The organism is Paraburkholderia megapolitana (assembly GCF_007556815.1).
GTDB lineage: Bacteria > Pseudomonadota > Gammaproteobacteria > Burkholderiales > Burkholderiaceae > Paraburkholderia > Paraburkholderia megapolitana.
This window is the reverse complement of the sequence record NZ_CP041743.1, coordinates 2,492,006-2,607,348: the sequence shown is the minus strand read 5'-3', so window position 1 is coordinate 2,607,348 and position 115,343 is coordinate 2,492,006. Positions and strand designations below refer to the sequence as shown.

Annotated in this window: 97 protein-coding genes, 1 pseudogene and 3 riboswitches (2 of these 101 running past the window's edge); of the genes and pseudogenes, 36 read left to right on the top strand and 62 right to left on the bottom strand. The window is 62.7% G+C overall.

What is annotated here, in order from left to right:
* From FNZ07_RS11105 to FNZ07_RS11075, 7 genes are all read right to left on the bottom strand, one after another.
* Positions 1–1,429, bottom strand: partial view of a cholesterol oxidase substrate-binding domain-containing protein gene (locus tag FNZ07_RS11105; protein ID WP_091006237.1) — the 5' portion only. 323 nt of this gene lie to the left of the window's left edge; only the first 1,429 of its 1,752 coding nucleotides appear in the window; it begins with the start codon at positions 1,427–1,429; its stop codon lies off the left edge, out of view.
* Positions 1,430–1,816: 387 nt separating this feature from the next.
* Complete coding sequence (locus FNZ07_RS11100; RefSeq protein ID WP_245811271.1) at positions 1,817–2,224, bottom strand: L-rhamnose mutarotase; 408 nt, start codon at positions 2,222–2,224, stop codon at positions 1,817–1,819.
* The gene (locus FNZ07_RS11095) at positions 2,199–3,317 is read right to left on the bottom strand and encodes a mandelate racemase/muconate lactonizing enzyme family protein (RefSeq protein ID WP_091006235.1); all 1,119 of its coding nucleotides are present in this window, start codon (positions 3,315–3,317) and stop codon (positions 2,199–2,201) included. Before FNZ07_RS11095 ends, FNZ07_RS11100 begins: the two co-directional genes overlap by 26 nt.
* 26 nt (positions 3,318–3,343) lie before the next feature.
* Positions 3,344–4,174: a carbohydrate ABC transporter permease gene (locus FNZ07_RS11090; protein WP_091008662.1), complete on the bottom strand. Its 831-nt coding sequence runs from the start codon at positions 4,172–4,174 to the stop codon at positions 3,344–3,346.
* Between the two features lie 64 nt (positions 4,175–4,238).
* Positions 4,239–5,213: a carbohydrate ABC transporter permease gene (locus FNZ07_RS11085; protein WP_091006232.1), complete on the bottom strand. Its 975-nt coding sequence runs from the start codon at positions 5,211–5,213 to the stop codon at positions 4,239–4,241.
* Between the two features lie 9 nt (positions 5,214–5,222).
* Entirely contained in the window at positions 5,223–6,575 is a 1,353-nt protein-coding gene (locus FNZ07_RS11080) for an ABC transporter substrate-binding protein (RefSeq protein WP_091006229.1), read from the bottom strand.
* 72 nt (positions 6,576–6,647) lie between these two features.
* Positions 6,648–7,712, bottom strand: a complete 1,065-nt coding sequence (locus FNZ07_RS11075) for an ABC transporter ATP-binding protein (RefSeq protein WP_091006226.1) — start codon at positions 7,710–7,712, stop codon at positions 6,648–6,650.
* Positions 7,713–7,961: 249 nt separating this feature from the next.
* Here FNZ07_RS11075 and FNZ07_RS11070 point away from each other — a divergent pair, with 249 nt between their 5' ends.
* Entirely contained in the window at positions 7,962–8,759 is a 798-nt protein-coding gene (locus FNZ07_RS11070) for an IclR family transcriptional regulator (RefSeq protein WP_091006223.1), read from the top strand.
* Positions 8,760–9,017: 258 nt separating this feature from the next.
* Here FNZ07_RS11070 and FNZ07_RS11065 read toward each other — a convergent pair whose 3' ends face one another.
* The 4 genes from FNZ07_RS11065 to FNZ07_RS11050 all read right to left on the bottom strand — a co-directional run bounded on the left by FNZ07_RS11065 (position 9,018) and on the right by FNZ07_RS11050 (position 14,759).
* Positions 9,018–10,454, bottom strand: a complete 1,437-nt coding sequence (locus FNZ07_RS11065) for a TolC family protein (RefSeq protein ID WP_091006220.1) — start codon at positions 10,452–10,454, stop codon at positions 9,018–9,020.
* A gap of 4 nt (positions 10,455–10,458) precedes the next feature.
* Positions 10,459–12,639, bottom strand: a complete 2,181-nt coding sequence (locus FNZ07_RS11060; RefSeq protein ID WP_091006217.1) for a peptidase domain-containing ABC transporter — start codon at positions 12,637–12,639, stop codon at positions 10,459–10,461.
* Between the two features lie 13 nt (positions 12,640–12,652).
* Complete coding sequence (locus FNZ07_RS11055; RefSeq protein WP_091006214.1) at positions 12,653–13,927, bottom strand: HlyD family secretion protein; 1,275 nt, start codon at positions 13,925–13,927, stop codon at positions 12,653–12,655.
* 451 nt (positions 13,928–14,378) lie between these two features.
* Positions 14,379–14,759, bottom strand: coding sequence for a DUF6404 family protein (locus FNZ07_RS11050; protein ID WP_143097989.1), 381 nt, complete (start codon positions 14,757–14,759; stop codon positions 14,379–14,381).
* Between the two features lie 412 nt (positions 14,760–15,171).
* Here FNZ07_RS11050 and FNZ07_RS33590 point away from each other — a divergent pair, with 412 nt between their 5' ends.
* Positions 15,172–15,345, top strand: a complete 174-nt coding sequence (locus FNZ07_RS33590; protein ID WP_170275715.1) for a hypothetical protein — start codon at positions 15,172–15,174, stop codon at positions 15,343–15,345.
* Positions 15,346–15,351: 6 nt separating this feature from the next.
* Here the strand turns inward: FNZ07_RS33590 and FNZ07_RS11045 are convergent, their stop codons facing one another.
* The 3 genes from FNZ07_RS11045 to FNZ07_RS11035 form a co-directional block, all read right to left on the bottom strand.
* Positions 15,352–16,353, bottom strand: a complete 1,002-nt coding sequence (locus FNZ07_RS11045) for an alcohol dehydrogenase catalytic domain-containing protein (RefSeq protein WP_170275714.1) — start codon at positions 16,351–16,353, stop codon at positions 15,352–15,354.
* A gap of 50 nt (positions 16,354–16,403) precedes the next feature.
* On the bottom strand, positions 16,404–17,249 hold the full coding sequence (locus FNZ07_RS11040) for a TIGR04222 domain-containing membrane protein (protein ID WP_091006207.1): 846 nt from the start codon (positions 17,247–17,249) through the stop codon (positions 16,404–16,406).
* Positions 17,250–17,382: 133 nt separating this feature from the next.
* Complete coding sequence (locus tag FNZ07_RS11035; protein WP_091006205.1) at positions 17,383–18,207, bottom strand: alpha/beta fold hydrolase; 825 nt, start codon at positions 18,205–18,207, stop codon at positions 17,383–17,385.
* A 117-nt stretch (positions 18,208–18,324) separates the two neighbouring features.
* Between FNZ07_RS11035 and FNZ07_RS11030 the strand changes: the two genes are divergently transcribed.
* The 3 genes from FNZ07_RS11030 to FNZ07_RS11020 all read left to right on the top strand — a co-directional run bounded on the left by FNZ07_RS11030 (position 18,325) and on the right by FNZ07_RS11020 (position 22,432).
* On the top strand, positions 18,325–19,719 hold the full coding sequence (locus tag FNZ07_RS11030) for an FAD/NAD(P)-binding protein (protein WP_091006203.1): 1,395 nt from the start codon (positions 18,325–18,327) through the stop codon (positions 19,717–19,719).
* A 195-nt stretch (positions 19,720–19,914) separates the two neighbouring features.
* Positions 19,915–21,387, top strand: coding sequence for a metallophosphoesterase (locus FNZ07_RS11025; protein ID WP_091006200.1), 1,473 nt, complete (start codon positions 19,915–19,917; stop codon positions 21,385–21,387).
* A gap of 37 nt (positions 21,388–21,424) precedes the next feature.
* On the top strand, positions 21,425–22,432 hold the full coding sequence (locus tag FNZ07_RS11020; RefSeq protein ID WP_170275713.1) for a lysylphosphatidylglycerol synthase transmembrane domain-containing protein: 1,008 nt from the start codon (positions 21,425–21,427) through the stop codon (positions 22,430–22,432).
* 12 nt (positions 22,433–22,444) lie between these two features.
* On the opposite strand, the gene FNZ07_RS11015 is transcribed toward FNZ07_RS11020, so the two are convergent.
* The 5 genes from FNZ07_RS11015 to FNZ07_RS10995 form a co-directional block, all read right to left on the bottom strand.
* On the bottom strand, positions 22,445–23,206 hold the full coding sequence (locus tag FNZ07_RS11015) for a glycosyltransferase family 2 protein (protein WP_091006195.1): 762 nt from the start codon (positions 23,204–23,206) through the stop codon (positions 22,445–22,447).
* Positions 23,207–23,270: 64 nt separating this feature from the next.
* Positions 23,271–24,275: a cytochrome d ubiquinol oxidase subunit II gene (gene cydB / locus FNZ07_RS11010; protein ID WP_091006192.1), complete on the bottom strand. Its 1,005-nt coding sequence runs from the start codon at positions 24,273–24,275 to the stop codon at positions 23,271–23,273.
* Positions 24,265–25,710, bottom strand: a complete 1,446-nt coding sequence (locus tag FNZ07_RS11005; protein ID WP_091006190.1) for a cytochrome ubiquinol oxidase subunit I — start codon at positions 25,708–25,710, stop codon at positions 24,265–24,267. The genes cydB and FNZ07_RS11005 overlap by 11 nt, the downstream gene beginning before the upstream one ends.
* Before the next feature lie 261 nt (positions 25,711–25,971).
* Complete coding sequence (locus tag FNZ07_RS11000; protein WP_170275712.1) at positions 25,972–26,406, bottom strand: DMP19 family protein; 435 nt, start codon at positions 26,404–26,406, stop codon at positions 25,972–25,974.
* Positions 26,407–26,578: 172 nt separating this feature from the next.
* Positions 26,579–27,655, bottom strand: a complete 1,077-nt coding sequence (locus tag FNZ07_RS10995; protein WP_091006184.1) for a DMT family transporter — start codon at positions 27,653–27,655, stop codon at positions 26,579–26,581.
* Between the two features lie 297 nt (positions 27,656–27,952).
* On the opposite strand from FNZ07_RS10995, the gene FNZ07_RS10990 reads away from it, so the two are divergent.
* Entirely contained in the window at positions 27,953–28,327 is a 375-nt protein-coding gene (locus FNZ07_RS10990) for a DUF427 domain-containing protein (RefSeq protein WP_091006181.1), read from the top strand.
* A 55-nt stretch (positions 28,328–28,382) separates the two neighbouring features.
* Here FNZ07_RS10990 and FNZ07_RS10985 read toward each other — a convergent pair whose 3' ends face one another.
* Positions 28,383–29,276, bottom strand: coding sequence for an NAD(P)/FAD-dependent oxidoreductase (locus FNZ07_RS10985; RefSeq protein WP_091006178.1), 894 nt, complete (start codon positions 29,274–29,276; stop codon positions 28,383–28,385).
* Complete coding sequence (locus tag FNZ07_RS10980) at positions 29,266–29,730, bottom strand: Rrf2 family transcriptional regulator (RefSeq protein ID WP_091006174.1); 465 nt, start codon at positions 29,728–29,730, stop codon at positions 29,266–29,268. Before FNZ07_RS10980 ends, FNZ07_RS10985 begins: the two co-directional genes overlap by 11 nt.
* A gap of 181 nt (positions 29,731–29,911) precedes the next feature.
* Here FNZ07_RS10980 and FNZ07_RS10975 point away from each other — a divergent pair.
* Positions 29,912–30,855: pseudogene (locus tag FNZ07_RS10975) on the top strand (LysR substrate-binding domain-containing protein).
* 9 nt (positions 30,856–30,864) lie between these two features.
* Here the strand turns inward: FNZ07_RS10975 and FNZ07_RS10970 are convergent.
* Complete coding sequence (locus tag FNZ07_RS10970; RefSeq protein WP_091006168.1) at positions 30,865–31,332, bottom strand: Lrp/AsnC family transcriptional regulator; 468 nt, start codon at positions 31,330–31,332, stop codon at positions 30,865–30,867.
* Between the two features lie 114 nt (positions 31,333–31,446).
* On the opposite strand from FNZ07_RS10970, the gene FNZ07_RS10965 reads away from it, so the two are divergent.
* The 6 genes from FNZ07_RS10965 to FNZ07_RS10940 all read left to right on the top strand — a co-directional run bounded on the left by FNZ07_RS10965 (position 31,447) and on the right by FNZ07_RS10940 (position 40,915).
* On the top strand, positions 31,447–32,088 hold the full coding sequence (locus tag FNZ07_RS10965) for a LysE/ArgO family amino acid transporter (RefSeq protein WP_091006166.1): 642 nt from the start codon (positions 31,447–31,449) through the stop codon (positions 32,086–32,088).
* Between the two features lie 126 nt (positions 32,089–32,214).
* Positions 32,215–33,474, top strand: a complete 1,260-nt coding sequence (locus FNZ07_RS10960; protein ID WP_091006164.1) for an MFS transporter — start codon at positions 32,215–32,217, stop codon at positions 33,472–33,474.
* 67 nt (positions 33,475–33,541) lie between these two features.
* Complete coding sequence (locus tag FNZ07_RS10955; RefSeq protein ID WP_091006162.1) at positions 33,542–34,465, top strand: NAD(P)-dependent oxidoreductase; 924 nt, start codon at positions 33,542–33,544, stop codon at positions 34,463–34,465.
* A 43-nt stretch (positions 34,466–34,508) separates the two neighbouring features.
* Positions 34,509–37,220: a S9 family peptidase gene (locus FNZ07_RS10950; RefSeq protein ID WP_245811268.1), complete on the top strand. Its 2,712-nt coding sequence runs from the start codon at positions 34,509–34,511 to the stop codon at positions 37,218–37,220.
* A gap of 349 nt (positions 37,221–37,569) precedes the next feature.
* Positions 37,570–38,709, top strand: a complete 1,140-nt coding sequence (locus FNZ07_RS10945; RefSeq protein ID WP_091006157.1) for an acyltransferase family protein — start codon at positions 37,570–37,572, stop codon at positions 38,707–38,709.
* A 289-nt stretch (positions 38,710–38,998) separates the two neighbouring features.
* Positions 38,999–40,915 (top strand): SMP-30/gluconolaconase/LRE-like region family protein, encoded by a 1,917-nt coding sequence (locus tag FNZ07_RS10940; RefSeq protein ID WP_091006154.1) that lies wholly within the window; start codon positions 38,999–39,001, stop codon positions 40,913–40,915.
* A 27-nt stretch (positions 40,916–40,942) separates the two neighbouring features.
* Here FNZ07_RS10940 and FNZ07_RS10935 read toward each other — a convergent pair whose 3' ends face one another.
* Genes FNZ07_RS10935 through FNZ07_RS10915 form a run of 5 tightly spaced genes read right to left on the bottom strand, consistent with a single transcriptional unit; the run spans position 40,943 to position 44,156 of the window.
* Positions 40,943–41,443, bottom strand: a complete 501-nt coding sequence (locus FNZ07_RS10935; RefSeq protein ID WP_091006151.1) for a dihydrofolate reductase — start codon at positions 41,441–41,443, stop codon at positions 40,943–40,945.
* A gap of 17 nt (positions 41,444–41,460) precedes the next feature.
* A complete protein-coding gene (locus tag FNZ07_RS10930; RefSeq protein WP_091006148.1) occupies positions 41,461–42,087 on the bottom strand; it encodes a VC0807 family protein in 627 nt (208 codons plus the stop codon).
* A 13-nt stretch (positions 42,088–42,100) separates the two neighbouring features.
* Positions 42,101–42,589 (bottom strand): hypothetical protein, encoded by a 489-nt coding sequence (locus FNZ07_RS10925; protein ID WP_091006145.1) that lies wholly within the window; start codon positions 42,587–42,589, stop codon positions 42,101–42,103.
* A gap of 48 nt (positions 42,590–42,637) precedes the next feature.
* Positions 42,638–43,471 carry a class II glutamine amidotransferase gene (locus FNZ07_RS10920; protein WP_091006142.1) on the bottom strand — a complete coding sequence of 278 codons (834 nt, stop codon included), beginning with the start codon at positions 43,469–43,471 and terminating at the stop codon, positions 42,638–42,640.
* Positions 43,472–43,484: 13 nt separating this feature from the next.
* Positions 43,485–44,156 (bottom strand): MarC family protein, encoded by a 672-nt coding sequence (locus FNZ07_RS10915; protein WP_091006138.1) that lies wholly within the window; start codon positions 44,154–44,156, stop codon positions 43,485–43,487.
* Positions 44,157–44,467: 311 nt separating this feature from the next.
* Between FNZ07_RS10915 and FNZ07_RS10910 the strand changes: the two genes are divergently transcribed.
* Positions 44,468–44,683: a DUF3311 domain-containing protein gene (locus tag FNZ07_RS10910; RefSeq protein WP_091006135.1), complete on the top strand. Its 216-nt coding sequence runs from the start codon at positions 44,468–44,470 to the stop codon at positions 44,681–44,683.
* Positions 44,680–46,161 (top strand): sodium:solute symporter family protein, encoded by a 1,482-nt coding sequence (locus FNZ07_RS10905; protein WP_091006132.1) that lies wholly within the window; start codon positions 44,680–44,682, stop codon positions 46,159–46,161. The genes FNZ07_RS10910 and FNZ07_RS10905 overlap by 4 nt, the downstream gene beginning before the upstream one ends.
* Positions 46,162–46,274: 113 nt before the next feature.
* Here the strand turns inward: FNZ07_RS10905 and cobM are convergent, their stop codons facing one another.
* From cobM to cbiE, 3 genes are all read right to left on the bottom strand, one after another.
* Complete coding sequence (gene cobM, locus FNZ07_RS10900; protein ID WP_091006129.1) at positions 46,275–47,018, bottom strand: precorrin-4 C(11)-methyltransferase; 744 nt, start codon at positions 47,016–47,018, stop codon at positions 46,275–46,277.
* A 92-nt stretch (positions 47,019–47,110) separates the two neighbouring features.
* Entirely contained in the window at positions 47,111–47,851 is a 741-nt protein-coding gene (locus FNZ07_RS10895) for a cobalt-precorrin-6A reductase (RefSeq protein WP_091006127.1), read from the bottom strand.
* Positions 47,848–49,107: a precorrin-6y C5,15-methyltransferase (decarboxylating) subunit CbiE gene (gene cbiE, locus FNZ07_RS10890; protein ID WP_091008658.1), complete on the bottom strand. Its 1,260-nt coding sequence runs from the start codon at positions 49,105–49,107 to the stop codon at positions 47,848–47,850. The genes FNZ07_RS10895 and cbiE overlap by 4 nt, the downstream gene beginning before the upstream one ends.
* 84 nt (positions 49,108–49,191) lie before the next feature.
* Positions 49,192–49,368: riboswitch (cobalamin riboswitch) on the top strand.
* Between the two features lie 119 nt (positions 49,369–49,487).
* On the opposite strand from cbiE, the gene cobG reads away from it, so the two are divergent.
* From cobG to cobJ, 4 genes are read left to right on the top strand one after another with little or no spacing between them, the layout of a single operon-like run.
* A complete protein-coding gene (gene cobG / locus FNZ07_RS10885; protein ID WP_091008655.1) occupies positions 49,488–50,885 on the top strand; it encodes a precorrin-3B synthase in 1,398 nt (465 codons plus the stop codon).
* Positions 50,878–51,504, top strand: coding sequence for a precorrin-8X methylmutase (locus FNZ07_RS10880; RefSeq protein WP_091006124.1), 627 nt, complete (start codon positions 50,878–50,880; stop codon positions 51,502–51,504). The genes cobG and FNZ07_RS10880 overlap by 8 nt, the downstream gene beginning before the upstream one ends.
* Positions 51,505–52,236, top strand: a complete 732-nt coding sequence (locus FNZ07_RS10875) for a precorrin-2 C(20)-methyltransferase (RefSeq protein WP_091006121.1) — start codon at positions 51,505–51,507, stop codon at positions 52,234–52,236.
* Positions 52,233–53,966 (top strand): precorrin-3B C(17)-methyltransferase, encoded by a 1,734-nt coding sequence (gene cobJ / locus FNZ07_RS10870; protein ID WP_091006118.1) that lies wholly within the window; start codon positions 52,233–52,235, stop codon positions 53,964–53,966. The genes FNZ07_RS10875 and cobJ overlap by 4 nt, the downstream gene beginning before the upstream one ends.
* Before the next feature lie 24 nt (positions 53,967–53,990).
* Here the strand turns inward: cobJ and FNZ07_RS10865 are convergent, their stop codons facing one another.
* The gene (locus FNZ07_RS10865) at positions 53,991–54,776 is read right to left on the bottom strand and encodes an alpha/beta fold hydrolase (protein ID WP_091006116.1); all 786 of its coding nucleotides are present in this window, start codon (positions 54,774–54,776) and stop codon (positions 53,991–53,993) included.
* A gap of 111 nt (positions 54,777–54,887) precedes the next feature.
* Here FNZ07_RS10865 and FNZ07_RS10860 point away from each other — a divergent pair, with 111 nt between their 5' ends.
* Positions 54,888–55,802: a LysR family transcriptional regulator gene (locus FNZ07_RS10860; protein ID WP_091006114.1), complete on the top strand. Its 915-nt coding sequence runs from the start codon at positions 54,888–54,890 to the stop codon at positions 55,800–55,802.
* Between the two features lie 14 nt (positions 55,803–55,816).
* On the opposite strand, the gene FNZ07_RS10855 is transcribed toward FNZ07_RS10860, so the two are convergent.
* The 4 genes from FNZ07_RS10855 to cobW are packed head-to-tail and all read right to left on the bottom strand — an operon-like array spanning position 55,817 to position 62,504.
* Entirely contained in the window at positions 55,817–56,446 is a 630-nt protein-coding gene (locus FNZ07_RS10855) for a vWA domain-containing protein (protein WP_091006111.1), read from the bottom strand.
* Between the two features lie 47 nt (positions 56,447–56,493).
* Positions 56,494–57,555: an ATP-binding protein gene (locus FNZ07_RS10850; RefSeq protein WP_091006108.1), complete on the bottom strand. Its 1,062-nt coding sequence runs from the start codon at positions 57,553–57,555 to the stop codon at positions 56,494–56,496.
* On the bottom strand, positions 57,552–61,394 hold the full coding sequence (gene cobN / locus FNZ07_RS10845; protein ID WP_091006106.1) for a cobaltochelatase subunit CobN: 3,843 nt from the start codon (positions 61,392–61,394) through the stop codon (positions 57,552–57,554). The genes FNZ07_RS10850 and cobN overlap by 4 nt, the downstream gene beginning before the upstream one ends.
* Before the next feature lie 6 nt (positions 61,395–61,400).
* Positions 61,401–62,504 carry a cobalamin biosynthesis protein CobW gene (gene cobW / locus FNZ07_RS10840; protein ID WP_091006102.1) on the bottom strand — a complete coding sequence of 368 codons (1,104 nt, stop codon included), beginning with the start codon at positions 62,502–62,504 and terminating at the stop codon, positions 61,401–61,403.
* 225 nt (positions 62,505–62,729) lie between these two features.
* A riboswitch (cobalamin riboswitch) is annotated at positions 62,730–62,996 on the bottom strand.
* A 47-nt stretch (positions 62,997–63,043) separates the two neighbouring features.
* Positions 63,044–63,267, top strand: a riboswitch (cobalamin riboswitch).
* A 133-nt stretch (positions 63,268–63,400) separates the two neighbouring features.
* On the opposite strand from cobW, the gene FNZ07_RS10835 reads away from it, so the two are divergent.
* Genes FNZ07_RS10835 through bluB form a run of 4 tightly spaced genes read left to right on the top strand, consistent with a single transcriptional unit; the run spans position 63,401 to position 66,391 of the window.
* Positions 63,401–63,826 (top strand): cobalamin biosynthesis protein, encoded by a 426-nt coding sequence (locus tag FNZ07_RS10835; RefSeq protein ID WP_407670565.1) that lies wholly within the window; start codon positions 63,401–63,403, stop codon positions 63,824–63,826.
* The gene (gene cobO / locus FNZ07_RS10830) at positions 63,823–64,425 is read left to right on the top strand and encodes a cob(I)yrinic acid a,c-diamide adenosyltransferase (protein WP_091006098.1); all 603 of its coding nucleotides are present in this window, start codon (positions 63,823–63,825) and stop codon (positions 64,423–64,425) included. Before FNZ07_RS10835 ends, cobO begins: the two co-directional genes overlap by 4 nt.
* A 3-nt stretch (positions 64,426–64,428) precedes the next feature.
* The gene (locus FNZ07_RS10825; protein WP_091006095.1) at positions 64,429–65,748 is read left to right on the top strand and encodes a cobyrinate a,c-diamide synthase; all 1,320 of its coding nucleotides are present in this window, start codon (positions 64,429–64,431) and stop codon (positions 65,746–65,748) included.
* Positions 65,732–66,391 (top strand): 5,6-dimethylbenzimidazole synthase, encoded by a 660-nt coding sequence (gene bluB / locus FNZ07_RS10820; RefSeq protein ID WP_091006092.1) that lies wholly within the window; start codon positions 65,732–65,734, stop codon positions 66,389–66,391. The genes FNZ07_RS10825 and bluB overlap by 17 nt, the downstream gene beginning before the upstream one ends.
* 98 nt (positions 66,392–66,489) lie before the next feature.
* Here the strand turns inward: bluB and FNZ07_RS10815 are convergent, their stop codons facing one another.
* The 8 genes from FNZ07_RS10815 to FNZ07_RS10780 all read right to left on the bottom strand — a co-directional run bounded on the left by FNZ07_RS10815 (position 66,490) and on the right by FNZ07_RS10780 (position 76,843).
* Positions 66,490–67,116, bottom strand: a complete 627-nt coding sequence (locus FNZ07_RS10815) for a DUF4136 domain-containing protein (RefSeq protein ID WP_091006090.1) — start codon at positions 67,114–67,116, stop codon at positions 66,490–66,492.
* Between the two features lie 58 nt (positions 67,117–67,174).
* On the bottom strand, positions 67,175–69,643 hold the full coding sequence (locus FNZ07_RS10810) for a CHASE2 domain-containing protein (protein WP_091006087.1): 2,469 nt from the start codon (positions 69,641–69,643) through the stop codon (positions 67,175–67,177).
* A gap of 22 nt (positions 69,644–69,665) precedes the next feature.
* Positions 69,666–71,078 (bottom strand): FecR family protein, encoded by a 1,413-nt coding sequence (locus FNZ07_RS10805; RefSeq protein WP_177228234.1) that lies wholly within the window; start codon positions 71,076–71,078, stop codon positions 69,666–69,668.
* Between the two features lie 14 nt (positions 71,079–71,092).
* A complete protein-coding gene (locus FNZ07_RS10800) occupies positions 71,093–71,791 on the bottom strand; it encodes a response regulator transcription factor (RefSeq protein ID WP_091006084.1) in 699 nt (232 codons plus the stop codon).
* A 291-nt stretch (positions 71,792–72,082) separates the two neighbouring features.
* The gene (locus FNZ07_RS10795; RefSeq protein ID WP_245811267.1) at positions 72,083–72,544 is read right to left on the bottom strand and encodes a hypothetical protein; all 462 of its coding nucleotides are present in this window, start codon (positions 72,542–72,544) and stop codon (positions 72,083–72,085) included.
* Between the two features lie 1,106 nt (positions 72,545–73,650).
* Positions 73,651–74,703, bottom strand: coding sequence for a lipase secretion chaperone (locus FNZ07_RS10790; RefSeq protein WP_091006081.1), 1,053 nt, complete (start codon positions 74,701–74,703; stop codon positions 73,651–73,653).
* Between the two features lie 3 nt (positions 74,704–74,706).
* Positions 74,707–75,798 (bottom strand): esterase/lipase family protein, encoded by a 1,092-nt coding sequence (locus FNZ07_RS10785; RefSeq protein WP_091006078.1) that lies wholly within the window; start codon positions 75,796–75,798, stop codon positions 74,707–74,709.
* Positions 75,799–75,904: 106 nt separating this feature from the next.
* A complete protein-coding gene (locus FNZ07_RS10780) occupies positions 75,905–76,843 on the bottom strand; it encodes an AraC family transcriptional regulator (protein WP_091008646.1) in 939 nt (312 codons plus the stop codon).
* Positions 76,844–77,039: 196 nt separating this feature from the next.
* On the opposite strand from FNZ07_RS10780, the gene FNZ07_RS10775 reads away from it, so the two are divergent.
* Entirely contained in the window at positions 77,040–77,933 is an 894-nt protein-coding gene (locus FNZ07_RS10775) for an NmrA family NAD(P)-binding protein (RefSeq protein WP_091006075.1), read from the top strand.
* 39 nt (positions 77,934–77,972) lie between these two features.
* Here FNZ07_RS10775 and FNZ07_RS10770 read toward each other — a convergent pair whose 3' ends face one another.
* The 3 genes from FNZ07_RS10770 to ribA form a co-directional block, all read right to left on the bottom strand.
* On the bottom strand, positions 77,973–78,659 hold the full coding sequence (locus FNZ07_RS10770; protein ID WP_091006072.1) for a Fe2+-dependent dioxygenase: 687 nt from the start codon (positions 78,657–78,659) through the stop codon (positions 77,973–77,975).
* A gap of 111 nt (positions 78,660–78,770) precedes the next feature.
* Positions 78,771–81,113, bottom strand: coding sequence for a TonB-dependent receptor (locus tag FNZ07_RS10765; protein ID WP_091006069.1), 2,343 nt, complete (start codon positions 81,111–81,113; stop codon positions 78,771–78,773).
* Between the two features lie 403 nt (positions 81,114–81,516).
* Complete coding sequence (ribA, locus tag FNZ07_RS10760) at positions 81,517–82,161, bottom strand: GTP cyclohydrolase II (protein ID WP_091006066.1); 645 nt, start codon at positions 82,159–82,161, stop codon at positions 81,517–81,519.
* 194 nt (positions 82,162–82,355) lie between these two features.
* On the opposite strand from ribA, the gene FNZ07_RS10755 reads away from it, so the two are divergent.
* Entirely contained in the window at positions 82,356–82,796 is a 441-nt protein-coding gene (locus tag FNZ07_RS10755; protein WP_091006063.1) for a CBS domain-containing protein, read from the top strand.
* A gap of 308 nt (positions 82,797–83,104) precedes the next feature.
* Here FNZ07_RS10755 and FNZ07_RS10750 read toward each other — a convergent pair whose 3' ends face one another.
* Together FNZ07_RS10750 and FNZ07_RS10745 are read right to left on the bottom strand one after the other, a co-directional pair.
* Complete coding sequence (locus FNZ07_RS10750) at positions 83,105–83,443, bottom strand: DUF4148 domain-containing protein (RefSeq protein WP_091006060.1); 339 nt, start codon at positions 83,441–83,443, stop codon at positions 83,105–83,107.
* A gap of 250 nt (positions 83,444–83,693) precedes the next feature.
* Positions 83,694–84,344 carry a DNA-3-methyladenine glycosylase gene (locus FNZ07_RS10745; protein ID WP_091006057.1) on the bottom strand — a complete coding sequence of 217 codons (651 nt, stop codon included), beginning with the start codon at positions 84,342–84,344 and terminating at the stop codon, positions 83,694–83,696.
* A gap of 322 nt (positions 84,345–84,666) precedes the next feature.
* Between FNZ07_RS10745 and FNZ07_RS10740 the strand changes: the two genes are divergently transcribed.
* The gene (locus tag FNZ07_RS10740; protein WP_091006054.1) at positions 84,667–85,056 is read left to right on the top strand and encodes a BON domain-containing protein; all 390 of its coding nucleotides are present in this window, start codon (positions 84,667–84,669) and stop codon (positions 85,054–85,056) included.
* A gap of 76 nt (positions 85,057–85,132) precedes the next feature.
* Here FNZ07_RS10740 and FNZ07_RS10735 read toward each other — a convergent pair whose 3' ends face one another.
* The gene (locus FNZ07_RS10735) at positions 85,133–86,287 is read right to left on the bottom strand and encodes an acyl-CoA dehydrogenase family protein (protein WP_091006051.1); all 1,155 of its coding nucleotides are present in this window, start codon (positions 86,285–86,287) and stop codon (positions 85,133–85,135) included.
* A 186-nt stretch (positions 86,288–86,473) separates the two neighbouring features.
* Between FNZ07_RS10735 and FNZ07_RS10730 the strand changes: the two genes are divergently transcribed.
* Positions 86,474–87,565: a calcium:cation antiporter gene (locus tag FNZ07_RS10730; protein WP_091006049.1), complete on the top strand. Its 1,092-nt coding sequence runs from the start codon at positions 86,474–86,476 to the stop codon at positions 87,563–87,565.
* A 24-nt stretch (positions 87,566–87,589) separates the two neighbouring features.
* Here the strand turns inward: FNZ07_RS10730 and FNZ07_RS10725 are convergent, their stop codons facing one another.
* From FNZ07_RS10725 to parS, 3 genes are read right to left on the bottom strand one after another with little or no spacing between them, the layout of a single operon-like run.
* A complete protein-coding gene (locus FNZ07_RS10725; protein ID WP_091006046.1) occupies positions 87,590–88,465 on the bottom strand; it encodes a LysR substrate-binding domain-containing protein in 876 nt (291 codons plus the stop codon).
* 56 nt (positions 88,466–88,521) lie between these two features.
* Complete coding sequence (locus FNZ07_RS10720) at positions 88,522–88,992, bottom strand: RES family NAD+ phosphorylase (RefSeq protein ID WP_091006044.1); 471 nt, start codon at positions 88,990–88,992, stop codon at positions 88,522–88,524.
* Positions 88,989–89,489, bottom strand: coding sequence for a type II RES/Xre toxin-antitoxin system antitoxin (gene parS / locus FNZ07_RS10715; protein WP_245811265.1), 501 nt, complete (start codon positions 89,487–89,489; stop codon positions 88,989–88,991). Before parS ends, FNZ07_RS10720 begins: the two co-directional genes overlap by 4 nt.
* 191 nt (positions 89,490–89,680) lie before the next feature.
* Between parS and FNZ07_RS10710 the strand changes: the two genes are divergently transcribed.
* Together FNZ07_RS10710 and FNZ07_RS10705 are read left to right on the top strand one after the other, a co-directional pair.
* Positions 89,681–90,448 (top strand): amino acid ABC transporter permease, encoded by a 768-nt coding sequence (locus tag FNZ07_RS10710; protein WP_091008640.1) that lies wholly within the window; start codon positions 89,681–89,683, stop codon positions 90,446–90,448.
* Positions 90,445–91,101, top strand: coding sequence for an amino acid ABC transporter permease (locus FNZ07_RS10705; RefSeq protein ID WP_091006041.1), 657 nt, complete (start codon positions 90,445–90,447; stop codon positions 91,099–91,101). Before FNZ07_RS10710 ends, FNZ07_RS10705 begins: the two co-directional genes overlap by 4 nt.
* 85 nt (positions 91,102–91,186) lie before the next feature.
* Here FNZ07_RS10705 and FNZ07_RS10700 read toward each other — a convergent pair whose 3' ends face one another.
* Genes FNZ07_RS10700 through FNZ07_RS10690 form a run of 3 tightly spaced genes read right to left on the bottom strand, consistent with a single transcriptional unit; the run spans position 91,187 to position 95,204 of the window.
* Positions 91,187–92,485 carry a cytochrome c gene (locus FNZ07_RS10700; RefSeq protein WP_091006037.1) on the bottom strand — a complete coding sequence of 433 codons (1,299 nt, stop codon included), beginning with the start codon at positions 92,483–92,485 and terminating at the stop codon, positions 91,187–91,189.
* Positions 92,486–92,497: 12 nt separating this feature from the next.
* The gene (locus tag FNZ07_RS10695; protein WP_091006033.1) at positions 92,498–94,747 is read right to left on the bottom strand and encodes a xanthine dehydrogenase family protein molybdopterin-binding subunit; all 2,250 of its coding nucleotides are present in this window, start codon (positions 94,745–94,747) and stop codon (positions 92,498–92,500) included.
* Between the two features lies 1 nt (position 94,748).
* Positions 94,749–95,204 (bottom strand): (2Fe-2S)-binding protein, encoded by a 456-nt coding sequence (locus FNZ07_RS10690; RefSeq protein ID WP_091006030.1) that lies wholly within the window; start codon positions 95,202–95,204, stop codon positions 94,749–94,751.
* A 345-nt stretch (positions 95,205–95,549) separates the two neighbouring features.
* Here FNZ07_RS10690 and FNZ07_RS10685 point away from each other — a divergent pair, with 345 nt between their 5' ends.
* A complete protein-coding gene (locus tag FNZ07_RS10685; protein WP_091006027.1) occupies positions 95,550–95,942 on the top strand; it encodes a hypothetical protein in 393 nt (130 codons plus the stop codon).
* A gap of 124 nt (positions 95,943–96,066) precedes the next feature.
* Here the strand turns inward: FNZ07_RS10685 and FNZ07_RS10680 are convergent, their stop codons facing one another.
* The 5 genes from FNZ07_RS10680 to FNZ07_RS10660 form a co-directional block, all read right to left on the bottom strand.
* Positions 96,067–97,674 (bottom strand): ABC transporter ATP-binding protein, encoded by a 1,608-nt coding sequence (locus FNZ07_RS10680; RefSeq protein WP_144269464.1) that lies wholly within the window; start codon positions 97,672–97,674, stop codon positions 96,067–96,069.
* The gene (locus FNZ07_RS10675) at positions 97,674–98,786 is read right to left on the bottom strand and encodes an ABC transporter permease (RefSeq protein ID WP_096717034.1); all 1,113 of its coding nucleotides are present in this window, start codon (positions 98,784–98,786) and stop codon (positions 97,674–97,676) included. The genes FNZ07_RS10680 and FNZ07_RS10675 overlap by 1 nt, the downstream gene beginning before the upstream one ends.
* The gene (locus FNZ07_RS10670) at positions 98,740–99,792 is read right to left on the bottom strand and encodes a microcin C ABC transporter permease YejB (protein WP_144269463.1); all 1,053 of its coding nucleotides are present in this window, start codon (positions 99,790–99,792) and stop codon (positions 98,740–98,742) included. Before FNZ07_RS10670 ends, FNZ07_RS10675 begins: the two co-directional genes overlap by 47 nt.
* A gap of 13 nt (positions 99,793–99,805) precedes the next feature.
* The gene (locus FNZ07_RS10665) at positions 99,806–101,674 is read right to left on the bottom strand and encodes an extracellular solute-binding protein (protein ID WP_407670704.1); all 1,869 of its coding nucleotides are present in this window, start codon (positions 101,672–101,674) and stop codon (positions 99,806–99,808) included.
* Between the two features lie 198 nt (positions 101,675–101,872).
* Positions 101,873–104,704, bottom strand: a complete 2,832-nt coding sequence (locus FNZ07_RS10660) for a TonB-dependent receptor (RefSeq protein ID WP_091018185.1) — start codon at positions 104,702–104,704, stop codon at positions 101,873–101,875.
* Between the two features lie 769 nt (positions 104,705–105,473).
* Here FNZ07_RS10660 and FNZ07_RS10655 point away from each other — a divergent pair.
* A complete protein-coding gene (locus FNZ07_RS10655; protein WP_091018183.1) occupies positions 105,474–106,295 on the top strand; it encodes an alpha/beta fold hydrolase in 822 nt (273 codons plus the stop codon).
* A 63-nt stretch (positions 106,296–106,358) separates the two neighbouring features.
* Here the strand turns inward: FNZ07_RS10655 and prpR are convergent, their stop codons facing one another.
* Positions 106,359–108,323, bottom strand: a complete 1,965-nt coding sequence (gene prpR, locus FNZ07_RS10650) for a propionate catabolism operon regulatory protein PrpR (protein ID WP_091018180.1) — start codon at positions 108,321–108,323, stop codon at positions 106,359–106,361.
* A 194-nt stretch (positions 108,324–108,517) separates the two neighbouring features.
* On the opposite strand from prpR, the gene prpB reads away from it, so the two are divergent.
* From prpB to prpF, 4 genes are all read left to right on the top strand, one after another.
* Complete coding sequence (gene prpB, locus FNZ07_RS10645; RefSeq protein ID WP_091018178.1) at positions 108,518–109,414, top strand: methylisocitrate lyase; 897 nt, start codon at positions 108,518–108,520, stop codon at positions 109,412–109,414.
* Between the two features lie 34 nt (positions 109,415–109,448).
* Complete coding sequence (gene prpC, locus FNZ07_RS10640) at positions 109,449–110,615, top strand: bifunctional 2-methylcitrate synthase/citrate synthase (RefSeq protein ID WP_091018176.1); 1,167 nt, start codon at positions 109,449–109,451, stop codon at positions 110,613–110,615.
* A 116-nt stretch (positions 110,616–110,731) separates the two neighbouring features.
* Positions 110,732–113,329: a Fe/S-dependent 2-methylisocitrate dehydratase AcnD gene (gene acnD, locus FNZ07_RS10635; RefSeq protein ID WP_091018173.1), complete on the top strand. Its 2,598-nt coding sequence runs from the start codon at positions 110,732–110,734 to the stop codon at positions 113,327–113,329.
* A gap of 105 nt (positions 113,330–113,434) precedes the next feature.
* The gene (gene prpF, locus FNZ07_RS10630; RefSeq protein ID WP_091018170.1) at positions 113,435–114,625 is read left to right on the top strand and encodes a 2-methylaconitate cis-trans isomerase PrpF; all 1,191 of its coding nucleotides are present in this window, start codon (positions 113,435–113,437) and stop codon (positions 114,623–114,625) included.
* A 135-nt stretch (positions 114,626–114,760) separates the two neighbouring features.
* On the opposite strand, the gene FNZ07_RS10625 is transcribed toward prpF, so the two are convergent.
* Positions 114,761–115,343 carry the 3' portion of a peptidoglycan DD-metalloendopeptidase family protein gene (locus FNZ07_RS10625; RefSeq protein ID WP_091018167.1) on the bottom strand. It continues 341 nt past the right edge of the window, so the window shows 583 of its 924 coding nt (coding positions 342–924); the start codon falls outside the window, past its right edge; its stop codon occupies positions 114,761–114,763.

Below are 115,343 nucleotides of genomic sequence, written 5' to 3'. Positions count from 1 at the left end.
CCGGATGATCGGGACGCGGCTTGAGCGCGGAAATCGTTGGGACTACGGCACCGGCGCCCGCATCCGCCGGTTGATCGAGTCCCGTCACGCGGATTTCGACCGGCCCGTTCATCGGATATTCGTTGAGCGCCTGATACGCACTGATGCGGTTCTGATAGAACTGCACGAACTCGTTGATCGCGCGCTGCACATTGGAGCGACTCGTGAGCACCGTATAGCCGTTGGCCGTGACACGCAGCGTCGTCGGGCGAATGTATTCGAGCACCGTGCGCGACCAGCCCCAGATGTCGCCGCTCCCCGTAAGCGCGAGACCGGCCGTCGTGATCCCCAGTTGCGTTTGTCCGAACAGTGGCGTCAGGTATTGCTCACCGCCGATCACGATCTTCGAGACCAGATCCGACAACGACTGCGGAATCGAGTCCGAGAACGGATAGTTGTATGGACCGGTGACCGCGCGCGACGAGGACGGCTGGGTCGGTGCCACCGTCCAGACCTTGAGCCAGGGATTGGTCGTAAACGGAAACCAGATCGCTTCCATCCGGCCCGTCTGATTGAGGAACGATTCGACTGTACGGCCCGTGGAACCCGCTGTTGCAAACAGTTCGGTCGACGGAATGTTGGTGAAGCTCTGGCAGCGCAAGCGCTGATTCGGGCCCACTTCGAGCGTGGCTTCGACAATGAACGCGCGACCGACGTGTGTGAGGAAAGCGCCGATATCCGGGTCGGTGCGCTGGAAGGTACGCAACACGTACTGCTTCTGGCCAGCGTCGTAGACCACTGCGGTCAGCGATTGCACGAGGTTGCTAAGCGAACCGTAGGTGTTACCCGGTAGTTGGGATTCGCCTGTCGCGGGCACGGCGGTGCCGTGCGCATCGATTGCGAGTGCGCCGCCCAGTGTGATGTCGCCGGGTGCGGGTGCGGCCGTGACGCCGAGGTTGTACTGCTCGAGCGTGGCGAGCAGCGATTCGAGCGACACACCGGTTTGCGCGGTGACACGTGCCGGGGTTGTCGTCGTATCGACGGTAACGGCTGTCAGCGATGCCGTCGTATCGAGCAACACGATTTGCGCGCCCGTGCTGGTGGGATCGATCGTCAGCGGCGACCAGTTGTGCATGTGGCCGCGCGGCCGGACACGGTATCCGTTCGCACTCGCCCAGTTGACGATCGTGACGACGTCGGCAGGCGACGTCGGCGCGGCTGTCCACACGTTCGACACCACGATCTCGCCGCTCCAGTTCTGGAATGCCTGCTGGGAAAGCGGAATGTTCGCCGGAAAATTCGGCGGTGTTGCCGGAGCGGATTGCGCATTCGCGGCAATCTGATAGATCGGCGTCCAGCCGGCAACTACGCCGGCGGCCGCAAGTTTGGCCATGTTCGACAGGAACGCGCGGCGGGACGGATCGGATTCTTCCTGGATTAAGTCGCTCATCGTTTTTTTCGTCTCGTTCAAAGTTTGAATGGGTTATGCGACATGTGAGTCGATCTAACTGGCATGCGACACCAGCGTGACGCATTCAGGGACGCTGACACGCTGCCGGATCCGCTGATCGATTGAGCAGCGGGCCGGTAGAGGTAACCGTTCAGACTTTCCCTGAAGGCTGTCAGGGCGAAGCGTAAGGACGCCCGATCATTGCCGATGCAAGACGCCTCATGCGTGACGCATTCGGAGTCAAGCTTCTGGGCGGATCGACGATAGCAAGACTTGATGGAGGGCGAAACCTATCAAAGTAGACAGCGTACGTGACAGGTCGGCCGCTTGAGGACGCGCGTTATGCGAATTCGTTTGTAACGTTCGCGAGTATTTCAGGCGAGGCGTTTATTCGTCGCTTTCGCCTACGATTTGAGCGTGCAGATTGAATATTTCGTTCATCGGTTGCCAGAGTCCCGCACCCTGCGCATCGGCGAGCGGCCGCTGGAATGTCGCCATCAACTGCTCCCATTCCTTCACGCGCGGATGACTGCTCGCGGTCACGACGAGCTGTGCGAGATCGAACGACGGAGACGTTTCGATCAGCATCGTCAGGCGGTTACCGCGTCGCCAGATCGTCATGTCATGAATGCCCGATTGCCGCAGATGTTCGAGCACCTCGGGCCACACTGCGCAATGGTAACGATCGTACTCGGCGATCGAAACAGGATCGTCGCGCAGATCCAGCGTCAGGCAATGGCGCAACATCGTGTTCTCCGTTTGCGTCAGGTCATGCGGCGGCCTGGTGGTCGACATTCAGATGCACGTGCTGTGTCGCGTTTATCGCATCCCAGTCCCAGTCGATACCGAGCCCTGGTTCTTGCGGCGCAACGGCAAAGCCGTCCTCGATCTGCACACGCCGGCCCGTCAGTGTGTCGAGCTGCGGAATGTACTCGACCCACGTCGCATTAGGTACGGCGGCGCACAGGCTCACGTGCAGTTCCATCAGGAAATGCGGGCAGATATCGACGTTGAGTGCTTCCGCGACGTGGGCAACCTTCAGCCACGGCGTAATCCCACCGACGCGCGCGACATCGGCCTGCACGATCGCGCAGGCGTCGGCCTTCAGGTACTCGCCGAACTGCCCCGCGTGATACAGCGATTCGCCGATCGCAACCGGCACCGATGTGGACAGGCACAGACGCCGGTGGGCGTCGAGGTTCTCGGCCGGCATCGGCTCTTCGAGCCACGCGAGACGCAGCGGTTCGAACGCGCGCGCGCGACGCAGCGCTTCGGCGAATGTGAAGCCCTGGTTCGCATCGGTCATCAGTTCGAAGCCGTCGCCGACCGCTGCACGCACCGCTTCGAGCCTGCGCACATCCTCGGATAGATGCGGGCGCCCCACCTTCAGCTTCGCACCACGAAAGCCGTCGGCCTGCGCCTGTAAGGTCTGCTCGACGAGTTCGCCTTCAGACAGATGCAACCAGCCGCCCTCGGTCGTGTAAGTGCGGATGCGCTGCTTCGCACCGCCGGCCGCGACCCACAGCGGCAATCCCGCGACACGCGTATTGCGATCCCACAGCGCGGTATCGATCGCGGCAAGAGCCAGACTCGTGATCGCGCCCACGGCTGTTGCATGCGTGTGGAAGAACAGGTCGCGCCAGATCGCCTCGTATTCGGCGGGACGACGTCCGATCAGTTGCGGCGCGAGATGATCGCGCAACAGCGCAACGATCGACGAACCGCCCGTGCCGATCGTGTAGGTATAGCCAGTGCCGGTACTGCCGTCGCTACAACGCAGGGTCACCAACACGGTTTCCTGCACGACGAACGACTGGATCGCGTCGGTGCGTTTCACTTTAGGCTGCAGGTTGATCTGGCGGATCTCGACCGCATCGATTGTCGTCATGAGTGCCCTCTTCTTTTGCGCTGCGCCTAGCCCTTCACACCGCCGAGCGTCAGGCCGGCGATCAGATGCTTTTGCACGATGAATGTCAGGATGATGGCCGGCACGATGATGACAACCGCCATCGCGCACATACCGGCCCAGTCGACCGAGAACTGCGCGGTGAAGTCCATCAGGCCGACCGGCAACGTCTTCGTATCGGGGCTGCGGCACAGTTGCGTCGCGAGTGCGAATTCGTTCCAGCTCGTCAGAAACGCGAAGATCCCGGCCGATGCGATGCCCGAGCGCGCAAGCGGTAACTCGATGCGCCAGAACGCCTGCCAGCGGTTGCAGCCGTCGATCTGCGCCGCCTGCGACAGCTCGATCGGCACTTCGCGAAAGAATCCATCGATCAGCCACACGGTGAACGGGACATTCATCGCGAGATACACGATGATCACGCCGATGCGCGTGTCGAGCAGACCGGTCCACGCCCACAGCATGAAAACCGGCAGCGACAGCGCGATGCCGGGAATCGCACGCGTCAGCATCAGCAGCACGAAGAACACGTTCTTGCGGCGAAATTCGAAGCGCGCGAACGCATAGCCGCCCAGCACACCGACGACGAGCGCGGCCGCCGTGCTCACACACGAAATGATCACGGAGTTGACGAAGTACTGCCGCACTGGCAGCGAAGCCATCTGCCCGAAGCCGAACATGCTGCGGAAGTTGTCGAGCGTGTAGCTGCTGGCCGCGAACGGCGACTGGTTCGACAGGATCGCGACGTTCGAGCGGAACGCATTCAGCACGACCCACAGCCCCGGCAGACAGATGATCGCCATCACGACGAACACACCGAACCACAAACCGAAGGTTTTCAGCCACTGGCGCGGCGCACGTTCATCGTGTGGCTCTGCTGCGCGCAAAGAGAGATCGCTCATGATGTCAGGCCGGCCCCATATGCCGGCGTGCGGCGTTCAGTTTGCGAAAGAAGTACAGCGTGAAGAGAATCGATACCAGCACCGACACGTACGCGATCGCGTTGGCATAGCCCATGCGCGAATCGTCGTAGGCAATGCGTCCGACCATCGTCCACAGCAGTTCGGTGCGGCCGCCCGGGCCGCCGTTGGTCATGATCCGCACGATGTCGTAGGCCCGGCCGACGTCGAGCGAACGGATCGTCATCGCGATGTAGATAAACGGCATCAGGTACGGCAGCGTCACATAGCGAAACGTCTGCCACGGCGAGCAGCCGTCCACCTTCGATGCCTCGATCGGATCTTTCGGCAGCGCCATCAGACCGGCGAGCAGAATCACCGCGAACACCGGCGTCGAGTTCCATACTTCGGCTGCAATCAGCGATGCCAACGCAGTGTGCTCATCGACGAGAAACGGAATCGCGTTCTTCACGCCGAACACCGATTGCAACAGGCTGTTGATCACGCCCGTGCTGTCGTTGAGCATGAACTTGAACTGAAAGCCGACCAGCACCGGCGAAAACATCATCGGGAACATCATCACCGTGCGCAGTGCGCGCTGCCCGGTCGTGACGCGGTTCAGCAGCAGCGCGATGCCGAGGCCGAACAGCAGTTCGAGGTTGAGTGCGACGGTCAGGAACAGCACGGTGCGCCCGAACGCAGCCCAGAAGTCGCCGTTCGAAAACGCCCTTAGATAATTGCGCAGACCGATTACATGCCACAACGTGTCCGGATCGGTGAGCCGGTACGACGTGAAGCTCGTGTACAGCGAGAACAGCAGCGGCAGTACGACCACGATCGCCACCGATACGAACGCCGGCAACAACAGCCTGGCCGGCAGCGACAGACGGCTACCGAATGCACGCAGGCCACCGGCGGCGCCCGATACGCGTTGCGAGTGAGTCGGCAAGTCTTCGCCGCTGCGAGGTTCGACGTTCATCATCAGTCGCGCTCAGTCATTATCGGCTGCGTCCTGCATGATGTCCGACACGCGCTTCGCGGCATCGTTGAGCGCCTGTGCCGAGGTCTTGTCGCCGATGATCGCCTTCTGCAATTCAGGCCACAGCGCGTTCGAGATCTCGTTCCATTGCGCAATACGCGGCGGCGTGAACGAATCCTCCTTCGCGGCGGTGCTGAACACGGCAATCGCGTTAGCCATGAACGCATCGTGTTTCGCATCGAACTCCTTCGCGGCATCACGCTGCGCATCGAGCCGTGACGGAATCGTGCCGAGGCGTGCTTCGACCATCTGCGAATCGTGACTCGTCAGGAACTGAATGAAGCTTGCCGCGACTTCAGGTCGGTCGCAGGTTTTCGTAATCGAGAAGCTGTGCGAACCCGACCAGCCCGGCCGACGATTGCCCGCTCCGAGCGGTGCGCGCACCACACCGACCTGGCCCGCGAGCTTCGATGTCTTGGGGTCGTTGTAGAACGACGCGAAGCCCGGCCAGTCCATATCGAGCGCGACCTTGCCAGCCGCGAAATTGTTGCCGAGGTCGTCCCATACATAACTCGGCGCGCCCTTCGGCACGGCCCCGTCCTTGTACAGATTGACGAACCAGTCGAGCGTCTTCACGCCGATCGGCGAGTTGAAGACCGGGTGCATCTTCGCGTCGAGCAGCTGGCCGCCGTTTGCCACCAGCAGCGAATAGAACGTGCCCGTCAGCGCTTCGTCCTTGCCCGGAAACTGCGTACCATAGAAGTTCGGCGCCTTCGTGAAGAACTTCGCCTGCTGGGTGAATTCGGCGTAATTCGTAGGCGGTGCGAGCGCCTTGCCGAACTGCTTGCGATACGCGGCCTGGTTAGCCGGATCGTCGAATGCGACCTTGTTGTAGTACAGCGCCTCGACATCGGTCGAGCGTGGAATCTGCACCAGATGTCCCTTCACTTCCGACTGTTTCAGCAGGTTCGGCGCAAACTGCGCCAGATAGTCGGCTGGGAACAACCCCTTCAGGTCGCGGAAGATCGGATACTGCGCGGCGAAGTTCGTATGGTTCGAGGACACGCAGTAGTCGATGTGATTCGATGCGATGTCCTGCTTCAACTCGCGGTCGAGTTCGAAGTGACTCTTGCGCGACACGATCTCGACCTTCGCGCCGGTCTGTTTTTCCCACAGCGGAATGCGCGTATACAGTGCTTCGTATTGCACGCCGCCGATCAGTTTGACGCGCAGCGTGTAGCCCTTGTATTCGTTGTCGGCACGCGCGACGCCGGCCGACACGATACCCGCCAGCGCGAGTAGCGAAACCGCGACGCGTACGATCGCGCCGCTCCTGGCTGTCTTTGTCTTCCTGATGTCCCGCATGGCGTGTCTCCTGATGTCGTTATATGAACGTCGGTTCGTCGTGCTCGTCCTGATGATGTCGATGTGCGCGCGTTACCGCAGCCGGCGCCCGCTGTCCGGGTCGAACAGAAACACGTGGCCGGGCGCAGCGCGCAGCCGCGCGAGTGCACCAGGTCGCAGTCCGGACCGCCCGTTGACCGTCACGCAGCACGGCGCGCCGGCGACCGCGCCGAACAGTTCGGTGGCCGCGCCAGTCGGTTCGACGACGTTGACGGTAAACGCGAAGCCGTCGGCGTCGCTCAACTCGAGATGCTCGGGCCGCATGCCGATCGTGACCGACTGGCCGTCGGCGGCATGCACGCGCGGTGCGGGCAACATGACGTCGCCGATGCGTACGCGCGCGCCGTCGGCGGTACTCGCGTAGTGACCGGTGAACAGATTCATCGCCGGCGAGCCGATGAAGCTCGCGACGAACAGATTGTCGGGATCGTCGTACAGGTCGAGCGGCGCACCGACCTGCTCGATCGTGCCGCCGTTCAGCACGACGATGCGATCGGCCATCGTCATCGCTTCGATCTGGTCGTGCGTCACGTAGACCGTGGTCGCCTTCAGCCGCTGATGCAACGCGCGGATTTCTGCACGCATCTGCACGCGCAGCTTCGCATCGAGATTCGATAACGGCTCGTCGAACAGAAACACCTTCGGGTCGCGCACGATCGCGCGGCCCATCGCCACACGCTGCCGCTGGCCACCGGACAGATGTCGCGGGTAACGGTCGAGCAAGTTCTCCAGCCCGAGGATCGAGGCCGCCTCGCGTGCCCGCGAGTCGATCTCGGCGGGCTTCAGCTCGCGCAGCTTCAGGGCGAACGTCAGGTTCTCCAGCACGCTCATGTGCGGATACAACGCGTAGTTCTGGAACACCATCGCGATGTCGCGATCTTTCGGCGGCAGATTGTTCACCACCCGACCGTCGATCAGGATGCGTCCACGCGTCACCCCTTCGAGTCCGGCAAGCGCGCGCAGCAGCGTCGACTTGCCGCAACCGCTTGGGCCCACCAGCACGAGGAACTCTCCGTCGCGCACGGTCAGATCGATCTGCTTGAGCACCTGGACGGCACCGAAAGACTTCTGCACCTGCTCGAATGCAACCTCGGCCATCCGGCGTCTCCTCCTTCTGCGTTCGTGTCGTTGCCCAGTTCGTCGACTGGCCGGAGCCGGTTTTTCCCACGCCGGATCATGCTCATCGAGTCATGCCTGATATTTTATTCGTAAAATTTGATTTTATATTTGAAATTATTCTTAGTGTTTTCCCCAGCGTGCCGGCGCCGGTAGCCGGCATGAAACGCGCTCTACAATCACGTCATCGCTGCCGCCGTCGCCGCAGCCGTGCCATTGAAGGGAGTCACGTTGGACACCACGCGTTATTCGGCCCCTGCGCTCGAAAAGGGCCTCGACATCATCGAGCTGCTTGCCGGTCATCCGGAGGGGCTGTCGCTCGTCGAACTGGGGCGCGCGCTCGGCCGCACGACCGCGGAAATTTTCCGCATGGTCGTCACGCTGCAAACGCGCGGCTATCTGGTGGCGATCGGCGAGCGCTATGCGCTGTCGCTGCTGCTGTTCCAGCTTGCGCACCGGCATCAACCGGTGCGCTCGCTCGTGTCGACCGCGTTGCCGCTGATGACCCAGCTGGCCGACGAGGTCAAGCAGTCGTTCCATCTATGCGTCTATCAGGCGGGGCGTGTGCTGATCGTCGCGGGTGTCGAGAGTCCGGAGCGCTGGGGGTTTTCGCTAAAGGTCGGCACGCTGATCGGCATGACCGATACCGCGTCGGGCCAGGTGCTGATGGCATTTCAGGAAGAAGTGGAGCGCCAGCAGATGTTGAGGCTGCACGTGCCTGTGGATGGCGAGCAGACCGTCGATGAAAAGACACTCGCGCACGATCTTGCGCAGATCAGGCAACGCGGTTTTGCCCGCATGCAGAGTCGTCAGGTTAAAGGCGTGCGCAATCTTGCGTACCCGGTGTTCGGTCGCCACGGCCATGCGATCGCGACGCTGACTACGCCGTATATCGAACGCATCGACAATGCACCCGTGCCATCGATGGCGGAAGTCGGCACGCGGATGAAAGAGGCCGCGCAAACGCTGACGTCATTGATGGGGCTCAATGTGTATTGGGAGAGCGGGCAGACCGAAGCGGAGGGATAACGGCAGTTTGGCTGACGTGTCCCACTGTCGTGATAAGGCGTTGACGTCAACCACGCACTGCGAGTGGTTGCGTATTTGTCTCGGTGCGTGGCCGCCGACTCGTGCAGTCAGGTCCGCCAGCGTATGAATGCCCATGGAATTCAAGGTATCCACATACTCTTAATCGCTCCACTCGATCTACACGAGTGCAGTCGACCTGCGCTACCGAAGCGAATTGCATCAAATCCAGAGGGACCTCCCCCCTGTTGCAATGCTCCATCAATTTGCGCCCCACAAGCCCAGGTTGCCCAGACTCGCCGCAAGCCTGAGTCGTGCGGTATGCCATTTAGATACGGCTAGCACACGCTGTTTCTGTGCATCAGCGAGCGCCGTCTGCGCGTTCAGCAGCTCGGTGAATGTGCCGACGCCCGCCTTGTAGCGACCGCGGGATATCTCGAGCGAACGCTGTGCATCGGCGAGCAGATCCTTCGAGTTATCCAGATTCATCGTGTCGGTCTGCAGGCTCTGGTAGCTCTTCCACACGTCGAGCGATACCTGGAGTTCGGTATTCTGTAGATCGGCTTCCTGCGCATCGACCTGTGCCTGTGCCTGCGCGACACGATAGCCTGACGCGAATCCTTCGAACAGCGGGACCGTAACTTGAATACCGATCGCACTGCCACGGCTGGCGGTGACCGGAATCGACTGTGGCTGTTGCTGATACGAAGGGTTGTTCTGGGTCAGGCTGCTCCTGAGTGAGATCGTCGGACGTCCTTGGGCTCGTGCCGCATCAACATTGGCCCGCGCCGCATCGAGTCTTGCACGGGCGGCCACCAGTTTCGGCTGTCGCGTTTTCGCCTCATCGATCAGTTGATCCACGCCTTGCCCAAACTCACCGTGGTCCATGACCGGCTCAGACGCAGCGATCTGAACAGGCGTATTCGCGTCCAGCCCCATGACGACCGCCAGCGTACCGGCTGCCGCGCGCGCGTCGCCCTCAGCACTTACGCGGTCGAGCACCGCGCGCCGATACGATGTCTGTGCCTGCAACTTGTCGCTCAATGTGCCGGCGCCTGCATCGTGTTTCGCCGTGGATTCCTTGAGGCTCTCCTTTGTGATTGCTTCGGTCTTCCGTGCGGCGTCGACCGATGCCTGCGAATCGCGGACAGCATACCAGGCCCGGGCTGCATCGAAGAACACGTTTTGCAATGCGTCGTCCTGCGACGCATTGGCTGCGGCAAGGAGCAGACGAGCCTGCCGTAGCGCGGCACCGCGCTTGCCAAAATCGAACAGTACCCAGCTCAGGTTCAGCATCCCGTACCGGTTGGACGAATTCTGCGAGTTCCGCTGCGAACCGATGCCGAAAGCGCTGTAGTCATAGGTTGTCGACAGTGTGTTGCGCTCATAGCCGCCGGTCGCACTCAGTGTGGGCAGGTAAGCCGCTTCGCTCACGCCCACAGCGGCTGCCTGTGCGCGGGCATTCGCCCACGCCTGTCTCGCCTGCGGGTTCGCACATACCGCCCGAAGAATCGCGACCTCCAGTTCAAGCGGGTAATCGGAGGCATCGGCCATGCACGACGCTTTTTTCAGCAACGGCGCGGCCGGGGTGCTGGACACAAGCGTGCGCGTTCCGTAAACGTCAGGCCATTGCGCATTGGCAGATTGCGGGGCGAGCAACGCGGAAAAACACCAGACGATCAGAACAATCCGGGACATTGCACTACCGCCCCGCAGCAGGTCGCGCTTCGACGAATGAAGGCGAAGCAACTGGCGCAACGAGCGAAGAAGCGGGCTGGTCGAATACCACCTTGCCACCGTCCAGCATGATGACGCGCGACGCGGACGCAATGGTCTCCGGGCGATGCGCGATGATAATGCGGGTCATCCGCAACGCACTGATCGCAACATTCACCTGTTGCTCGCGCTGCAGGTCCAGGTGGCTTGTGGCTTCGTCAAGCAGGAGAATCCTCGGCCGCTTGTAGAGTGCCCGGGCGAGCAACACACGCTGCTTCTGCCCGCCGGAAAGCACCGTTCCCATATCCCCAACGAGCGTGTTGTAGCCCATCGGCATCGCGACGACGTCGGTGTGAATCGCGGCGAGCTGCGCACATTCAGCTACCTGCTGAAGATTGGCCTGCCCATCGAAGAAGCTGATGTTGTCCGCAATCGAGCCGGCAAACAGCACATCGTCCTGCAGAACGGTACCGACGAGCGAGCGTATCCGTTCAATGCCGAGCCGGTCCATATCGACACCGCCGATCCGGACCTTGCCGCCTGTCGGCTCGAGAATACCAAGCAGCACATTGGCAAAGGTGGTCTTGCCACATCCGGATGGTCCGACGATCGCCACCGATTCACCCGCTTCGATCCTGATCGACACGTCCTCGAGCACGGTCGGCTCACCGTCGGCGTAACGGAAGCTTAGATTGACTGTTTCGATGCAGGGCTCAAGCGAGTCGACTTCGCCAGGTACGTAACGTGGAGCGACTAGCGGCTCGGACGGTGTGAACACGATGTCGGCGAGCCGCTCGCCCTGTAGCTGCAGCATCCTGACCTCAAAGAACCGGTCGATCAGACTGCCTACACGGCTGCCGAACTGATCCTTGTATGCGGTGAATGCCATCAGCACGCCGACGGTAAACTGGCCGTCCATCACGAACCGCGCGCCGAGCCAGATGACCAGAAGGCTCTCGATGCCGAACAGCAGGCCATTCACCTGCTGATACAGTAACTGCAGCTTCTGTGCATGCAGACCGGCATTGATCTGGTCAACGAGCAGCGTGAGCCAGGCGGAGCGGCGTTCGTCCTGGCGGTTGAACAGCTTGATCGTCTTGACGCCGCGGACTGTTTCCAGAAAGTGGCTCTGCTGTTTGGCCGCATGGACGATCTGCTCTTCGGTTGCACGCAGTAGCGGCCGGTACCAGAGCCAGCGAAGCAACCCGTAGAGCAGCATCGCCCCGATCGCAATCAGACCCAGCACGGGGCTGTAGACAAACATCATGCCGAGCGTGGCGATGGTCATCACACCGTCGATCACTGCGCTCAGAAACGATGTGGTCAACGTCTGCTGGATTGTGTCTACCGCTCCAAAGCGGGAAATGACATCGCCAAGATGCCGACGCTCGAAATACTGCACGGGCAAGCTGAGCAGGTGCGTGAACACGTTTGCCCGCCATTGCAGGTTCAGTGTTGTGCTGAAATACATCAGCACCCAGGCACGGATCGCACTGGTGGCCTGCTGCATCAGAAGCAGAAGACCGAACCCGAGTGCAAGGACGGTCAACAAGTCCCGGTCCGCGCTCACGATCACCAGGTCGATCACCCATTGCAGGAAGAATGGCGATACCAGCGTGAACACTTCGAGCACCAGTGCGAGAAGCAGTATCTGGCCCAGCGAGTGCTTCAGGCCCGAGATGGGGCCAAACAGCGTCCGGAGTTTGATAGGGGGCTTTGCTTCGCGCGGCCTGAACCCGCCCGACGGCCAGAGTTCGAGTGCCACCCCGGTGAACGAACGAGATACTTCGTCAAGTGAGAGCCTGCGAACACCATGGGCTGGATCGTGAACGGTGACACTCCTGCCACTGACTTCCTGCAACACGACGAAGTGATTGAAGTTCCAGTGCAGGATGCACGGAAGACGCAACTGTCCCAGATGATCGAGATCGAGCTTGAGTGCACGACTGCCGAGTTCAAGTCGCTGTGCAATCTCGATCACACGACCAAGCCCCACACCCTTGAGTGAGACAGAGAACTGACTGCGCATCGTTGCAAGATCGACGTGATGGCCGTAATAGCCTGCCACCATCGCAAGACAGGCGAGGCCACATTCCGCCGCCTGGGTCTGCAGGATCACCGGAAGCCGGTTGCCGATGCCGAATGAAAGACGATCCAGTAAAGACATATCCAGGTACTGATCAGAGTTTGCCGGTCAGGCTGTAAAGCGGTTCGAGCACCCATTCGTACAGGCGACGCTGCTCCTGCAGCACGTCGGCTTGAAGCGTCATGCCAGCCCGCAAGAACTGCGGCTTGCCGTAGGCGGTTACGGTCTGTGACTTGAGGCCGGCTGTAATGCGATAGAACGTGCTGTTTCCGGTGGTCGAGCCGGTCGCGGGTCCGCCGCTAGCGGCAAGCTCGGCCGCCGAAAGCGCCGAGCTGGTAATCGACTGAACGGTCGCCTGGTACTGGCCGAACTTCTGGTACGGGTACGCCTGATAGCGGATCAGCACAGGAGCTCCCACGCGAATGAAACCTGCCGCAGCGCTCGGCACGAACAAATGTGCTTGCCATTGCGCGCCGGTGGGCACGATGCTGACGAGCGGACGTGTGCTGTCGACCGTCTGCCCGGGTTCGGCGATCACGGCCGTCGCCATACCAGTCTCTGGAGCAGTGACGACCAGTTCGCGCCTTGCCTCGCTTTCCACCAGGGTCTGGTCGACATCAATGACACTGCGTTCGATCTGTGAGAGCTGGTTCTGCTGTTTGAGTGACAGTCCGGCGAGACTGTTGACGGCTTCTGTTAATGCCTGCGATGTGCTGGAGCGATCACGCTGCAGGCCGTTCAGCTTTGACTGCTGGTCGAGCAGATCGGACTGCCGCTGCTGGGCCTGGTCCTTCGAAATGTAGTCCTTCGCGAGAAGGTCTTCGTAGCGGGTTGCCGCATCCGCTGCGATCGATGCGCGGGTGCGCTGGTCGGTAAGCTGGTCATCAATTCGCCCAAGCTCCGCGCGCAGGTTCGCGATCCGGGCCTGTAGTGTCTCGCGCTCGTCCTGTTGCAGCAGGCGTGTCTTCGCTATTTCATCCTGCAGGGACGCCTTGCGTTGGCGCGCCTGCGCTATAACGATGGCCTGCGTCTGGCCTTCTGCCGCGCTCTGCAGATCTGTGGAGATCGCATAGAGCACCTGTCCGCGTGTGACATATCGTCCTTCGGTCACAGCCTTCTTCATCACCACGCCGGACTCTCGTGCGTAGACCTTGACAAGTCCGGTGTCGGGTACCAGAACGCCCTCGACCGTCGCGCGGCGCGTATAGCTGCCGAATGCGAAGAACAGCCCGACGGCGAACGCCATGCAGACTGCTGACGCGGTCAGGAACGCGAACGATACCGGACGGATCAGAATGATTTCGCTGTACGCACCTACACACTGCGATTGCAGTGCTTCGCTTCGAAATATGGAGTGCCGAAAAGACATTCTTGTAATGAGCGGCCAAAGACAAAATACACGCGTCAAGTGGGCGATCTGGAAGCGACCTGCTGATCATCTTGCCGGAGGGCTTCCCTCCGGCAAGATCAAGCGACAACGAAACCGCCACAACCGCGATTACGAAAATTCCAGCCTTCAAATTACGGCTGCCGATCTGATGGCTGTGGCAACTCAGGCATCCTGCGGTCGTGGCTGTAGCCCCAAGATCCAATTCCGGTTGGCCCACCAGCTGGATATGCGGGAGGAGGTGTCACCGGTAATACCTTAGATGCTGCGATTCCAGCCCCCGCTGCTGAGCCAACAACTGTTCCCCACGGGCCTAAAAATCGGCCCAAAGCCGCTCCGGTTGCCGCGCCTTTACCGATGGCCAAGGCTGCATCAGCATACGAAGGAGCCCCCGCGCCAGAAATAATTTCAATTTCGCTTTTTTCCAAAATCCTCATTTTTCACCCCGTTGATGTCGATCACATTGTGAAATTTCAAACTCATCCCATGTCGGTAGTTTTTTTGCCCTCCTGTCTCTGTTAATTATCAACGCCATAACGGCACCAAAAATAACGCTTCCAATAAAACATCTGGGAATTGTTGCCTTCCAAAAATCATTCCTCAAAAGTGATTCTTCAAAGATAAAATAAAATGCTATTGTGACGAACAAGAAAAAGTACGAAAATCCGATTAAAAATACTTTAACTGGTGCCAGGAAAACAAGCGGTGGAATATCTATGCCAATCTTCCACAGGGGGAGCAATATAGGATAATCCCATTTCTTTCCGCCTCGACTTTCAAATAAAGAATATGCCTTTGATATTTTTTCGTTCATTTTTATATGATTCCCAGATGATGCGATCCGGTGTGAGAGAGATTCATTGCCACCGATAGCAGTCCGATTTCCCACGGGAGTGCTTCAAATAAACGCTTTTGAAACCAGATCTGATCGAAAGTACTTAACACGCTCTATCCTAAATTCACAAGCAGCAAAGAACGACTTCAAGGTCTTCAATCAACCCTGTGAAGCAAGCATAGCGGTCGAAAATAAGCACGTCAATGAATGCGACTCATTCTCATTTGTGAGATAAAGTCGCTTGCCGGACCGACCACGGCGCATCCCTTGCGCAGATAATTTCGGCAGCGACGAGGCTCCCGTGCGATTCGTTGCAACTGAGGGACAAGAAGCCACTGGATATGCTCGCGTTCTTGCGCAGAACCGGGCTGCCCTTCTGGTCGAGCGTGACGTGCTCGCGTTTGCCTGGAAATCCGTCGTCGAGTTTGTTCGCTGCATCGGTGAACCGCTGACGCAGGTGAGTAACGAAGTCGGCACGCAGATGAAAGAGGCCGCGCAAACGCTGACATCGTTGATGGGGCTCAACGTGTATTGGGAGAGCGGGCAGACTGAAGCGGAGGGATAGCGAGGGTTAAGCGTTGGTCAGCACGAGCTTGCCCTGCACGGTACCGGTTGCCAGCAACTCGATCGCCCGCCTTGCTTCGAACAGCGCAAACGTTGCGCTGACCAGCGGATCGATCCGCCGCGTGGCGACTAACTCGAAGATCTTCGGCAGATCTTCATGAAACGGCTTGCGGTTCTTGCGATACAACGCAGTGATGCCGTAGAACGTGCCACGCCGCCCGCGCAGACGCGCCCCGACAAAGAGATTAGCGAACATGCGCGCGGTCGCGAGCTTGCCGCTGACGGCCATGAATCCGAAGCCGACGACGTTTCCGCCGCGACGCGCAGCGCCGATGCACGGGCCGATGCTGGCCCCACCCACCGCGTCGAACACATGGTCGACGCCGGCTGGCTCGAGCGCACGGACGAGGCGATCGAGCGGCCCTGCGCGGTAATCGAGCGGAATCGCGCCAAGCGCGCTCACCGTGCCGTGCTTGCCCGCCGATGCAGCGCCATAGGCCTTGACTCCGGCCAATCGCAGCAACTGCAACAACGCGCTGCCGACACCGCCTGCCGCTCCGGTCACCAGCGCGGTCTGACCCGCGCTCACTCGCGCCACGCGATGGATCATTTGCCAGGCCGTCACGTAGTTGAGTATCACCGCGGCCGCGTCGACATCGGAGACCCCGTCGGGAATGGGTACAAAATCGGCGGCGGCGCGCACCAGCACTTCGCCGAAGCCACCGTGCACGGTCAGCGCCGCGACCCTCTGACCGATTTCGAAACCGCTCACACCGTCGCCGATCGCATCGACGACGCCTGCAATCTCATAGCCCGGCACGAAGGGAAACGGTGGCGCATAGAGATACTGGCCGGCCAGCATGATCAGATCGGTTGAACCGACTCCGGCGGCACGAATGCGCACGCGCAACTGTCCCTGGGCGGGTGCCTCGACCGGCAGCTCCACCGCCTGCAGAGACTCGGGGCCGCCGGCTTTTGTCAGCATGATCGCGCGATACGTGGCTGCCATTGGTGTCCTCATCGTGGAGCGATGGTCGTCGGCACAGCATGCCGACACGCTCAATCGGAATTATTGGTCTGCGCCATCAGCGCCGGAATCCATGCCATGTCACTACCCGCCAACGCATCCTGTCCGTACAACGCGACCGACTGACCGAGCATCTTGATGTCGATAGCGTCGCCGCGATCGGCACGCGCGGTCTTGAAGTCCGGGTGATGCTGCGTCGCCGACCAGACAATGTAGCGTCCCAACGGCGTGACACGTCCCGGCAACGCAACGACAAGCATGGCCAGGAAAGACCACCCGATAAACTCCTGCAACAGATCCTGCGCGTCCGCGGCCGTTGCGAGGCCGGCGACACCTCCGGTCTCCGTCGTCATCGACCGCCCAAGGTATGCAACACCACAGGCTTCTGCGGCCAGCAACAACGCGAACGGCAGCATGTTTGCCAGGTAGTGCATCCACCACGTTCGCGACCAAAACGCTCGCATGTAGCCGACCGCGATCAGCTCGCCGCGCATCTGCGCAATTACCTTTTTTTGTTTGAGCAGCGACTCGAGTCGTATCAGCAGTTCTTTGAGCATGGACGGCGTTTTCGCGGCGTCCACGACGTGACGTTCGACCTCGTCGAGTTCATCGTCGGATGTGCGGTTCGCGGTGAGGACGCCGGCGACACCCGGCACCAGAATCTTGCGCCCGATCAGCCGCACCACGCCCGTCAGCGCAACCCGCGACCCGCCGCCGCTGATCAACGCCATCTTGTAGGCCGAGATCCTCTCGATTTTCATCGTCGAGCCGACGCGCCAAACCCTCCGCTCATGCACCGCGCGCCATACCAGCGTCATAAAGAGCACCAACGCAAACGCGGAGCCGTACGTTAGCCACACCGCTGTCGAGTCGAGCATAGATGTCCGTAAGAATAAGGTGCCCTTCTTCCGCTGCAATACGGCCGCCTCGAATCAGCGGGCGGCATTCGCTATTGTGCCCAATGAAGTGTTTCGATTCGATATCGGGCACGGCGAGAAGGCCCGATCGACATCAGGGCGTCGCCCGAATGAATCCATCTATCAGTTCACTCACTTCACCTGGGCTCTCAAAGCCCGCAAGATGCGCAACGCCTTTCAACACAACAAACGACGCACCAGGAATCGCGTTCGCCGCCATACGCGTTTCATCGATGGGAAAGGTCGCGTCTTCCTCGCCCGCCACGACCAGCACCGGTGCCCGCACGGCCTTATACAACGTGCGTTGGTCGGGCCGGCGAGGCACGACACTTTCCACAGCCCACCGTACCGAATGGAAATCGACCCGCGCCAACGTCTCGCGCAGCGCGCTCACCACCGCCGGACGACTCGCCCGGGTCGTCGGTCCAAGAAACGCTTTCTCTGCACTTCCACGCAGCGGGCCGCGGATACCGCGCAATAGCAGACCCATGCGAATCAGCAGGCCGTATTCGATGCGCTGCCAGGTACCGCACGGCGAAGCGGTGCCGTTCATCAGCACGAGCCTGCCCACGCGATCCGGATAAAGCGCCGCGAACGTCCCACCGATCATCGCCCCCCACGAATTGCCGACGTAATGCACGCGGTCCAGTCGTAGCGCATCGACGATTTCTCGCAGGCAGATCGCACACGACGCAAAATCGAAACCGCTCGTGAGAGGTGAACTCCCACCGTGCCCTGGCGGATCGACGAGCACGACCTTGTAATGTGGTTGCAAGCGCCGCGCAATGTCGAGCCACATGCCGCCATCCATGAGCAGGCTCGGCCAGAAAAGAATGACCGGGCCGTCACCGCCCACCCGCAGACGGATGCGTCCAAGTACGGTCTCCACATAGACATCTTCAAGCAGGCTCTCGCTCATGCGACATCTCCTGACGCCTCTGCGGCGTATGTCGTGTTCTTATCGCAGTCGCAATATCGACTACCGTATGATGTGCAAAATCCGGCTAACGCCCCAAGCCTTTTACTCTTGCACCGCATGCCGTCAGAAACACGCACGATCGCAATCATAGGGGCTGGGTTCAGCGGCACACTGACCGCGGTCAACGTTCTTCGCTCCAGTCAATCGCACGATCTGCGCGTCGTGCTCATCGAGCAGGCTCCGATCCATGCACGTGGTCTCGCCTATCGTTCCCGCGACGACAACCACCTGCTGAACGTGCCCGCCGGCAATATGAGCGCACTCGTCGACGAACCCGATCACTTCGTCGCCTGGTGCCAGCATATCGATCCCGCGCTGAATGCCGGATCGTTTATTTCCCGCAGATTGTATGGCGAGTATCTGCAGAGCACGATGGAAAGCGCCGAAACGCATCACCCGGGCGTTCTCGAGAAAATCACGGACGAGGCAATCGCAGTCTCTCCCGATGCTTCCGGCAACGCGTTCCGCATTGAACTGGCAAGCGGTGCGTCTTTACACGCGACGCAAGTCGTCCTGGCGTTAGGACACTTTCCGCCGCGACCGCCAGCGGCCGTACCGGAAGCACTCTATCGACACGTCGTCGACCCATGGGATTTCGCTACGCTCGACAGCCTCGATCCCGCCAAGCCGGTGGTGATACTGGGCACCGGGCACACGGCCATCGACGCGCTATTCAGGCTAACCAGCTGCAACACGACCCGCAAGGTCATCCTGCTATCGCGACGTGGCCTGTTGCCGCACGGTCATCGTTTCCATCCCTCGCCGCCCTGCACCTCGGACTACCCGACCTATCTCGCCGGGCTGCCGCCCACGATCCGCGCTTACACGCGTGCGTTGCGTCAGGAGGCCAGGCGAAGAGAGGCCGATGGAGGCAACTGGCGCGATGTGATCAATGAGCTTCGGCCACATGCCGCACGTCTGTGGCAAGGGCTGCCGGAATCCGAACAGCGCCGCTCATTACGCGGCGTCGCAGCCTACTGGGATATTCATCGGCATCGTCTCGCGCCTGTGGCAACGCGGCGCCTCGAGAGGTTGCTCGAATCGGGGCAAGTGGAGCGCATCGCGGGGCAAGTCGCCGGGCTCGCTCTGCATGAAGCGAATCTGCGTGTCCAGATCAAGGAGCGGCATCACGCAGACGCGATGAGTCTCGACATCGGCGCAATCGTCAACTGCACCGGCCCGAACTACGATCTATCCGCCCTTTCCTTACCGCTCGTCACCCAGCTCAGAGAAACGGGCCTGATACAGCAGGACCGGTTAAAACTCGGCTTGCTCGTCGACGATGACTATCGGGTAATCGGTACACACGACGAAGCCATTCCGGGCCTCTTCTACGTCGGTCCGATGCTCAAGGCCCGGTATTGGGAAGCGATCGCCGTTCCCGAACTGAGACTGCACGCGTACCAGCTTGCAAGAAACCTGACGCGGCCTCGTTTACACGAGGAAAGGTAGCGCGCCTCGTCGTGCCGCCTGCGAATCGGGCGACCACCTTCATCGCGCATAAGATCGCATCGATTAGCAGGCACCCTCGGTTGCAGCGACACTTTTTCGCCACGCGATTGTCGTAACGTTCGTCGATTGCGAAGAAACAATGACGACAGGGTGCGGGTTGGCCCTCTGCCCGACCGATTCCCCAAGGAGACGCTGATGCCGGCAAAGCCCGAATCGAAACCGCGAAACCCGAAGGTCAAGCCGAAAGAAAGCAGCAAGAAAGTAGACCGTAAAAAAACAGCGCCCAGCACCAAGGTCGCAGCGCGCAAACCGGCACCGTCGTTCGTACGCCCCGCCGATCACGCCGCCACTGCCACCCCCACCGCACGCGTACTCGACCAGCCGGTATTCGCTCAACCGCAGCCGACCGCCGACCCCACCGTGTTCCGCGTCGTCCATCCCTCCGACGATGCCGCGTACAAGGAAATCGACAAGCTCAACGCCGAGCACAAGCTGTTTCCGCTGCCGTTCCCCGCACCGCGCGGCGGCGTCGAGCCGCAGTTGTCGCTCACGAGCGTGCTCGGCGACAACACGGCTGCGATCGACAGGATCACGGCGGCCGGGCAGCTCGTGTTTCATGCGCTCGGCGATTGCGGCAATACCACGGGCCCGGCAACCCAGAACGAAGTCGCCGACAAGCTGACCGCCGACTTCAACGAGTCCAATCCCGCCGAAGTCCCGCAGTTCGCGTTGATGCTTGGCGATGTCGTGTATAGCTTCGGCGAAGGCAAGTACTACTACGACCAGTTCTACGAACCGTATCGCGACTATCCGGCGCCAATTCTCGCCTGCGCGGGCAACCACGATGGCATGGTGTCGCCCGAAGCACACGCCACCAGTCTCGCGGCATACCTGCGCAACTTCTGCGCGCAGACTTTCACCGTGACGCCTGAAGCCGGCGGACTGTCGCGCACCGCGCAGATCCAGCCCGGCGTGTTCTTCACGTTCGAAGCGCCGTTCGTGCGCGTGCTGGTGATCTATAGCAATACGCTCGAAGACCCCGGCGTGATTTCGGACCCGCACATCGGGGATAGCCAGCTCGCGTTTCTCGACGCGGCGTTAAAGCGCGTGAAGGCCGAGAAATTTACCGGCGCATTGCTGATCGCCGATCATCACCCGCCGTATTGCGCAGGCGGTCATGGTTCGAGTTCCGCGATGCTCGCGCAGATCGACCAGGTGTGCAGCGCCAACGGCGTATGGCCCCATGCGTTCCTGTCGGGCCACGCACACAACTATCAACGCTTCACGCGCACGCGTAACGCCGACGGTACGCAGATTCCGTACATCATCTGCGGCAACGGCGGACATGGTCTGATCAAGCTCGCCGCGCGCGGTGCGGCTGCGATCCGCGCGCCGCAGGTGTTGCAGGCGAAATCCGCGACGACCGATCTGGTGGTGCTCGAGAACTACGACGACACCAACTACGGCTATCTACGGCTCGTCGTCACCGCGACGCAACTTCGCATCGAATATCACTCGGCATCCGACGGCCCCACCAGCAAGGCACCCAACGACTACGTCACGGTGGGCCTCGCCGATCGCCAGATCGCGCATTTCGTCGCCGCCGACATGGGCCGACCGCAGGCAGCCGTCGCGGCGCGCGCGTTAATGCGCCGACAGCAAAGCTAAATGCAGGCATCCCATACCGACCATCGGAACCCTCGTCTTGGCTAAACCTCTCGCACTCAGCTTGGCGATCCTGCTGTCGATTCTCGGTATCGGTCTGGCGATCGGTGCGCCGTTCGTGGTGAGTTTTCACTCGGCATTGGCGGGGCTGCGCACCGTCTCCTGGCAACTGATCGCGGCGCTTGCCGCGAGCGCCGCCGCAAGCGCCGTGGCCAAAGCGGGCAAGCTGCATCTGATGCAGACCGCGCTAGGCGTGCGCATGCGCTTCAGACGCACGCTCGCAATCACGCTCGCCACCGACTCCGCCTTTCTCGTCTCGCCTTTCGGTGCGGCAGGCTACGGCGTCAATATCGGGCTGTTGCAACGTGCGGGCGCATCGTGGGCGCAGGCGACCACGATCGTCGGTTCCGATCAGGCGCTCGACATGACGTTTTTTGCCGTGGCCTTGCCGATCGCCCTGCTTTCGGGTCTCGGCCCGCTCGCCCAACTGGTGCCCGCCGTCAGCCTGCCTGTGCTCGCCGCGGTACTGCTTGGCGTGGCGCTCATCGTATGCGTGGTGTGGAGTAGCCGGCGCCGCATCGCCGCCGCCTTCGAAGTCGCGGCACACCGTTTTCGTGGTCGCAGCGAGAGGCGGGCGCGTCTTAGCGGATTCTTCGGCAACGTCCGCAGACAATGGCTGCAACTGATGACCGGCCCGCGCTGGCAGGTCGCCGCGCTCCTGCTGCTCACTACCACGCAGTGGCTGTTGCGTTACGGCGCGCTGTGGTTCATCTTGCGCGAGTTGGGCTACAGGTTGCCCGCCGGGTTCGTGGTGGCCGTACAGGTGCTGGTGCTGCATGCCGCGCTGTGGACGGGCATTCCCGCGGGCGGCGGTGGCGGCGACCTTGGGCTCGCCGCGGCGTTCGGCGAGTGGGTACCGCGCGCGGCGATCGCCACCGCGTTGATCCTGTGGCGCTTCGCTACGCTGCTTTGCCCGCTTGCGCTGGGAGCGGCCAGCTTTGTCGCGCTCGCTTCGCGGCGTCTGTGTGTGCGGATGACGGCGCAGTAGACGCCCCACGCATTAACGCAGGTTGTTGCGCGCCCTTCTCATCCACAGCGCGAACGATGCCCGTGCGTGACCGACGCGCAGCAGCGACATCTGCAGCGTCTGCGTGACGAGTGCGAGCGGATAGACGACTTTCAGCAGATCGGCAATCATCCGCCACTCGGCGCGCATGCCCCGCCAGTAGCCGAGTTTTTCGGTCTTGCGCGCCTGCGTCACGTGGGGCCAGCGCGTCACCGCCAGCGGCAGGCGCCGCTCGATGATCCGGCGATTCATGAACACCTCGATCCCGAAGCGCGGCAAACCGTGGATTTCCTTGAGCACCTCGTCGAGCAGCGCCTTTCTGACCACGCGTTCGCCCGACACGAAATCGAGGCCGATCAGGCGGAAGATCGGCAGACTGTTCTGCCGCAAGCTCAGACTGACCTGCGCGCTGCCCCGTAGCACGGGTGCGGCGAGCTTGGTGATGTTCTCGGCGGCGAGGCCCTTCAGGTCGGCGTCGAGCAGCATCAGCAGGTCGCCCTGCGCGGCCGCGATGCCGGTCGCCACCGCGGCGCTCTTGCCGCCGTTGGCTTCGCGGACGATCAGACGGACGGAGGGAAATTGCCTGACGACGTCGGCTGTACCGTCGGTGGAACCGTCGTCGACGACGATGACTTCACCCAGCAACGGATGGCAGGACGCTACAGCCAGTACCGCGCCGATGCGCGGCGCTTCGTTATATGCACAGATGATGCAGGAAATGGAGGTGGGGTTGTCGCGTGCGGAATCAGCGGTCATGTGGTGTCCATGAGAACAGCTTGGTCAGGGCACAACGGCAACGCCGCAGGCGACACGGCGCCGGTCAATGGTAGCCGGTATCGTGCCTGACCTTGCCGCGAAAGACCCAGTAAGACCAGAACACGTACATCAACAGCACAGGCAGGATAAAGGCCGTCCCGATCATGAGAAATTCATGTGACAGTGGTGAGGCAGCGGCCGCACGCAATGTAAGGGTGGGCGGTGCGACATAAGGCCAGAGGCTGATGATCAACCCACTGAACGCCAGCAGAAACAGGCCAATCGAGCACAAAAACGGCACGACTTCATGGTCGCGCTGCAGGCTGCGCAGTAGTTGCCACGCCAGCAACGCGGTCAGGATCGGCACCGGCGAGAAGAAAATCAGGTTGGGCAGGCTGAACCAGCGGGCCGCGATGCGCGGATCGACCAGCGGCGTCCAGATGCTGACGGCCACGATAAACAGCACGACGCCCGCCAGCGTGCGGCGCGCGATCATACGGGCCCAGCGTTGCAGTTCGCCCTCGGTTTTCATGATCAGCCACGTCGAACCCTGCAGCGTGTAGCCGAATACGAGCCCGACACCGGTCATGAGCGGAAACGGTGCAAACCAGTCCCAGCTCGTCCCGACAAACTGCCCATCCTTGACAGGAAAACCGTGGATAAAGCTGCCGAGCACGATGCCCTGCGCAAACGTCGCGAGCAGCGAACCGCCGCAGAATGCCCGGTTCCATAGTTGCTTGCGCGCGCCGACCACTTCGCGAAACTCGAATGCGACACCGCGAAACAGCAGGCCCAGCAGCATCAGCAGGATCGGGAAGTAGACCGCGGGGATGATCACCGCGAAGGCAACCGGAAAGACCCCCATCAGCGCGGTGCCGCCGAATACGAGCCACGTCTCGTTGAAGTCCCACACCGGTGCGACCGAACTGACCATCAGGTCGCGCTCACGGTCGTCGGTGCGCTGCAGAAAGATGATGCCGACGCCAAGATCGAAGCCGTCGAGCAGCACGTACATCAGCACGGCAAGCGCAAGCAGGCCGGCCCAGACAGGGACGAGGTCAAGCGCCATGATTGCCTCCGTTGTCCGGGTTGGTGCTTGTGCTGCTGTGCGTTGAAGTGCGAGCCGAGCCCACCGCGGATAACGGCCGTGCCGCCCGTCCACCGGGTCCGGTGGCGGCAACGGCCTGAACGACCTCCGCCGGCCCGACACGAACCAGTCGGCGCAGCAGCACGAAGCCCGAACCGAAGATCACCACATAGCTCACGACGTACATCGCCAGCGACAGCGCGACGTCGAACGTCGTTAGCGACGGCGTGACGGAATCGGCGGTACGCATCAGACCGTAGACCGTCCACGGCTGCCGCCCAGTTTCCGTGGTGGTCCAGCCGGCCAGCACGGCGATGAAACCGACGGGCATCGCACACAGGCAGACACGCAGCCACGTGCGGCTGTCATAGAGCCTGCGGCCGCGCCACAATACGAGCCCCCAGACGATGATCAACAGCATCAGCAGCGCAACGCCGACCATGATGTGAAAGGCGAAAAACACGAGCGGCACCACGGGCCGGTCGTGCTTCGGCCAGTCCTTGATACCGTGCACGAGACCGTTTGGATCGTGCGTCAGATAGAGACTGCCAAGCACCGGCACCGAGATTTCGAAATGATTGGTTTCGGCCTCGTCGTCGGGGATCGAAAAGAGATTGGCCGGCACCCGCGTGCCGGTTTCCCACAGCCCTTCCATCGCGGCGACCTTGAGCGGCTGGTACTTGAGCGTGTTAAGGCCGTGGGCGTCGCCGATTACCATCTGCACCGGCACCATGATCGTCAGGAAGAACAGTGACATGCGCACCATCACCTGACTTTCTTCGCGGGCTCGCCCGTTGAGCAGATAGTACGCACCGGTACCGAGAATCACGAACGCGGTCGTCACGACGAACGCGGTGACCGTATGCGCGAGCCGGTAAGGAAATGAAGGATTGAAGATGATCGATGACATGCTCGCCGGATAAAAGCGGCCGTCGACGATCGTGTAGCCGACCGGCGTCTGCATCCAGCTATTGACTGCAAGTATCCAGAACGACGACATCAACGTGCCGAGCGCGACGAATACCGCAGACAGCGCATGCGCCCACTGCGGCACCCGCTTGCGCCCGAACAGCAGCACACCGAGAAACGCCGACTCGAGGAAGAAAGCGGTCAGCACCTCGTAAGTCATCAACCCGCCGATCACGTTCGACGTTGCCGAAGCAAAGCGGCTCCAGTTGGTGCCGAACTGGAACGGCATCACGATCCCCGACACGACGCCCATGCCGAAGGACACCGCGAATATCTTGATCCAGAACGTGGAGAGCCTGCCGTAGACGTCCTTCTTCGTAGCCCACCAGAGAATCTCGAGCGTCGCGATGAAGCAGGACAGACCGACCGTGAAAGCCGGCAGGAGAATGTGCAGCGCGATGACCCACGCGAACTGGAACCTCGACAGCAACAGTGCATCGACATGCATTGTCGTCTCCACAGCCACGTGCGCCCGGGATCATGTGTCTCGCGAGCTGGCGGCAGTCAGCGCAACGGGGAGCCCCGCATCCGTTGCCGGTTGAAGCTGGCCGGTGTGCCTGCGGTGTGCGGCATGCGCAGCGGGACAGCGAGGTCTGTGACAGATTTTATTGACGGCCGATATCTATGTCGACGCGGTACGCGCATCGGGGGTCATTATGAACTCGATGCGCACGCGATGGTCGTGAAATCGGCTCGCCGGTCGAACGTTCTAGAAATCGTCGCCTGCGCCTAGTTCCGTTCGATGCTCATCGGTGTAGCGATAGAGCATCGTAGTGAGGTCGTCGGGGTATTGATAGAACGCCTCGTCCAGCGACTCGAATACTTCAGGGCTGATCGCTTCGAGACGTTCGGTGCGTGCGCTCTCGTCGTTCCACGGCATGTCTGCGCCGAGTAATTCGATTGCCTGTTCGACGATGGTCGCGGCCTGCTGCGCGCCGACGGTATGCAGTGCATCTACGGCATACGGCGCCAGTTTTCCCGAGTCGTTGTAAAAATATTGATGGAAGCCGCCGTTGTTGACTTCGGATTCAAGCTCCCAGATACACAGAAAGACCTGCTCCGGCCGCGACAGTGCGGCGTAGTCGACGCCCCAGAGGCGACGTGTCGCAGGGCCGCTTGCGAACTTCACAAGACGCTGATTCATTTCGCGGCGATCCGTGATCATGTTCTCTTCTCCGAACGAAAAACATGTGTCTGCCGGGATGCGTGGCTAGAAGCATTGTCGATGCATTCTAGGACAGATATCGGCTCGTGACGAACCGATCAAGTGGGCAGCCAGGTATGGCCGTACTGACCGGTGCTACTGCGTTGTGTAATCAGTGCTTGTGACGATGATGGATATCCGGGTAATGGGCATGCGCGTGCGTGACTGGCACGTGACGGTGCGCATGTGTGTGCGGTTCTTGCCCGTCGTAAGGAAAGGCGTGCTCATGCTGATGATGTTCATCGTGCCGGTGTGCGTGATTGTGTTCGAGCGCCTCGTGCGTGTGCGGATGCTCGTGACGCTCGCGGACATGAAGCCAGATGCCCAACGCCATCAACGCGGCCGCGATCCAGAACAGCGCCGACGGCATGCCCGGCCAGATTGCGAGCGAAAGCGCCACGCCGAATAATGGCGCCACTGAGAAATAGGCGCCCGTTCGCGCCGTGCCGAGGTTACGCAGAGCGACGACGAACATCACGAGACTGACGCCATAGCCGGCGAAACCGGTTGCCATCGCGGCAAGCGCCTTCACCGCCGACGGCAGGGACGCGCCGAATAGCAGCGCGATCGACAGGTTCACCGAGCCCGCCACCAGACCTTTGATGCAGGCGAGCACCATTGCATCGTTTGCGGATACCTTGCGGGTGAGGTTGTTATCGATGCCCCAGCACAGGCATGCGCCTACGATCAGCAATGCGCCGAGCGGAATGCTTGCGGAGCCTGGTTGCCACGACAGCAGCAGGCCGCCTGCGACGATGACCACCATGCCGAGAAATACCTGAAGGTCGACGTTTTCGCGGAAGGCTACCCATGCGATTACTGCTGTGAATACGCCTTCCAGGTTTAGTAGTAACGAACTCGTCGAAGCTGGGGTTGTTGTCAGTCCCAGCATGAGCAGCGCGGGGCCGGCTATGCCGCCGGCAATGATCGCGCCGAGTAGCCAGGAGATTTCTGCCGGTGCGATGCGGTTGACGTTGTCGCGTTCGTCTGCGGTGCGCCTTGTTCGGCGAATCAGGATGCAGATGGCTAGACCTATGCCGCTGCCGAGGTAGAACAGGCCCGCTACTATGAATGGGGAGACGGAGCCCAGGAGGATTTTGGCTAGCGGGGTTGCGGCGCCGAACAGGGCCGCGGCGGTGAGCGCTGTCAGGGCGGCGCTGAAGCGGGAGGGGTTGAGGGTGTTGGTCATGGGGGCTGGGGTGCACGGGGTGCGGCGGATATGTGCAGTCTAGTGGAATTAGCGAGGCTCACGTCTCGATGAACTTCGAATTCCGTGAAGCGGTTAGTCTCGTTGGCAGATCGCACGATCAAGCTTCGCGCCGTCCCGATGAGCTACTCCCAGCAAGATCCCGGCAGACCTGTCAAACTTTGCGCAGACCCGCGCATGCCTGCCGCACGACATCGAACGGCACGCGATGCCAGTCAGGAATGCACCGGCCCACCCACCGCCCTCCGCAACACGATCGCTACACGAAGGAGTTCGACTATGAACAAGCCAGTCAAGCAGCCCGGCCCTGATCACCCGATTACGATCGAGCCCAATCCGGCTCGCGTCGTGGTCTCCGTGGCCGGCCGCGTCATCGCCGATACGCAGAATGCGCTGACGCTACGCGAGGCGAGCTACCCGGGGGTGCAATACATTCCGCGCAAGGACGTCGACATGTCGCAGCTCGTGCGCACCGAGCACCTCACCTACTGTCCGTACAAGGGTGACTGCTCGTATTACAGCCTCGCCGCTATCGGCGAGCGCGGCGTCAATGCGGTGTGGACCTACGAAACACCGTACGAAGCCGTCGCAGCAATCGAAGGGCATCTCGCGTTCTATCCGGACCGCGTCGAATTGACCGAGCAGAAGGTCTGACCGGAATACGGCAAACCACACTGCCCTGATCGATCAATCGAAGATCAATCGAAGATCAATCGAAGATCAACGACCGGTGCGCCACCGCGCCGGTCATATAACCATCACCCACCGCAATCGCCACGCTTTTTGCGCCCTGCGTAGCGTCGCCGCACGCGTAGACGCCTTTGACGCTGGTCGTCTTCATCCCATCGGTGCGAATCATTTCGCCAAACGCACTGTCATCGATATCGCAGCCAAGCTGGGCCGCGAGTGGACTCGAAAGACGCATACGCGGCCCCGTAAAAATGCCGTCCTGTTCGAAGCGGCGTCCATCTTCAAGCACGATCGTCGCGCGTCCGTCGATCTGGCACACGACGCCAGTTTCGATGCGCACGCCTCGCGCCGTCAGATGATCGACTTCTGCCTGCTCCGGCATTGCATGACCGTTCATGAACAGTGTCGTCGTGCCCCAGTCCGGTAACAGCAGCGCCTGATGCACACCCATCGGACCCGTCGCGATGACGCCGATGCGCCCTTCGTTCAACTCGTACCCATCGCAGTACGGACAGATGAAAACGCTCTTGCCCCAGCGCTCGGCCAGCCCGGCGATATTGGGCAGTTCGTCGGTAACACCGGTGGCGAGAATCAGCCGGCGCGCCGCGTACGACGTGCCGTCTTCGAGTGCGACCTGAAACGCGTCGAACTCGCCCGACGCATGCACGGCATCGCCTTCGATCCACTGCACGGTCGCATAACGCAGCAGTTGCTTGCGCGCGTCCGCGGCGATGTCGGCAGGATGCCGGCCGTCCTGGCCGAGAAACCCATGCGACGCTTCGACGAAGCGATTGCGGCGCTTGCCGCCATCGATCACCAGGATGCGTCGGCGCGCCCGCGCAAGCGGCAGCGCCGCGGACATACCCGCATAACTACCGCCCACGATTACCGCGTCGTAGGTTTCAGGGTTCATCGTGGAGATTCCTGTTCGAGCAATGAGGGATCGTGTTCATGCGTCGGGTGAATTCGGCGGCGAGATCGGCCACCATCACCTGGCCGAGACGCTCCATCAGCAACGCTTCGGCGTCGCGCAATGCATCGCCGAGCACACTGTTGACCGCCTGCTCGACGAGGCACGTAGGCGCGTCGTTGCGATCGCCGATGGCGAAGATCTGCGGTGTGCCGAGCGCGTCGAAGATGTCGCGCAGCGACACGCGCGACAGGTCGCACGACACCGTCCAGCCACCACCGTGCCCCTTCTCCGAGCGCACATAGCCGAGCTCGCGCAGCCCCGCCAGCTCGCGGCGCACGAACGCGGAATGGGTACCGAGAAAGGCGGCCAGTTCGTCCGACGTCAGCGGGACATCGCTGTGCGCCATGTGGAGCAGAACGTGGAGGATCGAGGAAAGTCGGCTGTCGCGATTCATATAACTCCAAATGATACATGAGATGGCCGACAGACGATCGGGTATGCTCCAGCCGTGCGCCGGTCGACCCTGGCCGGCCGTTCGCTCATATGAGGCGCCCGCCAACGGCGCCGTTTTTTGATCCGCAAGGCAACTGCGCGGCAACCGCTACCGCTACCGCGCAAGCTGCCGGAGATGTGTGATGCCGCTTCGTCTTCCCCCCTGTCGTCGCTGCGTTTCTTCGAAGCGGCCGGACGACATCAGAGTTTCAAGCTCGCCGCAGCCGAGCTGAACGTGACGCCGAGCGCGGTGAGCCATGGCATCGTTGGACTGGAAGAGGCGCTCGGCGTAGAGCTGTTCGTGCGGGAAGCACGCGGGTTGTCGTTGACGCCGGCGGGCGCCGACTACCTGTCTTATGTGTCGGAAGCGTTCTCGTTGATCGCGGCGGGCACGCAGCGGTTGCCCACGCGCGGGACGCATCGCGCGATCGCGGTCAGCTGTGCGCCGACTCTTGCGTCGCGCTGGCTGTTGCCGCGACTGCCGGGTTTTCGCAGCCGCTGGCCCGATATCGACGTCACGGTCGACACGTCCCATCGCCAGGTCGGCTTCCCTGTGGACGGTTTCGATTTCGCCATCCGCCTGAGTCGCGTGCCCGTTGCGGGCGCTGCGTGGACCCGGTTGTTCGGCGAGCGGCTGGTGCCGGTGTGCAGCCCCGCCTATCGCGACAGCCTGGTCGACGCACACGGCAACGTCGAACTGCGCCGCGCGACGCTGATACACGTGAGTACCGCAAGCGAGGACTGGCAGGCGTGGCTCGAGCGGACCGCCACCGAGGGCGTCGAACCGACCGGCGGCCTGCGTTTCGACACGATCCAGCTGGCCACCGAGGCCGCGATGATGGGGCTGGGTGTCGCGCTAGGCAGGCGACCGCTCGTCGATCGCGATCTCGCAGCCGGTGCACTGGTCGAAGCCAGCCCGCTGACCGTTGCCGCAGGCACCGTCTACTGGCTCGTCAGCGCCGAGCACGCGGACCGGCGGCCCGACCTGCTCGATTTCCGTCAATGGTTGCTGGCAGAAGCCGAGGGTTTCGAAAACGACCCGCTCGGGTCCGATACGGCAGCCGCTTCGCGCGCGGCGATACGTTAGTCGCTTCGTTCAGCGTGCATCCTTCGATCTGCGCGACGCGACCGAGGGTCGTTGCAAGGCACGAGTAGCGAGCGGTGTCGACATGACGAGCGAAGTGCGGGTTTCGCCGTACAGATTGATTCTCTCGATCAACCGTTCCAGGTCGGCCATATTCGTGGCAACCAGTCGCATGACGTAAGAATCGGCTCCGGTCACGTGGTGACATTCGAGCACCTCGGAAATCGTCTCGAGAAAATTAAGAAACTTCGTTTTTGCAGGTTGAGGGACCGTGATGCCGACCAGTGCACTCACCGCGTAACCCGCCATGGCTGGATTGACGCGAGCCACATAACCATCGATAACGCCGTCCTCTTCGAGACGCTTCACACGCTCGGTCACTGCCGGCACCGACAGATGAACCTGACGGGCAAGTGCCGTATAGGTTATGCGCGCATTCTGCTGCAGAAGCGAAAGCACCTTCCAGTCGAGGTCGTCCATGGTGGAGATTTTTTAAGGTGAAAAGGCCATTTTCCCTTAAAAACCATCTTCAAGAGCGCGCAAGTTTTGCCTACGATGCATCTCCATATCAATGCATATCGCAGGAGCAGGAAAATGTTGTTTGTCAGGTCTATGGCGATCGGTTTCTCCATCGCAGCTCCGGTCGGCCCCATTGGCATGCTGTGCATCCAGCGAACCCTGAGCCGTGGTTTCCGCTCCGGCTTTGCTACAGGCATCGGCGCGGCAGCTGCGGATACGGTTTATGGACTACTCGGCGCACTCGGTATTGCAGGCATTGCGACGACGCTGCCGGCGCTGACCATCGCCCTCAAGATCGGTGGCGGCGTGTTTCTCGTGTGGCTCGCATGGACGATCGCACGTGAGGCATCGCGTGCGCCATCAGTGCTGGTAGAAACGCCGAACACCACGATCGCACGCGACTTCCTCACGACGTTCGGTCTAACGCTCTCCAACCCGATGACCATTCTTTCGTTCATCGGCGTTTTTGCCGCGCTCGGGCCGCTGCCGGTCGGGCAAGCGGCACCAGTGGGCGCGCAGTGGTTCACGGTCTGGCCGATGGTTGCGGGAGTCTTTGTCGGCTCTGCAGCCTGGTGGTTGTGCCTGAGCAGTGTGACGACGGCACTGCGCAGGAAGATGCCGGCCTCGTTCATGCACGGTATCGCTCGCCTGTCGGCTGTCGTAATCGCGATGTTTGGGAGTATTCAAGTGCTCGCCGGGCTCAGTCATCTTCTTTAGAGCGACCAACGTCCGTTCCTGCGCGATTCACAGGCGAACAGGTGAATATCCCTCACCTGTCATCAAAATCTTTTCCTTTGTCGCCCCGCTTGCCCTCTGCCACTATGGCCCAAGGAGGAGGGCGCGATGGCGACAGTGAGGAAAGGACACCTTCTCCCGGCAATTCCCGCGAAGTATCAGGTCGCACTCGTCGTCATTTCCGCGGCGCTCGTTCTCAGCGCCGCGATGGGTATCCGGCAGACCTTCGGGTTGTTCGTCGGCCCGTTCTCCTATGACCGCGGCATTCCCGTCACGCAAATTGCCCTGGCAATCGCCCTGCACAACCTGGTCTGGGGCTTCGCGCAACCGTTCGCCGGTGCAGCCGCCGACCGTTACGGCTGCGCGCGCATCGTCGCGTTCGGCGCGGTGGTCTTCGCAGCCGGTCTCACGCTCGCGGCACTCGTACCGTCGGGTGCGATGCTCGTGGTCGGTATCGGTCTGCTGGTCGGCATCGGCATCAGTTGCACGAGCTTCGGTATCGTGCTGACCGCGGTGGGCCGTGCCGCGTCCGCGGAAAAACGCAGCCTGGCAATGGGTCTCGCAAGCGCCGGCGGATCGCTCGGCCAGGTCCTGATGATCCCGCTCGCGCAAAACGTCCGGCAAAGTTCGGGCATTGCCATATCGCTGCTCGTGCTCGCACTACTGATGCTCGCCGCGGCACCGCTCGGCATCGTACTCGACCGTCGCTCTGCCGCCGATGCAACGCGCGTCGAGCCGCCCGCTGCCCCATTGCGCCAGGTACTCGGGCAAGCATGCCGGCATCGCGGTTTCCGTCTGCTGACGCTCGGCTTCTTCACATGCGGCTTCCAGCTCGCATTCATCGCGACTTATCTGCCCGGTTATCTGTTTCTCTGCCACATGCCGGTCGGCCTCGGCGCGACTGCGTTAATGCTGATCGGCCTGTTCAACATGCTGGGTAGCTGGGCGTGCGGATGGCTCGGCGGACGCTTTCGTCAGCAGTACGTGCTGGGGTGGCTGTATCTGATTCGCGGCGTCACCATCGGTGCGTTCTTTCTGCTGCCAAAAACGTCTCTGTCGGTCGTGATCTTCGCCGCCGTGATGGGCCTCACGTGGCTCGGCACCGTACCGCTGACGAGCGGCCTCGTCGCCAAGGTGTTCGGCACACGCCATCTCGGCACGTTGTTCGGTGTGTGTTTCCTGAGCCATCAGGTCGGCTCGTTTCTCGGTGCGTGGTCGGGTGGCTTCGTGTTCGATACGACCGGTTCCTATTCGCTGGTGTGGGGTGCCACCGCACTGGCCGGACTGTTCGCCGCGTTGCTGCACTTCCCTATCGACGACACCACCGCGCATGCGCCGCGCCTGCCGGTTACGCCGGCTCGCGCGTGAACCGCGTAGCAAATCGCCGCTTGCCGCGCGCGTCCTCGATTCAACCTGAACCACCCGGAGCAAACAGATGAGCGACGCCGCACGACCGATCGGCTTTATCGGGCTTGGCGCCATGGGCGAACCCATGGCGCTGAATCTGGTGAAAGCCGGCACGCCGCTGCTGGTATGGAACCGTTCGCCGCAAAAGACGGCGCCGCTTGCCGCTGCCGGCGCGCAAATCGCCCACAGTGCCGCCGATGTATTCGCGCGCGCGGACATCGTATTCCTGATGCTGGTCGACGGCGCTGCGGTCGATGCGGTACTCGACCGCCGTGGTCCGGACTTCGCCTCGCGCGTCGAAGGCCGGATTGTCGTGCACATGGGTACGACTTCGCCCAGTTATTCGCGCGGGCTCGAAGCCGATATTCGCGCGGTGGGCGGGCACTATGCCGAAGCACCTGTGTCGGGCTCGCGCAAACCCGCCGAAGCGGGCCAACTCGTCGCGATGCTCGCCGGCGACGCCGGCACGACCGCGCGCGTGCGTCCGGTGCTCGCACCGATGTGCCGCGAAACGATGCTCTGCGGCAGCGTGCCGAACGCGCTGCTGATGAAACTGGCGGTCAATCTGTATTTGATCTCGATGGTGACGGGTCTTGCCGAGGCCGTGCATTTTGCCGATCGTCACGGGCTCGATACGGCGCAGCTCGTCGCGATTCTCGACGCCGGCCCGATGGCGAGCGATGTATCGCGTGTGAAGGGACCGAAGCTCATCGGTCGCGACTTCGCGGTTCAGGCTGCGATCTCGAACGTGCTGGAAAACAATCGGCTGATTGCCGAAGCCGCGCGCGATGCCGGCATCGCTTCGCCGTTGCTCGATGTGTGTCACGCGCTGTACAGCGAAACGCTGGCGCTCGGGCATGGGGGCGCTGACATGGCGGCCGTGCTGACGGCGATCGAGGCGCGCACCGACAGCCCGAAAGTGACAAAGAGATCCGCGGGGGTATCGGGTTAGTCGCGTAGCATCACGAGGTCTGGTTTTCCCGGCAAGCCCGGATGTGACAAATCTGCTCACGGCGTCGCGCCAGCTACATGCAATACTGCGCGTTGTTACATCGCCCGAAGACCTGACCTCCGCAAAACCTGCCACGCATACGATGATCTCTCGCTTCGTTACACCCCGTCTCGCCGTTGCCGCGTTTGCTGTGTCGATTGCTGCCCAAAGCGCATTCGCCCAGCAATCCGGCACAGCATCGTCAACACCGACGCCGGCCTCAACCAAAACCACCGCCTCAGCCTATAACCAGCCGTCTAAAGCGATTCTGGATGTGATGCTCGCGGCGCCGCTGCCAGTTCCGGTCATCAGCCCAGGCGCCGACCGCGCACTGCTCGTCAGCGCGCAGGAATATCCGTCCATCGCACGCGTGGCGACGCCGTTCCTGCGCCTTGCAGGCGTGCGCGTCGAACCCGCCAATCGCAGCCGGCACGACACGCCGGGCGGTTACGGCATCCCGGCGTGCGCGACCCGTTTCGAACTGGTGCCGTTCGCGACCGATGCGACTGGTGCAACGCGGCCGATAGCGTTGCCGCCCGGCGTCTGCGCGACGCGTCCACGCTGGAGTGCCGACGGCAAGCGCTTCGCATTCGAAAACGTGACCGCCCATTCCGTCGACCTGTGGATCGGCGACGGTGAAACAGGCGCAGTGCGCCGTATTCCGGGCGTGCAGTTGAATCCGATGCTCGGCGACGATCTGACGTGGATGCCCGATCAGACCTCGCTGCTCGTGAAGATGATTCCGACGCACCAGGGCCCACCGCCGGTTGCCACCGACGAGTCGGTCGGCCCAGGCATTCAGGAATCCGACGGCCGGCGCGGCCAGAGCAGCACGTACGAAGCGCGCGACACGCTCAGGAACGTCCACGACGAAGCGCTATTCGACTATTACGGCACCTCGCAGCTCGCGCGGATCGACACACGCACGCTCGCCGTCACACCGCTCGGTGCACCCGCGTTGTTCGACGGCATCGCACCGGCGCCGGATGGGCAGCACGTGCTGGTGTCCACGATCCAGCGGCCGTATTCCTACGTGACGACCGCCGAGCGCTTCCCGCACGATTACACGGTGTGGGACATTGCGAACCGCACGCAGATCGCAACCCACCTGATCGTGTCGCGTCCGCTTGCCGACCGCGTGCCGGTCTCCGGCGTGCCGCTCGGGCCGCGCGATTTCTCATGGCGGGCAACCGAACCGGCTACGCTCGTATGGGCCGAGGCGCTCGACGGCGGCGACTGGAACGTCGATGTGCCTGAGCGCGACAAGGTCATGATGCTGAAGGCTCCGTTTAACGAAGCGCCGCGCGAACTGACGCGTCTGCACCAACGTTACGCAGGCTTCGGCTGGACCTCGCAAGCGGATCTCGCGCTGCTCTCCGAGTACGACAACAACCGTCACTGGCAGCGCACCTTCATGGTCGACGTCGACGCTCCGCAGGTCACGCAACGCGTGCTGTGGGATCTGTCGAGCGACGAACAATATGCGGACCCCGGCGCACCGGTCACGCGCATTCAGCCGAACGGCTTTCGCGTGATCCGCATCGACGACGGTGCGATGTTCCTCAACGGGCAAGGCGCATCGCCCGCCGGCAACCGGCCGTTCCTCGACCGGCTCGATCTCGCGACACTCAAAACCGAGCGCCTGTTCCGCAGCGACAAGACGGCTCTTGAGTCGTTCGTTGCGTTCACGGGCTCGGGCACCCAGTCGTTCCTGACCTGGCGCCAGACGCCGCTCGATCCGCCGAATCTGTTCCAGCGCACGCTCGGCACCCCGGTCGACGCGCCGGCCGGTGAAGCGCGCTACGCGTCGAGCGAGACTGCCGTCACCCATCTCGTCGATCCGACGCCGGTGGTACGTCAGATCAAGAAGCGTCTGGTCAAGTACAAGCGCGCCGATGGACTCGACCTGTCGTTCACGCTGTACACGCCGCCGGGCTATCGGGAAGGCACGCGCGTTCCCGCGATCCTGTATGCCTATCCGCTCGACTATGCCGATGCGGCGACGGCCGGCCAAGTGAGCGGTTCCGAGCAGACGTTCACGCGTCTGAAGAATTACCGGCTGATGCTGCTGGCCGGCTACGCGATTATCGATAACGTGTCGTTCCCGGTGATCGGCGACCCGAAGCATGCCTACGACACCTACAACGAACAACTCGTCGCCGATGCGCAGGCCGCGGTCGACGAAGCGGTGCGGCTTGGCGTTGTCGACCCGGACCGCATCGGCGTAACCGGTCATAGCCACGGCGCGCTGATGACCGCCAATCTGCTGGCACATTCCAGTCTGTTCCGTGCCGGTGTGGCAACGAGCGGCTCATACAACAAGACGCTCACGCCGTTCGGCTTCCAGAACGAGCGACGTTCGGTGTGGCAGGCGCAGGACGTTTATCTGAAGGTGTCGCCGTTCTTCTACGCCGATCAGTTGAAGACGCCCTTGCTGATCGTGCACGGCATGGACGATGCGAATCCCGGGACCACGCCGCTGCAGTCGACGCTGCTGTACGAAGCACTGCGCGGCAACGGCGGGACCACACGGCTCGTGATGCTGCCGCACGAGCCGCACTGGTACTCGGCACTCGAATCGAATGAGCAACTCGTGTACGAGATGGAGCGCTGGTTCGACCGCTATGTGAAAAATGCACCGCCGCGGGCGGCTGCTGCGGCATCGGGGGCATCGGATTCAACCGCTGCAACGATCGCAACGCCCCACGCGCAATAAAACCCATCGCCCGCCGACAGCATGCGCTATCGCATGCCGCCGACGGGCGACGACTGCATGTAAAACGCGCGCTCGCGGCCAGCAAAATCTACATCGGCATGAACGAAAGACACGTGGATCGGTGAGGTCTCGCGCATCGGCCTGCGCTGAAAGACGTTGAAGCAACGGTGCGTCACACCGACATCGCGTGACGAGCCAATCGAGGAACAAGGTTTGCTCACCTCCGCCCGTGTCGTCCCTCACGGGCCTCTCCTCGTTCCGGTAAAAAATCTTTTGGCGCTTTTCTTCAGTTCGACCCTACCCGCCAGGCAAACACGTTACGCGCGTTGTTCGAGAGGTTGATCCTTTGATGAACGACGGTGCCCGGCCCAGAAGCTCGTACTTCAAGCAACTCGACGCGTTACGCGGCATCGCCGCGCTGACCATCGTATTCAATCACCTCTCGATCCTCACGCCGCTGCATTGGGTCTGGAACACGCCGTTGCGTTTTCTTCTGACAGGTCATGACGCTGTCATTCTGTTCTTTATCATCAGCGGGTTCGTGCTGACCCTGCAACTGACTTCGCGGCGAGGGCCGACCTTCGGCCAATACCTGATCAAACGCATCTGCCGGATTTACCTGCCCTATATCGTGGTGCTGGTTTTTACATATGGCGTGATCAGCGTCGTGTTTCACGGCCCCGTTCCGTGGGCAGGTGGATGGGCCAACAGTGCGTGGGACGGTTCATTTTCGAAAGACGATGTCCTGAGCCATGTCACCTTCATCGGCAAATACCACGCCGATCATGTCATCCCGGTGATCTGGACATTGATTTACGAAATGCGGATCTCGCTGTTCTTTCCGCTGGTAGTGTATGTAGCCGCACGCGCGCAGCCGCGTGGGTCGCTTGCAACGGCCATGCTGATATCCGCCGGTGCCTACGTGCTCCTGGTCGCGCGGAGCGCCGAACCGTCAAATGCGAACTTAAGGGTCGCCTGGACCTTGACAGCTCATTACGCGAGCATCTTCATCGTCGGCGCCGTGCTGGCCATTCACCGCGCGCGCTGGCAAGCATGGCTGTCCAGTCGCGCCCGCAAGACGGCGGTCCTCGTTGTATCGCTCGCGCTTTACTTTATGTCGAGGGCCCTACCCGGCATCGCGCCCGATGGGGTCGGAGATTTTCTCTTTGACTGGGGATGCGCGGCAGGCGCTGCGGGAATCATGTGCACCTCGATCGCATCGAGCCGCATCACATCGTTGCTTGAGCTTAGGCCTGTCATGTATCTAGGCTCGCTCTCATATAGCCTCTATCTCACGCACACGGTCGTGCTGCTGTCGATCATCCATTTGATGCCCTCCGCCGATACCGCATGGGTAGCGCTCGGTCTCGCCGCTGCGCTGGTCATTCCAGTCGCGGCTGTCACGTACCACCTGATAGAACGCCCATCGATGATTCTCGGGAAAGCGCTGACGAGACGCAGCGCGCAAGGCGCCGCACCCACGAGTTGACCCCGAAGTTGATGCCGAAGTTGACCCCGCTACCTGCCGCCGCCAGGTAGCAATCCGCGTTCCTGTAGCGGCAGTTTTTCGAATTCGCCTCCGTGTCCCGGTTTGTCACGGGCGCGAATTTTTTTATTGTCAGACGAATATTTTTTTCTCCGATACTCAGTACGCGCTGCCGCCCATCTTGAGCACCGTGTGAGATTTTCATCTCGGCTCTTCCCGGTCGCGAAGCCCCAACGTGATCGCACCCTGCGATCGATGTTATCGAGGCGCTACAGTCAGGAGATCATCGATCATGATCAAGCCACGCATCCATTGCGCATTTCTTGTCGCAATGCTGATCGCTACGATTTCGCCGGCGTCTCAGGCTCAGCAATACACCACCGAGTGGATCGCGAACACGTTTGGGACCAGCACCACTTATGTAGGTAGTGCCGCGCGTTCGATCTGGGTCGCACCCGAAGGTGTCATTTACACGGCGTCGTTCTGGGACGAAAACGAAGGCGGCGTTGCGCTCTACCAGAGCGGCAAGAGCATCGGTTCGTTTGGCCTGCACAACGAGTTCCAGGGCAGCGCCATTACCGGCAATGCCACGTCGATCTTCGTCGCCTTGCAGTCCAGCCGGGTGTACGGAAGCGGCGCGGTGGGACGCTACAACCGCAGCACGCAAACACGCGATCTGCTCATCAACGTCAGCGCCGATACGACCGAGAAACGTGCCGATGTGATCACCGGGCTCGCCACGTCGGGCTCGTTGCTTTACGCGAGCGACCTTCCTGGCAACCGGGTTCGCGTCTATACAACGGCCGGCGTCTGGCAGCAGGACATCAACGTGACGGGCCCAGGCGCCCTCGCTATCGACGGCTCCGGCAATCTCTGGGTCGCCCAGAAAAGCGCGGGCACGATCGCCGAATTCAGTTCGACCGGCGCGCAGCGCAATACCATCCAGATGCCCACTGGTTCGCAACCATCGGCGCTGTACTTCGATGCGTCGACGGGGCTGCTGATGGTCGGCGATGAAGGGCCTGACATGAACATCAAGCTCTACTCCATAGCGGGCACCCCGTCGCTGGCAAGCACGTTTGGCATTCAGGGCGGATATCTCGACAACACGTCTGGGACCAAAGGTCAGGTCGGCGACAAGCGCTTCACACGCGTTGCGGGCATCGGCAAAGACACCGCGGGCAACCTCTATGTGCTGAACAACCCGTGGGGCGGAGGCTGGGATCTCGGCCGCAACGGTGGCACCGACATTCACGCCTATAACAATCAGGGCACCCTGCAGTGGAAACTGCAGTCACTGAACTTCGAGGGCGTCGCCGCGCCTGATCCGGGTACGGACGGCGCCTTGTTCTATAGCGGCACCAACATCTATAGCGGCACCGCGGGCGGAACCTTCGTCGCGAACACCGTCAACCCGATCGACTATCCGTCCGATCCGCGCATCAACATCAACGACACGCAGCGCGATGAACATTTCGGCCAGCTCGTCTCGGTAGACGGCAATCGAATTCTGGTCGCATCCGGACAGAACCCGGCGATCTTCTACCTGTTCCACTTCAACGCCGCGAACGGCTACATCGCAATACCGGATGCGTCGCTTCCGGGTACGGCGTTCAATACGACCGCACCAGTCACGGCAGAATTTTCTCTCGATAGCAAAGGAGATGTCTGGGCCGGTCTCGATCAGACGAACCAGATCTATCACTATCCGTTGGCAGGCTTCGACGCGAGCGGCAAGCCGTCATGGGGCCCCGCGATTGCCCTGCCCATTCCGGCCAGCGTTCAACCGCTCACGCGCATCCTCTACCTCGCGGACAGCGATACGATGATCCTCGCGCAAGGCATTATCGGCAGCGTTGACTGGACGTCGATTGGCACGCGGATCGAGGTGTATCACGGCTGGGCTGCGGGCAACATGACCCACCCCAATCCTGTGTTCACCGTCAGCAACCCCAAGTCGATCACAGCGGCCGGCAATTACCTGTTCGCCGGATACGTCCACACCGTACCCAACATCGACGTGTTCAATCTCACCACCGGCAACCTGGACACCACGCTGATCAACGCCGACACCAGCACCGTGAGCGTCGGTAACGATGTCGATTCGATGTATGGCCTCAGGGCCTACCTGCAGTCGACCGGGCAGTATCTGATCACGAAGGATAACTACAACAACTCCAGCATCATCGTTCATCGCTGGACGCCGTGATGGGTCGGACTCTGGTTTCGCTTTCGGTTACGTGCCGCGAGAAAAGCCGTTGGTGAGAGTCCGGCGCACATAGTTGACCGGACCCTCTACGATCTCTTCGTCGACGCAGACAAAGGAAGCCGGCAGCTCTGGAAACCGTGCGTCTCCAGCGGGCGCGAGGTCTACTTCGGTGAGATAGACCGTGTCGGCATACGGAAGAAACAGGCGGTAGATCTGCTCGCCACCCGCGATGAACACTTCGTCGCGAGCGTCACGGGCAATTGCATTCGTCACCTGTTCCATGGAAGTACACGTCATCGTGCGCGGTGCGATGACAGGCACCGAGCCGACGACGAGCAAGTCGCGATCCGGCAGCGGTCGTCCGATCGATTCATAGGTACGCCGCCCCATCACGACGAGCTGCCCTTCGGTCAATTGACGAAAGTGCCGCTGCTCGCCGGGAATCTTCCACGGAATGTCGTTGCCCATCCCGATCACCCGGTTGCGGCCCATTGCCGCCACCATCGAAACCCGTTTACCGTTTAGCATCGTCTGTCTTGTTTCGGTTAGCCGGCCGCGGCCAGTCTCGCTCGCTGCCGCATCTGTCGTGCGTACCACATCGTCCACAACGTCAAGCCACCGAAAATGCCATAGCCGATAACCGGCGACACAACCAGATATCGCTCGACCGACCATTGCCAGACGAGCCAGCAACGTAACGCGCATTCCCCGACAAGTCCAATACCCCATACCCAGGTCATCAGGCGGATCGACGCGCGCATCTTCGGCCATTTATGCCATCCAGCCTCGAAATCCGCGTCGCCGTTTTCGCGCTCCCTCGCCACCGTGGCGCGTGCAAGATAGAAGATCGCCGGCTTGGTGAACATCAGCGACAACAGGAACACCGCGCCTATCGCTCCCGTCACCAGCGACTCGCGTATCAGCAGCAGGCGTGGACTCCCACCCAACGCCATCATCAGCAGCGACAGCACAATACCGAGCAGAACCAGCGCACTCAACGCATCGACCCGGCGCGATCTCGCGAACTGGACCACGCTCCACACGATGGGCGGAACCCCCGATGCATAGAGCGCCCCGACATCTCCCCAAAGCGGTAGCGCCGCGCGGTACGCGAGCCACGGCAGCAGCAGATTGCACACCAGTTCGACAACGAGACCTGCACGTATTTTCATGGTGCTCCTGCGTTCAGGGGGCTTTAGTCTGGTTCAGGTATTTCTCGATCTCCGCCTTGCGCTGCCTGAGTGGCATCAGATCGTCTTCACGAGCCAGCGGCTGCAAACGGGCAACATCGTCCCCCGCGATCGCGCCTAACTCCGCCGCGTATTCATGCAGTCCTTCGAACAACATCGTGTCGTCGAAACTCCGGTTCTGACGGGTATTTTCGTACGCTGAAATTTCGTCCCCGATAGCGGCGAGTCGTGGATCATTCGCGTCCTTGATTTTGCCCGAAAGAACATCGAATTCCACGGCCTGTAACTCTCCGTAGAGGTGAGCGCCGATAGTGCGGGTCGTCCTCCCTGGGTCGCTCCAGGCCGCGTGCCATGTGTAGACCTCGAAGCCGAGCACGCCCGCGAGTATCAGCACGACAATCGCCGCGCTGACAGCGATCGATCGGTGTCCGGGCGCCTCCGTCTGGAGTGTCTTTGCGAAGTCCTGCGTCATGAGTTCACCCATTCACGGATACATCGATTGACGCACGTAGTTGCCCGCACGCCCGCGTGCCTAACCCGCCTGTGGCCGAAATATGCGTTGCTGGATATCCTCGCCGCGCGCAACGATCGCCGTCGCTTCGGGCACCTCTTCCCACACGCCCGGCAAATCGACGAGCGGTTCGGACAACACGAGGTACGCATCGTCGCCCACCGCCTTGATACGCGGGTCCTCCGGATACAGCTCGTGCAGATGCCTGAACGACGTGCTATGAAACAGCGACCTGGAATCGGTCTCGCTCGAATAGCGGACTGCGATGACTCGCTCGCCGTCCATCGCGCACACGGTCATGGTGATCGGATGCTCGACACCGTGCCGCCTGCCGGTTTCCTCGACGAAGCCCACCATCCGTTCGAGCGCACGGACCGGTTCCTGCTCGAGCCCGAACGTCAGCGCGAGAAAGAACATCAGTTCCGAATCGGTCGAGCCTTCCATGCCCATGAACAACTCGGGCGCGACGGCGAGTATCAGGTCGCGCCGCACCGCCGGGAAATTACGGATCGAGCCGTTGTGCACGAAGAGCCAGCGCCCGTGACGGAACGGATGGCAATTGGTTTCCTGCACCGGTGTGTCGGTTGCCGCGCGGATATGTGCGACGAACCGTCCCGCACGCACCGCGCGCGCAGCCTCGCGCAGGTTGCGATCGCTCCACGCCGGTTGCACGCAACGATAACGAAACGGAATGTCGGTTGGATGTCCGTACCAGCCGACGCCGAAGCCGTCGCCGTTGGTGGTCGTCGCGCCGAGGCGCGCATGCAGGCTCTGGTCGATTAGCGAATGTTGCGCCCTGAACAGCACGGTCTCGAGCTGGATCGGATTCCCCGTGTAGGCAAGCCAGCGGCACATGGTCGGTCTCCCTTCAGTTGGCTCCGCGCACGCCGGCAAGCGGCGCGAGAAATTCCGAAACCCCGGTCAGAATGATCTGCACGCCGATGCACAGCAGCAGAAACGCCGACACACGCAGCGCGACCTTCGTCCCGTCCACACCGAGGTAGCGCGCAAACACCTCGGCGCGGCTGTAGGTCAGATAGATCGCGAACATCACCAGCACGCTGATCGACACCGATGCAACCGCCGACATGACGAACTCCGAGAGCTTGTGCGTGCGGTTCGCGTTCAGCGCGATCGCGGTGGCGATGGTGCCGGGGCCGGTGGTAAGCGGCATCGTCAGTGGAAAGAACGCTTTCGATTTCACGTCGTCCGCGCTCAGTTGCTGGACCGCTGCTTCGTCGGGGCGCCGGTCGGGAGCGTTGAGCATTTTCCAGCCGCTCACCGCCACCGCGAGACCGCCGCCGATGCGCAGCGCCTCCATCGAAATACCGAAGAAATGCAGGATCGGTGTGCCGACGAAGAACGCCACCAGCAGCACGAAGAACGAGTTGATCGCCACACGCCGTGCGAGAGCGGTCCGCTCTACGCTGCTCAGCGATTCGGCGCGGTCGAGAAAAACAAAGGCAACGCCCACCGGGTTGATGATGCTGATCAGTCCGGTGAAGCCGAACAGAATGTCTGGAATCAGGCTATTGATCATGTCGGTGTCGAGTCCACATCGGCTGACCGCTGGCCTGCATCGTCGCTATCGTCGGGATGCCGGCCAGCCGTTTTTTCTTGCGTCGCAACATGCTGCTGCCCGATGCGACGCGCCGCTCAGTGTAACCGCAACGAATCGTCCGCAGCATGCCGCAACGCTCGCTATGGATGGTCACGGCCGACCGCACGACATCTTTCACCCGCCCTTCACATTTTTGACAACCTTTACGGCGCAGAACCATCCGGCATACAGTCGGGGCCGAAGCCCCGCTCGTCCATACGACGCTCAACCCGGTTCCAGGAGTGGTCCCCATGTTCCTTCGCCTGCTCGCCGCGCTGCCGTTTATCGGCATCCTGCTCGGCGTTCCGTTCGTCAACCGCGTCGAGCCGCTGGTGTTCGGCATGCCGCTCGTGCTCGCCTGGATCGTGCTCTGGGTCGTGCTGAGCGCAGTCATCATGGCCATCGTCTACCGTTTCGATCCCGTCAACCGGCAAGCCGCCGACGCAGCCGCCGAGGTCCGCTCATGAGCAGCGCTCTCGTCATCATTGCGGCCGTCACGCTGTTCGCGCTGTATCTCGGCGTACGCGCCCGGCGCGGGCACGACATGAACCTCGAACAGTGGACCGTGGGCGGACGCAGCTTCGGCACGGCCTTCGTGTTCCTGCTGATGGCCGGCGAGATCTACACGACCTTCACGTTCCTCGGCGGCAGTGGTTTCGCCTACGGCAAAGGCGCACCGGTTTACTACATCCTCGCGTATGCCACGCTCGCGTACATCCTGTCGTACTGGATGCTGCCGCCCGTCTGGCGCTACGCAAAAGCAAACCGGCTCGTGTCGCAGCCGCATTTCTTCACGCGCAAATACGCGAGCCCGGCGCTCGGCGTGCTGGTGGCGCTCGTCGGGGTCGCTGCGCTGATTCCGTACCTGGTGCTGCAGCTAAAAGGGCTCGGCATCATCGTTGCCATTACATCGTATGGCGCGATTTCGTCGAGCGCCGCGGTATGGATCGGCGCGGTCGTCGTCACCGCCTACGTGATCGTCTCGGGCGTACGCGGCTCCGCATGGAATTCGGTGGTCAAGGACACACTGATCCTCGCGATCGTGCTGTTTCTCGGCATCTATCTGCCGATCCACTACTACGGCGGCCTCGGCGACATGTTCCATGCGATCGATACCGCGCGGCCCGGCTTCCTGAGCTTCCCTGCCAAAGGCTCGAGCGTGATCTGGTTCCAGTCGACCGTGCTGCTCACGGCACTCGGCTTCTTCATGTGGCCGCATACGTTCGGCTCGGTCTTCACCGCGAAAGACGAGCGCATCTTCCGCCGCAACGCAGCCGTCCTGCCGCTCTACCAGTTGATCCTGCTGTTCGTGTTCTTCGTCGGCTTCGCGGCGACGTTGAAAATACCGGGCCTGAAAGGCGGCGACATCGATCTGTCGCTGTTCCGCCTGACGATCCAGACGTTCGACCCGTGGTTCGTCGGCGTGGTCGGCGCGGCCGGCGTGCTGACCGCGCTGGTGCCGGGTTCGATGATCCTGACGACCGCGTCGACGCTGCTCGCCAACGACGTGTATCGCGGCGGCCTACAGCGCAGTGCGTCCGACGCGACCGTCACGAAGATTGCACGCGTGCTCGTGCCGGTCGTTGCGCTGGTCGCGGTGGCGTTCACGCTGCACGGCGGCGAAACAATCGTCGCCCTGCTGCTGATGGGTTACAGCTTCGTCACGCAGCTGTTCCCGGCGCTGATCTGCAGCCTCGCGCCGCGTAACCGCGCGACGAAGCAAGGTGCGTTCTGCGGGATCGTGGTCGGCGTCGCGGTGGTTGCGGTGACGACGCTGATGCACCTGAGCGTCGGCCAGTTGCTGCCGTTCCTGCCGGAGCCGCTGAAGGACATGAACATCGGCTTCATCGCGCTCGCGTTGAACATCATCGTGTTCGTCGTGGTGAGCGCGCTGACGCAGCCGCGCGTGCAGTCTGGGGAAACCGCTGCGCAGACGCGGGCGTAGTGAGCCGTTCGTCGTGAGTCGTTGGTAACTGTGCGTTGTTAGCGCAATGAGCCGCATGCCATGAACACGGCGTGCGGCTCATTGCGCATCGCACCCGGAATTCACGCTTACACTCAACTTGCCGACCGCCCCGCATCCTTCGCATACAGCGTCGAGTCCGAAAACTTCTCCACCGTCAGCACCCGGCCGACCAGGATCAGCGCCGTCCGCTCGATGTCGGTTGCTTTCACCTTCGCGACGATATCGGCGAGCGTGCCTGACACGCGCTCTTCATCGGGCCAGCTCGCGCGATAGACCACGGCCACCGGACACGTCGCGCCGTAATGCGGCATCAGTTCGTCGACGATGTGCGCCAGATGCCGCACGCCGAGATGGATCGCCATCGTCGCGCGATGCCGCGCGAGGTCGCCCAGCTGTTCGCCGGGCGGCATGTTCGTCTTGCGCGCGAAGCGCGTCAGAATCACGGTCTGCGAGACATCCGGCAGCGTCAGTTCGCAACCGAGCGTCGCAGCCACCGCCGCGACTGCGGTGACGCCCGGCACGATCTCGTAAGGCACGCCCTGTTCACGCAGACGCCGGATCTGCTCGCCGATCGCGCCGTACAGAGACGGGTCGCCGGAATGTACGCGTGCGACGTCCTGGCCTTTGCGGTGTGCCTCGACCAGCAGCGCGACGATCGTGTCGAGATCGAGATCCGCGGTGTTCACCACGCGCTCCGCCGCGTGCCCGTCGAGCACGGCAGACGGCACCAGCGAGCCGGCATACAGAATCACCGGGCAGGTGCGCACGAGACGCTGCCCCTTTACGGTGATCAGTTCGGGATCGCCCGGCCCTGCGCCGATAAAAAACACCGTCATGCCACACTCCGTGATCAGAAAGAAAGAATGAATGGGAAGCTGCGATGAGGCAGCGCTCGTCGAGCGCTGCTCGATGTCGCACGCACGTCGTATCAGGGTATGGTCCGCAGCGCGTGCAGCAGGTCGGCCGGATCGTCGAACTCGCGATCGGCCGCGGGCAACGTGGGGCGCCGCAGGATGATCACCGGCACGCTCCGTTCGCGTGCGACGTCGAGTTTTGCCGAGGTCGCACTGCCCCCGCTATTCTTGCTGATTACGACGTCGAATGCATGTCTGTCGAACAATGTGCGCTCGCCTTCGTGCGAAAACGGTCCGCGCGCATCGAGCACACGGGCGCGGGCATTGCCCGGATGCGCGTCGAGACAGCGGATGGTCCACTGCTGATGCGCGGGAATCGCGTCGAGATGGGCAAGCGGTTCGCGTCCCAGCGTGAAGAGCGGGCGCGCAAACGGTTCGAGCAGGCTGACGATGCCGTACCAGTCGTCACACCAGCGCCAGTCGTCGCCGGCCCGCGGCTGCCAGGCCGCGCGCCGCAGGGCCCAGTAAGGCAGGTTCGCCGAACGGCTCGCTGTCGCTGCATTTGCGCTGATCTGCGCGGCGTACGGATGGGTTGCATCGACCACTAACCCGATCCGTTCGTCCAGCAGATAGCGCGTAAGCCCGGCCGCGCCGCCGAAGCCGCCGGTGCGCACCGCGCTTGCGAGATCGTCGGGTACCTTGCCGAGGCCGGCGAGGCTGTAGACGTGCGGGCCATCGGATGTGCCGGTCGAAGGCAACGCACGCGCGATACGCAGCGCGTCGCCCGTGCCGCCGAGTAGCAGGATGCGTGTCATCGAGGCGGTGCGGTGCCGACAACCGCCGCAGTGCTCGACTCTGAAGGTTCATCGAAAGGCTTGCGGCTATCGAGCAGCGTGACCGGCAGCGTCGGTCGCCACGTATCGAAACCGCCGAGCGGCTGCACATGTGCGAGCGCGATACGCGTCAGCGTGCCGCCATGCGCGCCGCGCCACGCGACGAGCCTCGCCTCGCCCTGCACCGTCACTGCATTCGCGACCAGCCGGCCACCGGGCCGCAGGCGAGCCCAGCACGCATCGAGCACACCCGCCGTCGTCACCCCGCCGCCGATAAAAATCGCGTCCGGCGCAGGCAGCCCCTCTAGTGCGGCTGGCGCGCTACCTGCGACGAGTTGCAGGCCAGGCACGCCGAGCGCATTGCGATTGTGCGCGATGAAATTCTGCCGCTGCGAATCGGCCTCGATCGCAATCGCACGGCACGATGGATGCGCGCGCATCCATTCGATCCCGATCGAACCCGCGCCCGCACCGACATCCCACAGCAGTTCGCCAGGCACGGGCACAAGATGCGCAAGCGCCAGCGCACGGATGTCGCGCTTTGTCAGTTGCCCGTCGTTGAGATAGGCGTCGTCGGGCAGACCTGGCGTGAGCGGCCATATGGTTGCGCCGACGCTTGCGCGGCATTCGAGTGCGACGAGATTCAGCGCCGCGACCTCGCCGGCCTGCCAGGCATCGGCGCGCGCATCGATACGGCGCTCGAGCGGGCCGCCCAGGTGTTCGAGCACGATCATCCGCGTGGCACCGAAACCGCGTGCGTCGAGTAGCGCCGCAAGCGCCGCCGGGGATGCGCCGTCGCTGCTCAGCACCAGCAGACGCGCGCCGTCGTGCAGATGCGCATGCACCGCGGCAAGCGGCCGGCCGACCAGCGACAGCACCGTCACATCCTGCAACGGCCAGCCGACGCGCGCCGCGGCCAGCGACAGCGAAGACGGTGCGGGCAGCACACGCAGTTCGTCGGCGGGAAGCTCGCGTGCGAGCGTCGCGCCGACACCGAACAGCATCGGATCGCCGCTCGCCAGTACGCATACCGGTGTGTGTCGATGTGCGAGCAACGGCGCGAGATCGAAGGGTCGCGGCCAGGACTCGCGACGTGCGCGCAAACGCGCGGGCAACATCGCGAGATGGCGCTCGCCGCCTACCACCACCGAAGCATCGAGCAACGCACGCCGCGCCGCGCGCCCCAGACCGGCGAAACCCTCTTCACCGATGCCCACCACCGTCAACCACGCAGGCATCCCGCCATCCTCATCGTCGTTCTCTCGCTTGCTCGCCATGGCACGCCGCATAAGGGCGGCCCATCGTGGCGCTATGGAAAGAAGGCATAATACAGCCTCGCCGGTGCCCTTCGGGGCCGAACAGGGAACACAGCGACACTGTGGCTGCCCCCGCAACTGTATGCAGCGAGTCCGCGCTCCACACGCCACTGGATCAACCGGGAAGGCCGGTGCGGACGACGACCTGCTAGCCAGGAGACCTGCCGGCCAGACTGTTCGCGCCAGCCATCATCGGGCGGGGTGTACCGATGCCGCGTTTGCCTCCTTGAGGTACAAACCGGGCCGTCGCGCGACGCCAACCCGGTAATCGCTTGAACCACGTTCCGTCCGCTGCTTTATCTATCGATTCGTCTGGCGCGTCGCCTGCGTCGTCGGCACACCGCCGCGTGTCGGCGTGTCCCGCGCTCACGCGCATCGTCGCTGCGCGCGACGGCGGGCTGTGCCGGATCAGATTGCCCGGCGGCGTGCTGCACGCGCACGAAGCAGCGGCCATCGCCGAGGCCGCAACGCTGCACGCGTCGGGTGTGATCGAGTTGACCAATCGCGCGAATCTGCAACTGCGTGGCGTGCGCTCCGGACACGAAGCCGCACTGACCGCACGGCTTCTGCAAGCGGGCCTCGGGCCGCAGATGCCGGCCGACACTCCGCACACCATCGAGGCAATCGACGGCATCCGTAATCTGATGATCAGCCCGCTCGCAGGCCACGATCCGCAGGCGCTTTGCGACACCCGCGCGCTGGCGGCGCCGATTCTCGCGCTGCTGCAAAGCGAGCCGCGTTTCGCGACGCTGTCGCCGAAATTCGCGCTGCTGCTCGACGGCGGCGAACAGCTGATGGCGATCGATCATCCGCACGACATCTGGCTCGCTGCGATGCCAGCCGATTACGACGAGCCGCGCTTCGCGGTCGGATTCGCAGGATGTCCGTCGCTCGAAGCAGGCAGCGCGCTCGCTGCGGTTGTGCAAGCGGACGTGCCGGCGTTGCTCGATGCGTTGCTGCACACCTTTATCGATCTCGCCGGCACCGACGACACGCGCATGCGCAACCTGCTCGTCGCCCACGATGCACACGTGTTGCTGCAACGTGCCGCTGATCGCGTCGGCATCGCTCTGCAACACGGCTCGCAGATCGATGCGTGGCGCCGCGCGCCTACCGATCCAACGAAGCGACTCGGCGCACACCCGCAAGGCGATCCACAACGATGGTACGCAGGCGGTCAACCGCTCGCCGGACGGATCGATGCCGCGACACTGCGCGAACTCGGCGCACTGTCCGCGCGACATGGCGACGGCTCGCTGCGCGTGACGCCGTGGCAAAGCGTGCTGCTACCGAACCTCACTGCGAACTCTGTCGAAGCCGCGTTATCGGGCCTGCATGCGCTTGGCTTCGCGTGCGATCCAGCGCATCCGTATGCGGCAATCGTCGCGTGCTCCGGTTCGACGGGTTGTGCGAAAAGCGCCGCCGATACCAAAGCGGATGCTCAACGACTCGCTGCACTACTGACCCACGATAGGACCACTTCGTCTGCCGTTCATTTGACCGGTTGCACGCGCTCCTGCGCGGCCGCCCACTGCGCGCCGCATACGCTGCTCGCAGTCGCAGCTGGCCGCTACGACCTTTACCAGCGCGCGGACACGTCCAGTGAAGGCCGCTTCGGTGTGTGCATCGCACACCACCTGACTATCGAACAAGCCGCCGCGCAACTGAACCGCCCAGCCCGGAAATCACCCGATGCATGACTACCTTCGCGACGGTCAACAGATCTACCGTCAGTCGTTCGCGACGATCCGTGCGGAAGCCAACCTGTCGCACATCCCCGCGGACCTCGAAAAACTCGCCGTGCGTGTGATCCACGCATGCGGGATGACCGACATCGTCGACGACCTGCGTTTCTCGGCGAGCGCGGGTCACGCCGGACGTACGGCGCTCGCCGCCGGCGCCCCGATACTCTGCGATGCACGCATGGTTGCAGAAGGCATTACGCGCGCACGGTTGCCCGCGCGTAACCCCGTGCTTTGCACGTTGGGCGAACCTGCGGTGCCTGAACTCGCGCGACAACTCGGCAATACCCGTTCGGCGGCCGCGCTCGAATTGTGGCGCCCGCATCTCGCAGGCAGCATCGTCGTGATCGGCAACGCGCCGACCGCGCTGTTTCACCTGCTCGATATGCTCGACGCAGGTGCTCCGCGGCCCGCGCTGATTCTCGGCTTTCCAGTCGGCTTTGTCGGCGCCGCCGAATCGAAGGCGGCACTCGCCGCGCGCGGCAACGATGTGCCATGGGTGATCGTCGCAGGTCGCCGTGGCGGCAGCGCGATGGCCGCTGCCGCGGTCAACGCGCTCGCCTCGGAGGACGAATAAATGGCGCAGCCAGGACGTCTCTTCGGCATCGGCGTCGGTCCCGGCGACCCCGAACTATTGACGCTGAAAGCACTGCGTCTGCTGAAGGCTGCACCGGTGGTCGCGTACTTCGTTGCCAAGGGCAAGAAAGGCAACGCATACGGAATCGTCGAAGCGCATCTCGACGACACGCAACTGCATCTGCCGCTCGTCTATCCGGTCACGACGGAAGCGCTCGAGCCGCCGCTGTCGTACGAAGCGGTCATTGCGGACTTCTACGACACGGCGGCCGGTGTGATCGCCGCGCATCTGCAGTCGGGGCGCGACGTGGCGGTGATCTGCGAAGGCGATCCGTTCTTTTATGGCTCGTATATGTATCTGCACGACCGGCTCGCCGCGCGCTTCGATACCGAAGTCGTGCCGGGCGTCTGCTCGATGCTTGGCGGTGCGGCGGTGCTCGGCGCGCCGCTCGTCTATCGCAACCAGTCGCTGGCGGTGCTGTCAGGTGTGTTGCCCGAACACGAATTGCGGCGGCGGCTCGCAGATGCGGATGCAGCTGTCGTCATGAAGCTCGGTCGTAATTTCGACAAGGTGCGGCGCATTCTCGACGAACTTGGGCTCGCGCAGCGCGCGCTGTACGTCGAACGCGCAACGATGGCGAATCAGCGGATCGTGCCGCTCGCCGAGGTCGACCCGATGGCATCGCCGTATTTCTCGTTACTCGTCGTGCCGGGGAAGAAATGGCAAGCATGACATCGCCGGCCATCGTGATACTCGGTGCGAGCGCCCTTGCGCTTGCGCGGCGCGTGCAGGCTCGTTATCCAGGCTCGCAGGTGCATGGCCTCGCGGAGCGCGTTGAGGCCGACGTCCGCTACACCGAGCTCGGTGTGCATCTGCGCGAACTGTATGCACGCGGTACGCCGATCGTTGCGCTGTGTGCAGCCGGTATCGTGATCCGCTGTGTGGCGCCGCTGCTCGCGAACAAGGGCGTCGAACCGCCGGTGCTCGCATTGGCGGAAGACGGGAGTGCCGTCGTGCCGTTGCTCGGCGGTCTCGCTGGCGTCAATGCGATGGCGCGCGAAATAGCGACGATGCTCGACATCGCCCCCGCGATCACGACCAGCGGCGAATTGCGCTTCGGCACCTGCGTGTTAAATCCGCCACATGGGTACGCGCTTGCAGATCTTGCTCAGGGCAAGCGCTTCGTTTCGGATCTGCTGGCGGGCGAAGCGACGCGCATCGAAGGCAATGCATCGTGGCTCGACGATGCATCGTTGCCGCGCGCGCAGTCGGCGCGTCTTGCGATCCGCGTGACACCTTTTATCACTGTCGGCGGGCCTGACGATCTGTTGATTCATCCGCGCAGCGTCGTTGCCGCAGTCGGTACAGCGAGCGATGTTGCAGCCGGCGCCACGATTGCGGAACACATCGTTAGTGCGCTTGAGGCACACAAGCTTGCCCGCTCGTCGCTCGCCATGCTGCTCGCACCGCTCGATCGTATCGGCGACGCTGCGTTTGCCGATGCTGCGCGCACGCTCGATGTGCCGCTGCGATTCGCTGAACCCGGTACTAGCGGATCAACTGACGAAAGCGAAGAAATACATCATCGCCTGCTCGCTACAGCGCTGCATGTTCCACACGATGTGCTGCACCACTCCGGTTCGCCGATCGCGCTGGCGGTCGCCGCCGCACCGGTCGACACCGCCCACATCGGTCAGGCACGCGGCCGGCTCACTGTGATCGGCATCGGTCCAGGTTGTGCCGAACTGATGGTGCCCGCGGCCCGCGATGCACTCGCCGAAGCCACCGACATCCTCGGCTACGCAACCTACGTGAAGATGGCCGGCCCGTTCCGCGACGATCAGCAGGTGCATCGCAGCGACAATCGCGAGGAACTGCAGCGCGCGCGCCACGCGTTCGAACTGGCGAGCGCGGGTCGTGCGGCCGTCGTCGTTTCGTCCGGCGACCCGGGCGTGTTTGCAATGGCCGCCGCGGTCCTCGAAGCGCTCGAAACCTCCGGTAACCCACGCTGGGCAGCGGTCGAACTCAACATCGTGCCCGGCGTATCGGCGGCGATGGCGACCGCCGCGCAGGCGGGTGCGCCGCTCGGTCACGACTTCTGCATGCTGTCCCTATCGGACAACCTGAAGCCGTGGTCGATCATCGAGGCACGTCTGCGGCATGCGGCCGAGGCTGACCTCGTGATGGCGTTCTATAACCCGACCTCGCATGCGCGCCCCTGGCAACTCGACCGCGCGCTCGATATCGTGCGTGCCTATCGCGCGCCCGCTACACGTGTCGTGCTTGGGCGCGATATCGGCAGACCGGGCGGTGCGCTCACTACCACCACGCTCGGGAAACTGCGCGCATCGGACGTGGATATGCGCACGATGGTGATTGTCGGATCGTCGACGACACGTGGTTTTGCTCGCGATGGCGAACGCGAGTGGGTCTATACGCCGCGCTGGTACGGCCAACCGTAGTCGCTCGATCGCATCAGCCAGTAATCACCGTGCCTCAAGCGCCGCGACGAATCGCCCGATGATCCGCGCAAGCTCCGCCGGTGCCTCGAGCGGCAACAGATGTCCGGCCCCCGGCACGATATGCATGACCGCTTGCGGAATGCGGGGCAGCAGTTCCGTCTCCAGCGTAGCAATGCGATCCACCTGATCGAGTTCGCCGGAAACGACAATGGTCGGTACATCGATTGACGCCACCGCGGCGGTAATGTCTTCGCGCATGGCCACGTTCGGCCACGCCGCCTTCGCCTGCGGCGCGCCTTTGAGACTGTCCTCGACGATCTGCTCGCGATACGCGGCGTCGAGTTTCCTTGCGGTGAGAACGTGATCGATGACGAATTCGATCGACTCACGCGACCCATACGCGCTGGCCAGAGTCGCGCGTTGTTCTTCGGAGAGCAGCATCGGCGATGGTGGCGACGGTGCAACCAGCACGAGGCCTTCGAGCCCACCTGGCCGGCGGGATGCGATGAGCTGCGCGACCTTGCCACCCATCGAATGACCGACGAGTACATAGCGCCGCAAGCCCAACGTCTCGATCACGCCTTCAGCGTCGGCGGCGAGATCGGCGATACGGTAACCATCCGCGGGGGCGCCGGAATCGCCCCAGCCTCGATGATCGGTGGCAACGATCCTATACCGGTCCGACAACTCACCGGCTACTGCATCCCACGTGCGCGATGAGCCGCCGTAATAATGCAGCAGTACCAGCGCCACCGCCCTGCTACCTTGCTGTGTCAGGTGAATCCGTGTGCCGTTCGTTTCAATGTCCACTTGAGTCCTCTATCCCGGTTAAGTGCCGCTATCGTAGATTCGAGTCTCGTGTTTGATAATTGCCGGCTCGATGGCGACAGTCGATAATCCAGTTATCGAATAGGAGGGGCAATGGACCGACTGACCAGTCTTGGCGTGTTCGTCGCCGCGGTGGAGGAAGGCAGCCTTGCTGCGGCTGCGCGGCGTTTCGGGCTGTCGCCGGCGATGGCCGGCAAACATGTCGATGCAATCGAAGCTCAGCTGAATGCGCGGCTGCTACAACGAACCACGCGGCGCCTCAGTCTGACCGATGCGGGCCAGACGTACTACGAGCGCAGCAAGCAGATTCTCGAAGCGTTCGACGACACCAACCGGGAAGCGAGCGATTCGCAAAGTACGGCGCGCGGCGTTCTGCGCGTCGCCGCACCGGTCACGTTCGGCTCGATGCATTTAGGCAAAGTGACGGCACGCTATCTCGAGGACCATCCGCAGGTGAACATGGAGGTGGTGCTCGGCGACCGCTATGTCGACCTGCTCGATGCCGGTATCGACGTGGCGATCCGGATTGGGCGGCTGCGCGATCCAGCACTCGTTACACGCCGGATTGCGCCGTGTCGAATGGTCGTATGTGCGGCACCCGCCTATCTCGAGCGACATGGAACGCCGCGCACGCCACGCGAGCTGAGCGACGCGCCGCGGCTCGCCTTCAGCGAGGCCGTGTCCGCCGGAGACTGGACGTTGTTCGATTCGAAGAACCGCGCGCATGTCGTCGACGGACCCGCGCGGATCGCTGCTAACAACACGCAGATGCTTCTGTCCGTCGCACTCGCCGGCGCCGGCATCGTGTACGGCCCGACCTTCGTCTTTGGCGAGCACCTGCGGCGCGGCGACCTTGTGGCGCTACTGCCGGCGTACCGCGCCACCGATCTGGTGATCCAGGCGGTTTATCCGGGCGCGCGACGCATACCGCTTAAAGTGCGCCGGTTCGTCGATTACCTTACCGAAGCGTTTGGCGATGAACCGCCCTGGGACTCTAGCCCTGAGTAAGCCGGGCCGAAACCTCAGCGCTCTATCAAATCTTCGGGCACGCGATGTAACGCACCCCAGGCATGCGCGAGCTGCGCGCATCGCCCGAGCTTCACTCCCGCGTGTTCGAAATCGACGAACACGATCCGGTCTGCGGCAGCAGGCCGCACCGGCCAGTCGCGACTGCGGCCATCCGATAACACCCAGAGCCAGCGCTGCTGCGCGGGCTTGCGACGCGCCGCGCGTTCGAGCAGATGCGCCGCGCGCCGCACACCGAGTGCGAGCGGTGTGCCTCCCGCGCCGCCGATCGGCTTCAGCCAGCGCTCGTTCCACCAGCGCGGCACCGCGGGCCCGAACCGTAAATCTGCACGTGTGCCACCGAAACAGATCAGTGCCGCTTCCGCGCGTTCGCGTGCGGCGCGGTTGAATAGCGCGACCAGTAGGCCCTTCGCAAGCGCAAGTTGCGCACCGGCAAGCATCGAAGCGGAGCAATCGAGCGCGAAGCAATGCAGTTCGCCACTTCGCGATGCTTCGCGCACGAAGCGCAGATGGTCGGCACGCAGCGGCGTGTGACGTTTCGCCGCGAGCGTGGCAGGCCATGCGATGCGTGTGCCGGGTGCGCCGTCGACAGTACGGGTACGCGTGCGGCTGCGGGTGCCTTGCAACCACCGGAAACCGCTGGACTGATCAGCGGCGGCACCGTTCCGGTGGCTTAGCGTTTTTTTGCGGCGAGCGGAACGACGGTTTTGACGTTCGCAATGCCGGCCGGCTGCGGCGGTAGATAACCCCAGTCGCCAGCCGATCCATCGGATTTTGCCTGCGACCGATTGTGTTGACCGTTTTCGGTCTTCTGATCGGCGCTTGCGGTTGCCGCTTCTTGCGGTTCTCGCTCTGACGTGCCGGCCTCTGCCGACGCATCGTCCGCATGCCGTCGATGCAACAACACCGAGGCCGCGACCCGCTCGACATGTGCCACGGTCACCGCATCGGCACCGTCGAGCGCTGCCAGCGCGCGTGCAGCGCGCAGCATCACGAGATCGGCGCGCAGACCATCGACGGCCGCCTCGATACAGAGTCGGCTTACCAGCGCATGTACGGCATCGTCGAAGGACAGTGCGGACAACGCAGCACGCGCAGCGCGAATCCGTTGCACGACATCCGACTGCTGCGTTGCATAAGCACGGTGAAAACCCCGCGGATCGAGATCGAAGGCGAGCCTTGCCTTGACGATGCGCTGCCGCACGGCCGGATCGAAACAGTTCTCCAGCTCCACCACCAGGCCGAAACGATCGAGCAGTTGCGGTCGCAACTCGCCCTCTTCCGGATTCATCGTGCCCACCAGCACGAAACGCGCATCGTGACTGTGCGACACGCCATCGCGTTCGACGGTGTTCACACCGCTCGCAGCGGCATCGAGCAACGCGTCGACGAGCGTATCGGGCAACAGGTTGATTTCGTCGACATACAGCACGCCGCGATGCGCCTGGGCGAGCAACCCCGGCGAAAATTTCACGGCACCATCGCGCAACACCGCGTCGAGATCGAGCGTGCCGATCAGACGCTCTTCGCTCGCGCCGAGCGGCAGTGTGACGAACTGGCCTTCGGGCAGCAATTCGGCAAGCGCGCGCGCAGCAGTCGATTTCGCCGTGCCGCGTGGCCCGCTAACCAGCACACCGCCGATGCCGGGATCGACGGCTGCGATCAGCAGCGCCTGTTGCAGCGGCTGCTGATCGATCAACGCGGTGAACGGAAAGGCAGGCAGGGACCCATTCATGACCGTATTCCTTCGATATGTTGCTCGCTTGCCAGCAGATGATCTTCAAGATGCGCACGATACGCACCGGGCTGTTGCCACAGTCCGCGCTGCATCGCTTCGAGCAGTCGCTCGCAGATCGCATGCAGTGCGTGTGGATTGTGCTGTTCGAGAAACGTGCGCGTGTCGGCGTCGTTCAGATAGGCATCGGCGACGAGCGCGTACTGATGATCAGCGACGACGCGGGCCGTCGCATCGTAGCCGTACAGATAGTCGACGGTCGCGGCGATTTCTGCCGCGCCCTTGTAGCCGTGGCGCTTTACACCGTCCAGCCACTTCGGGTTCACGACGCGCGAGCGGATCACGCGCGCAATCTCCTCATGCAGCGTGCGCACGCGCGGTGCCGCCGGATTGCTGTGATCCGCGTGATAGATATGCGGCTGCACGCCGGCCAGATGTCGAACGGCCGCGGCCATGCCGCCCTGGAACTGGTAGTAGTCGTTCGAATCGAGCACGTCGTGTTCGCGGTTGTCCTGGTTCTGCAGCACGACGTCGAGCGCGGCGAGCCGCGTGCCGAAAACGTCGTGCGCTTCGTCGCCGGCACTCTTCTGCGCATACGCGTAGCCACCCCACGCCTGGTAAGCATTCGCGAGATCCGCGTCGGTCTGCCATTGACGAGAGTCGATCATCTGCTGCAAACCCGCACCGTATGCGCCAGGACGCGAGCTGAACACACGCCAACCGGCGCGCTGACGCGCCGTTGCTGGATCGAGCCCGCGCGCAATCCATGCGTCGCGCTCGGCCATCACGCGTGCGCGGATCGGGTTCAGTTCGGGTGGTTCGTCCAGTTCCGCCACGGCCTGTACCGCGGCGTCGAACAGATGCATCACGTTCGCGAACGCATCGCGGAAGAATCCCGATACGCGCAGCGTCACGTCGATGCGCGGCCGGTCGAACGCTTCGATCGGCATGATTTCGAAATCGGTCACGCGATGGCTGCCGGCGGCCCATTTCGGCCGCACGCCGATCAGCGCCATGGCCTGGGCGATATCGTCGCCGCCGGTGCGCATCGTCGCTGTGCCCCATACGGAGAGACCGATCGCGCGTGGATAGTCGCCGTGTTCCTGCAGATGCCGCTCGATCAGTTGCTGCGCGGACTTGAGCCCGAGCGACCACGCGGCCTGGGTCGGCACTGCGCGCGTGTCGACCGAGTAGAAGTTGCGGCCGGTGGGCAGTACATCGGGGCGGCCGCGCGAAGGCGAACCGCTCGGGCCTGGTGGCACGAAGCGGCCTTCAAGGCCGCGCCGCAGGTGACGCATTTCCTGTTCGCCGCATGCGTCGAGGTTCGGTAGCACGCTGTTGCGCAAGCGCGTGAGGACGCGCTCGGCGTGGGGTAATTCGGCCGGTGCCGGTAGCCAGGACGGTGCAGCTGCGTGTGCGTCTACACCGACACCTGCGTCATCGCACAACGCCACTAGCAAAGCAGCCGCCAGCCCCTCAAGCCGCTCACGCGCATCGCCGTTATGCCGCCACGGCGCATCGCTGACCTGCTCGAGCAGCGCGGGACGCGGCCCGCTCCACGGCGCCGACCAGTCCGCCGTTAACGGATCGAACAGATGATCGATCTGCAGGTCGCGCGCAAGCGCATCGATCAAACCAGCATTCGCACCCTGCCCATCGCCGACCGGAAAGCGCCCAAGCGCGAGCAGCGTGTCGCGGCGTTGCACACCTTCCGGCGATTGCCCGAACGTATGCAGACCATCGCGAATCTGCGCTTCCTTCAACTCGCACAGCCACGCATCGACGCGCGTCAGCACTGCGTCTTCGGCATCCTGCCCGACCGGCTCCGCGAGGCTCAGTTCCTCGTGCAACCGATGCTCGACGATGGTCGCAAGTATCGTGCGTCGCAGCAGCTTTGCGCGCCGCGCATCGACCATCAGCGCATCGTAGTACTCGTCGACCTGCCGTTCGAGATCCTGCAGCGGTCCATAGTTTTCCGCGCGCGTGAGCGGCGGCATCAGATGATCGATGATGACCGCCTGCGCACGTCGCTTCGCCTGGCTACCCTCGCCCGGATCGTTGACGATGAACGGATACAGATGCGGCAACGGCCCAAGCACGAGGTCGGGCCAGCACGTATCGCTCAGCGCGACGCTCTTGCCCGGCAACCATTCGAGGTTGCCGTGCTTGCCGACGTGCACGACCGCATCGATGCCGAAATGCGCGCGCAACCAGACATAGAACGCGAGATACGCATGCGGCGGCACGAGGTCCGCATCGTGATAGCTCGCGTAGTCACCTTCGCCGCGCGAGCGCGACGGCTGGATACCGACGAACACATTCCCGCAGCGCCAGCCAGCAATCATGAAGCGCCCACGACGCAACGTCGGATCGCTTTCCGGCGGTCCCCAGCGAGCGTTCAACGCATGGCGCACTTCATCGGGCAGTTGCGCGAAGTGGGCGAGATAGTCGTCGAGCGCGAGACTCTGCAACGCGGGCCGCAGATCGCGCATGGCCGGATCGTTGGTAACGCCCTGCGTGAGCCGTTGCATCAACCCGGCGCCATCGACGGGCAGGTCGCTCACGCGATAGCCTTCGTCGCGCAGCATCGCAAGAATGCCGACCACCGACGCCGGCGTATCGAGACCAACACCGTTGCCGATGCGCCCTTCGCTCTGCGGGTAATTGGCGAGAATCAGCGCGAGCCGTTTCTCGTCGTTACGCAACTGGCGCAGCCGGCACCAGCGTCGACTCAATTCAGCGACGAACGCAACGCGCTCCGCATCCGGCCGATAACGGACCACATCCACTTCGGTATGCGCACAGCGATACGCGAGCCCCTTGAAACTGATCGCCCGCGTAATGATCCGCCCGTCTACTTCGGGCAGCGCGACGTGCATCGCGATGTCGCGCGAATTGAGGCCCTGGTTGTCCTTCACCCAGTCGTCGCGGTTGCCGCCGCTCAGGATGACCTGCATTACCGGCGCGTCGCCGGCTAGCGCGAGCGGTTCGGGATCATCGATTGCGCTGGCGGCGAACGCAGTCGTGTTCAGCACTAGCGCAACGTTGTGGCGCTCGCACAGTTGCTGGACTACGTCGCGACTCACGGCATCTTTCAGCGAAGTGATCGCGATAGGCAGCGGATTCATTTGACGTGCTTCGAGCGCTTCGATCAGCGCGTCGAAGACCGCCGTATTGGCCGCCTGCAGATGCGCGCGATAGAACAGGATTGCGACGACCGGCGCGTGATCAACAGCAGTGTGCGTCCGCCAGCGTGTTTGCCACGCTTCGATAGTCGGCAGGTCATGTTGCGGGTGATACAGCGCCGCAGCCGGCAGCGGTCGCGGTAATGCGGGCTCGCTACCCCAGCCGAACGCCTGCCAGGCGATGCAGCGCAAAAACGCCTCGGCATTCTGCGGACCGCCTTCGCGCAGATAGCGCCATAGCCGCTCGCATAGCGCGGCATCGGCGGTACTTTTGGCGACCAGGTTCGGGTCTTCCTGGAGATCGCCGGAAAACATCGCCAGCATCTGCCCACGCCTCGCGGCAAGCGCGACCATCTGTTCGATGCCGTACGGCCAGTAGGCTTCACCGCCCAGATGGTCGACCACGATGACGCGCGCATGTTGCAGCACGTCGTCGACATAGAAGTCGACCGACGCGGGTTGGCGCAGATAAGTCACGTTGGCGAGCCGCACGCTCGGGAAGTCTGGACCGAGCCGCGTTACGACGCTCGCGAGCAACGACAGCGTGGTATCGGCCGAGCTGAGCACCACGATGTCCGCAGGCTGCTGATCGATCCGGACGACACCCGCTGTGTCATCGACGAAGCCACCCGGCGTGGTACGCAGCAGATGCATGGCGCGTCAGGCCCGCTGTGCTTCGGCGTGTACCGCAGAATTCAACGCGGCATTGAATGCGCGCTGCAGCGCGGCCTGGTCGAGATCTTCGCCGATCAGCACGAAGCGGCTCTTCTGCGGCTCGGCCGCTTGTTCGTCCGCTCTCCAGCGCCGATCGAAGTAACTGTCGAAACGCCCTCCCACACCCTGCACTACAAGCCGCATCGGTGCGCCCGGCAATGCCGCGAAACCTTTCACACGATAGATCGTGTGCGTCTCGACGAGCTGCTGCAACGCGACGATCGTCGCCTCGCGCGATAGCGCCGTACATTCCACCACCACCGAATCGAAGTCGTCGTGATGATGATCGGGATCGTCGGCGGAACCGTGGTGATCGTGCCGCAGATGAATCGTGGTTTCCGACGCCGCCTCGAGCCCGAGCAACGCGTGCAGGTCGAGTTGACCATTCTGCGCGCGGACGACCTTCACCTGCGCAGGAATCTCTTCGCGGAGCAGCGCTTCGACAGCGGCCTGCTGCGTGTCGTCGAGCAGGTCGGTCTTGTTGAGAATCACAAGATCGGCAGAAGCAAGCTGGTCTTCGAACAGTTCGTGCAGCGGCGATTCGTGATCGAGATTCGGATCGGCCTTGCGCTGCGCATCGACGGCGACCGGATTGTCCGCGAACTGGCCGCTCGCGGCAGCCGGCCCATCGACCACCGTGACGACAGCATCGACGGTGAAGCTGTTCTTGATCGTCGGCCAGTTGAATGCCTGCACGAGCGGCTTCGGCAACGCGAGCCCGGAGGTCTCGATCAACACGTGATCGATCTGCTCGCGCCGTTCGAGAAGCTGCTCCATGACCGGGAGAAATTCTTCCTGAACGGTACAACACAGACATCCGTTCGCGAGTTCGTAGACCTGGCCCGCCGTTTCGCGACCGTCTTCATCGCAACCGATACCGCAGCCCTTGAGAATTTCCCCGTCGATGCCGAGTTCGCCGAACTCGTTGACGATCACCGCGATGCGCAGGCCGCCTGCATGTTGAAGAATGTGTCGCAGCAACGTCGTCTTGCCGCTGCCGAGAAAGCCCGTGACGATCGTGGCGGGAATCTTGCGCATCTGTGTCTGCATCGCTGCTCCGTGGTGGCGGTGAGGGATTCGCCGACAACCCGCGTGTGTCCACGCCACCGGAGGGCTCCGCCACGTGCTTCGCGATACGTCGTTCAACTGCTCGTCCATACGACAGAACGCCGCCGTGACAGGCCAGTAGAAGACGAAACGCGGGGACGATGACGCGGAGTACGGCGCGAATGGAAACACAAGGAAATCGTGGACGACACGCCGCATCCCCGCGGCGCGAACCCATTTTGTCTGGCCGGTATCCGGGCTAACGAATGAACCGCTTCACCTTCCCACGCGACGCTCATGTCGCGCAGTGGTCGATTGCATGCGAGTTGATGTGCATGCAGCGAAGCCGGTCTTGCAGCGCTTGCGCGCTGCTTTCGCTTACCGTTGCGGGGGCAGCACAGGTTGGTCCGTTCCGCGGTGGGAGGACGCCCTGTTTCCCGTTTAACTGCGTGCGCGGGAGGCGCGCACGCGAGCACCAGAGTGCGTGCGAGTGTAGGCCGCCGGCCTTGCTGCGTCAAGGAAGGCACTGTGTTGCCCTGTGATATCGTATGCGCTCGTTTGGTGCCCGCACGCGCGCTCGCGTGTGCAGTTAAACGGGAAACAGAAAGCGCGCATTGCGCTCAACCTGTGCTGTCCCCGCAACGGTAAACGGCCCGCGGCCTTCGAGCCGCACATGTCGTTCGAAGCCACTGTCCGCCGCGTGCGGATGGGAAGGCAACGACATGAGGCCGCCAGCCCGGATACCGGCCAGACGAGGGGGCGAACGTCATCGTCGAACTCGACGATGACGACGCCGAACGCCAGGTCTGCGGGGGACAGACACACGGCGCCCAGGTAATAAGCGATCGCTATTGCGCTGTCGAGCTGCCGACACGCATCGCCACATCCGAAATCCACCTATGATGAAGACCCTGATCGCCGGCATCGGCTGTCGACGCAATGTGTCGGCCGATCAGATCGATGCCGCGCTGCGTGCCGCGCTCGGTACGCACTCGCTCGCCGAGATCCGGGAAATCGCTACCGTCGATACCAAAGCGAACGAACCCGGCCTGCTCGAATTCTGCGCACGTCATGCGTTGCCACTGCGTCTTTTCACGCCCATGCAGATCGCCGCTATACCGCTCGCACCGCCTGCACGTTCGGCGGCCGCGCGAGTGCATCTGGGCATCGACGGTGTGTGCGAACCCTGCGCGCGACTCGCGGCACCTCACGGTTATCTGATCGTCGGCAAGACGGTGCACGACGGCGTCACCGTCGCACTCGTTGCCGATCCACTCGTTCACTCCACTCTCTCCGCTTCCACCGACCAGGACCTCGACCGATGAAAACCGATCCCGAATCGCATCAACGCATGACGCAACGGCGTCGCGAAGGACACGAAAAGAAGCAGGCTACCGCCACCGTCGAAAAAGGGCTGCTGATCGTCAACACAGGTAACGGCAAAGGCAAGAGCACGGCCGCGTTCGGCATGGCCGTGCGCATACTCGGTCATGGCATGCGGCTTGGCGTCGTGCAGTTCATTAAGGGCGCGCTGCATACCTCGGAACGCGATTTTCTCGGCGCCCAGGCGCACTGCGATTTCGTCACGATGGGCGACGGCTATACGTGGAACACGCAGGACCGCGACGCCGACATCGCCACCGCGCGCAAAGGCTGGGACGAGGCACGCCGCATGATCGACAGCGGCGACTACCAGATGGTGATCCTCGACGAACTCAACACGGTGCTGAAATACGAATACCTGCCGCTCGATGAAGTGCTCGCGGTGCTAACCGCCCGGCCTGCCGCGCTGCACGTCGTCGTGACCGGCCGCCACGCACCCGATGCGCTGATCGAAGCCGCCGATCTCGTCACCGAAATGCGCCTCGTCAAGCATCCGTATCGCGAGCAGCACGTGAAGGCGCAACGCGGCGTGGAGTTCTGAGCGATGCCGGCATGTCCCGCAGTGTTCATCAGCGCGCCTGCATCGGGTCAGGGCAAGACGACGGTCACGGCAGGGCTCGCTCGTTATCATCGGCGGCTTGGGCGACGCGTGCGGGTCTTCAAGACCGGCCCCGACTTTCTCGACCCCACCATCCTCGAGCGTGCAAGCGGCACGCCGGTCGAATCGCTCGACCTGTGGATGGTCGGTGAGGACGCGTGTCGCCGCCTGCTCGCCGAGGCTGCGGCGCAGGCGGATCTGATCCTGATCGAAGGGGTGATGGGTCTCTTCGACGGCACACCGAGCAGCGCCGATCTCGCCGCAACGTTCGGCGTGCCGGTCGTCGCGGTCATTTCGGCGAAAGCGATGGCGCAGACATTTGGCGCGATCGCCTTTGGACTCGCAAAATTCCGCCCGCAGGTCCCGTTTCATGGCGTATTCGCCAATCGCGTGGGCTCGGCTCGCCACGCGCAACTGCTGCAGGAAGCCTTGCCGCAGGACATCGCGTGGACCGGTCACATGGCAAGCGAAGCCGCCATCGAACTCCCCGACCGCCACCTGGGCCTACGGCACGCCGACGAAATCGACGATCTCGATGCGCGACTCGACCGTGTAGCGGATGCACTCGCCGCAACCGCGCTCGCCACCCTGCCGCCCATCGTCGATTTCACCCCCGCATCCGCTGCGCATGGAAGCACCCGGCTCCCGCGGCTGCTCGACGGAATGCGGATTGCCGTCGCACGCGATGCCGCGTTCTCCTTTATCTATCCGGCGAATCTCGCGCTACTCGAAACGCTCGGCGCAACGCTCGCGTTCTTCTCGCCGCTCGCCGACGAAGCCGTGCCAACCGACGCTCACGCGCTTTACCTGCCAGGTGGTTACCCTGAGCTACACGCCGCCACGCTCGCACGTAGCACTTGCACGGCAGCTTCGCTTCACGCACATGCAGCAGCGAAAAAAACCATCGTCGCGGAATGTGGCGGTATGCTCTACCTGCTCGACAGCCTGACGGACAGCGACGGCACGCAGACACCGATGCTCGGACTGCTACCCGGCCGCGCAACGATGCAGGCGCGGCTCGCGGCGCTCGGCATGCAACAACTGGACGGGCGACACGGCACACTGAGAGGCCATACGTTTCACTACACGCAGATGACCACCCCGCTCGACCCCGTACTGACCGCCACCCGGCCGCACGCCATGGGGCCGGCCGCGGGCGGCGAGTCCGTATACCGCTCGGGTTCGATCGTCGCGACCTATATGCACGGCTACTGGCCGTCCAATCCGGCTTTCACGGCCGCCCTGTTCCATGGCGAAACCCTTTGACGACAGCGAACGCGCGGCGGTCTATCGCGCGATCTACGAACGGCGCGACATGCGCCATTTCGTGCGCGATCCGATCGATCCAGCCACCCTGCAACGTCTGCTCGACGCCGCACATCACGCGCCGAGCGTCGGCTATATGCAGCCCTGGCGCATCACGCGCATTACCGATGGCGCACTGCGTCACGCGCTGCATGCGATCGTCGAGCGCGAACGCCTGAAAACCGCCGATGCGCTCGGCAAGCGGCGCGACGAGTTCATGAAGCTGAAAGTCGAGGGCATGCTCGATTGCGCCGAGCTGCTGGTCGTCGGTTTGATGGACGGTCGCGAGAAGCATGTGTTCGGACGACGCACACTGCCGGAGATGGATCTCGCATCGGTGGCGTGCGCGATCCAGAACATGTGGCTCGCCGCACGCGCGGAAGGACTGGGGCTGGGCTGGGTGTCGATCTTCGACGTCGACGAAGTCGCCGCGCTGCTGCATATGCCCGCCGGCGCGCGGCCGGTGGCGATCCTGTGCGTCGGCCATGTGGCTCAGTTCTACGACGAACCGATGCTCGAAAAGGAAGGCTGGGCGACGCGCATGCCGCTCACGGGCTGTGTGTTCGAGAACGGCTGGCCTGAAAGCGAACCGTCATCGAGCTAGAGCGCGCTCACGTCAATAACGGGTTTGCGCCGATCGCGATGCGACGGCGCGACGACGCGCGGTCCTCACTCGACGAAAACCAACCGCACGAAGACGCTTCAGGGCTCGACCGGTTTAACCGAGACGACGTCCGGTACGCTAGCCTCGTCCTTCGCTTGCAGTTTCACCTGCCAGTCCGTATGCCCCGAGTACGGAAACTGCGCGAGTGCGCTCTTCACCAGGTAAGGAATCGCGTGCAGCGGGTCCGCGTCGTGATCGCGGCTCGTCGCGCTGACCTTGTAGGCCTCCTCGCCGGACGCACGCTCAAGGAAGCGCAGCGTCAGCGTATGGCGATACGCGCGACGGCCGAAAAAGGACGCGGAGGTTTCACCGGGGCTGCGGCAGTTTGCAGTGGCGGCGCTCGCCGCTGCCGCGCAGTCGCCCGCTGCAAAACCGACCGTCGCGGGTCGCGTCTCATAGGCCAGCGAAAGCAGATAGCGCGTATGGCCATCGTTTGCTGCGCTGAAGCCATACTTTGCGAGCTCGCTCTGCACTAGCGTCTCGTACTGCGCATAGGCGGGATTCGAATCCTGCGACGGCAGGCGCGTCACCGTATAGGTCTTGCCTTGCAGCGGAGCAGCCGGCGCCGACGTATGCACGTCGGTCTTCACGCCGGCGCATCCCGCGAGCGCTACCGCGAAGCTTGTCGCAGCGAGCGCGGTGCGGATCGACCTCAGTTTCATCATGTTCGTGCTCCGATAAGAGTGCGGTCCGCGTGTGTGTCCGTATCCGTGTCCGTGTTCATCAGTCCACCTCGAACGGCTGCGCGTCGGTCTCGTCGAGTGCCGGCAGCGACACGGTAAACGCCGTGCCCTTACCGGGCTCGCTGTCGACGTGGACGTCGCCGCCATGCCGCGTCACCACGGTCTTGACGAACGCCATGCCGAGCCCGGCGCCGCCCACTTCGGGCCGCTCCGACTCGTGAAAACGCCGGAAACGTTCGAACAGCTTCGCCTGCTGCTCGGTTGGAATGCCGTAGCCCTCGTCCCGAATCGTACATTGCACATGGGCCGGCGTGCCCTCGACGCGCTCAATCGTACAGACGATGCGCGTATCGGGCGGGCTATATTTGACCGCGTTGTTCAGGATGTTGACGAGCGCACGCGTGATCAGCGAGCGGTCCGCGCAGATCCAGTAGGTGTCGTCTACGGCAGTTGCTTCGGCGTCGCCGGCATCGCTTGCGTCGGTATCCGCGCCAGGCAGCGGCGTTTCGAGGCGAATCTGCTTCGCATGGGCCTGCGGCCAGACCTCGTCGCTCGCATCGATCAGGAGTTCGGCGAAATTGACCGGCTCCAGCACATAGGTCTGCGATTCCGCGCGGGCCAGTTGCACGAAATCGTCGGCCAGCGTTAGCGCACGCTGCGCATAACGCTCGATCCGTTCGAGCAGTTCCTGCATGCGGCCCGATTCGATACGCGAGCGCTCGATCTCGACCAGCGCGAGAATCGACGCCTGCGGCGAGCGCATGTCGTGCGACAACAGCCGCAAAGCATCTTCGCGATGCCGCTCGGCCTCATGCAATGCGGTCACGTCGACGAGACCCGCGATCCAACCGGTCGCCTCGCCCTGTGCATTCGCGCACTTTGCATAGCGCAGCAGATGATCGCGCGCGTCGCGATCCTGCACTTCGATGCCGCGCTCCATCAGCGCCGCGAACTCGGAGCGCGCCGGGTCGAGCAGCGCGGGCCAGTGCGTGCGTGCAAAACCGTCGCCGTCCGCGTTCTCATCGATCGACTTCACGTACGTCAGATCGCCGAACACCTCGCGGATCGGCTTGCCTTCCGGCGTCGGCGCACCGAGCCGCGCGAAGTGCGCCTTCGCCGCCTGGTTCGCAATCAGCACCACACCCTGAACATCGCTCACGAGAATCGGTTCAGGCACGCTGTCGAGGCTGTCCCACACGAAGCGCTTCATGTCCTGTACGCGCTGCGCCGCCTGCGCCATCAGCGCCATGTGTTTTTCGAGCGCATCGCCGCCGAAGTCGGCACGCTGGCGCGGCGTACCTGGCAACAGGTACGGTTCGTCGGCAAGACGCTGCAGTTCCTTGCGCAGATACGACATCGTCATTTCGAGGCGGCGCCAGTTCCAGATCGGATAGACCGCGATCAATCCGACGATTGCCGGCATCGGCGACATCCAGATCCGCGCACCGTATAGCAGCGCGGCGCTGCCCGCAGCCATCGCCGCGCACAAACCCGCCGTAAGTAGCAGCGAGCGCCATGGCGACAACACGAGAAAACCGGCCAGCAACACTGCGAGCGGTATCAGCGAGACGATGAAGACCTGCCAGCCCTGAGTCGGCTCGATCGTGCGGCCGGTAAGCAGTGCGTCGAGCACGTTCGCGTGAATGTAGACACCGGGCAGCAGACCGAGCTCGCCCGACACCGGCGTGGCAAACCGGTCGTAGAGGCCCGACGCGGTCGCGCCGATCAACACGATGTGCCCGCGCAGGACGTCGGGCGGCACCTCGCCGTTCAGCACGCTGGCAAACGACACCTTGCGATAGCTTTCGGCGAGCGGACTAAACGGGATGAGGAAGCGCGACTCGCTATTGCCGTCGAACTGCGGACCAGGCGCATGCCACGCGCCACCCGACGGCGACGCGAGCGGCACCTTGCCGGCGCGAATCGCGCGCCACAACGGCACCGTGAGTTGTGGCCAGTGCGAGCGCGCGTCGCCTTCGAACAGCGCGACACTACGCACGATTCCATCGCCGTCCACTTCGAGATTGATGTGACCGAGGCCCGCCGCAGCCTGCGCGAGCGGGTCGACCGGCTTGACGATATCGCGGTTGCCATCGGCGCCTTCCGGGCTCAGCAGCACCGGCAGGTAGGTCCGGTTAGCAGCGATTGCGCGGGCAAACGAACTATCGTCAGACGATGTTTCGGTGAAGAGCACGTCGTAGATGACCGCGGCCGGCTGCGCTGCCGCGAGCCGTGCCAGCAGTTGCGCGTGAACGTTACGCGACCACGGCCAGCGGCCGATCTGCGCGATGCTCGCATTGTCGATCTCGACCACGACCAGCTTGTCGAGTACCGGTACCGGATGAAAGGCCAGCAGGCGGTCGTAGACCAGATGGTCGACGCCGGTGGTGAGGCGCCCCAGCGCGCCGAGCAGAATCACGATGAGGCCGAAGCAGCCGATGCCCGCCCACTCAAAAAGGAACCGGCGCCCGACTGGACGCCCGAGGCGCGCCCGCGGATCGAGACTCATGCGCGAGCCTCCCGTGCCGGCATCAGCGGGCGAGTGTGAACGAGCGGACCGAGCTGCCCTTTGCATAGAACTTGCCGCTCTCGAACTGCTCGGCGATCACGGTCCAGTAGTAGACGCCCTTCGGCAGGTCGCTGATCACGATCTGGCCGTTCGTCAGATCGGGGCGGTCGATGATCGGATCGTGCAGATCGGCGGAACCGGCTAGCACGAAGCGGAACCGGGTCGGCACACCCTGGCGGCCGACGAACCAGCGGAATTCGTAATCGTGTGTGCCGGCGCGTTGCGCGGCGGATGCGGTCAGCCCGAGCTGGCGGCGCTCGAACGCATAGACCTGCGGCAGGCCCTGCAGACCGTTGACGTCGATACTCGATACGCGTACGAAGTACGTGCCATCCGGCACGTCGCCAAACGATGCCTTCGGTTCGCCTACGCGCTGGTCGCGGATCATGTCGAGCAGATCGGCATCACGCGCGATCTGTACGCGGTAGCCGCGGGCGCTGGCCGACGGCACGACGTCGAACACGACGTCTTTGGCATCCTGGATCTTGCCGGGATCGGCAACAGCCGGCGGTGGCAGCAACTCGACCGGACCGCCTACGGCACCGCTCGCATGCGTGACGCTACCGAAGTGCGCGGGCACGAGTTGCGAGGAGGCGTTGAGTGGAACGCCCGGCGCGCGCGGCGCAGTTGCCGCGGAATCGACGCCAACCGCGCCGTCGAGCACTTCGACCGCCGTCGATTGATCGGCGCGATCGTAACTCACGCGAAACACCGTCCCGCGCACACCGGCCACCACCGAAGGCGAGCGGATCTGGAAGCGATCGTCTTTCTTGACCGCGTGTGTCACCTCGCTGTCGACTTCGCCATGCCGGAGATCGATGACACGATCGTTGACGCCGGTCAGCACGGTCTGGCGCAGCGAGCCAATATCGATCTGGCTGTTCTGCGGCACCGACAGATGCGAGCCGTCGGCCAGTTCGAGCGTGGCGAAGCCGTTCGGGCCGGTGCGCAGGTGATCGCCCTCGCCGAGCGTCATGTCGGTGGCAAGCGGCGTGTAGGGACTGTTGCCGGACGCATGCTCGGCGGGGCCGCTCGTCGCAATCACGCGGGCCGACATGCGCTCCTGCTTGAGCAACGCGACCGGCAGACGCAACTGCATCCCCGCCGGCAAACGACGCGGCGCGGGCACATGGTTCAGGCGGGTCAATGCTTTCCAGTCGCCTGGATCGCGTAGATAGCGCGCGGCGATTTCATACAGCGTATCGCCGGCTTTCGTGACGTAAGGGGTCGTGGCCTGGGCCGTGGAAGGCTTCGGCTTTTGTGCGGCGGCGGGTTCCGACAGCAACCCGGACGTGGCAACCAAACACGCGAGCGCAAACGGCAACGCCCGCCGGCGCAGCCGCAACGGCGGCACTACCGGTGTGATTGAAGTCACGGCTGACGCACTAGTCACGCATCCCCCTTCTCTATCCGCTCCAGGCGGTAACCATAACCGTAAATCGGTGTGAGCCGATAGCCATTCTCCGGACGCAACCCGAGCTTCGCGCGCAGCATCGACACGTGCGTGTCCATCGTGCGCGACGGAATCTCGGTAGCCTGCTTCCAGATCACGTCGAGAATATGTGCACGCGACAGCGGCCGGCTCAGATGCTGGAACAACAGCAGCGCCAGATCGAACTCCTTCGCCGTCAGCGCGACCGATGTGCCTTTCACCTGCACCTGTTTCGCGCTCGCATCGAATTCGTACTCGCCGAATACCTCTTTGGCCGCCACCGAGTTCAGGTGATACGCGCGCCGCAGCAGCGAGCCGACACGCGCTAGCAGCACACCTGCCGGCACCGGCTTCACGACGTAGTCGTCGGCACCCGTGTTGAGCATCGACGTAATGTCGGTTTCGCGGCTGCGACTCGTCATGAACAGCACCGGCAAACGCTCCGACAGACTTTGCCGGACCCAGCGCAGGACTTCGTCGCCGGACATGTCGGGCACGTTCCAGTCGAGCACCAGCAAGTCGAAGGTCTGGCGGCGCAACTGCTTCACGAGCGCTCGCCCTTCGGCAAACGCATGGCAAATGTGCCCCGCCGCCGACAACGTCGCGCACACAAAATCGGCCTGGGCCGGATCATCATCCAGAACTGCAATTCTCATAAAACCCCGCAGCGCAACAATGTTCGTCGGATCTGGATAGCTTCGTTGCCGGCCGATGCGATATGCACCAGAAGCAACGCTATTGATCGATCATCGACAAAGCGCCGGACACCTCAAGATGATTCCGTACAGCGAGGTATCCAGTCCATCGTGCACGCAGGGCGACATGTCAGCCATGTCGCCCTGCGTTTGCGATCGGGGCTTTCATCATAATCGAAAAACAGCCATCCCCTTACGGATGCGCTGTATTCGCATCCGGCTTTGTGGCTTTCCGGCTCGCGGGCGAGCCGCCTACTCTCTCTCAGGTTCCGGCCCGGGCGTAGCCGGGCTCTCTCTTTCAAGCTGCAGACGCTGGTCCGGGTCGGAGACACCCGACGCGGCCGTCGAATTCGGTACATCGCTGGCGGGCGTCCTGACCTGCAGTGCCGCGTCCAGGTGGATGCGTACGTGCTCCCAGGCGGCGTGCGCGTAGTCGGGTTGCTGCGCGGCCCATTGCTGCGCAAGCGCGAAAACGCGCTGCGTGGTCGCGGCGCAGTGTGTCAGCGCGTCCGCTTCAGGCACCGCCGATGCACGCAGCAGCTCCGCAAGCCACGGCATGTCGTTCGCGCACGAATCCGCGTATGCCTCGATTGCGGCACGCGCGTGAGCATCGGTCGATGGATCCAGTTCGACGCGCTGCAGGCGGCGTTCGGTCTTGCGCGACCGCTCGCTTGCCCTGAGCGGAAGACGGGTCGTGCCAGGTCTAAAAAGCATCCCTTTCCCTGCGTAAGGACAACATCCCTTCTTCCTGTCGTTGCCTGCTTCGCTTGTAGGTTTCACGTGCCGTCGTCACAGCGATATGCGCGCAATCGTGAAAACTTTTAACAATCGACGAGTATAAGAAGGGCCCTGGATTAAATCGTTTAAGGATTGTCAGATGACGGATTAAACCTGCGCACAGGTATCGCCGTAGCGGCATCGCGTTCGATGTCGCTACGGCGGATTCCTGTCGTGCCGGTACTGTCTGGTTGGTCTCTTCGCGCGGTCCCGCCGCGGGGCGCGCGATGGAGCGCGCCGCTTTGATCGTGCGCCCGCTTTTGCGCGGGCGCCCCTTCCCTTGCTTCATGCCGGTCTGTTCGCCGGATGGCCCCGCCGCCTCGTCCGAGTATTCTGGTGCTGCTCGCAACTGCTATGTTCTTGTGTCCTGCCGACGTCTTCCTGCAACCTCGCAAAAATGCGACGGCGACAACCTGTCAGGCACTTTCGCTGCATCGGGCGTCGCGCCCGGATTTCCGGTGTCGCACCCAACGCGTGCCTGCGCGCTGCCATCGTGGCTGAGCTGGACGGTGACGCTGCATGATCTCCCCTCGTAGATCACGCGCACCCCATCGACTATGACGTCCGCCCGGACGTTGCTCATGCCCGCCGACTACGCACCTGCCGTTGTCGCCGTCGCCGCAATCGGGATCTTTTGCACAGCCGTCCCGCCTCCCCAAAAGCCTGGCGAACTTCCTCTCCGCTCTTGTTCTCCCTGAGCGCCGACTTCTCTTGCGAGCGTCAGCTTTCGCCCCGTAGCGATTGTCCGTTGCTGGTACCGCTGTTCCGACTCTGGCCCGTGTGCTAAATCGATCGATTACCACACACGTCATTCAGTACCGCAGCGTGTGAATGTATTTTCGAGATATCTCGGAAAAACTACTGTCATGGATTGTTAAATTTCGGCTTTTTAAATGTTAAGCAAAGTTAAAACGCCGGGAATGGCCCGTTGTGGGGCATGGATTGAGGTGTTAAGCCATGGGTGGCTCTCGAGCGGGCTAGTGCACGGCTCGAAAATCGATGGTCAATGCGGGAAATTGAGTGAAGAGTCGAGCCGCTAGCGCTCAGCCGCCTGCGCCCCGATCCAGCGATGCCGCGCGCAATGCATCGCCAGGCCGCGTGAAAAACCGCTGCCGTAGTTGAGCGATCTGCGCATCGCGATCCTGCGGCGCAAGCCCCCGCTGATCGATCTGCGCCCGCTGCACCGCATAGTCGGCGTAGCGCGTCTGCCATGCCTGCTCGTCCTGCTCCATCTGCACCACGCGTGCGGCCGCCTGCGGGCCGAGCGTCTGCGTGACCTGTGCGCGCATCGCATCGAGTGAGGTGCCCTGCTTCTGCATCTGCGCGATCGCATCGATCGATGACTGTTGTTGCTGCACGCGCTCGCGCATCGCGCGTTCGGCCGGCGGTAACGCGGCATTAAGCGCGGCGTCGAGCGCGGCAAGTCGAGCGGCTTTATCGGCAGCGCTCAGCGACGGGTCCGATGCGATCCGCAGACGCGCAAGATCGTTGCGCTGCCGCTGTAACTCGGTACCGAAGAACGGCGCACTCCATTCGCCCAATACACGTGAGGCAAGCAACGAACGTTCGTCGAGTACGAGCTGCATCGCGTCGAGATCCAGCTTGCCGCCCGGCGTTGCGGCCGGTTGCGGCAGTTGATCGAGTGCGATGCGGTATGCGGTGTAGCGCTGCCACGCGTCCACGGCTTCGTCGGCGGCGGGTGTGCCTTCCAGCTGAATCTTGATGTAGCGGCGTACGAGTGCATCGAGCGCCTGGGCGGAACGCTCGCTGGTCGCGCTCAGAAAGTAATCGAAGAAGTCGCGGACCGCACGGCTATGCGCCAGATGGCCACCGGCTTCGAGCGGCAAACGCGGCGGCGACGATCCTTGCAGTGAATCCGGCAACGCATTCAGCGTCGACTGCGCCGCCGCAGCAGCCGGATCGACAGCGGCGAATTGCGTCGCACGAGACTGGTCCGCAAGCGTCGCGTCACGCGCGCGATGCCCGCGATGTGTTGTCGAATCGAGCCAGAACGCCGCAGCCGCTGACGCCGCGAGCGCGGCGACAACGAACCATGTCCTGCGCGTGCGGACGCGTCGCTCATGCGCGAGCGCCATCGATCAGACACCTTGCTGCATCAGCCGGTTGGCATGAGTGCGCAGCACAGCGACCGGATCGGCGGCGTTGGCACCCAGCACCCCGAGCAACTGATTGATCTCGTCGAGATGGTTCCACTTGTAGGTCGTGCTGATCACCTGGCCGTAGAGCGCGCTGCATACGGACACGACCCCGTCGTTCGGACCGGACTGACGACCGATCATCACGGTACCGGTCGCATACAGCGCGGGCGTCGAGATATCGAGCACCTCGGCGCTGTCGGCAACCCCGACGCTCGTGTCGAGCGCACCAGTCACACCGAGCACCGTCACGGGCTGGATCGCGCTGCCCGCCCACGAGTACAACAGGTGTGTGTTGCCGTTCACGGTTTCGCTGGGAGCACCCGTCTGGCACGAGCCCGGTGCACCAAGTCCCGCGCTCGGATAAAGCGTGTTGTAGTTCGCGGTGCTTGCCGTCGTCAGCGCATTCAGCGCAGCGATCGCGTCCTGGTTCGTGTTGTGCGTGCTACTCGTGAGCGCGCCGAAAATATTCGCAAAGGTTGCGATGATCGGCGTAGATAGTCCGGTTGGATCGCTCTGCAATGCTTGCTGTACGAAGTCCGCGAACTCGGAGCCGCGATGCGGCGTGCCGATCGTCGTGACCGACGCAACGAGTTCGGGCGCGACGGCTGCGACATAACGCGAGGTGAGACCGCCCTGGCTATGGCCGATCAGATTGACCTTGGTTGCTCCGGTAGCCGCCAGCACCTGCTTCACGTACGCCAGCAACTGCTCGCCACGGCCATTGGGTCCGACGTCGCTTTGAAAGCCCGACAGATTCGCGACATACACGGTCGCGCCGTGCTGTTCGAGATCGGCCTGCATGCCGTACCAGTAGTCGACCACATCGGCGAATTTGTCGGTACCGGCAAGACCATGCACGAGCACGATCGGATAGCGGGTGGCGGCGTAGCTGTCGGTTGCGGCCGAGGTTGCGGCAACGGCCGGAGCGATGCTCGCAGGGACACCGAGCGTGAGTAACGCAGCGAGCGACGCATTGCCCAGCGCAGTAGCAAGCGCCCAGGCGGCAACACGAGAACCTTTTGATTTCGGCATATGACGGTCTCCGGTGCGAAGTCGGCGTATTTAGCACTCGAAGCGATCACATGAGCAATAGTGTGCGAACTCCACGCCAGTTCGCGCTGCCCCGCACGCAAACTGCTTAACGCGACTGCAGCAAAGACGTCGTTGCGACGCGCTCACCGTCGTTCGAACGTTCTGCAATGCGCATCGCATGTTTCGTCGATTTGACGAGCTCACGCGGTGTCACGTTGAGCAGGCGCATCATCCAGTGCGCCATGTGGCTCTGATGCGCGAAGCCGGTGTCGAGCGCGACCTGGCTTGCAGACAGCTTGCCTTGCAACAACAGCATGCGGGCCCGTTCGACACGCCGTTGCACGACATAGCGATGCACCGGCATACCGAGCGTCTCGCGAAATAGCACCTTGAAATGCGGCACGCTGAGTTCGGCGAGCGCAGCCAGTTCGGTCAACGTAAGGCGCTGATCGAGGTGGCTTTCGATGTAGTCGATCAGCCGTGCCGCCGTGCGCGGTGCCAGCGTGCGACGCCGTTCGACGAGTGCCGGTGCCCCGTGCGTCAAACGCACGAGCATCGCAGTGCAAAGGCTTTCCGCGTACAGCGGGTCGGATCTGTCGTCGGCTTCGAGCTCCGCGCGCAGCGCCCACGCGAGATGCTGGAAGCGCGGATCGCGCATCTGGAAACGCGGCTCGATCTGTGCGCTCGACGCGGGCACACCGAGTTGTTCGAACGTCGTGCGCGCAAACTCGCTGCCGATCCATATCCGCAGAATCGTGCAATCGGCTTCATCGGTCCACTCGCCGTCGAGTCCGGCCGGAATCACGTCGGCGTCGCCGTGCGCCTGGATGCGCGACGAGCGTCGACCGTCGCACCTACAACGAGCCTTGACCGGCGCACCGACGTGCACACCCACACGATGATGCAAGCTCGGCGGGACCCGGTGCAGGCCGGCTGGAACGGCGACCAGTTCCGCGCCGAAGCCCTTCCAGCCACGGCCGGAACTGGAGCGCAGGCTCGCTTGCGGGTTCGAATGGGGTAACGGGTGTGGCGTAGCGGAGGTCATCGCAGGTCCTTGCGCAGGAGCAGGTCTGCGGCCATCGTGCTGCGTTTCGAGTCGTTTTGCATGACGCCGCCGTTTTGCGCGATCCACGCCCGCGAAAATCGTCATCCGGATCTGCGCATTGCGATCCACGTCTGCGCGCGGTGTGCGGCTACCGTGTCTACGATCGCTTCATCGTCAGACAGACAAGGAGCAGACCGTGTATGTGATCTTTGGAGCTTCAGGTAACGTGGGACGCGCCAGCATTGCCGCGCTGCGACGTGCAGGCAAACCGGTTCGGGCTGTTGTGCGTCACGCGCAGCAAGGCGAACCGTTCGCGCAGCTCGGCTGCAGTGTCGCGTTCGCGGACCTTGGCGACAGCGCTTCGATCGCGCAGGCACTGGAAGGAGCGACAGCGGTACAGATGCTGTGCCCGGTGCCGCAGGGCGACCCTCATCCCGAACGCACGATGCGCGGCATGATCGACGCTGCTGCGATTGCACTGCGTGCGCACCCGCCAGCGGTTCTGCTCGCGCTATCCGACTACGGCGCGCAGATCGAACAAGGCACCGGCATCACGACGCTGTTTCACTACCTCGAAACGCAACTGAAACCGCTCGCTGGATCGAGGACACGGCTCATCCTGCTGCGGGCGGCCGAGCATATGCACAACTGGAATCGCGTGATGCCTGTGGCGCTGGCAACCGGTCAGTTGCCGAGTCTGCATCATCCGCTCGACAAGCGCTTTCCGACTGTCGCGGCCCAGGACGTTGGCGAGCTCGCGGCGGAACTTCTGCTTGAGGAAAACGCAGCAGCAGCGCCGTTGCGTATCGTCAGTGTAGAAGGTCCGCGACGCGTCAATGCATATGGCGTTGCGAGCGTATTGAGCGATGTCAGCGGCCGTCCGGTTGCAGCACGTGAACTACCACGCGACGCATGGACCGCCACCCTGTTGCGTGGGGGACTCAGCGACGGGCACGCGCAACTGATCGTCGATCTGTACGACGCGCACAACGCGGGGCACATCGATATCGAAGCCGGGGTGGGCGAACAGCGCTTCGGTGCAACGGAACTCGCGCAGGTTTTCGCCGCTAGCCAGCAGGACAAGGCTTAGCCGGGGACCAATGGACCGGGAGAATGTGCATGACGCGGCTCACAGTTCCGACCAGCGGCGCAACAGGTTGTGATAGTGATTCACGAGCCGATGCACCGCGGGGTGCTCATCGCCCATCTCGCTGCGGATCGCCATGATCGCGCAGTCGAGCTCATACAGCATCGTGCGGCTCGTCTCGTCCTTCACCAGCGATTGCGCCCAGAAGAACGAGGCCCACCGGCTGCCGCGCGTCACTGGCGTCACACGATGCAGTGTCGAAGCCGGATAGACGATCATGTGGCCGGCCGGCAGCTTGATCGAGCGCTCGCCGTGCGCATCGTCGACCACGAGTTCACCGCCCTCGTATTCGTCTGGTTCTGAGAGAAAGATCGTGCTCGATACGTCCGCGCGCATGCGCGCGCCACCCGTGCCAGGTACCGACTGAATGGCATTGTCGACGTGCATTCCGAACGTCATGCCCACGTCGTAGCGGTTAAAGCGTGGCGGCAGTACGCGCAACGGAAGCGCCGCCGAGTGATAAGTCGCATTGCCGCCCAACGCGTTCAGAATCAGCTCGCCCAGCTCGCGCGCCTCCATACTTTCGGACGGAATCTGCAGATTGTTCTTGAATTTCGCCGCGAGGTCGCCGGCAGTCAGACGGCCATCGACCCACTGCGACGCTTCGAGCACCTGGCGGCAATGCCTGACCTGGGCAGACGTGAGCACATCGGGGATCTGGATGAACATGAATGGAGCCCTTGTAAAGACGCGCATGCGTACACCATGCGCAGACCGTGTGCGCCGTTCCCCGCGTTGTTGCTCAAGCAAAAATGCTGCCGCGTCGCGCTTGCCCAACGATCAGAACTTTGCGCCTGCGCTTAGCAGGAATGTGCGTCGCGAAGCCGGCACAGCGCGCGACGTACTGAACGCCGACTGATAGTTCAGGTGATCAGTCAGGTTGTACAGGTTGAGCGAGATGCGATACGGTCCCTGCTCATAGCCGACCATGCCGTCGAGCGAGAAATTCTCGGGCACACGCGCCGTATTCGCAGAATTCACCCAATATCCCGATGCATACTGCAGGCCACCGCCTACCGTGAGTTTGCCCGGCAGCGGCACCAGCAAATGCGGCACGAGGTAGCTCGTCCACACCGTCATGTTGTTGTTCGATACGCCCGGCGCCGTCTTGCCGATCGACGTCGCGGCGCTCGCTTCGTTGACGATACCGTTGAGGTACGCATAAGCGATGTTTGCCGACCAGTTTTCCGTGATCCGGCCCGACAGCCCCAGCTCGACACCGCGAATCCGATAGCCTTCGCCATTGTCCGAAAAGCCTGGACTGAGCTCGCCCGTGTCCGGCTCGATCGCGTACGAGCGCGACTTGCGCGTCTGGAACAAGGCTGCCGTCACGCCAAGACGCTTGTTGAGGAAGTCGAGCTTCGTGCCTACTTCGACGGTGTCCGAACGCTCCGGCACGCTGTCGACACCATTTGTCGGCACTTCCGACTGCCTGCCGCCCACAGCGAGCGCAATGTCGGTGCCGATCGGGCGATAAGTACGCGAGAACGACGTATAGAACATAGCGTCTTTCGTCGGTTCCCAGATCGCCGAAATACCCGGACTGACCTTGCTGGAGCTGGCTGTACCGCCCGTCAAGGATGCAGCGCTCGTCCAGTACTTGCTGCGAAAATAGTCCCAGCGCAGATTGCCGAGCAGCGAGAACTGCTGCGTGAGCCAGATGCGATCGTTGGCAAATACGCCGATATCCGAAGATTGCGCGTCGCGCGTCGTATTGCCATAACTGAGCGACCATCCGGGCGGCATCTGATATTGCGGATTGACCACCGTCTGATTGTTCACGCGCCCCGTCCACGTGCCCTGGTCGCGATGGTCACGTTGATAATTCATATCGAGCCCGAAAACGGCGCGATTGCGCAACGCTCCAAGATTGAATTCGCCTTTCGCGGTGGTCACGTTCTGCACGCCGAGGCCGCGCTGAAGATACACCACGCCGCCGTCGGCACCATAGGGAAGCGCGAGATTCTGGCCAGCCAGCAGTTTCTTGAGGTTGGAAGAACTGACCGCCGCCGGATGCGTCGACGAAAAGTCGCGCTCGTAGAATGTGAAACGCGTGTCGTTGTCGATCTGGATGCCGTTATCGAGCTTCTTTGTGAACAACGAGGAAACGATATGTGTGTCGCTCTTGTCGCGATCGGTATTGCGGACATACGACGTCGAGGAATCGAGCCCCGGAACGTTGTATTCGAGTATCGGCCGGTAGAAGCCGTCGGCGCCCTGGGCGGTCGGCATTCCGTAGTCCGGCACGCCGTCGCGGCGCAGATACGAATAGCCGAGATGCCACTCGGTATGAGTGCCGATGCCCGTGCCGAAATCGATTGCCACGCCGGCGCGATTGTCCTTCACGTTGTCGCGATCGGGCGTATTGCCGTTCTGGTACATACCGTTCACGCGCACGGCGGTCGTGTCGCCTAGTTTGATGTTGCTGTCGACGGTCGTACGGTAAGTCGAGCCCGAGCCGCCGCTTTGTTCGATGCTTGTCGCACTCTTGAGCCTGGCCTGCTTCGAGGTCTGGTTGATCAGGCCGCCGATGCTGCCCACACCGAAGCTGTCCCCCGACGGCCCCTTGATGACCTGCACGCTCTCGGTGTCGAAGCTGTCGCGCCTGTACGCCCCGAAATCGCGCAGACCGTCGATATAGATATCGCCCTTGGCCGACAGACCACGAATCTTGAACTGGTCGCCATTCTGGCCGCCGTTGCCTTCCCCGGTTGCGATCGTGATCCCGGGCACGTTCTTAAGGATCTGCTCGAGCGAAGTGGCTTTCTGCTGCTCGATCAGTTCGTGCGGGATGACGTTAACGGTCTGTGGCATCTCCTTGACCGTATCCGCGAGACGTGCAATGCCGGTAGAAAATTCGTTTGTATTAGCTGGCGTCTTCGCCGTAATCGAGATAGCGGGAAGCGCACCGCGTTCTGACGCGTCGGGAGCCACGTTGGAATGAGCCGCCTTCTGCCCGCTGCCCTGCGTCTTTGCCCGCCCGTTTCTGGAGTCCTCATCATCGGAGACCCGCTCCTGTGCGAACGCCGTTTGGGGCGTCGACGCAAGCGTCAGTGCGACCCCTGCAGTGGCGGCTCCGGAAACGATCCGGCGAATCGCGAACGAAATGACTTTCTGCTTCATCAAACAACTCCAGTTCTTCTGACTCACGTGACAATCTGTAGGAATCCGTATTTTTTGAGACAAACGATCGTCCCGGCCGATCACTCGCAATCAAAATGAAAGGAATAATGTAGGGTTTTGTTGCCGATTTGTAAACGATTCTTATTTGCAATCCAGTGGCGGATACGCTTATAGGAAGCTACACAGACGGAGTTCGCCTAGTTACAGGAAGGTCGTCGGGGGGAATCGATCGTCAATCGCGCAGGGACGATCGTGAGAGAAAGGCCGTGTGCGGCTGTGGCACAGGCAAAGTTGCGCACGCGAGCGACGCGCGAGCTTGAACTCCGCGCGTGTGGTCCCGCTGGTCCCGCAGGTTCCGTACGCGGCTGAGTTCAGGCCCAGCCTACTCTTCAGCAGTTCTGGATCACTCGTTCTCGTCGAAGTAATGCCCAAACTTGGCTTGCTTCGTGCGGATATACCGCTCGTTTTCCTCGCGCATCGGGATCGCGAGCGCGACCCGTTCGCAAACCGGAATGCCATGCGCCGACAGCGAATCGAATTTCTTCGGGTTGTTGCTCATCAAGCGCACGGACGTCACTTTCAGCAGGCGCAGGATGCCAGCCGCCGAATCGTATTCGCGGGAATCGTCGGGCAAACCGAGATCGAGGTTCGCCTCGACCGTATCGCGCCCTTGCTCCTGCAGCGCATAAGCACGGATCTTGTTGCTCAGACCAATGCCGCGCCCTTCGTGACCACGCAGATAGAGCAACACGCCGCGACCCTCGGCGGCGATATAGCGCAACGCGAGATCGAGTTGTTCACCGCAGTCGCAGCGGTACGAGCCGAGCACGTCGCCAGTCAGACATTCCGAATGCAGCCGTGTCAGCACCGGCTGCTCGCTCTCGACGTCGCCCATGACGAGCGCGAGATGTTCCTCGCCGCTATCCTTGACGCGAAACACATACGACCTGAACGTGCCGTAGCGCGTGGGAAGCGTGGCGGTAGCGTCGAGAACGACGCATTCTCCGTCTGGGCAGTCGACGGGCGGCGGTGTGTGAGGCGTGGGCATGGCGTTGTGCTGTGGTACTGACATAAGCCCGTGAACCACCGGGGTAAAGTTGGGAAGTGGAGTTTACCGCTAATCGGCATCACGCATCGGATGGCGCGCGACGCGCGCGCCGCTCCCGCTTATACTGGATCTGTCTGTCCCTCACAACGGCGCGTCACACGCTGGCGTGCTGCACTGCGAAACGGAGCCGCCCCATGTCTAGCGTTGCCCAGGTACTCAAGTCGAAGCAGGACAATAGCGTCTTCACGATCTCCGCGTCGGATTCCGTCTACAACGCCATCAAACTGATGGCGGACAAGCAGATCGGCGCGCTGGTCGTCACCGACGGCGACGCGATCGCCGGCATCGTCACTGAGCGCGATTACGCCCGCAAGGTCGTGCTGATGGAGCGCTCGTCGAAGGAAACGCTGGTGCGCGAGATCATGAGCAAAGCGGTACGCTTCGTGCGTCTCGACCAGTCCACCGACGAATGCATGGCGCTGATGACCGATCACCGCATGCGCCATCTGCCGGTCATCGATCAGGACAAACTGGTGGGTATGGTGTCGATCGGCGATCTGGTGAAAAACATCATCGCTGACCAGCGCTTCACGATCCAGCAGCTCGAGCAGTACATTTCGGGCGAACACACCTGAACATACCTGAGCGCACCGTCGATATCGCCATCGCCTGTCTGCGCGACACGCCGCAAAAAAAGCCCAAGCCGTGAGGTTGGGCGAAGCTACCTTGCGGCAGCGGAGGTTCTTGAGCTTGTATCCGCAGCGGACTCGTTCGTTATGGCGAACGAATCCGCTGCCGTGCATGTTGGGTTGGCGCGCATGCTTCGCGCATCGCCCCGCCGCTCGAGACACCGGTCAACCGGTGCCTCGTCTGTCGGCGGGTGCTGCCTTTATCCGCCAGGCCGCGGCCCGCATGTAATGCACGCTAGCCGCGACTACCCCGATCAGTTACCGAAGTAGATCGAGCGTTGCGGCGTCGTCGGTGCTACAGCGCCGGACTGCGACGAACCGTTGGTCGATGCACCGTAACCGCTTGTATCGGCCACGCTCGCGCCTGCCTGTGCCGTGCCGTTTGATTCAGCGATGCGATGTTCGGCAGCCTGAATATTGGCGGGGTACTGGGCGTCGCTCGATTGCGCCGGGTTATAGCCGGCCTGTTCCAGTTGCAGCAGTTCCGCGCGGACCTGGGAGCGCGACACCGGTTGATCGACTTCCTGGGCGAACGAAGCGACCGGTACGGCGAGAACGCTGGCGATCAATGCTGCCTTGATGAACGTCTTCATGATGATTACCTCCAGATGTTTTTTTGCTGTGCTCCCCACACCATGTGTGAAGCCAGTGAGTTCAGTGTAGGAGGCTCATCATCAAGGGAAAACCCTTAAATGGAAGAAACATAGTTGCAGAATCTGGAAGAATGCTCGACGCATGAGTAATCCAGTCCGATCGAAAGACTGGGTTCCGTAATAATTGCAGGGAGATCGAAAAGCGCTCGCGGCAGTGCTCATGCCTCGCCGCATCGAATGCATCAGTCCTTCACTTACCCGCATCGTCGCCAGCAACGAACCCCGTCAACAGCTTGCGCGGTCCGCTGACAAACGGGCTACCCGCTTCGTAAAAACGCAGCAGCCGGTGCATTTCCCGCGACAAACCGATCCGCTTCGTCGCCGCGACCTCGCGTTGCTGCGCCTTGTCCGTCCGCGTCGTGCCGATCCAGAGTCCGCGCCCCGTGCAGAGATCGACACCGTCGAACGACGGACCGATCGCAAACGCCATCGTCAAACGGCCTGGACCACGTGCGAGATCGAGCAGTTTGATGCCGGGTCGGCGTGCCTGCATCGCGGAGACCCCTTCGAGCGGTTCGACCGCGCGGATCAGAATGCCGGCCCCGATGTCCTCCAGCTCGCTCGACATATTGAGCATGTATGAAAGCCCGTAGGTCAGCCGCACGTACGCATGGCCGCGCGCGAGAAACATCGAGCCGTTGTGCGGGCGACGACCGGCAAACGCGTGACTGGTCGAGTCGCCAAGCGGGTATGCCTCGGTCTCGACAATCCGTCCGCTCAGCCGACCCTCGGGCAGATCGTGCACGAGGTACTTGCCCACCATGAAGCGAGCGAGTTCGACGGTATCGATGGGCAGGTCGTCGCGGGTCAGTGCGACCAGAGGAAGCGAGGCAACAGTCATACGGAGCGTGAGAGGAACGGGATGAATGAACCGGTGAAGGCAACGCGGCACGGCGCGCACCGTCGGTTTTGCGAAAACACGTAGTGCAGCGCAACTTCAACTCATCGTCGCATCAATTGGAGTATCTTTACTTCCAGCCGTCGTCGGCAAACAATACAGCCCGACCGGCACGCAGGCGCACCGCGCCGCGTGAGTATCCGCAGCGCATCATCGCAGGACCCGCAGTAGAGTCCCGTCAACGGTTTGATCCGCGGTTTTCCAGCAGTGTAGTGCACCGGCCCGAACGGGGGCCATCGCCATGCATGACAACAGGAGAGAGCAAATGAAGGCAACTCAGGCAATCAAGATCGTCGGCAGCGCACTCGTCGTACTGGCTTCGCTGAATGCGTATGCGCAATCGAGCGACGCGACCGCCCCGGCGGGCACGATGGCCGCACCGGCTACGACGGCCGCACCCGGCGCAACGAAGGCCGAGAAGAAAGCAGTCAGAACCGCCAACCGCGCACTGCAACGCAAGGTACGTAATGCACTGACCAAGGCAGGCGGCATCTCGATGGCGAACATCACGGTGCGCGCACGCGGCGGCGACGTCGTCCTGCAAGGCTCGGTGCCCGAGCAGGCGCAGAGCGACACGGCCACGCAGACTGCCCAGGGCGTAGCTGGCGTAACGTCGGTGAAGAACGCGCTGTCGATCCGTCCGGAAGGTCAGTAAGCAGCAAGCCCCGCCGTACGATGGCGGCAGCCGCCCTTCGTCATGAAGGGCGGCATTTCACAACGGTCGGCGGCAGTTATCCGCCGAACGTGCGCAACACCTCACGTGCGATCACGATCTGCTGGATCTGCGTCGTGCCTTCATAGATACGGAAAAGCCGTACGTCGCGATAGAAGCGCTCGATTCCGTACTCGCTCATATACCCCGCACCGCCGAAAATCTGCACCGCGCGATCGGCGACCCGGCCGCACATCTCGGTGGCAAACATCTTTGCGCACGAGGCTTCGCTCGTGACCCGCTCGCCCGCATCGCGACGTCTTGCCGCATCGACGATCATGCAGCGCGACGCGTAGATTTCCGCCTGGCTGTCCGCGAGCATCGCCTGGATGAGCTGGAATTCGGCGATCGGCTTGCCGAACTGCTTGCGCTCCATCGCATAACGTACGGCGTCGGCCAGCATGCGTTCGGCAGCGCCCGTGGCGACCGCGGCAATATGCAGGCGCCCTTTATCGAGCGTCTTCATTGCCGTCTTGAAACCGACACCTTCCTTTTCGCCGATCAGGTTCGCGGCCGGCACCCGGCAGTTATCGAAGATCACGTCGCAGGTATGCGCGCCCTTCTGACCCATCTTGCGATCGATCTTGCCGAGCGTCAGGCCGGGTGTGCCCGCCTCGACGACGAACGCCGAGATCGCGTCCGCGCCCTTGCCCGCGGGATCGGTGCGCGCCATCACGGTGAAGATGCCGGCCTCCGGCGCATTCGTGATGAAGCGTTTCGTGCCGTTCAGCACGTAGTGGTCGCCGTCGCGCACGGCCGTGGTGCGCAGCGAGGCCGCGTCCGAGCCGGCCTCGGGCTCCGTCAGGCAGAACGAGCCGATCAGTTCGCCGGACGCGAGCCGCGGCAGATACCGCTCCTTCTGCTCGGGCGTACCGTCGAGCACGATACCCGTCGAGCCGATCCCGTTGTTGCTGCCGATCGCCGAACGAAACGCCGGCGACGTCCGGCCCAGTTCGACTGCGGCGAGCACTTCTTCTTCCATCGTCAGGCCGAGGCCGCCGTACTCTTCGGGAAGGCACAAACCAAACAGGCCGAGTTCACGCATTTCATCGAGCAGCGCGGCGGGTATCTGGTCGGTTTCGGCGACCAGTTCCTCGTTCGGCACCAACCGCTCCCGGACGAAACGCGCGATGCTGTCGAGCAGCAGGTTCAATGTTTCCTGGCTACGAATCACAATGGCTCCTTCAGGACCTGCTTTAAGGGGTATGCAAATACAAGGATGAAAAACGAAATATCTGTTTTATTTTAATACGATACGCAACTTTCTTGACATAATGGTTGAGCATTGGCCGCCGCGTTCCCGTACACCGCGTATGGCAAGCTTTCCCCGCATTCTCGCTTACCGACCAGGACACTTCGCATGACAACGACCTCCACCATGCTGCCCCGCTGGACGATCGGCGTGCCGATCGCCGCATGGATCGTCCTTGCGGCGTCGCTTGCCGCGCCCGGCAACGGCTGGCTGCTTGTGCTCATCGGCGTCGCGCTCGCGGGGTCGGTGTTCGCGGCCGTCCATCACGCCGAAGTCGTCGCCCATCGGGTCGGCGAGCCGTTCGGCACGCTCGTCCTCGCGATCGCCGTCACCGTGATCGAAGTCGCGCTGATCGTATCGGTGATGCTGAGCGCGGGCCCCGAAAAAGCGGGTCTCGCGCGCGACACTGTGTTCGCTGCGGTGATGATCGTCTGCAACGGCATTGTAGGGATCTGTCTGCTGGTGGGTGGCTTGCGGCATCGCGAGCAGGACTTTCAGATTCGTGGCGCGAATGCGGCGCTCGCCGTGCTGGCATCGCTGTCGGTGCTGACGCTCGTCATGCCCAACTATACGAGCACCGAACTCGGCCCGGTACTGAGCCCCTCGGGGCTGGCCTTCGCGGGTATCTCGTCGCTGGTGCTGTATGGGGTTTTCGTGTTCGTGCAGACCGTGCGCCATCGCGACTACTTCCTCGCGGACAGCACCAACGTCGCCGATGAAAACGTGCACGCCGCGCCGCCCACTGTCGGCGTCGCCGCGTTGAGCGGTGCGCTGCTGCTGGTCTGTCTCGTTGCCGTGGTGTTGCTCGCCAAGCTGCTGTCGCCGGTGGTCGAGCGCGCGGTGCTCGGGGCGGGCGCGCCGGAGGCCGTGGTCGGTATCGTGATCGCTGCGCTGGTTCTGCTGCCCGAGGGGCTCGCCGCCGTACGCGCGGCGCGCGCCGACCGGCTGCAGACCAGTCTCAACCTCGCGCTTGGCTCTGCGCTCGCCAGTATCGGGCTCACCATTCCGACCGTCGCCGTTGTGTTCCTGTGGACCGGCCAGCCGCTCGCGCTTGGCCTCGGTGGCAAGGAAACGGTGCTGCTGTTTCTCACGCTGCTGATCAGTACGTTCACGCTTAGCACCGGACGCACCAATATCCTCCAGGGCGCGGTGCATTTGTCGCTGTTCGCGGCTTATCTGTTTCTGTCGGTTGCGCCTTAGCGCTGCGTGTTACGTGTCGTGCGGCTACGTCGCCCAGTGCGCCGCGATCCAGTCGTGAAAGAGCTTCAGTTTCTGCTGATGCGCGACGGCGTCCGGATAGACAAAGTAATAGCGGGCGCCGGTTGTCAGCACCGCATCGAATGGTCGCAGCAGACGCTTCGCCGTGACGTCTTCTTCGATCAGCGCGAGATCGCTGATCGCCACGCCGAAGCCCTGCAAGGCGGCGTTAGTCGCGAGATCGAGCGTGTCGAAACTTGGACCGAGCGCCGCGTCGATATCGCGGGCATCCACATAATCGAGCCACATTTTCCAGTCGCGATGATCGCGCGTCGGATGCAGCAGCGTGTGGCTCGCGAGGTCGGCAAGCACGGCGAGCGGCCGGTCGCGCAGCAGCTCGGGCGCGCACACCGGCGTCAGGCGCTCCTCGAATAGCGGCACGGCCTGAACGTCGACACCCGGCGACGTACCGTAGATGATCGCCGCATCGAACGGCTCCGCCTGAAAGTCGATGTCGTGCTGCCATGTCGTCGTGATCTGCACATGCAGGTCGGGATACTCGGCCTGGAACTGCGTGATCTTCGGCAGCATCCAGCGCATCACACAGGTCGGCATCTTCAGCGCGAGATCGGTGCGCTGGCGCGTGAGGCGCAACGAGATTTCCTCGATGCGCGCAAAGCTCTCCTTGACCGCGGGCAGCAGCAGTTCGCCTTCGGCGGTCAGCGTGAGTCCCTTCGCGTGGCGTTTGAAGAGCGGGAAGCCGTAGTAATCCTCGAGCGCGAGGATCTGCCGGCTGACTGCCCCTTGCGTCAGGCACAGATGCTCCGCGGCGCGCGTGAAGCTGCGGTGGCGGGCGACCGTTTCGAAGATCTGCAGCGCGTTGAGTGGGGGAAGTCGGCGCATGGGTGGCGAACGCATCACGGGTCAGGAAAAATCATGCAGCAACGATCTTCGTCATCTCAACCGAACAGACGAGGGTCCAGCGAAAACAGTTCTTTGCTGACGACGCTAACACCCTTCATATCGGCATGCATCGGGTTCAGCAGGAGATTGAAATCGGTCGGGCACACCACCGACGGCACGCGCATCGCAAGCTGTTGTCCGCCCTCGAGCCAGCGCCGCCCGATCTCCACCGTCGACAGCGGATCGCGCGTGAGTTCCGCCCAACCCTCCGGCAATTCGGGAATGTACGCGTTATCGTACGCGCCGTCCGGAACCTCGAGCGTGACCAGAAAATAGCCACCGGCAGGCAGAAGACCCGCCAGATGGACGAGTGCCTCGAGCAGCGAGGTTGAAGCGTGACAGCAGGTGTACAGCACACGCATGCCGCGCGGATTCCAGCGCCCACCGGCAATTGCCGCGCCATTTCCGCTGATATCGTCCGCGAGGTAACGCCCGGGACGCTCCTTCGCGAGCCGGTACACCCTCATGCAGAGACACCGAAGGTGATGCGCATCAACAGGTCGCGCACCCGGTCGTAGCCCGGTTGCGAATCGAGCACTTCGAGCGGCCTCAGCCCACCCAGCTCGGCATGCGGCCGTTGCAACCACTCGGCAGCCAGCGCATCGTCCTCGAACACCTGCGTCGCTTCCTCAAGCACGTAAAGCACGCGCGCGACCCGATCCGATTCGGCGCCTGACAGCCGCTCTTCCTTCGAAATCTTCCGCAAGATCGTCGAGCTCGGCAGTCCGAGACCAGCGAGTACCGTCTGCAACGGGATATGGAGCAGTTCCTTTGCAATCCGCTCCACGATGATGGCGTCCATGCCCTCCCGGATCGTAAGACGTTGCTCCAGCGGATCCATCTTCCTGAACGTTTCGAAGTCGTGCGGCTGCGAGCCGAGCGCACCCGAGCCGACCAATGCCTTGCGGGCACGGGACGCTGCATGCTTTGCCGAAGCAAGCGCCAAGTGTGGTTGCGCAGTCATGGAGGTTTTTCTCATTTGGGTGTTTTGTGATTCTCATTCTAGAAATTTCTCAAATGGAAGTCAACGAATTCCCAAATGAGAATTTCTTGCCGTCGGATGTCGCGATCAAGTGCTGCGACGTCCGCGCACCGCTATTTCTGCAAATCTTTCTGGTCGAGTACAGTGGCTCGCCTCACGACGACTATTCCACGATGACCTATGCATTCGATTTCAGCGGCTTCGGCCTGTATGCCGGCATGCTCGTGCGCGGCGCGGGGGTTACGCTCGGCCTGACCGCGGTATCGACGGTGCTGGGCGGATTTGTCGGCGTGGCGGGCGCAAGCGTCGCGGTGTCCGGGCCGCGCTGGGCCCGCACACTGATCGCTGCGTACGTCGAGACGATCCGCAACACGCCGTTTCTCGTGCAGCTGTTCTTCGTGTTCTTCGGCCTGCCGAGCCTCGGCATTCACATCGACGAAATCCAGGCCGCCATCCTCGCGATGACCGTCAACCTCGGCGCCTACGCAATCGAAATTGTCCGCGCCGGCATCGAGTCGATTCCGCGCGGCCAGGTGCAGGCCGCACACGCGCTCGGACTGCATGGTCGCCAGGTGTTTCGCCATGTCGTGTTGCCGCAGGCGCTCGCCAATGTGTTCCCGGCGCTGCTGAGCCAGGTGCTGATCGTGATGCTCGGCTCGGCGGTCGTGTCGCAGATCTCCGTGCCCGATCTGACCTACGCGGCCAATTTCATCCAGTCGCGCAACTTCCGTTCGTTCGAGAGCTACGTGATCATCACCGTGGTCTATCTGGCGCTGTCGATCGTGTTGCGGCAGGTGCTGAGCCGGCTTGGTGGCGGGCTCTTTGCAGGGCGCGCGCCACGCACTGCCTCCGGTACAACGGCTCGCCTGCATACGTGGTTCAGGTGGCGCAACAGCCGTGCGCATACGTCGCGCGCGCTGCCGACGGAGCGTGCCCGATGATCGAATTTACGCTGTGGGACATCGCCCGCAACCTGTTGCTCGCCGCACGCTGGACCATCCTGCTTTCGCTGATCGCATTCGTCGGCGGCGGTGCGGTTGGTCTCGCACTGCTCGCAGCGCGCGTGTCACCGTTCGCGTGGCTGCGGCGCGCGGTCGTGCTGTATGTCGAGCTATTCCAGGGCACACCGCTCTTGATGCAGTTGTTCCTGGCCTTCTTCGGTCTGCCGCTGCTCGGCATCGAGGTGTCGCCATGGGTCGCCGCAACCGTCACGCTCACGCTCTACACGAGCGCGTATCTCGTCGATATCTGGCGCGGCTGCGTCGAGGCGGTACCGCGCGGCCAGTGGGCCGCGGGAGCGAGTCTCGGCATGACGTTCGGCCAGCAGTTGCGTTACATCGTGTGGCCGCAGGCGCGAAAAATCGCCGTCGCGCCGACCGTGGGTTTTCTCGTGCAGGTAGTGAAAAGCACGGCGCTCACGTCGATCATCGGTTTCACCGAGCTCACGAAAACCGGCACGATGATTACTAACGCCGCGTTCCGTCCATTTCCGATTTACGGCATGGTCGCGGTGTTGTACTTCGCGATGTGTTTTCCGTTGACCTGGTATGCCCGGGTGCTCGAGAAGCGTCAGAAGATCGGGCAGCACCGGTAACATCGGTGTTGCCTGTTATGCAGCGACGACCGGCCGCCCTACAACGCGGCGGCGGCCGGCCAGTACCGCTCACTGCTACGTGCCGTTAGCGCGCAGCCTGCGTCGACTTGCGCAACTTCGCCACCTCCGCAGCCGTGACAGCCGGCGCGTGATTATTCCACCCGGCGCGCACGAAGGTCAGCACGTCCGCGATCTGCTGATCGTTGAGCACCGGCGCAAACTTCGGCATCGGATACGCCGCCGGAATGCCTTGAATCACCAGGTCACCCGTGCCGTTCAGCGTGACGTTGACGAGCGACGACGCATCCGCTTCCAGCACGTTCGGATTGCCCGCCAGCGGCGCTAGCAGCGGTGCGAACGCACGTCCGTCCACGCCATGACAATGCATGCAGTACGCGGTGTACACGCGTGCGCCCGCATCGTTCGCAGGGCGCGCAAGCGCCACCTTCGTCGCCTGTGCGTCATACGTATACGGCGCAGCGCCATTGCCGCCCGCCGGCGGCAGCGACTTCAGGTAACGCGCCATCGCAGTGACATCGGGATCGGCCATCGCCTGCGTGCTGTTGTTGATCACACTCGTCATCGAACCGAACGCCGACGCATGCTGGTTCGCGCCCGTCTTCAGGAACTGCGCGACGTCCTGTTCCGACCACCTGCCGAGCCCGACGTTATGCTCGCCGGTCAGGTTCGCCGCGAACCAGCCGTCGAGTACACCGCCGCTCAGATACACGCTGCCGGTTTCGTCGAGCGCCTTCTCCTGGAACGCGACGCCGCGCGGCGTATGACACGAACCGCAATGGCCGAGCCCCTGGATCAGGTACGCCCCACGATTCCACGCGACGTCCTTGCCGGTCTTGTCCTGGTAGACGCCCTTGTCGAGGAACACCATGTTCCAGAACATGAGCGGCCAGCGCATATTGAGCGGCCACTTGATGTCCGATTCGCGGTTCGCCTGCTTCACCGGTGCGACGCCGTGCATGAAGTACGCATAGAGCGCGCGCGTGTCGTCGTCGTTGACCTTTGCGTACGACGGATAAGGCATTGCCGGATACAGGTTGTGGCCGTCCTTCGCGACGCCCTCACGCAGCGAGCGCGAGAAATCTTCCTCCGTGTACTTGCCGATACCGGTCTCCGGGTCCGGCGTGATGTTGGTCGTGTAGATCGCGCCCATCGGCGTCGTCATCGGCAGGCCGCCGGCGAACGGCTTGCCGCGCGGCGCCGAATGGCACGCGATGCAGTCGCCGACCTTCGCGAGATAGGCACCGCGCTGCACGAGCGCATCGTCGGCGGTGGCCGCGGCGGGTTGCGTGACTGCCTGAGCGTGGGCCAGCGCCGCATACATAGCGAAGACAGCCGCGCTCACAAGCTTGAGTGTGCGATTCATGTCTGTCTCCCGTTATGCGGTCTTGAGCTGCGCGCCAACCGGCAAGTGCCGCAGCCGCTTGCCCGTCGCCGCATAGATCGCATTCGCCACCGCCGGCGCCAACGCGGAGGTACCGGGCTCGCCGATACCTCCAGGCGCTTCGGCGCTCTTCACGATATGCACCTCGATTTCCGGCGCCTGATCGATACGCAACATCCGGTAGTCGGTGAAGTTGTTCTGCTGGACGCGCCCCTCTTCGATCGTGATCTCGCTATACAGCGCCGCCGTGATGCCGAAGATAATGCCGCCCTGCACCTGCGCTTCGATCGTGTTCGGATTGACGACCATGCCGCAATCGACCGCGCACACAATGCGGTTCACCGTCACCTCGCCCTGATCGACGGTCACGTCCGCAACCATCGAGAAGAAGCTGCCGAACGCATGCATCACCGAGACGCCGCGCCCCTGCCCCTTCGGCGCGGTCGTCTTGCCCCAGTTGGCCGCGTTGGTGGCGACATCGAGCACGTTGAGCGCACGCGGCGATTTACCGAGCAGATCGCGCCGGTACTTGACGGGATCGACCTTGGCCTGCGCCGCCAGTTCGTCGATGAAACTCTCGACGACGAACGTGCCGCGCGTCGGCCCCACGCCGCGCCAGAACGCAGTCGGCACCGCGTGCGGCTCCTGGCGCACGTAGTCGACCAACTGGTTGGGCAGATCGTATGGGAGATCGGCGGCTACCTCGACCGCGTCTGGATCGAGACCGTTCTTGAACGCGGGCGGCGCGAAGCGCGCCATGATCGACGAGCCGACGATCCGGTGCTGCCACGCGACCGGCTTGCCGTTCGCGTCGAGCCCCGCCGAAATCGCGTCGTAGTAATACGGGCGATACATGTCGTGCTGAATGTCTTCCTCGCGCGTCCACACCACCTTGACCGGCACACCGAGCTGCTTGCCGACCTTCAGTGCCTGCGTGATCGCGTCGGTTTCGAGCCGCCGCCCGAACCCGCCGCCGAGCAGATAGTTGTGCACGACGATCTTCTCCGCCGGCAGCCCCGTCACCTTCACGCCGGCGTCGACTGCGCGCGTCGGCACCTGGGTGCCAACCCAGATCTCGCAGCTACCCGGTTGCACGTGCACCGTGCAGTTGATCGGCTCCATCGTTGCGTGCGCAAGGAACGGCTGCTGATAGACCGCATCGATGCGCGTCTTCGCATTCGAGAACGCGTTAGCGACATCGCCTTCCTTGCGCGCGACCGCACCGTTGTGCTGCGACGCCTCTGCGAGATCGGCGACGATCTGCTTCATCGACAGGTTGGCGCCCTCGCCTTCATTCCACTTGATGTCGAGCGCCATCACGCCGCGTTTGGCGGCCCATGTGTGGTCGCCGATCACGGCCACCGCATTGTCGATCTTCACCACCTGACGCACACCGGGGATCTTCTTCGCGTTCGTATCGTCGACGCTCGCAAGCGTGCCGCCAAACACCGGGCAATTCGCGATCGCTGCGTAGACCATGCCAGGCAGCCGTACGTCGAGCCCGAAAACGGCGGTACCGTCGACCTTCTCCGGCGAATCGAGCCGTTTGGCCGGCGTGCCGATCAGTTTGAAATCGGCGGGCTTCTTGAGCGGGACGTCCTTCGGTACCGGCAGCTTCGCAGCTGCACCGACGAGCTGGCCGTAGGCCACGTTACGGTTGCTCGCCGCGTGGATTACCTGGCCGTTCTCCGCGTGACACGACGCCGGATCGACCTGCCATTGCTGTGCCGCGGCGCCGATCAGCAGCACACGGGCGGTCGCGCCGGCACGGCGCATCGGTTCCCATGCGTAGCGGATCGACGTCGAACCGCCGGTCAGCTGGCCGCCTAGCAGCGGGTCCATGAAGAGCTTTTCGTCGGGCGGCGCGTGATCGATCGTGACGCTGTCGAGCGGCACTTCGAGTTCTTCCGCAATTAGCATCGGAATCGACGTGTACACGCCCTGGCCCATCTCGACCTTCGGGATCACGAGCGTGACCTTGCCCGCGGTATCGATCTGGATGAACGCGTTCGGCGCGAACACGCCGCTCTGCGCGGTTTCATTCCCGTCGCCACCGATCACCGTTTTGCGAAGTGCAGCGGTACCGCCCTGGCTAGCCGCCGGCAGGCTGAAACCGAGCAACAGGCCACCGCCGGTCGCTACGCCAACCGTGACACCGAATTTGAGGAACGTGCGACGTGTGATGCGCGACCCGTCGGTCGCGCGTGATGCGCCGTTTTGCGCATCGAGCAGTCCTTGGGACATGTCACGCCTCCTTCGCAGCGTGCTTGATCGCTGCGCGGATGCGGTTGTAGGTGCCGCAGCGGCAGATGTTGCCTGCCATTGCGGCATCGATGTCCGCATCGGAAGGGCTGACGTTCTGTGCAAGCAGCGACGCCGCCGACATGACCTGTCCGGACTGACAGTAGCCGCACTGCACCACGTCGAGCTGCCGCCATGCCTGCTGGACTTTCTTGCCAGCGGGCGTGTCGCCAACCGCTTCGATCGTCGTGATCTTGCGGTCGCCGACGGCTGCCGCGGGCAGCACGCATGACCGGACCGCCACGCCGTCGAGATGGACCGTACAGGCGCCGCACTGCGCAATACCGCAGCCGAACTTGGTGCCGGTCAGACCGATCAGATCGCGCAGCACCCATAGCAGAGGCATGTCGGGAGGCGCGTCGACGGTGTGGGTCTGACCGTTGATGGTGAGCGTTGTCATGGGCTGCTCCGGTTGTGGGGTTGTTGTTTATTGATCGTGAGTCGAGGGTGGGTCGACTGTCTTGCTGGCCGGTTTGTACGCCGGCACGACACTAAAATGCGGCGACTCGCTCAATCTATTCTGCAAGAGACGCCAATAGACCCTGATACAGTGAAGCGATCCAGCCGTTGAAGAGCGCACTGCCCGGTAGACTGCCCGTGCAGAAGAGGTGCGATGATTGTAGCGCTGCGGGAAAAGCGGCGTCGATGGATATTGCAGTTGTAGTGGCGGCGACTGGAACCATATATAGAGCGAGCCCACGATTCGCCGCTAAACCATTTCGATCTATCCGCACGGAGCCGAACCATGAACGAAGCACAAGCCATCCAGTTTCTGTCGGACGTGCGCAAGCCGCTGCTCGCGCTGCACAAGTCGATTCTCGATCACGAGCGCGCAGCGTATGAGCAGGAGTTCGGTCCCGCTACGCCGGCTGCGTTCCTGCAGGTGCTGATCAATGGGTCGGGGTTTCGCTGGTTGTCGGCGCTGTCGACGACGATTGCGAACGTCGATGAAGTGCTCGACGACGACAAGGCGACTGCGGCGGATCGTATTGCTGCCGCGCAGTCGGTGGGTGCGCTCTTTTCGGCGGATACGCCGAATAACGCGTTTCTTGAGCGCTATCTGCCGTTGCTGCAGGCGAGCCCGGCGGTGCTGCATGAGCATGGTCGGGTTGCGCAGGTGCTGCGTGGGCTTGAATGACGATGATGCATTGACGCTGGCGCTGCGCTTCGATCATGAAACGCAGCGCCCTCCTGGAAGTGCTCACCTTGATCGTGATCAGCGGCGAGCACTCCGTTACCAGGCTCAGGTCCTTCGTCACGCTTCACGACAGGTTGATCAGCGATGACGCCAGCAACGACTGGGTATAAGGATGCGACGGTGTGCGCAGCACATCGAGCGTATCACCGGATTCAACAATGCGCCCCGACTTCATCACGATCACACGATGCGCCATCGCGCGCATCACCGCCAGATCGTGCGTGATGAACAGATAGCTCAGCTGGTACTTCTTCTGCAGTTTCGTCAGCAGGTTCAGTACCTGCTTCTGGATCGATACGTCGAGCGCACTGGTCGGCTCGTCGAGTACGAGCAGTTCCGGTTCGACCGCGAGTGCGCGTGCAATCGCGATCCGCTGACGCTGGCCGCCTGAGAATTCGTGCGGATAGCGCACCATCGATTCGGCCGGCATGCCCACTTCCTCGAGTAGCGCGGCAACGCGGCCGCGCCGCTCTTTCGTCTCGACGTTTTTATGATGCACGGCCAGCCCTTCACCGATGATCTGTTCGACGGTCATGCGCGGCGAGAGCGAGCCAAACGGGTCCTGAAACACCACCTGCATGCGCGCGCACAGTTCGCGCCGCTCGCGGCTCTGCCCTGACTTCGGCAACGGGATGCCGTCGATGCGGATCTCGCCGGTCGCGGGACGCTGCAATCCGAGCACAGTTGCCGCCAGCGTCGATTTACCCGATCCTGACTCGCCCACGATGCCCAGCGTTTCCCCGCGTTTGAGATTCAGGTCAAGCTCGTGCACCGCGCGGAACGTTGCGCGGCCAAACATCGAACGCCAGCCTTTGGCCGGAATCCGGTAGTCGATTGCGAGCTTTTCCACGTCGAGCAGCGTGCGTGCATCCGGTTCGATCGCATCGATTGCGCGCTGCGGTTCGCTGTCCAGCAGCCGCTTCGTGTACGGATGCTGCGGGTTCGAGAACAGCTCTTCGGTGGTGTTGGTTTCCACCAGCACGCCCTTTTCCATCACCGCCACGCGCTGTGCGAAGCGTTTGACCAGGTTCAGGTCGTGCGTGATCAGCAGCACGGCCATGCCGCGGTCGGCCGCTTCCTGCTCCTGCAGGCCGATCAGCAGGTCGACGATCTGCTGGCGCACGGTCACGTCGAGCGCAGTGGTCGGCTCGTCGGCGAGCAGCAGACGCGGCCGGCACGCGAGCGCCATCGCGATCATCGCGCGCTGGCGCTGGCCGCCCGAGAGCTGGTGCGGAAAACTGTCGATCCGCCGCTCCGGCTCGGGAATGCCGGTGCGTTTAAGCAGTTCGATACCGCGTTGACGGGCTGCATTGGGTCTTAAACCCTCGTGCAACCGTAAGCTTTCTGCAATCTGCTTGCCGATCGTATAGAGCGGATTGAGCGCGGTCATCGGTTCCTGAAACACCATTGCGACGTCCGCACCGCGGATACCGCGCATCTGCTGCTCGGTCTTCTGCAGCAGGTCATCGCCGTCGAGCAGGATGCGCCCGCTCAGTTCCGCCTGGGCGACGAGCCGCAGGATGGACAGTGCCGTGACGCTCTTGCCCGAGCCCGATTCGCCGACGAGTGCCACGCGTTCACCGCGCCCGATCGACAGGCTCAGATCCTGCACCGCAACCTTGTCGCCAAAGCGCACCGAGAAGCGGTCGATTTCCAGTAGGGGCTGACTCATCACTTGCCTCCGCCGAATGCCGAACCACGCATGCGCGTATCGAGTGCGTTACGCAGCGCATCGCCCATGAAGGTCAGCAGCAGCAGCGTGATCACGAGCGCCGAGAACGCCGAGATCGAGATCCACCACGCATCGAGGTTGTTCTTGCCCTCCTGCAGCAGCTCACCGAGGCTTGGGGTGGGCGGCGGCACGCCGAGACCCAGGAAGTCGAGACTGGTCAGCGAGAGGATCGCGGCACTCATGCGGAACGGCAAAAAGGTGATGACCGGTGTCAGGCTGTTGGGCAGCACGTGGCGCCACATGATCTGCCAGTTCGTGAGCCCCATCGTGCGGGCGGCCTTCACGTAGTCGAGCGAGCGGTTACGCAGGAATTCGGCACGTACGTAGTCGGACAGGACCAGCCAGCCGAACATCGACAGCAGGATGAACAGCAGCCACAGCGTCGGCTCGAAGATCGAGGCGAAGATGATCAGCAGGTAGAGGTCTGGCATCGAACTCCAGATTTCGATCAGGCGCTGGCCGATCAGGTCGGTGCGCCCTCCGTAGAAGCCCTGCACCGCCCCTGTCAGTACGCCGAGCAATACCCCCGATACCGTCAGCGCGAGCGCCATCAGCACCGACAGCCGGAAACCGTACAGCAGGCGCGAGAGCACATCGCGCCCGAACTGGTCGGTCCCGAGCCAGTTGGTGGCCGAAGGCGGCGCCGGAAACGGGTGCGCGGCGAAGTAATCGATGGTGTCGTAGTGGTAGTGATTGGGCGGATAGATCGCGAAGTTACCCTTCGATTCGAGCCGCGAGCGGATATACGGATCGAGGTAGTTCGCGCGCGCCGGAAAGTCGCCGCCAAACACCAGCTCCGAATAGTCCTTCACGATCGGAAAGTAGTAATGCCCTTCATAGCGCACGACAAGCGGACGATCATTCGCCAGCAGCTCGCCAAAGAGGCTGATGACAAACAGCGCACCGAAGATGATGAGGCTCCAGTAACCGAGCCGCTGCTGTCTGAAGCGCCACCAGGTGCGCCGCCACGGTGAAGGTGACGGCGCCTGGGTGACGACCGCGGACTCAGTGGTCCATGCGGTTGAACTGGATGCGGGGGTCGACGAGGACATAGCAGACGTCAGCAATAAGTTTGGTTACGAGGCCGATCAGCGTGAACAGGAACAGCGAGCCGAGCACCACGGGATAGTCGCGGCGGATCACGGAGTCGTAGGACAGCTGACCCATGCCGTTGAGCGAGAAGAGCGTTTCGATGAGCAGGTTGCCGTTCAGGAAGGCACCGACGAAGGCGGCCGGCAGACCGGTCAGCAGCGGAATGGCCGCGTTGCGCAGCACGTGCTTCCACAGCACGTCACGCTCGGCGGCCCCCTTGGCACGCGCGGTCAGCACATATTGCCGGCCGATCTCCTCGAGGAAGGTGTTCTTGGTGAGGATCGTGACGATCGCGAAGTTGCCGACCACCGACGCAGTGACCGGCAATGCGATGTGCCACAGGTAGTCGAGTATCTTGCCCACGACGCTCAGGTCGCTGAAGTTGTCCGAGGTGATGCCGCGCATCGGGAACACCTGCCAGAACGTGCCGCCACCGAACAGCATGATCAGCAGCACGCCGAGCACGAAGCCGGGTATCGCGTAACCGGCGAGCACCAGTACGCTCGTTACCGTGTCGAAGCGCGAGCCGTTGCGCACCGCCTTTGCGATCCCGAGCGGCACCGATATCAGGTAGGTGAGCAGCACCGTCCATAACCCAAGCGTGATCGACACGGGCAGCTTCGAGCGGATCACATCCCACACGCTGTCGTGCTGGTAGTAGGACTGGCCGAGGTTGAAGGTCGCATAGTTCTTGAGCATCAGCACGTAACGCGTGAGCGGCGGCTTGTCGAAGCCGAACTCCTTCTTGATCTGTTCGATCTGCTGAGGGTCGACGCCCTGGCTGCCGTGATAGCCGCCCCCGCCCGCCCCCGCCTCTCCGCCACGGCTGGTGCCGTGGCGGAGTTGCATCATCACCTGTTCGACCGGCCCACCCGGCACGAACTGTGTGACGACGAAGGTCAGCGTGACGACGCCGAGTAGCGTGGGCACCATTAGCAACAAACGTCTGAGTATGTAGGTGAGCATCGTTTCGTCCTCGCTAGTGCGCTGCACCGGACGACGCCGGCTGCTTCTCGTACCAGTAGTTGATGATCCAGTCTTCGTATTGATACGAATCCGGCACGATCTTCGGATGATCGAACGTGCTCTTGTATGCGATCCGCGCGTTCGGCAGGTAGTACTCGGGGACGAGGATGTACATATTGATCAGCACCCGATCCAGCGCATGGATCGCGGTTTCGAGGTCGTCGAGCGATTGCGCGTTGAGCGCCGCGGCGATCAGCGCATCGACAGCCTTCGAACGCACGCCAGGATAATTCTCCGAGCCAGGTTGCGACGCCGCCGCACTGCCGAACCGACGTGTCAGTTCCGCGCCCGGAATCGTCACCGGGTTGTAGATCAGCGTCGTCATGTCGTACTCGAAATTGTCGAGCCGCTTCTGATACAGCGCGCTGTCGATCTCGCGCAGATGGGCCTGGATGCCGAGCATCGCGAGTGCCTGCGTATACGGCAGGATGACGCGGTCCATCCCGGGCTGGTCGTCCATGATCTCGATCGTCATCGCCGTGCCGTTCGCATCGCGCAGTGCGCCGTCGCGATAGTGCCAGCCGGCCTGCGCGAGCAGATCACGTGCCTCGAGCAGGTTCGCACGCTGCGAACGCGGCGGCAGTGTCGACGGTTGCTGGGTCATCGGCCCGAACACCTCGGCGGGCAGCTCGGCGCGAAACGGCTCGAGCAATGTGAGTTCCTTGTCGGTCGGCACGCCGGTCGCCTTGAATGGGCTCGCCTCCCAGAAGCTGTTGGTGCGCCGGTACTGGTCGGAGAACATCATCCGGTTCATCCAGTCGTAGTCGAACGCGAGTGTCAGTGCGTGACGTACTCGCACATCCTTGAACATCGGTCTGCGCATATTGATCAGCAGGCCCTGCATCTGCGCAGGACCATCCGGGAAGGTGGCTCTCTTCAGCATCCCGTTGCGAAAATTCTTGCCGACGTACTTGCGTGCCCACGTGCTCGAGCTGTACTCCATGCGTGCGTCCGTGTCGCCCGCCTTGAACGCCTCGAGCTGCGTGTAGTGATCCAGATAGAGCTTGAACAGGACGCGCTGGAAGCGGAACATCCCGCGCCGGGTCGGCAGGTTCGCTGCCCAGTAGTTCGGAATGCGGACATACGAAATCTGCTTGTCGTTCTGACGCCGATCGATCAGATACGCGCCACTGGCGATCGGCGGCACGTTCGCGATCTGGTCGAACGGTGGACGCTTGCCGTTCGCGTCCATCCCCCACTTCGGCGAGAACACTGGCAGGTCGCCTGCGATCAGCGGCGCGCTGCGATCGGCGCGAACAAAGTCGAAGCGGATCGTCTGCCGGTCGACGACAGTCGCCCGCTTGATAATCGAGAACTGCGCACTGACGACCGGCGACACTTGCGGACTGGTCAGCGTGTCGAACGAATACTTGACGTCGGCGGCGGTGATTGGATCGCCGTTCGAGAAGCGTGCGGCCGGATTCACATGGAAGGTCGCGGACAGACTGTCCGGCGCCACTTCGACGTTGTCGGCGATCAGCGCATACGACGACGCCAGTTCGTCCCAGCTGCGCTGCATCAGCGTGTCGAACATCAGAATCTGGATGTCAGGCGCGGGAGAACCTCGCAGGAGGAACGGATTCAGCGAATCGTAGCTCTGCGCGGGGCCATAGTTTTCGTAGTTCAGGGTGCCGTTGGCCGGCGCGTTGGGGTCCGCATAGTCGAAATGCGTGAAACCGGGCGGGTATTTCGGCTGGCCGTACTGCGCGAGCCCAGAGACAGCCAGCGCCGCATCCGGCGCCATGACGCATGCCGTGAGCGCCACTAGCAGCGCGGCGGCTGCCCGCGTGACCTGCTTCGCACGCGATGTTACAAATTTCATCATCCGTCCGGTCGTGAATGCGTGGATATATGAATACGTCGGCACGCGGCCGACGTTGAATCGATACGACGCCATCAGGCCCGACACATTCACTGCGCATCGAACCCGGCTGGCTGTCAAGCAAATGAAGCGGGCCGTTCCCGCCGATAACCGGAGACTGGAACGGCCCGTCAGATGCCTGCTAGGCGTGAGGCTACATCAGAATTTATAAGTCGCGCCAATTTGCGCAAAACGGCCGATGTACGTGTAGAGCGACGAATCGTAGCCTGTCTGGTAGCTCGAGTTCATGTAGACCGGATCGAACGGCGGTGCGCGGTTGAAGATGTTGTCGATACCGGCATACAGTGTCCAGTGCTTGAAGCCCGTGTAGCTGAAGAACAGATTGAACTGGCTATACGACGCCACACTGCTCTGCATGTTCGGATACTGGCCCGACGCAAGGATCGCCTGTGTGTACGGACCCGTGTACTGCCAGGTCAGCGTTGCGTTCCACCGGTTCTGGTAGCTCCAGCCCAGGTTCGTATTGCCCTTCCAGCGCGGGAAGCTGCCGCCGAACGGCTGGTTGAGCGAACCGTTGTTACCCGCGAAGTCGGTCGATACGCCACCCACCGGCATCTTGAAGTGCCACACGTATGCCCAGTCGCCGGACAGCGTGAAGGTACCGATCTTCGTCGGCAGCGACTGACGGAACGTCGTCTCGAAGCCGTCGGTGTCGAGTGACGCCAGGTTCTGGAACGGCATCAGCACATACGCAATCGAACCGTTCGTATTGCGGACCACCTGCGTCGGATCGTTTGCGTTGACCGTCGCCTGGATATCCTGCGTACCGATCACATTGTCGATGTGGATCTTGTACCAGTCGAAGCCGATGTCGGTGTTACGAGCTGGCGACAACTGGAAGCCCAGGTTGTAGTTCTTCGTGCGTTCCGGCTGCAGGTTGTGGTTACCGGCCTGCACTTCCTCGACGAGACCATACGCGCCCGGATTGTTCGGATCGTTCGGGTCGACCGCACCCTGCGCACTGAAGCTCTTCGACGCAGTGTTCTCGATCAGCGTCGGTGCACGGAAGCCGCGGTTATACGAGCCGTACATCGTCAACTCGCGCACCGGCTGGTAGCGCAGCGCGAAGCGTGGCGAGAACGCGCCGCCGAAGTCACTGTAGTGGTCGTAGCGACCCGACTGACTGAACGTCAGGTTCTGCAGGATTGGAATGTCGACCTGGTAGTAGACCGCCGCGACATTGCGTTGGCCGGTGACCGACTGCAGCGCCGGCGTAACCAGCGAACCGTCCGCCCAACCCAGGCCCTCGCCAACATACTGGCTCTGGTGCATGAACTGCGCCCCGAGACCCAGCCCGACGTTACCCGTGGGCAGCTTGAACAACGTCGGCGTCGAGAGCGTAGCGTCCACCGCGTCGAGCTTCGTGATCGCCTGCGTGTTGGTGCTCTGGTACAGGCCTGCAAGACCGTTCGGCGTCGCCGAAGGATTCGCGAAGTTGAACACACCGTTCTGGACGATGTTCTGCAACGCACTCGCGCTGAGCCGGTTCGTGAATTCGTTCGAAACGGTGTTCTGTGAATGCGTGTACGACGCGGCCCAGTCCCAGTCTCCGACGTAAGGCGTCGCGAATGTGCCCTTCAGGCCCGTTGCGGCACGCCAGAAGTTCGAGTTGGTGAGCACCGATTGCGTATTCGGGAACGCATAGACGAGTTTGGATGGCACGCCAAACGGGTTGTACGGGTTGCTTGCCGGCACAACATTGGAGATCAGACGCAGGCCGCCCGTCGCGGGGTCGTACGCCTGCGTGTTGTTGCCGAGACCGCCGACGAAGTTGTTGGTGTTCGTCCGGTTGTTGCTTTCCCACAGATCGGCGAACGCCTGCATCGAGTCGCTGATCTTGAAGTCTGCGTGCACCTTCGCGCTCAGGCGCTCGGTCCACGGCGACAACGAAGTCGCGTACGCCGTATTGGTCTGGCACACGGTGCCCGGGCCATTGATCCGTGCGGTAGCCGTGCCCGAGACCGGTGAACCGTTGTACGGACACGGACTGAGCGGCACCTTGGCGCCGGTCGGATCGCGCCAGTACGACGGCGACTGGTTATACAGGCCACCCGGGAAGTTCGAGAAATTCTGATTCTGGGTGGTATCGCGGTCCGCGGCCGACACGCCGTTGAAGCGATACATGCTGAGGGCTGCCGTGACGTTGAAGCGGTCCGAATTCAGATCGCCGAAGCCGCCCAGGATGCTCAGCTTGGTCGTCCCTGCACCGCCGCCGTCCTGCGTCGCGCCGCCGTAGCTGCCGTCGAGCTGCAAGCCCTGGAAGTTCTTCTTCGTGATGATGTTGACCACGCCGGCGATTGCGTCGGAACCGTACTGCGATACCGCGCCCGTCTTGACGATTTCAATCCGGTCGACGATGTTGAGCGGCAGCGTGTTCAGGTCGAAGAACTGGTCGGTAACGTTCGTCGCGAATGCATACGGCGACACTCGCAGACCGTCGATCAGCACCAGCGTGTATTTTTCGCTCAGGCCACGTAGCGCAATGCCCGCGCCGCCCGGCGCGAAGCTGTTCGTCGTGCCTTCCGCCCAGCTACTCGCCGAGTTCGCCGACGTGCTGCGCAGATAGTCGGCAACGCTGTTCTGGCCGCTGTTCTGGATGTCCTTCGCGGTGACCGTCTGGACCTGATTGAAACCAACCTTGTCGGCGCTACGGATCAGCGAGCCTGTCACTTCGAAGCGCTTCAGTTGCGCAACGCCGTCCTTACCCTTCGTGATCGTATTTTCCGTCGCAGGGGTAGCGGCGGTGGCGGCGGCCGCGCCCGGGGTTGCACCGGACGCACTGCCCTTGGCCGTCGACGGGGTGTTCGTCTGCGCGACGACCACCGGGTGCTGCGACAGCGTGTCAGCTGTCGCAGCGGGGCCGGCCGTGGGTTGGCTCTGTGCGAAGGCCGGTCCGGCCAGCGTGGCTGCAAACGCCAGTTCGGCCCAGACGATGCGCCTGATCGCTACGGCCAATGCTCTTTGTTTCATTGTTCCCCTCTCACTCGTCGGTAAGATCCAACCGGTTTCGTGCCGCGAATCACCGTTCGGCGGCGCGTTACGCACGGCGTTTCGGCGCCGTATCCTTTCTGGTGCCCTGAAGCCCACTGCCTGAATTGCCTGTGCAGGTGCCGGCGCGACCATCGCCTGCCCCGCTTGAAACACTTCGTTTTCACTGCCGGTCAGTGCATTCACCGCCACGTAACGATTTGATTCGTATACCTAACTGGCGATAAAAGACCTGCCCCGGTCGACATATTCGTTCTCTAATGATTCGTTATGCTTATTTCATTGACCAAACCGTCCGTCTTCTATCCTGACCGCCGGCCGTGCCACTCGTTTATCGCCACCCGCGCGGCTTGTCGATTAACACGCTGCCCAACCCCGGTTTTAACGATTGGTATTAACCCCAATAGATTCGGGTTAATACCTATCTTTCACCTGAATTCCATTCTCACAGCGCCAAAAGCACTGCCTTCGTTATGCAATTGCATGAAATCGTAGGTAATAAAAGAGAGGGTATCGTAGGCAGAACAACGGTTCGGCGTAATATAGCTTTCGATTTCCTGTTGGGTGCAGAAGATATCAGGTCAGAAATTTACCCGTCAAACTTTATTTGATCGGAATATAAAAAGTTTGGCACATTACATTTAACTTTCATAGACGAAAACCGTTTCGGCAGCCCACACAACTCCCGATTGAGACACGATGCCGGGCCCTGCTAACGTAAGTAGCCTCCCCTTCGCCGCCATCACGCCCGATGAAACCCTGGCCGCTCGATCAGCACTACAAGTTTCGCAATCAGACCGTGCGTTTTCGGGTCGAAGGCAGCGGCCCGCCGCTCGTCCTGATACACGGCACGCCGTTCTCATCGTATGTATGGCATCGCATCGCGCCGCATCTCGCGCGGCTGCGTACCGTGTATCTGTACGATCTACCCGGCTATGGCCAGTCGGAAATGCGGCAGGGACAAGATGTTTCGCTGGGGGTGCAGAACGCGCTGCTGGCAGAACTGCTCGCCCACTGGCAGCTCGACCGACCCGACGTCGTCGCGCACGACTTCGGTGGCGCAACCGCTTTGCGCGCTCATCTGCTCGACGGCTGTGAATATCGCAGTCTTACGCTGATCGATCCGGTGGCGGTCGCTCCGTGGGGCTCGCCGTTCGTGCGGCACGTGCGTGAGCACAGTGCCGCGTTCGAGGGACTGCCGCCGTATATCCACGAGGCCATCGTCAAAGCGTATGTGCGCGGTGCCATTGCACGCGACATACCGGACGACGAGCTCGCGCCCTACGTCTCACCGTGGCTCGGCGATACGGGACAAGCCGCGTTCTACCGGCAGATCGCGCAGATGGATCAGCGTTATACCGACGAGGTCGAAAGTCGCTACGCGCAGATACGCTGCCGCACGCAGATTCTCTGGGGCGAAGACGACCAGTGGATTCCTATTGAGCGCGGCCTTCATCTAGCCAGCATCGTGCCGGGTGCGCGTTTCGTTCCCGTGGCGCGCGCCGGGCATCTGATGCAGGAGGATGCGCCTGAGGCGATCGTCGCGGCGGTGCTTGATTTTCTTGCGGCTTGACTCGTTGCCTGATCCCCGGCCACGACCCGTGGCTCAACCCGCCAACCGATCCGACCCAGCCCCTCACCGCCCACCATTAAGCTTGCGCCACAGCGTCGTCTTGCTGATACCAAGCGCCCGGCATGCCTCGTCGCGATCGCCGCCGCACGCATCGAGTGCCGCCTGCACCTGCTCCGCCTCGACCCGCCGGCTGCGCTGACGCAACGTCAGGGCGGCCGCTACCTGCTGAGCGTGCCCAAACACCTCGGGTGCAATCGAATGAAGCATGTCGCGCGTCAATGCCGGCACGCTCGCAGCGTCGTCGCGAGCAGGTTCGCTATCGGCGAGTTCGACCGCGATCCGTTCGATCACATTCTGCAGTTCCCGCACATTGCCCGGCCACGCATGCTGCCGCAGCGGTTCGCCGATTTGCTCGAGCACGCGAGCCGCATCGTCGCGCGTGCGAATGCGTGCGACCAGCCGTGGTTCGCGGCGCGCGGCCTGCCGCAGTAACTCGGCGGCGAGCGGCATCACGTCGGGCAAACGCTCGCGTAACGGCGGCAACACGAGATTCAGGATGTTGAGCCGGTAGTAGAGATCGGCGCGGAACATGCCGGCATCGACGGCGACTGTCAGCGCACGATGCGTGGCCGCGACAACGCGGATATCGATACGCGTCGGTTCGGTGGAACCGAGTCGCACGACTTCGCGCTCCTGCAGCACGCGCAGCAACCGGCTTTGCAACGGCAACGGCATCTCGCCGATCTCGTCGAGAAACAGTGTGCCGCGGTGCGCCGCCTCGATAAGTCCCGCCTTGCCGCCGCGCCGCGCACCGGTGAAAGCGCCCTCTTCGTAGCCGAACAACTCGCTCTCGAGCAACGCCTCGGGAAACGCGCCACAGTTGATCGCCACGAACGGAAAATCGCGGCGCGCGCTGATGCAATGGATCCCCTGCGCGACCATTTCCTTGCCCGTTCCGCTCTCGCCGAGTATCAGCACAGTCGCCTCGGATTTCGCATAGCGCTGCGCGAGCTGTCGCACACGTTCGATCGCCGCACACTCGCCGACCAGATCGTCGAGCCGGTAACGCGCAACGAATTGCTGCGCGCGTTGCCGCGAACGCAACGTCCGATCGAGCCGCTCGACCGCACGCGACTCGTGAAACGTCAGCACGCTGCCGGTCGCCGTATCCGGTCCCGCGCCGACGAGCGGCCCGCGATGCACGACATACCCGACACCGCGCACGGTCTGCAGCGTCTCGCCATCCGCATCGGGAATCGCACCGGCCAGATCCGGCGCGACCGCGAGCAGCGACTGGCCGACGGCCGTCGCCGCATCGATGCCAAGTGCAAGTGCAAGCTGCTGGTTGATCGCTTCGACGCGGCCCTGCGCATCGAGTGCGACGACGCCGTCGCGCAGGTGCTGCAACACGTTGTCGAGACGCTGGCGGCGCAGCGCTTCGCTCGACGTGGCCTGCGCGACGTCGAGTGCCGTATCGAATGCGGCACGCACCGACGCACGCGAATACAGGAACACCGCGCCCATGCCCGCCCGCGCGGCCAGGTCGGTGACGAGGCCCGGCCCGACGATCGTGCCGATGCCGCGATCGCGCAGATCGAGTACGCAGACCTCCGCGTCCTGCGCGGACTGATACGACGCAAACACCACGTCGATGCCGTAAGCCGCGACGAAGCGACGCACTTCGGCCGGCGTTTCACCGTGCGTCACGAGCGCGACCGGCGAAGCATCGCGGCGGGCTCGCGCAAGCGCATGCATGACGTCGAAACCGGTCGGATGAACGAGCACGACCGGCACCTGCACGCGCGCTTTCAGATACGTGCCGTTCGAGCCCGCCGCAACCACGATGTCCGGCCGCTGCGCGCCGGCTGCGGCGATTTCGGTGACCGCGTCTTCATAGCCGCGCGACACGAGCCGCAGTTCGGCGCGACTGTCGTATTCGCCGGCAATGTCGCGAAACAGGTCGCGCAGTTTGCTGATGCCGATGGCCCAGATGCGAGGGCGCGGGCGGGTGTCGAGAGGACGGTTCATGATGGACAAGCGCGATGTTCAAGCAACCGCGATTATGAACCATTCTTCCATTTATGAAATTTCAGATTTCATAAATGGAATTTCCAGCCCCTACAGCTACGGACAGTTCCGGCGACGAATCAAGCACTTGGGCGACTCCACGCCCGCTGGCCCGGTCCTTGCACAGCACGACGCCATTGTTATCAGGAGGCTTCATGAACGCAGCACATCGATCCCCGGCGAGCGCCGGCGCGCAGTTCCGCACGGCAGTTGCCGAAGGGCAACCGTTGCAGGTAGTCGGCACCATCACCGCTTATGCGGCGAAGATGGCCGAAGCGGTCGGCTTCAAGGCTGTGTATCTGTCGGGTGGCGGCGTGGCCGCGAATTCGCTCGGCGTGCCCGATCTCGGCATCAGCACAATGGACGACGTCCTGACCGACGCGCGCCGCATCACCGATGCGACCAACCTGCCGCTGCTGGTCGACATCGACACCGGCTGGGGCGGCGCCTTCAACATCGCGCGCACGGTCCGCTCGTTCATCAAGGCAGGCGTTGCCGCCGTGCATCTCGAGGATCAGGTCGGACAGAAGCGCTGCGGCCACCGGCCGGGCAAGGAATGCGTGCCGACCGCTGAAATGGTCGACCGCGTGAAGGCCGCCGTCGATGCGCGCACCGACGATCATTTCGTGATCATGGCCCGCACGGACGCCGCCGACGCCGAAGGCATCGACGCCGCGATCGAGCGCGCCATCGCGTATGTCGAGGCCGGCGCCGACATGATTTTCCCGGAAGCGATGCGCACGCTCGACGACTACCGCCGTTTCAAGGCCGCTGTAAAAGTGCCGATCCTCGCCAACCTGACGGAGTTCGGTTCGACACCGTTCTTCACGACAACCGAGTTGCGCGAAGCGAACGTCGATATCGCGCTGTACTGCTGTGGCGCCTACCGCGCGATGAACGCCGCAGCGCTGAACTTCTACGAGACGGTGATGCGCGACGGCACACAGAAAGCAGCCGTCGATACGATGCAGTCACGTGCCGATCTCTATCGCTACCTCGGCTATCACGCGTACGAGGACAAACTCGACGCGCTGTTTGCCGCACAAAAGTAACCGCCACTGTAACGAACACAGCCGGAGAAACACGATGAGCGAAGCAGACAACAGCACCCCGAACGCAGGTGCGTTCAAACCGAAAAAGTCCGTCGCCCTGTCGGGCGTGACAGCAGGAAACACGGCTCTGTGCACGGTTGGCCGCACGGGCAACGACCTGCACTACCGCGGCTACGACATTCTCGATATCGCCGGTGCGTGCGAATTCGAAGAGATCGCTTATCTGCTCGTGCACGAGAAGCTGCCGAACACCGCCGAACTCGCCGCCTACAAGACGAAGCTCAAGGCGCTGCGCGGCCTGCCAGCGAACCTGAAGGCCGCGCTCGAATGGATTCCCGCCTCCGCCCACCCGATGGACGTGATGCGCACCGGCGCATCGGTGCTCGGCACGGTACTGCCGGAGAAGGACGACCACAATCTGCCCGGCGCGCGCGATATCGCCGACCGCCTGATGGCCTCGTTCGGCTCGATGCTGCTCTACTGGTATCACTACTCGCATAACGGTAAGCGCATCGAGGTCGAGACCGACGACGATTCGATCGGCGGTCATTTCCTGCATCTGCTGCACGGCGTTGCGCCGTCGAAGTCGTGGGTCGATGCAATGCATGTGTCGCTGAACCTGTACGCCGAGCATGAATTCAACGCGTCGACCTTCACCGGCCGCGTGATCGCCGGCACGGGTTCGGATCTGTACTCGGCGATTACCGGTGCGATCGGTGCGCTGCGCGGTCCGAAGCACGGCGGCGCAAACGAAGTCGCCTTCGAGATCCAGTCGCGCTACACAGGCCCAGATGATGCAGAAGCCGACATCCGCAAGCGCGTCGAGAACAAGGAAGTCGTGATCGGCTTCGGCCACCCGGTGTACACGATCTCCGATCCGCGCAACAAGGTGATCAAGGAAGTGGCACGCAAGCTCTCGAAGGAAGCGTCGAACCTGAAGCTGTTCGATATCGCGGAACGGCTGGAGAGCGTGATGTGGGACGTCAAGAAGATGTTCCCGAATCTCGACTGGTTCAGCGCCGTGTCGTACCACATGATGGGTGTGCCGACAGCGATGTTCACGCCGCTGTTCGTGATCGCGCGCACGGCTGGCTGGAGCGCGCACATCATCGAGCAGCGCATCGACAACAAGATCATCCGGCCGAGCGCGAATTACACTGGCCCGGAGAACCTGAAATTCGTGCCGCGCGCGAAACGTTGATGTGAAGCGCTGATGTGAAGCGCTGATCGGGAAAGGGGGATAATTGCCGCTGACGTCCTGCGATGTCCGGCAAGACGCCCCCATGCAGAGCACCACATTCTTATATTCCCCACGGTATGAACACTGCAAACCGCAAACCCCTGCCAGGCGCGAAGCTGGACTTCTTCGACACGCGCGCCGCGGTCGAGGCGCTCCAGCCGGGCGCGTACGACACGCTGCCGTACACCTCGCGCGTGCTCGCCGAGAATCTCGTGCGCCGTTGCGACCCGGCATCGCTCGATGCCTCGCTCAGGCAGATCATCGAACGCAAGCGCGACCTCGACTTCCCGTGGTTTCCGGCGCGCGTGGTCTGCCACGACATTCTCGGCCAGACCGCGCTCGTCGACCTCGCCGGTCTGCGCGATGCGATCGCCGCACAAGGCGGCGATCCGGCGCGGGTCAACCCGGTCGTGCCGACACAACTGGTGGTGGACCATTCGCTTGCGGTGGAATGTGGTGGCTTCGATCCCGACGCGTTCGACAAGAACCGCGCCATCGAAGACCGGCGCAACGAAGACCGCTTCGACTTCATCAACTGGACCAAGAAGGCGTTCAAGAACGTCGACGTGATTCCGCCCGGCAACGGCATCCTGCACCAGATCAACCTAGAGCGGATGAGCCCGGTCGTGCAGGTGAAAGACGGTGTCGCGTTTCCCGATACGCTGGTCGGCACCGATTCGCATACGCCGATGGTCGATGCGCTCGGCGTGATCGCCATCGGTGTGGGCGGGCTCGAAGCCGAAAGCGTGATGCTGGGGCGTGCCTCGTATATGCGGCTGCCGGATATCGTTGGCGTGGAACTCACCGGCAAACCTGGCCCGGGGATCACGGCGACCGACACCGTGTTGTCGCTGACCGAATTCCTGCGCAAAGAAAAAGTGGTTGGCGCGTATCTCGAGTTTTATGGCGAAGGCACCGCGAACCTCACGCTCGGCGACCGCGCCACGATCGCCAACATGGCACCTGAATTCGGTGCGACGGCCGCGATGTTCTACATCGACGAGCAGACTATCAAGTACCTCAAGCTCACGGGCCGCGACGACGAACTCGTCAAACTCGTCGAAACGTACGCGAAGGAAACCGGTCTGTGGGCCGACAGCCTGAAGACTGCGCAATACGAGCGCGTGCTGAAGTTCGATCTCTCGACTGTGGTTCGTACGCTCGCCGGTCCGTCGAATCCGCATCGCCGGTTGCCGGTGTCGGAGCTGGCCGCGCGCGGGATCAGCGGCAAGATCGAGAACGAGCCGGGGCTGATGCCCGACGGCGCCGTGATCATTGCCGCGATCACGAGCTGCACGAACACCAACAATCCGCGCAACATGATTGCTGCGGCGCTGCTCGCGCGCAATGCCAATCGACATGGCCTGACGCGCAAGCCGTGGGTCAAGAGTTCGCTGGCGCCGGGCTCGAAAGCGGTCACGCTTTACCTGGAAGAAGCGAAGCTGCTGCCGGAACTGGAGCAGCTCGGCTTCGGCGTGGTCGCTTATGCGTGCACGTCGTGCAACGGCATGTCCGGTGCGCTGGACCCGGTGATCCAGAAGGAAATCGTCGAGCGCGATCTGTATGCGACCGCGGTACTGTCCGGCAACCGCAACTTCGACGGCCGGATTCATCCGTATGCGAAGCAGGCTTTCCTCGCCTCGCCGCCGCTGGTGGTCGCGTATGCGATTGCCGGCACGATCCGCTTCGACATCGAGAAGGATGTGCTCGGCACCGACGCCGCCGGCAATCCGGTGATGCTCAAGGACATCTGGCCATCCGACGAAGAGATCGACACGATCGTTGCTTCGAGCGTGAAGCCGGAACAGTTCCGCAAGGTGTACGAGCCGATGTTTGCCGTCACCGCCGACACCGGCGAGCGCGCCGATCCGCTGTACGACTGGCGCCCGATGAGTACTTACATCCGCCGCCCGCCGTATTGGGAAGGCGCGCTGGCCAGCGAGCGCACGCTCGCGGGCATGCGTGCGCTCGCCGTACTCGGGGACAACATCACCACCGACCACCTGTCGCCGTCCAACGCGATCCTGCCCGACAGCGCATCGGGCGAGTATCTGGCGAAAATGGGCTTGCCCGAAGAGGATTTCAACTCGTATGCAACCCACCGCGGCGATCACCTGACCGCGCAGCGCGCCACCTTCGCCAACCCCACGTTGAAGAACGAGATGGTGCTCGAAGACGGCAAGGTGAAAGCCGGTTCGCTTGCCCGCATCGAACCTGAAGGCAAGGTCACGCGCATGTGGGAAGCGATCGAAACCTACATGGAACGCAAGCAGCCGCTGATCGTGATTGCCGGGGCCGACTACGGCCAGGGCTCGTCGCGCGACTGGGCCGCTAAAGGCGTACGTCTCGCCGGTGCCGAAGCGATCGTCGCCGAAGGGTTCGAACGCATTCACCGGACCAATCTGGTGGGGATGGGTGTATTGCCGCTCGAGTTCAAACCGGGCGTGAACCGTCTGACGCTCGGCATCGACGGCACCGAAACCTTCGATGTGACCGGCGAGCGCAAACCGCGCACCGACCTCACGCTTGTTATCCACCGCAAGAACGGCGAGCGCGTCGAAGTGCCGGTAACCTGCCGTCTCGACACCGCGGAAGAAGTGTCGATCTACGAAGCAGGCGGCGTGCTGCAGCGCTTTGCGCAGGACTTTCTTGAGTCGTCGAAAGCAGCGGCTTGATGGACAGAAACAACGACGCACAGCAGTGTTGTGTTGTGCGCCGAGCTTGATACGCGGGCGATGCAGTGATGGTCCGCCCGCGTCTTAACAGGACAAAACTACGCCATGGCACACGTACCGCAGATCAAGATTCCCGCCACCTACATGCGTGGCGGCACCAGCAAAGGCGTGTTCTTCCGTCTGCAGGATTTGCCCGAAGCCGCGCAGGTACCCGGCGCGGCTCGCGATGCCTTGCTACTGCGGGTGATCGGTAGTCCGGACCCGTACGGCAAACAGATCGACGGCATGGGGGGGGCGACGTCGAGCACGAGCAAGACCGTCATCATCTCGAAGAGCAGCAAGCCCGATCACGACGTCGACTATCTGTTCGGCCAGGTATCCATCGATAAGGCGTTTGTGGACTGGAGCGGCAATTGCGGCAATCTGTCAGCCGCGGTGGGGCCGTTTGCCATCAGCGCCGGGCTCGTCGATCCGGGCCGTATTCCGCACAACGGTGTGGCCGTCGTGAGGATCTGGCAAGCGAATATCGGCAAGACCATCATCGGTCACGTGCCCATCACCGATGGCGCGGTGCAGGAAACCGGCAGCTTCGAACTGGACGGTGTGACCTTCACCGCCGCCGAAGTACAACTCGAGTTCCTCGATCCCGCCGCCGAAGAAGAAGGCGTGGGCGGTGCGATGTTCCCTACCGGCAATCTGATCGACGATCTCGATGTGCCGGGCGTCGGCACGTTGAAGGCCACCATGATCAACGCGGGCATTCCGACGATTTTCGTCGACGCTGAGGCGATTGGTTATAAGGGCACCGAGTTGCAGGACGCGATCAATAGCGACGACAAGGCGCTGGCGAAGTTCGAGACGATCCGCGCGCACGGTGCGGTGCGCATGGGGCTGATCAAGCATATCGATGAAATCGCGACGCGGCAGCACACGCCGAAAGTCGCGTTCGTCGCGCGACCTGCCGGGTATGTGGCCTCCAGCGGCAAACAGGTTGCTGCTACGGATGTCGATTTGCTGGTGCGCGCGATGTCGATGGGCAAGCTGCATCACGCGATGATGGGCACCGCTGCCGTCGCCATCGGCACCGCGGCCGCGATTCCGGGCACGCTCGTGAATCTCGCCGCTGGTGGCGGCGAACGCCAGGCGGTGCGCTTTGGTCATCCGTCGGGCACGCTGCGCGTCGGTGCCGAGGCCAGCCAGGTAGACGGCGAATGGGTCGTGAAGAAAGCCATCATGAGCCGCAGTGCGCGCGTGTTGATGGAAGGCTGGGTGCGGGTTCCCGGCGATACGTTTTAAGATCCACGCACGCGACAAAGCACTAGCCCCGGCGACTCAAACGCCGGGGCTAGTGCTTTATGTGAAGCTGAAATCGAGTGAAGACGCCGGCAGTTTGCACGGAAGCCAGCGTTGCTTCATTTCACGCGAACAAACTCAACCTTGCTTACCCGGCAGATACGGCATCGGATCGACCGGCTTGCCGTCGCGCCGCACTTCGAACAACAACGCAACACGCGAATTGTTTTCGTCGCCCATCTCCGCGATCTGCTGCCCTTGCTGCACGAAATCGCCGGTCTTCACGAGCAGCTTGCGGTTGTGCGAGTAAGCCGTCAGAAAATCCTTGTTGTGCTGGACGATGATCAGGCTGCCGTATTCGTTGAGCCCGGTGCCGGCATACATGACCTTGCCGCTCGCGGCCGCACGTATTGGATCGCCCGGCTTGCCGCTGATCTCGATGCCACGCGTTTCACCAGGCTGGAACGACTCGACGACCTTGCCCTGCGCAGGCCATGCCAATGCGACACGGCTCGCGTGACGGGCAGTCTGTGCCATCACCTGACGTTTGACTGCGGGATCGGGGGCGGCGGAGGTATCCGTCGTCGCATCCGTTGCATTGGCGCTCGAGGCGCTCGATGTGCTCGACGCACTTGCGGCTGCCGCATTCGAGGCGCTCGACGCGTTCACAGGCTTCGCCGTTTGCGAAGAAGCATCGGTGCTCCCCGCATCGGGCGGCGAA

What these genes read in the sequence shown, in the direction of transcription:
- FNZ07_RS11100 (WP_245811271.1), bottom strand. Translation starts at nt 2,224, where the DNA reads ATGTCGACCACCAGGCCGCCGCATGACCTGACGCAAACGGAGAACACG.
- FNZ07_RS11095 (WP_091006235.1), bottom strand. Translation starts at nt 3,317, where the DNA reads ATGACGACAATCGATGCGGTCGAGATCCGCCAGATCAACCTGCAGCCT.
- FNZ07_RS11085 (WP_091006232.1), bottom strand. Translation starts at nt 5,213, where the DNA reads ATGATGAACGTCGAACCTCGCAGCGGCGAAGACTTGCCGACTCACTCG.
- FNZ07_RS11080 (WP_091006229.1), bottom strand. Translation starts at nt 6,575, where the DNA reads ATGCGGGACATCAGGAAGACAAAGACAGCCAGGAGCGGCGCGATCGTA.
- FNZ07_RS11075 (WP_091006226.1), bottom strand. Translation starts at nt 7,712, where the DNA reads ATGGCCGAGGTTGCATTCGAGCAGGTGCAGAAGTCTTTCGGTGCCGTC.
- FNZ07_RS11065 (WP_091006220.1), bottom strand. Translation starts at nt 10,454, where the DNA reads ATGTCCCGGATTGTTCTGATCGTCTGGTGTTTTTCCGCGTTGCTCGCC.
- FNZ07_RS11060 (WP_091006217.1), bottom strand. Translation starts at nt 12,639, where the DNA reads ATGTCTTTACTGGATCGTCTTTCATTCGGCATCGGCAACCGGCTTCCG.
- FNZ07_RS11055 (WP_091006214.1), bottom strand. Translation starts at nt 13,927, where the DNA reads ATGTCTTTTCGGCACTCCATATTTCGAAGCGAAGCACTGCAATCGCAG.
- FNZ07_RS11050 (WP_143097989.1), bottom strand. Translation starts at nt 14,759, where the DNA reads ATGAACGAAAAAATATCAAAGGCATATTCTTTATTTGAAAGTCGAGGC.
- FNZ07_RS11045 (WP_170275714.1), bottom strand. Translation starts at nt 16,353, where the DNA reads ATGGCAGCCACGTATCGCGCGATCATGCTGACAAAAGCCGGCGGCCCC.
- FNZ07_RS11040 (WP_091006207.1), bottom strand. Translation starts at nt 17,249, where the DNA reads ATGCTCGACTCGACAGCGGTGTGGCTAACGTACGGCTCCGCGTTTGCG.
- FNZ07_RS11035 (WP_091006205.1), bottom strand. Translation starts at nt 18,207, where the DNA reads ATGAGCGAGAGCCTGCTTGAAGATGTCTATGTGGAGACCGTACTTGGA.
- FNZ07_RS11030 (WP_091006203.1), top strand. Translation starts at nt 18,325, where the DNA reads ATGCCGTCAGAAACACGCACGATCGCAATCATAGGGGCTGGGTTCAGC.
- FNZ07_RS11025 (WP_091006200.1), top strand. Translation starts at nt 19,915, where the DNA reads ATGCCGGCAAAGCCCGAATCGAAACCGCGAAACCCGAAGGTCAAGCCG.
- FNZ07_RS11015 (WP_091006195.1), bottom strand. Translation starts at nt 23,206, where the DNA reads ATGACCGCTGATTCCGCACGCGACAACCCCACCTCCATTTCCTGCATC.
- cydB (WP_091006192.1), bottom strand. Translation starts at nt 24,275, where the DNA reads ATGGCGCTTGACCTCGTCCCTGTCTGGGCCGGCCTGCTTGCGCTTGCC.
- FNZ07_RS11005 (WP_091006190.1), bottom strand. Translation starts at nt 25,710, where the DNA reads ATGCATGTCGATGCACTGTTGCTGTCGAGGTTCCAGTTCGCGTGGGTC.
- FNZ07_RS11000 (WP_170275712.1), bottom strand. Translation starts at nt 26,406, where the DNA reads ATGAATCAGCGTCTTGTGAAGTTCGCAAGCGGCCCTGCGACACGTCGC.
- FNZ07_RS10995 (WP_091006184.1), bottom strand. Translation starts at nt 27,655, where the DNA reads ATGACCAACACCCTCAACCCCTCCCGCTTCAGCGCCGCCCTGACAGCG.
- FNZ07_RS10990 (WP_091006181.1), top strand. Translation starts at nt 27,953, where the DNA reads ATGAACAAGCCAGTCAAGCAGCCCGGCCCTGATCACCCGATTACGATC.
- FNZ07_RS10985 (WP_091006178.1), bottom strand. Translation starts at nt 29,276, where the DNA reads ATGAACCCTGAAACCTACGACGCGGTAATCGTGGGCGGTAGTTATGCG.
- FNZ07_RS10980 (WP_091006174.1), bottom strand. Translation starts at nt 29,730, where the DNA reads ATGAATCGCGACAGCCGACTTTCCTCGATCCTCCACGTTCTGCTCCAC.
- FNZ07_RS10970 (WP_091006168.1), bottom strand. Translation starts at nt 31,332, where the DNA reads ATGGACGACCTCGACTGGAAGGTGCTTTCGCTTCTGCAGCAGAATGCG.
- FNZ07_RS10965 (WP_091006166.1), top strand. Translation starts at nt 31,447, where the DNA reads ATGTTGTTTGTCAGGTCTATGGCGATCGGTTTCTCCATCGCAGCTCCG.
- FNZ07_RS10960 (WP_091006164.1), top strand. Translation starts at nt 32,215, where the DNA reads ATGGCGACAGTGAGGAAAGGACACCTTCTCCCGGCAATTCCCGCGAAG.
- FNZ07_RS10955 (WP_091006162.1), top strand. Translation starts at nt 33,542, where the DNA reads ATGAGCGACGCCGCACGACCGATCGGCTTTATCGGGCTTGGCGCCATG.
- FNZ07_RS10945 (WP_091006157.1), top strand. Translation starts at nt 37,570, where the DNA reads ATGAACGACGGTGCCCGGCCCAGAAGCTCGTACTTCAAGCAACTCGAC.
- FNZ07_RS10940 (WP_091006154.1), top strand. Translation starts at nt 38,999, where the DNA reads ATGATCAAGCCACGCATCCATTGCGCATTTCTTGTCGCAATGCTGATC.
- FNZ07_RS10935 (WP_091006151.1), bottom strand. Translation starts at nt 41,443, where the DNA reads ATGCTAAACGGTAAACGGGTTTCGATGGTGGCGGCAATGGGCCGCAAC.
- FNZ07_RS10930 (WP_091006148.1), bottom strand. Translation starts at nt 42,087, where the DNA reads ATGAAAATACGTGCAGGTCTCGTTGTCGAACTGGTGTGCAATCTGCTG.
- FNZ07_RS10925 (WP_091006145.1), bottom strand. Translation starts at nt 42,589, where the DNA reads ATGGGTGAACTCATGACGCAGGACTTCGCAAAGACACTCCAGACGGAG.
- FNZ07_RS10920 (WP_091006142.1), bottom strand. Translation starts at nt 43,471, where the DNA reads ATGTGCCGCTGGCTTGCCTACACGGGGAATCCGATCCAGCTCGAGACC.
- FNZ07_RS10915 (WP_091006138.1), bottom strand. Translation starts at nt 44,156, where the DNA reads ATGATCAATAGCCTGATTCCAGACATTCTGTTCGGCTTCACCGGACTG.
- FNZ07_RS10910 (WP_091006135.1), top strand. Translation starts at nt 44,468, where the DNA reads ATGTTCCTTCGCCTGCTCGCCGCGCTGCCGTTTATCGGCATCCTGCTC.
- FNZ07_RS10905 (WP_091006132.1), top strand. Translation starts at nt 44,680, where the DNA reads ATGAGCAGCGCTCTCGTCATCATTGCGGCCGTCACGCTGTTCGCGCTG.
- cobM (WP_091006129.1), bottom strand. Translation starts at nt 47,018, where the DNA reads ATGACGGTGTTTTTTATCGGCGCAGGGCCGGGCGATCCCGAACTGATC.
- FNZ07_RS10895 (WP_091006127.1), bottom strand. Translation starts at nt 47,851, where the DNA reads ATGACACGCATCCTGCTACTCGGCGGCACGGGCGACGCGCTGCGTATC.
- cbiE (WP_091008658.1), bottom strand. Translation starts at nt 49,107, where the DNA reads ATGCCTGCGTGGTTGACGGTGGTGGGCATCGGTGAAGAGGGTTTCGCC.
- FNZ07_RS10880 (WP_091006124.1), top strand. Translation starts at nt 50,878, where the DNA reads ATGCATGACTACCTTCGCGACGGTCAACAGATCTACCGTCAGTCGTTC.
- FNZ07_RS10875 (WP_091006121.1), top strand. Translation starts at nt 51,505, where the DNA reads ATGGCGCAGCCAGGACGTCTCTTCGGCATCGGCGTCGGTCCCGGCGAC.
- cobJ (WP_091006118.1), top strand. Translation starts at nt 52,233, where the DNA reads ATGACATCGCCGGCCATCGTGATACTCGGTGCGAGCGCCCTTGCGCTT.
- FNZ07_RS10860 (WP_091006114.1), top strand. Translation starts at nt 54,888, where the DNA reads ATGGACCGACTGACCAGTCTTGGCGTGTTCGTCGCCGCGGTGGAGGAA.
- FNZ07_RS10850 (WP_091006108.1), bottom strand. Translation starts at nt 57,555, where the DNA reads ATGAATGGGTCCCTGCCTGCCTTTCCGTTCACCGCGTTGATCGATCAG.
- cobN (WP_091006106.1), bottom strand. Translation starts at nt 61,394, where the DNA reads ATGCATCTGCTGCGTACCACGCCGGGTGGCTTCGTCGATGACACAGCG.
- cobW (WP_091006102.1), bottom strand. Translation starts at nt 62,504, where the DNA reads ATGCAGACACAGATGCGCAAGATTCCCGCCACGATCGTCACGGGCTTT.
- FNZ07_RS10835 (WP_407670565.1), top strand. Translation starts at nt 63,401, where the DNA reads ATGATGAAGACCCTGATCGCCGGCATCGGCTGTCGACGCAATGTGTCG.
- cobO (WP_091006098.1), top strand. Translation starts at nt 63,823, where the DNA reads ATGAAAACCGATCCCGAATCGCATCAACGCATGACGCAACGGCGTCGC.
- FNZ07_RS10825 (WP_091006095.1), top strand. Translation starts at nt 64,429, where the DNA reads ATGCCGGCATGTCCCGCAGTGTTCATCAGCGCGCCTGCATCGGGTCAG.
- bluB (WP_091006092.1), top strand. Translation starts at nt 65,732, where the DNA reads ATGGCGAAACCCTTTGACGACAGCGAACGCGCGGCGGTCTATCGCGCG.
- FNZ07_RS10815 (WP_091006090.1), bottom strand. Translation starts at nt 67,116, where the DNA reads ATGATGAAACTGAGGTCGATCCGCACCGCGCTCGCTGCGACAAGCTTC.
- FNZ07_RS10810 (WP_091006087.1), bottom strand. Translation starts at nt 69,643, where the DNA reads ATGAGTCTCGATCCGCGGGCGCGCCTCGGGCGTCCAGTCGGGCGCCGG.
- FNZ07_RS10800 (WP_091006084.1), bottom strand. Translation starts at nt 71,791, where the DNA reads ATGAGAATTGCAGTTCTGGATGATGATCCGGCCCAGGCCGATTTTGTG.
- FNZ07_RS10795 (WP_245811267.1), bottom strand. Translation starts at nt 72,544, where the DNA reads ATGCTTTTTAGACCTGGCACGACCCGTCTTCCGCTCAGGGCAAGCGAG.
- FNZ07_RS10790 (WP_091006081.1), bottom strand. Translation starts at nt 74,703, where the DNA reads ATGGCGCTCGCGCATGAGCGACGCGTCCGCACGCGCAGGACATGGTTC.
- FNZ07_RS10785 (WP_091006078.1), bottom strand. Translation starts at nt 75,798, where the DNA reads ATGCCGAAATCAAAAGGTTCTCGTGTTGCCGCCTGGGCGCTTGCTACT.
- FNZ07_RS10780 (WP_091008646.1), bottom strand. Translation starts at nt 76,843, where the DNA reads ATGACCTCCGCTACGCCACACCCGTTACCCCATTCGAACCCGCAAGCG.
- FNZ07_RS10770 (WP_091006072.1), bottom strand. Translation starts at nt 78,659, where the DNA reads ATGTTCATCCAGATCCCCGATGTGCTCACGTCTGCCCAGGTCAGGCAT.
- FNZ07_RS10765 (WP_091006069.1), bottom strand. Translation starts at nt 81,113, where the DNA reads ATGAAGCAGAAAGTCATTTCGTTCGCGATTCGCCGGATCGTTTCCGGA.
- ribA (WP_091006066.1), bottom strand. Translation starts at nt 82,161, where the DNA reads ATGCCCACGCCTCACACACCGCCGCCCGTCGACTGCCCAGACGGAGAA.
- FNZ07_RS10755 (WP_091006063.1), top strand. Translation starts at nt 82,356, where the DNA reads ATGTCTAGCGTTGCCCAGGTACTCAAGTCGAAGCAGGACAATAGCGTC.
- FNZ07_RS10750 (WP_091006060.1), bottom strand. Translation starts at nt 83,443, where the DNA reads ATGAAGACGTTCATCAAGGCAGCATTGATCGCCAGCGTTCTCGCCGTA.
- FNZ07_RS10745 (WP_091006057.1), bottom strand. Translation starts at nt 84,344, where the DNA reads ATGACTGTTGCCTCGCTTCCTCTGGTCGCACTGACCCGCGACGACCTG.
- FNZ07_RS10740 (WP_091006054.1), top strand. Translation starts at nt 84,667, where the DNA reads ATGAAGGCAACTCAGGCAATCAAGATCGTCGGCAGCGCACTCGTCGTA.
- FNZ07_RS10730 (WP_091006049.1), top strand. Translation starts at nt 86,474, where the DNA reads ATGACAACGACCTCCACCATGCTGCCCCGCTGGACGATCGGCGTGCCG.
- FNZ07_RS10725 (WP_091006046.1), bottom strand. Translation starts at nt 88,465, where the DNA reads ATGCGCCGACTTCCCCCACTCAACGCGCTGCAGATCTTCGAAACGGTC.
- FNZ07_RS10720 (WP_091006044.1), bottom strand. Translation starts at nt 88,992, where the DNA reads ATGAGGGTGTACCGGCTCGCGAAGGAGCGTCCCGGGCGTTACCTCGCG.
- parS (WP_245811265.1), bottom strand. Translation starts at nt 89,489, where the DNA reads ATGACTGCGCAACCACACTTGGCGCTTGCTTCGGCAAAGCATGCAGCG.
- FNZ07_RS10710 (WP_091008640.1), top strand. Translation starts at nt 89,681, where the DNA reads ATGACCTATGCATTCGATTTCAGCGGCTTCGGCCTGTATGCCGGCATG.
- FNZ07_RS10705 (WP_091006041.1), top strand. Translation starts at nt 90,445, where the DNA reads ATGATCGAATTTACGCTGTGGGACATCGCCCGCAACCTGTTGCTCGCC.
- FNZ07_RS10700 (WP_091006037.1), bottom strand. Translation starts at nt 92,485, where the DNA reads ATGAATCGCACACTCAAGCTTGTGAGCGCGGCTGTCTTCGCTATGTAT.
- FNZ07_RS10695 (WP_091006033.1), bottom strand. Translation starts at nt 94,747, where the DNA reads ATGTCCCAAGGACTGCTCGATGCGCAAAACGGCGCATCACGCGCGACC.
- FNZ07_RS10690 (WP_091006030.1), bottom strand. Translation starts at nt 95,204, where the DNA reads ATGACAACGCTCACCATCAACGGTCAGACCCACACCGTCGACGCGCCT.
- FNZ07_RS10685 (WP_091006027.1), top strand. Translation starts at nt 95,550, where the DNA reads ATGAACGAAGCACAAGCCATCCAGTTTCTGTCGGACGTGCGCAAGCCG.
- FNZ07_RS10680 (WP_144269464.1), bottom strand. Translation starts at nt 97,674, where the DNA reads ATGAGTCAGCCCCTACTGGAAATCGACCGCTTCTCGGTGCGCTTTGGC.
- FNZ07_RS10675 (WP_096717034.1), bottom strand. Translation starts at nt 98,786, where the DNA reads ATGTCCTCGTCGACCCCCGCATCCAGTTCAACCGCATGGACCACTGAG.
- FNZ07_RS10670 (WP_144269463.1), bottom strand. Translation starts at nt 99,792, where the DNA reads ATGCTCACCTACATACTCAGACGTTTGTTGCTAATGGTGCCCACGCTA.
- FNZ07_RS10665 (WP_407670704.1), bottom strand. Translation starts at nt 101,674, where the DNA reads ATGAAATTTGTAACATCGCGTGCGAAGCAGGTCACGCGGGCAGCCGCC.
- FNZ07_RS10660 (WP_091018185.1), bottom strand. Translation starts at nt 104,704, where the DNA reads ATGAAACAAAGAGCATTGGCCGTAGCGATCAGGCGCATCGTCTGGGCC.
- FNZ07_RS10655 (WP_091018183.1), top strand. Translation starts at nt 105,474, where the DNA reads ATGAAACCCTGGCCGCTCGATCAGCACTACAAGTTTCGCAATCAGACC.
- prpR (WP_091018180.1), bottom strand. Translation starts at nt 108,323, where the DNA reads ATGAACCGTCCTCTCGACACCCGCCCGCGCCCTCGCATCTGGGCCATC.
- prpB (WP_091018178.1), top strand. Translation starts at nt 108,518, where the DNA reads ATGAACGCAGCACATCGATCCCCGGCGAGCGCCGGCGCGCAGTTCCGC.
- prpC (WP_091018176.1), top strand. Translation starts at nt 109,449, where the DNA reads ATGAGCGAAGCAGACAACAGCACCCCGAACGCAGGTGCGTTCAAACCG.
- acnD (WP_091018173.1), top strand. Translation starts at nt 110,732, where the DNA reads ATGAACACTGCAAACCGCAAACCCCTGCCAGGCGCGAAGCTGGACTTC.
- prpF (WP_091018170.1), top strand. Translation starts at nt 113,435, where the DNA reads ATGGCACACGTACCGCAGATCAAGATTCCCGCCACCTACATGCGTGGC.